Below are 113,017 nucleotides of genomic sequence, written 5' to 3'. Positions count from 1 at the left end.
TTCGGTGACCGGCCCCAGCGTGGCGGCTACCGCGGCGAGCGTCCCTTCGCCCGCGGCAGCGACCGTGGCGGCGAGCGCACCGGCGGCGAGCGTACGTTCACCGGCGGCAGCGGCAGCGGCAGCGGCACCGGCGGTGGCGAGCGGCGGGTCGGTGGCGAGCGCACCGCCGGCGAGCGCAACTTCGGCGACCGGGCGGCCCGCGGCGGCAACTTCCGGCGCAACGACCGGCGTGAGCCGACCAACGGCGACCGCCGGTTCAGCAGCCCGCGCCCGGCGCGGAGCAGCAACTACTAGGCGACACAGCACCACGTAGCACCAGGTGGTTTCCGGCCGGGCCCGATGCGGGCCCGGCCGGAACCCGTTACCGTCGGTTCCTATGCCGACTCTGCCCGCCGCACGGTTCTGGGAGCGCCGGGATGTGCCCGGCGTCGAACACACGCTGGTCGACGCCCGTGACGGTCTGTATGCCCGAGGCACCCAGCAGGCCATCGATCCGATCCCCTACACGGCGCGCTACGAGATCCAGACCGACCCGGCGTGGGCCACGGTCCGGGTGGACGTGTCGGCCGAGGGCGCGGGCTGGGCCCGTACCCTGCGCCTGGAGCTTGCGGCCGGCCGCTGGCGGGTGACCACCGGCGAGCAGGGCAATCTCGACGCGGTCCTGACCTCGGCCGGGCATGCGGCCGCCGGCCTGCCCGGCACCGAGGACCCCGACCTGCTCTACGGCGCGTTCGACGTCGATCTGACCGGCTCGCCGCTGACCAACACGCTGCCGATCCGCCGGCTGGGCCTGCTGACCGCCGAAGCCGGGGTGGCCCACCGGATCAGCGTGGCGTGGGTGCGGCTGCCCAGCCTCGAGGTGGTGCAGGCCGACCAGATCTACACGCCGTTGGGCGACGGGGTGATCCGGTTCGCGTCGGACACGTTCAGCGCCGACCTGATCGTGGACGACGAGGGGTTCATCACCGATTACCCGACGCTGGCCCGGTGGGTCACGCCGTCTTCTTGATCCAGGTCAGGCAGCCCTTGTCGACGGTGGCGAACGGCAGGCCGTACGCCTCTCGGGACGCCATGTCGTAGGTGTTGTCCTCGCGCAGCGTCAGCTTGACGAACTCGAACAGCTTGCGTTCGCCGTACGTCTGGGCCATGCAGTCGATCGCGAAGTGGGCGAGCCCGTAGAACTGGTCGCCGGCCTTGTCACTGGCGTCGTCGGCCAGCGCGCTGGCGGCGATCGTCTTCGGCTTCCTGGCCTTGCGGAAGGCGTTGCGCACGCCTTGCCGCCGCCAGCTGTCCTTGGCGTGCCTGGGCGCCCAGCCGATGTATTCGGCCACGCCCTCGCTGAGCCACTGGTCCTGGCCGAAGTCGCGGGTGGACACTCCGCCGACCGTCACCACGTGACCGAGTTCGTGCTGCACCGTGGTCTCGAGCAGGCGTTTGTCGCTCAGTTCGCTCATCCGCAGGACGACGTCGGTGCCGGCGTTGTTGAGCGGGACCGCGTACGCCACCGTCCACTTGTCCTCGATGCCGCCGTACCAGGACTTCCAGACCTTGTCGTCGGCCAGGTAGACGCGGTAGCGCTGCTGCGGGTTGCCGACGAAGGCGGCGTACCGGTCGTTGATCACGGCCGCCTTCTCGGCCACGGCGAGCACCCGCTTCAGGTTCTTGGCCTGCTTGGGGGTGGCCGCCACGGTCACCCGGCGACCACGCTCGAAGACCAGGTCGCCGCTCTCCCACGGCATCGGCTGGAGGTAGTTGGGCTCCTTGATGTTCGACAGCGAGGTGATCACGTATCGGCCGCCGACCGGCTTGAGCGTGAGGGCCTGCTCGGCGCGCGGCGGCCCGGTGTCGGAGCTGGAGTTGAACTCGGGGCAGGTCGGCCGGCTCAGGCAGAACGCGGCGGACACGCCCATCAGCACGGTGGTGCCCTTGCCGCCGTCGCGCTGGTAGGCGTGGTACTCGAACTGGCTGACGCCGAGGCCCCGCAGCGAGGTGAACATCGTGCGGTAGCGGCTCTGGAGCATGCGTGACTTCGGGTCGACGGCCGCGAGCCAGCCTTTCTGGTCGCCCTTGAGCAGCGCGGCCGTCTGTTGCTGGAGCGACGCCTCGGCCTGCTCGAAGGGTGTGGCCGGCGGCTTCGCGCCGGCCTCGGCCGCGGGGACCGGCGCTGTGGAGGGCTCCGAGCGCCCGGGCGCGAACGCGATGATCCCGGTGGAGACGGCCACCGCGAGCGCCAGCACGCCGGCCGAGACCCCGACCGCCTTGCGCGAGACTCCCCGCGCGGGCGGCGGGGCGAAACTGGCCGGCGGGTTCACCACCTCGAAGGGCGGCGCCGGGGTGAAGGCCCCCGGCGGCGCGGGCCACGCCGGCTCGGGCCAGACCGCCCGCGGCTCGGGCCGCGCCTCCGGCCGGAGGGGTGGCTCCGGCCGGGCGAGCGCCGGAGAAGGTGAATCGTCTTCCACGTCTGGAATCCAACCAAATCTCGGGCGCGCGCGCCGCCCTTCGCTCGGTCAGTTTTCAGCGGGAGTCAGGGAACCGAGGGCCACTCGCCGCCGGCCAGGAAACGGTCGATGACCCGCCGGTGCGGCGTCAGGTCGAGGCCCTGCGCGGCGACCCAGGCGTCCGAGTAGTAGGTGTCGGCGTACCGTTCGCCGCCGTCGCAGATGAGCGTCACCACCGACCCCTGGCGGCCGGTCGCCCGCATCGCCGCGATCAGCCCGAACGCGCCCCACAGATTCGTTCCGGTCGATCCGCCCAGGCGCCGGCCGAGCACCTCCGACCCGGCCCGCATGGCCGCCAGCGACGCCGCGTCGGGCACGTGCACCATCCGGTCCACCACGGCCGGCTGGAACGACGCCTCGACCCGGGGCCGCCCGATCCCCTCGATGCGTGAGCTGCGGCCGGTGCAATGATCAAAATCGCCGCTGAGGTACGCCGGCCAGAACGCCGAACCCTCCGGATCGACCACGCACAGCCTGGTCGGGAAGCGGCGGTAGCGCGCGTAGCGGCCGATGGTCGCGCTGGTCCCGCCGGTGCCCGCGCCGACCACGATCCAGGCCGGCACCGGGTGCCGTTCCAGGGTCAGCTGGGCGTAGATCGACTCGGCGATGTTGTTGTTGCCGCGCCAGTCGGTGGCCCGCTCGGCGTGGGTGAACTGGTCCATGAAGTGCCCGCCCAGGTCGGCGGCGAGCCGGGTCGCGGTCGGCACCACCGTGGCCGGGTCGTCGGCCAGATGGCACTTGCCGCCCTGGAACTCGATCAGCGCGACCTTCTCGGGCGAGGTCGACGCCGGCATCACCGCGATGAAGGGCAGGCCGAGCATCCGGGCGAAGTACGCCTCGCTGACCGCGGTCGAGCCGCTGGAGGCCTCGACCACGGTGGTGTCCGGCCCGATCCAGCCGTTGCACAGGGCGTACAGGAAAAGGGATCTGGCCAGTCGATGCTTGAGCGAGCCGGTGGGGTGCGAGGACTCGTCCTTCAGGTAGAGGTCGACGCCCCACTCGGCCGGCAGCGGGAAGGGCAGCAGGTGGGTGTCGGCGGAGCGGTTGGCGTCCGCCTCGACGTGGGCGATGGCATCACGGGCCCAGACCCGCGCGGCTTCGTCACCGCGGTCGAGCTGATCCATTTCTACCCCAATCCGGGCTGCGGCCGGTTCTCCCACTTGGTGCTGAGCGCGATCGCGGTGCGGGTGGAGGCGACGCCGGGCGTCCGGTTGACCCGCACGATCAGCTGCTCGAGCTCGGCGATCGTGCCGACCCGCACGGTCAGCTGGTACGACTCGACGCCGGCCATGAAGTAGCAGGACTCGACCTCGGGCATCCCCCGCACCGCGGTCAGCACGTCGTCGGTGTCGGCGCCGGAGTCTTCGACGATGCCGATCAGCGCGGTGACGCCCAGACCGATCTGTTCGTGGTCGACCTCGGCGCGGTAGCCGCGGATCGTCCCGGCGGCCTCCAGCTTGCCGACCCGCTCGTGCACGGCCGGGGCGGAGAGCCCGACCTTGCGGGCCAGCTCGGCGTACGACGAGCGAGCATTCTCTCGCAGCAGGTCGATGAGCCGGCGGTCGATGGCGTCCATGGTTTCAGACCCTAAACTGCCGGTGCGCGTGGTTGTCTTGCGGAGGGGCAGCCTCACACCGCGTAGCAGGGTTAGGGTGCCAGGATAATGATCACTGTCGCAATCGGCTCTTTTTCCGCATTTCACGGACTTGCTGATAGGGCGATGCTCTAATTGCTGTACGTCCCGATCGAGCTCGCCGCCACTCACCGTGACCACGGCCGCTCCAACACACCGACGCGAGGAGGAGGCTGTGGACACGGGAGATCGTCTGCTGACGCCGGGCGAGGTGGCCGCGCTGTTCCGCGTCGACCCGAAAACGGTCACACGCTGGGCCGCTGCCGGCCGTATCGGCAGCATCCGCACACCCGGCGGTCACCGCCGCTTCCGCGAATCCGAGGTTCGCGCGCTGCTCGAGGGCGACGGCGTGGTCGAGGAGATGCGGGAGGACGATGCGGCCAACCGGCCACGCAACGGCGGCCCCTCGAACCCGGGGTCGAGTTACGGGCCACCCAACGGGCTGCGCTGAGCATTCAGCTCACCTGTCCAACGGGCGAAGAGGGTGTGCGTGACGCCGAGCGCGTCCAGCACCTTGCCCGCCACGAAGTCGACCAGCTGTTGAGCTGTCGCCGTCGCACCCGCGCCGTAGAAGCCAGGGCTGGCCGGTAGCACCACCGCGCCTGCATCATGCAGCGCGATGAGGTGCTCCAGGTGGGAGCGGGTGACCGGCGTCTCACGGGGCACCACGACCGTGCGCCGGCGCTCCTTCAGGTTGACCTCGGCGGCCCGCTGGAGCAGGTCCTTGGACAGGCCGATGGCGATGCCCGCGCAGGCGGCCGTGCTGGCCGGCACGACCACCATGCCGGCGGCCGGGTACGAGCCGCTGCTCGGGCCGGCCGCCAGGTCGGAGGCCGGCCAGTAGGTCAGGTCGGCGCCGAGGTCGCGGCCCAGCCAGGCCGCCACGTCGTCCTTCCAGTGCGCGTCCCGGACGGTCGCGCCGGTCTCGTCCAGCAGGGTCAGCCGGGCCGCCTTGGAGATCACCAGGTCGACCGGGTGGCCGGCGTCGAGTAGCCCGAGCAGGACCGTTTTCGCGTACGGGGTGCCGGACGCCCCGGAGACCCCGACGATCCAGGGCGTCCGCGGCGTCACAGCAGCACCAGGTCGAGCAGGGCGAACACGAAGAGTGCGATCCCGACGAAGCCGTTGGCCGTGAAGAACGCTCTGTTCACCTTGCTGAGATCACGAGGCGTGACGATCACGTGCTGGTAGGCGAACGCGGCCGCGGTCAGGGCCAGACCGACCCACCACAGCCAGCCCAGGCCGACCAGCGCGCCGAACCAGACGAACAGGGCGAAGGTCACCACATGGGTGACGGTCGAGATGTGCAGGGCGGTGCGCACCCCGAACCGGGCCGGCGTGGAGTGCACGCCGATCTGCCGGTCGATCTCCACGTCCTGACAGGCATAGATGATGTCGAAGCCGCCGATCCACAGACCGACCGCGACGCCGAGCACCCAGGCCGGTCCGGAGCCGGCGAACGTACCCGTGATCGCGATCCAGGCCCCGACCGGCGCGACCGCCTGGGCCAGGGCGAGCACGTAGTGCGGGAAGTTCGTGAAGCGCTTGGCGTACGGGTAGATCACCAGCGGGATCACCGCCAGCGGCGAGAGCACCAGGCACAGCCAGTTGAGCAGGCCGGCCGCCACGAAGAGGAAGACCAGGGAGATCAGCGCGCCGGTCCAGGCCGTGCGGACGCTCACGGCGCCGGTGACCAGTTCGCGGTTCTGCGTACGCGGATTGAGCGCGTCGATCTTGCGGTCGAGAATGCGGTTGGCCGCCATCGCGAAGGTCCGCCCCGCCACCATCGCGACGGTGATCAGCAGAAGGTCTTTGATTCGCACGGACGGCCACATGGCCACGAACGCCGAGAGGTAGGCGAACGGCAAGGCGAAGATCGAGTGCTCGACCTTGACCAGGCTGAGGAACGCTCTGGCCTTGCCCGGTTTCTCCGACAAGTCGGTCATATGCCGTACTCCTTCCACCGCTTGTCCACCAGGCCGACGACCTCGGGCGCCATCGTCATCTCCTCCGGCCAGCCGCGCGTGTAGCCCTCGGCCGGGAGCTTACGGGTCGCGTCGAGACCCGCCTTGCCGCCCCAGAACTGCTGGTAGGAGGCGTGATCGAGGTGATCGACCGGCCCCTGGGTGACCAGCAGGTCGCGGTCGTAGTCGACGTTGCCGAACGCCCGGAACGCCACCTCGCGGTAGTCGTGCACGTCGCAGTCCTCATCCACCACGACGATCAGCTTGGACAGCGACATCAGGTGGGCGCCCCAGATCGCGTTCATGATCTTCTGGGCGTGCTTGGGGTAGCGCTTCCGGATCGAGACGATCACGCAGTTGTGGAAGACGCCCGCCGCCGGCATGTCGTAGTCGACGATGTCCGGGATCAGCATCTTCAGCAGCGGCAGGAAGATCCGCTCGGTGGCCTTGCCCAGCCCGTGGTCCTCCTGCGGCGGCTTGGACGTGATGATCGAGTGGTAGACCGGCTGCTTCCGCATGGTCATCACCTCGACGTGCAGCACCGGGAACGGCTCGACCGGCGTGTAGAAGCCGGTGTGGTCGCCGAACGGCCCCTCGTCCTGCCGCTCCCCCGGCTCGAGATAGCCCTCGAGGACGATCTGCGCCTGCGCCGGGACCTGCAACGGCACGCTGACGCAGTCGACCATCTCGACCCGCTCGCCACGCAGGAACCCGGCGAAGAGGTATTCGTCGATGTCACCCGGCAGCGGCGCCGACGCGGCATAGCTGACCACCGGATCACACCCGATGGCGATGGCGACCGGGAGCCGCTGGTTTTTTCTTTCCGCGACGGCATGATGCGCGGTCGAGTCCTTGTGGATCTGCCAGTGCATGCCCAGCGTGTTCCGCGAGTGCTGCTGGAGCCGGTAGAGCCCGAGGTTCCGCTTGCCCGTCTCGGGGTGCTTGGTGTGGGTCAGCCCGAAGTTGTGGAAGATGCCGCCGTCGCCCGGCCAGACCTGCAGCCCCGGCAACTTGTCCAGATCGACCTCGTCGCCCTTCAGCACCACCTCTTGGCAGGGCGCCGACTTGACCTTCTTCGGCGGCAGCGAGGTGAGCTGCATGACCTTGCCCAGCCCCTCACGAATGCCGGAGAACCCGACCGGCAGCTCGGGCTTGATCATCGCCCCGATCCGGTCACCCACCTCGTCGAGGTTGTCGACCCCGAGCGCCATGGCCATCCGCTTCTCGGTGCCGAAGAGGTTGACCACAATCGGCATCTCGCCGCGGGTGGGCCGTTCGAAGAGCAGCGCGGGCCCGCCGGCGCGAACGGTGCGGGTAACCACCTCGCTGATCTCCAGCGTCGGGTCAACCGGAACGGTCACCCGCCGCAGCTCACCGGCCTTCTCCAGCGCCGAGATGAAAGACTGCAGGTCAGAGTACGGAAACCCACGAGCGGCCATGCCCCAAGTCTGGCACCGGCACCCGCCGGAAACGGATCAGGGTGCCAATCGTCACGATCCCTCCGCACCCGGTGGCGAGTTCGCCACATCGACGGCGAGTTTGATCTGCTGCCAGTCGCTCAGTGGCCGGCCGGGACCAAGCGGTTCGACGTAATCCCACAAGATGCCCGCTTGCGGCCCGCTGATCTGTGGAAGAACAAGGTGCGGCTGAACCGGGCTCGCCGTACTCACGATCTCATCGGCATTGAGCCAGACCGAGTCACATTCCCCGCACACCATCAGCGGCTGACCCGTCGCCACCACGACGCACGACAGGACCCACCCCGCTCGCACCACCCGCACAGGTATTTGTCGATCGAATCCAGCCGCTGCTCGAGAACCTGCTGCCAATACCTCATCAGCACGAGCGAAAGGGCAGGAAGCCATGCCCCGCGATCCGATGTGGTCGCGCTTCATCGTTGGACGTCATCACGTTCCCTCGCATTGACCATTTTCAGTGGCCAGGAGCCTATGTGCTGAAATGACTGACGTAAGTGAGATTCACGTCTGCCTGACGAGGGGCCGTCACCAGTGATCGTCGTCGGGCGTTGATCGTGCGTGAAGGTGCGCACTGTGGGACGGATTCTTGGGCTGGCCGGGCTGGTGTGCGCACTGGCCGCGACCGCGCCCGCGCAGGCTCGTGAGCTGCCCGCCTGCGGCGCGGGGGCGGCCTCGACCACGGCGCCGACGATGCCGGCGGGGAAGCGGACGCCGGGGGCGTGCCGGGCCGTGGGGCGGGTGCTGGAGTCGGCGATTCAGGTGCAACGGCTGCGGGTCGAGGCGACCGCCAGCGGGTATCACCATCTGGGGGCGGGCACCGCGGGTGAGTGGGGTGGGGTCTCGGGGCGGATCTCGGTGGTGGACGGGGCGATCCGGCCCAACACCTATGACTTCGTGGCCGGGCGGTTCATGGTCAAGCGGGACCTGGGCGGCGGGAACATCTCGTGGCTGGAGGCGGGCTGGGCCGAGACCGGGTGGGCGGGGGCCGGGCGGCAGCACGTCTACACCTACAACACCAACACCAAGAGCTGGCAGTTCTACGACCAGTACGCGCTGAAGCCGGGCGACCGGGCCTGGCTCGACCTGCACACCGACGGGCAGGGCGTGTGGCAGGCGTGGTTGTGGTGGAACAACCGGTGGAACCTGCTCACCGCGCAGCGGCTGCCGGTCGGCGGTAGCGCGTACGTCGAGCAGTACGTCGAGGTCTACGCCGACCCGCGCCGGGCCACCCGGATCGACGTGCCCGCCGTGACCGTGGACAACGTGCAGTTGCGCCCAGCCGGTGGCGGCGACCCGCGGTTCTGGCGGGCCGACGTGAACACGTTGACGGCGGACTCAGCCGCGCAGCGTACCGGCGGATTCTGTCTTGATTGGAAGACCCGTTACGACACCTGGACGGCCGGGGACTGCCCGGGGCTGGGGCTGCTGGGCGAGAAGCGCGCGGTCGAGTAGCGGACGACCAGCTCGGGCTCGAAGAACAGCTCTTCGCCGCCGGCCGGGCGCCCGTCGATCTGCTGGAGGAGCAGTGACACGGCGGCGTGGCCCATCGCGTCGACCGGCTGGCGGACCGTGGTGAGCGGCGGGTCGGTGAACGCCATCACCGGTGAGTCGTCGTACCCGACCACCGAGACGTCCCGGGGCACGGCCAGGCCCAGGCGGCCGGCCGCGCGCACCGCCCCGATCGCGGTCACGTCGCTCGCGCAGATCAGCGCGGTCGCCCCCTGTTTGAGCAGGTGGCCGGCGGCGACCTGGGCCTCGGCCATGGCGAACGGCGCCCGGCCGACCAACTCGCCGTTGAGCGCTTGGAAAGCCGCCAGTTTGCGCGCCGACGGCACGTGGTCCGGCGGGCCGAGCAGCAGGCCGACCCGCTCGTGACCGAGGGCCGCCAGGTGGTGGTAGGCCATCTCCACGCCGTGCCCGTCGTCGGTGCACACCTGCGGGAACCCGAGCCCCTGGACGGCCGCGTTGACCAGCACGGTCGGCAGCGCCCGCTCGCGCAGCGCCGCGTAGTGCGTGTGGTCGGCCGCCATCTCCTGGTAGCGCCCGCCCGCGAAGATCACCCCGGAGACCTGCTGGTCGAGCAGCAGCCGGACGTAGTCGGCCTCGGTCACGCCGTCGACCGTGCGCGTGCACAGCACCACGCTGAACGCGCGCTTCGCCAGCGCGCCGGCCATGGCCTCGGCCAGCGCGGGGAAAACCGGGTTGGTCATCTCGGGCAGAACCAGACCGACCAGCCGGGTACGTTCGCCGCGCAGCTTGTTCGGCCGCTCGTACCCGAGCACGTCGAGCGCGGTCAGCACCGCGTCGCGGGTGGCCTGGGAGATGCCGGGCTTGTCGTTGAGCACCCGGGACACGGTCGCCTGGCTCACGCCGACGTGCTGCGCGATGTCGGCCAGGCGGCGGCTGCTCATGCCTCGGAGTCTAGGAGCCAGACGGCCGTGTCCGGTGGCAGCGCCTTCCCCGGCGCCGAACTCAGGCCAGGCCGGCCCGCCCTGTAGATCGCGGCCGACCGCCACCACTCCATCGCCGGACTCCCTACCAGCCGCTGTTTCCGGGGCCACGGGTGATCTGGAAGCCGCTGTTGTTGGCCAGGGCCGGGCCGCCGGTGCCGGCGACGGTCACATAGCCGAACGTGCCGGAGCCGGGCGTGTTGAACTCCATGCCGATGGTCCCGGCGCCGCGGAACGCGACCCGCTCGAGCGTCAGCCCGTTGATCGGCACCTGCCAGCTCAGCAGCATTCCCTGGTACGAGCTGTCGACGACCTCGAGGTCACGCAGCACCACCGGCGCGGCGATCGGGTTGGCCGGCGCGTAGAGCCACACCGCCCCGATCGCGCTGCCCCAGTCGAGGCTGTACGAGCCGGCCCGGGTCAGCGTGTTCCGTTGCACCACCGTGGTCCCGCCGAACGGCACCGAGTCGTGCCAGGTCGACACCGTGACGCCGGCGCCCTGGAACACGATGTCGGTGATCAGGTTGTCCTCGATCCGGTTCGCGGCGCCGCCGTAGATCGCGGCGCCGTTCGCCAGCAGCGGCAGGGTCAGCGTGTTGAAGGCGAACACCGAGTCGCGTACGGTCCCGGCGTTCACCCACGACCACATGGCCAGGCCGTCGTCGCCGGTGTTGCGGGTGGTGCTCTGCTCGACGCGTACGTTGGACGTGTTGCCGTTGATGTTGGCCCCGTCGGCCATGGTGTTGCGGATCCGCAGCCCGACCGCGTAGAGCCCGGCCGCGCTCTTCACCCAGAGGCCGACCTTGGCGTGGTTGGTGGCCACGTTGCGGATCAGCGAGCCGGCGCCGAAGTCGCCCTCGATCGCCGCGTCCGAGTTGGGGCAGCAGTCCGGGTCGCGGGTGGTGACGTCGCCGTCGAAGGTGAAGTCGCCGAGCTGGGTGTTGCCGCCGGTGACGTAGAGGCCGCCGCGGCGGTTCTGTCCAAGCAGGACGGTGTGCCACAGGCCGGCGCCGCGGACATCGATGCCGGCCACGTCGACCAGCGAGCCGATCACGAAGCGGCCGGCCGGGATCCACAGGCCCCGGGCCGGGTTCGACCGGGCCGCGGACACGGCCGAGCGGAAGGCCATGGTGTCGTCCCCGGCATCGTTGGCGACCGCGCCGTACGACGTGACGCTGACATAGCCGGCCGGTGCGGGCTGCGGCGCCTCGGCCACCTCGGCGTCGACCAGGTCCACCGTCACGTACGCGGTCGCGGTCGTCTCCTTGACCAGCCGCAGCACGGTCCCGGCCGGGTAGGTCTGCGGCAGCAGCGTACGCACGTCGTCGAAGTAGCGGTGCGGCCGTTCGCCACCGGGCGCCCCGTCGAACGGATACGGCCCGTACATCCAGCTGTACTTCGACGTCAGCGGCAGGTCGGCGACCTTCGTGCCACCGATGTGGACCGCGAGCGGCGCGGAACTGTTGTCCGGCAGGCCCGCGCGAACCGTGATCGCGTTGGCCGGCCTGGTCAGCGTCACCTCGACGTACTGGCCGGCGCCGGTCAGTCGCACCGCCCGCCGCCCGGACGCCTCGGCCTGCTCGGTGGTGTAGGCCCGGCCCGCCGCGAGCACCGATCCGTTGGTACGCCCGGCTTCCGCCTCGTACGTGGTGTACGGCAGCGTCGCACCGCGCGCGGCCAGCGCCGTGCTCCCGGCGACCGCCAGGTTGTCCAGCTGCACGCCGCCGGAGTCGCCGCCGTCGACCTGGAAGCCCACGATGTTCACCCCCGCCCGCAGCGGCAGATCGCGTTGCGTGGTCTGCCATCCGGCGCCACTGGGCAGGCTGAGCTGCCCCTGCTTCAGGCCGTTGGCGTAGACCGACAGCGTGCGGTTCGAGCCCGAGGTGTTGCGGAAGCGCAGGGTGGTCGCGGCGGTCCCGGCCGTTTCCTTCCTGACGGTACGGAGGATCCGGGCGCCCGCCCCGAGCCCGGTGACGAACCCGTTCCCGGTGTACCCGGCGACATCCGTGGCGACGGTGGCCCCGGCCACGAAGCCGTCCTCCAGCTCGAGGCCGCTGCTCGGCGCCGACGGCGTGGTGACGGTCAGGTTGTCGAGGTTGAAGTTCCCGTTGTCGGCGGTGCCGTACTTCACCGCGACCACGTTGGCGCCCGCGGTCAGGCTGAGCCCGGCGTCGACCGTGCCCCAGGCGTCCCAGTTGGCCAGGGCCGGCAGGGTGACCTGCTGGGTCACGCCGTTGACGATCAGCGAGGCCGTGCGGGGCGAGCCGGTGCCGTTCGCATACCGCAGCGTGACCGTGCCCGCTCCGGCCAAGCCTGAGCTGACCGTGAAGGCGGCGGTGGCGTTGCCCCGGTTCCCGTCGACGAAGCCGCCGACATAGCCCGAGCCGGTGTAGCCGGGGTGTTCGGTTTCCACCCGGGCACCGCCGCTGAGCTGGGCCGCCTCGGCCTCCAGACCCACCGCCGCGGCCCCTTTGCTCTGAGCGCGTATAGGCAACACCCCGCGACCACTCTGAGCAGGCGCGACGGCTCTCTCCCCACCGCTCTGAGCGCGTATAGGCAACACCCCGCGACCACTCTGAGCAGGCGCGACGGCTCTCTCCCCACCGCTCTGAGCGCGTATAGGCAACACCCCGCGACCGCTCTGAGCAGGCGCGACGGCTTTTTCGCCACCGCTCTGAGCGCCTATAGGCAACACCCCGCGACCACTCTGAGCAGGCGCAACGGCTCTCTCGCCACCGCTCTGAGCGCGTATAGGCAACACCCCCGACGGCGCGGCGATCACGACCGCCGCCGCCACGGTGGCGGCGAGGAGGCTCGTCATCACGCCGCCCCCAGGATCTCGTTGACCTGCTTCTCGGCCGCGGCCAGCAACTGGTCGACGTCGGCGTTCCGGTCGGTCAGCACCTTCTGCATGGGCACGTCGAGGACGGCGTAGATCTGCTGCGCGAGCGGCGGTTCGAGCTTGAGCGGAATCTTCTCGACCGTGGCCGCGAACGGCGCGAAGTTCTCGGCCGGCACGTTGCCGAACCGCTTGCGGGCGGCCGTCAGCGCCTTGTCGGGTGCAGAGCCGGCCACCCAGAGGTTGGGCTGCGGCAGGCCGACCGGCTCCTTGTTGGCCGAGGCGCGCCGGGCAGTCTCGGTGATCCGGGCCGGGTCGAGGTTCTTGAAGTTGAGCCAGGCGAGCCCGGCCTTGATCTTGGCGGGGCTGAGCCCGGCCTTGAACAGGTAGCCGTCGCCGCCGCCCAGGGTGGCCCGGCCGTCCGGCATCGGGCCGAGCCCGAAGGTCGCGAAGTCGCCCTTGAACTGGTTGACGATGTTCACGATGTCGCTGCCGGTGCCCAGGTACATGCCGAGCTTGCCGCCGCCCATCAGGCGCAGCAGGTCGGAGTATTCGAGCAGTTGTTTCTCGCCCATCGACCGGTCGGTCCAGCGCAGGTCGCGGAGCTGCTGGAGGACCTGCCGGCCCTGGGGACCGTTGAAGGCGGCCGTCCAGGCGTCGCCCTGCTGGACCGCCACGTCGCCGCCGAGCGAGTACGTCTCCGCGGTGAAGTGCCAGCCCCCGGTGTTGGACTTGCTGTAGTCGCCGTACCCGGTCACGCCGTTGCCGAGGGCGGCCAACTTCTTGGCCGCCGCGCGTACCTCGGCCCAGGTCTTCGGGGGTTCGGCCGGGTCGAGGCCGGCCTTCTGGAACAGGACCCGGTTGTAGACCAGGCCCATCGAGTAGTTCTGCGACGGCAGGCCGTAGACCTTGCCCGCGTCGTCGGAGAAGATCCGCATCAGCTCGGGCCGGATGTTCTTCACCGCCGGCACGTCGCCGAGGTGCTCGCTGATGTCGGCGACCTGGCGCTTGCGGATCAGCGCCTGCGGGTCGGTGAAGTAGACGTAGAAGACGTCTTCCAGCTGGCCGCCGGCGAGCTTGGCCGAGAACGTCTGCGGGTCCATCATGCCCTCGCGGGCGTCGATCGTGATGGTCGGGAACTTCGCCTGGAACGCCTGCACGTCCTTCTGGAAGTTCGCCCGGTTGATCGGGTCGGTGTCCGGCGGCAGGCCGTTGACCACGATCGTCACCGGGCCGCCGGCTTCGGCCTGGTCGGCTGGGTCGTCGGTGGAGCACGCGCCGGCCAGGAACACGGAGGCCGAGGCACTGAGGAATAGGCGTCGTCGCATGAGGGGGGTCCCTCCATCGGAGCGTTCGGTGGAAGCGCTGCGCACGCCGATGTTAGGACCGTCGATGTGATGGAGTCCATAGTTCTGTGCAAGAACTAGATACTTAGGGGCCTATTTGTTTGCACGAGACTGCAAGGGCGCGGTGCTGCCGCGGAGAACCAACTCCGGATCGAAGGTGATCTCATCGGTGACCAGCAGCCGCCCGTCCAGCTGGGCGACCAGCGACGACACCGCCGCGGTGGCCATCTCGCGGATCGGCTGGCGCAGCGTGGTCAGCGGCGGATCGGTCATGGCCATGAACGTCGAGTCGTCGAAGCCGACCACCGAGACGTCGGCCGGCACGTCCAGACCCTGGCGCCGGACCGCCCGGATCGCGCCCAGGGCGAGCGCGTCGCTGGCACAGACGATGCCGGTGACCTGCTGCTCCAGGAGCCGCCCGGCCGCCGCCCGGCCACCCTCGACGCTGAACACCGTGTGTTCCACCGGACCGGCGAACCCGGCCAGCTTGCGCATCGACGGCAGGTGACCCCACGGGCCGAGGATCAGCCCGATCCGCGAGTGGCCCAGGCCGGCCAGGTGGGCGACCGCCTGCCGGACCGCGGCCGCGTCGTCGATGCTGACCTGCGGCACGCCCAGGTTCTCGTCGGCCGCGTTGATCAGCACCATCGGCAGCTTGCGTTCGGTCAGCCGGCGCACCTGCTCCGGGCCGGCGTCGGCGAAGCTGCTGCCGACGAAGACGATGCCGCCGACCTGGGTCCTCAGCAGCATCTGGATGTAGTGCGCCTCGGACACCCCGTCGGAGGTGCGCGTGCACAGCACCGGGACCAGGCCGCGCCGCACCAGCGACACCCCGATCACGTCGGCGAACGCCGGGAAGACCGGGTTGGACAGGTCGGGCAGGACCAGGCCGACCAGCCGGGCCCGCTCGCCGCGCACCGGCCGGGGCCGGGGGAAGCCGAAGACGTCCAGCGCGGTCAGCACGGTGTCGCGGGTGGCCTGGGCGACGCCCGGTTTGTCGTGCAGCACGCGGCTGACCGTCGCCTCGGACACCCCCGCGTACGCGGCAACGGCCGCGAGCCTGCTCGTCACGCGCTACAACTTACGCGTCATGCAAATCCTTGCAAGAAGTCATGCAAACAAGGGTCAGCCGGCGTTGGCGTACGAGTGCAGGCCCTCGAAGAACAGGTTGACGCCGAACAGGTTCATCAGCATCGTGGCGAAGCCGATCAGCGCGATCCAGGTGGCCGTGGTGCGCTTGACGCTCGGGGTCGCGCGGGCGTGCAGGTAACCGGCGTAGACGATCCAGGAGATGAACGCCCAGACCTCCTTCGGGTCCCAGCCCCAGTAGCGGCCCCAGGACGCCTCGGCCCACAGCGGACCGGCGATCAGGGCGCCGAACGTGAACAGCGGGAACGCGAACGCGTGCAGCCGGAAGGTGAGCCGCTCGAGCGTCTCGGCGGCCGGGACGCGCCGGCCCAGGGGGTACGGGAACCTCGTCCGGCCCTGGTCGTACCCCGACTTGATCAGGAACAGGGTGGCCGGCACCGCGCCGAACAGCAGGATGCCCGACGCCAGGATGATCGTCGAGACGTGGATGACGTACCAGTACGAGTTCAGGGCCGGGACCAGCGGGCCCACCGGGGTGTACGCGATCAGCCCGTTCGCGCCGAGCAGGACGACCATGGCCAGCGTCACGAACAGGCCGAGGTGCCGGATGGCCGGTCGCCGGCTGAGCACGCCCAGCCACACCACGGAGCCGACGAAGGACACCGACAGGATGAACTCGTACATGTTGCCCCAGGGCATCCGGTCGGCCGCGACCGAGCGGGTGACCAGGGTGCCGAGGTGGAGGGCCAGGGCCAGCGCGTTGACACCGACGCCGATCCGGCCGATCAGGGCGCCGCGGTCGGTGACCGCCTCGTCCTTCCAGGCCTCGCGGGCGGTCACCGGCGGTCCGCCGGCACCGACCAGTTCGCGGGCGGCCGCCCGGCCGATGTGGCTCCGGTTGCCGAAGGCGTACTCGGCGGCGAAGCAGACCATCGCGGCCAGGTAGGCCAGCACGGTGATCGCCATCAACTGGTTCGACAACTCCGCCATCACGCGGTCCCCTCGTCCCCTCGGGCGGCCTTCACGACACCCCGGAACTCGTCGGCGAAACCGGGATAGTCGGTACGTGGCAGGCCGCCGGCCTCCATCACGGTACGCCCGCCCGGGGCACCCTCGATGGCCAGGGGCGACATCCGGAAGAAGACCCGCCGGCGCCGCCCGTAGAGCGACGCCATCAGCCCGAGCAGGCCGAGGACCGCGCCGGCCAGCACGACCGGCAGGGTCGGATCGTCCCGGACGGCCAGCGTGGCGAACCGCTTGGTGCCGAGGAACTCCAGCTTCGTGCCGTCGTCCAGGGTCCAGGCCTGGCCCGGCTTCAGCTCGTGGGGCCGGCCGTCGCCGCTGACCCGCTTCAGCTTGCCGGTGGCGATCTGGCCGCGGTCCAGGGAGTACACCGATCCGGGCACGCCCGCGTCGACCCCGAGGTTCCCGCGGTACGCCGTGAGGAACAGCACCGGGTTGTTCTCGGCCGGGAACACCGACGTCGGCCGGTTGTCGTCACCCACCGTCGGCAGGTAGACGCCCTCGAAGCCGACCTGCAGGTTCTCGTCCCGCCGGTCGGTCTTCGGGTCGATGTTCACGTCCGGGAAGGTCGCGACGCCCTCGCTGGTGAACATGCCGTCGCGCGGCAGGAACGGCACCACCTTGGTCTGCTGCCGGCCGAACCGGTCGGTGTAGCGCAGCATCGGCGCGTACCCGTGGCCGATCAGGCTGACCGTGGCGCCGGAGAGCCGCAGCGGGTGGTTGACCCGGAAGTCGCGGGTGGTCTCCTTGCCGTCCTCGTCGACCAGCACGGTGGCGCCGAACGTCTTGGGCTGCCCGGTCGGCTGGAAGGTGACCGAGAACCTCTCCAGTTCCAGGCAGAACGTCGGAAGATCTTCCGGACCGACGCGCGCCCCGAGCTTGGACTCGTCGTACTGCGTCACCGCGTTGCAGAAACCACGGTCCTTGCCCTCGACCAGGAGGCGGTTGCCGTGCCAGCCGTACCAGGCGCCGAAACCCACGCCGATCAGCACGGCCAGCAAAGCGACGTGGAACAGCAGGTTGCCGGTCTCCTTGAGGTAGCCCTTCTCGGCGCCGACCGTCCACACGCCGCCCTCATGCTCCCGGAGCCGGGCCCGCCAGAGCCGCTTGCGCAAGCTTTCCGCAACGGCTGCGGCGACGGCCGCGGGCTCACCGGCCTGGTCCGCCGCCGGGGCGTGTTGCGGCAGGCGGTCCAAACGCTTCGGAGCATCCGGGGGTACGGAGCGGAGCGCGCGAAAGTGCTCCAGCAGCCGCGGCGCCACGCAGCCGACCAGCGACGTGAACAGCAGAAGGTAGACCGCGGCGAACCAGACCGACGCGTACACGTCGAACATGCCCAGCCGGTCGAGGAACGGGGCGAGGTCGGGGTGGGCGCGGAAGTAGCCCGCCACCCGCTCGATGTTGACCGAGCGCTGCGGCAGCACCGAGCCCGGGATGGCCGCGATGGCGAGCAGGAAGAGCAGCACCAGCGCGGTACGCATGCTGGTCAGCTGGCGCCACGAGTTGCGCAGGAAGGCCCACACCGGGTTGGCCCGGCGCGGCGGCGGCGCGTCCTGGGCTGCCCGGTCCTGCACGGCGGTCCGTTGCTTGATGGTCACAGCAGCGTCCCGGCGTCGTAGTTGAACGTGGTCAGCAGCCAGATCAGGAAGCCGTTCCAGCCGCCGGTGACCAGCGCCAGCCCGACCAGGATGAGCAGGCCACCGCCGATCCGGGTGACCCAGCGGCTGTGTCGCCGCACCGCCTTGAACACCCCGATGAGCTTGCGGAAGAACAGCCCGAACAGCACGAACGGCACACCCAGGCCGAGGCTGTAGGCCAGCGCGAGCACCACCGCCCGGTCGGTCTGCCCGGTGGTGGTGGCCAGGCCCATCACCGCGCCCAGGGTCGGGCCGGTGCACGGCATCCAGGACAGCCCGAAGATCGCGCCGAACACCGGGGCGCCGGCCAGCCCGGCGTTCGGCAGCTTGTGGATCCGGAACTCGCGCTGCATTCCCGGGACCACGCCGAGGAAGGCCAGGCCGAGCACGATGATCAGCACACCGAGGACGATCTCGAGCTCGCGCTTGTGCTGGAGGGCCACACCGATGTTCGCGGCCAGGGTGGCCAGCAGCGTGAAGACGACCGAGAAGCCGAGCACGAAGAGGCTGGTCCCGGCGAGCACCCTGCCCTTCGTACGCACCGGGGTGGCCACCGCGACCGACCCGGAGTTCTGGGTGTCCGAGCGATCGTTGGTGTCCTCCAGATCAGAACCGGCCAGACCGGTCACATAGGACAGATAACCCGGCATCAGCGGCAGCACGCACGGCGACAGGAAGCTGACCAGGCCGGCGATGGCCGACACGGCGATCGCGAGGATCAGCGGGCCGCTGCCGGCGATGCCCGCGAAGGTCTCGCCCATCAGGGCGTCCTCTCGGCGGCCACCCGCTCGACCAGCGGCCGCAACTCGGTGACCACGGTGGCCCGGCGCAGCGCGACCGCGATCTTGCCCTCACGGTCGAGGATCAGCGTCTGCGGGGTGCTCACCTGGTTGACGTCGAACTTCAGCGCGACCTTGCCGTCCGGGTCGAAGACGCTGGGGTACGTGACCCGGCCCCGCTCGAAGTCCCGGGCCGCGTCACGGTCGTCGCGCGAGTTGACGCCGATGAACGAGACACCCTTGGCCTTGGTCGCCTGGAACGTCTGCTCCAGGTCGTCCGCCTCGGCGCGGCACGGGTTGCACCACGAGCCCCAGAAGTTGACCACCACGACTTTGCCGCGGTCGGCCGCCACGTCGTAGGTGCCGCCGTCCAGCAGCTCGCCGGTGACGTCCTCGACCTGGGGGCGCTGGCCGGCCGGGCACTCGATGACGCCCTGGGTGGTGACGCAGTCGTCGACCCAGCTGTCGCTGCCGCAGCCCGCCAGCGCGCCGCCGGCGAGGACGGCCGTGGTGAGCAGCGCAACGAGGCGGCGCATCGGTCAGGCCCCCTTGGCCGTCCGGGCGCCCGGGGACATGGCAACCAGATGGGCGGCGGGTTCGGAGTAGTCGATGCCGGCGATCTTGCTGCCCTCGAACCGGAACGTCGTCAGGCTGGCCAGGCCGCACTGGCGGCGGCGCGGGTCGTGCCAGAGGCGCTTGCGTTCCACGTACCGCCGGAGGGTCCAGATCGGCAGCTGATGTGAGACGCAGACCGCCTCGTGTCCCTCGGCCGCCACCCGCGCGGCCTGGACCGCCTCGAACATCCGCTTGGCGATGGCCAGGTAGGCCTCGCCCCAGGACGGGGTGATCGGGTCGCGCAGCACCCACCAGTTGCGCGGGTCGCGGAACGAGCCGTCGCCCGGCGACACACCCTTGCCCTCGAAGTAGTTGGCGCTCTCGATCAGCCGCACATCGGTGGCGACGTCCAGCTTGTACTGAGCCGCGAAGGGTTCCGCGGTCTCCTGCGCGCGTTCCAGCGGGCTGGCCACGACATGGGTGACGTCGCGGTCCTTGAGCACCTCGGCGGCCGCCTTGGCCATCTGCACGCCCAGTTCCGACAGGTGGAAGCCGGGCAGCCGCCCGTACAGAATCTTGGTCGGGTTGTGCACCTCACCGTGGCGCAGCACATGGACGACGGTGGTGGACTCGCTCATCGACTCTCCCCCATGGCGGCCGCCGCGGCCCGGGCGGCGGGTGGCAACGCCTCCGCGATCGTCTCCAGCGCGGCCTCGTCCAGCGCCGCCGACACGAACCACGACTCGAAGGCGCTCGGCGGCAGGTAGACGCCCCGGGACAACATCTCGTGGAAGAACGCCTTGAACGCCCCGGCGTCCTGGGTCTTCGCCGTCTCGTAGTCGTGCACGTCGGCGCCGGTGAAGAAGATCGAGAACATGTTGCCCGCGTACGAGAGCCGGTGTGGCACCCCCGCGACGGTCAGCGCGTCGGACGCCAGCGCACCGACGGTCGCGGACAGCTCGTCGAGGCGCTTGTAGACGCCGTCGTCGGCCAGCCGCAGCGAGACCAGGCCGGCGGCGCAGGCCAGCGGGTTGCCCGAGAGCGTGCCGGCCTGGTAGACCGGGCCGGCCGGGGCCAGCCGGGACATGATCTCGGTGCGGCCGCCGAACGCCGCCGCCGGCAGACCGCCGCCCATCACCTTGCCGTACGTGTAGAGGTCGGCGTCCACCGGATCGAGGCCCTGCCAGCCGTTCCGGGTGACCCGGAAGCCGGTCATCACCTCGTCGACGATCAGCAGCGCGCCGTCGGCGTGGGCGATCTCGGCCAGCCGCTGGTTGAAGCCGTCACGCGGCGGCACCACGCCCATGTTGCCGGCCGCCGCCTCGGTGATCACCGCGGCGATCTGGCCCGGCCGCTCGGCGAACACCGCCTCGACCGCCGCGACGTCGTTGTACGGAACTACCACGGTGTCGGCCGCCGACGCACCGGTCACACCGGGCGAATCGGGCAGGCCCAGCGTGGCCACCCCGGACCCGGCCGCGACCAGCAGCGCGTCCACGTGACCGTGGTAGCAGCCGGCGAACTTCACGATCGTCGACCGGCCGGTGAAGCCGCGGGCCAGCCGGATCGCGGTCATCGTCGCCTCGGTGCCCGAGTTGACCAGCCGGACCTGGTCGATCGGCGTCCGGGCGACGATCTCGGCCGCCAGCTCGACCTCGCCCTCGGTGGGCGTACCGAAGCTGGTGCCCTTGGCCGCGGCGGCCTGGACCGCCGCGACCACCTCGGGATGGGCGTGGCCGTGGATCAGCGGCCCCCACGAGCAGACCAGGTCGACGTAGCGGCGGCCGTCGGCGTCGGTCAGCCACGAGCCCTTCCCCGATCGCATGAACCGGGGCGTGCCGCCGACCGCGCGGAACGCACGCACGGGTGAATTGACCCCGCCCGGCACGATGGCGCGGGCGCGGTCGAACAGGGCCTGGGAAACCGGGGCGTCCTCCGAGTAGGGGAACGGCTCGGCGCGGTATGAGGTGGTCACAGCGTCATCCATTCTGGCAGCGGCGTACGACCGAAGTGGCAAGAGGGTTGTTCATGTCACCTTGGGTGACCCGCGTGGGGCGCTCTCAACAGGAAGTCCGTGGCGGCTCGCGATAGGGTGAAGCGGTGGAGCGACCGGAGCTGTCCATCACGGTGCAGCGTGCCCCCGACGAGCTGACTTTCGTGCTCGCCGGTGAGATCGACGTGCTCACGGTGGCCAAGCTGAGCGCGCTGGTGAACGAGGAACTGGCCGACCCGCCCGCCCGGATGGTCCTCGACATGGCCGGTGTCACCTTCTGCGACAGCCAGGGCCTGGGCACCCTGGTGGTGCTCAGCCGCAAGGCCCAGCATGCACGCTCGGTGCTCAGCCTGGCCAACGTCGGCGACTTCCTGATGCGCGTGCTCGACATCACCGGCCTGCGTTCCGCCCTGATGATCAGCAGCGCTGTTCCGCCACTCCGGCCCTAATCGCGCGGGGAGATGTTCTGGGAGTGTCCGGGCGGTGGGTTGATGCGCTGAGTGCGCGGCCGCCCCGGTGGTTCGCTTTGGGCCCTGCTTGGGCTCACCTTGCTTTTCTTGGGTTTGTTGTTGCCTTGACGTGGGTGTCACGGCATAACGTCGACGCATGCTGATCGGGGAGCTGGCCGCTCGGGCCGGGACGTCGGCCCGCACGCTGCGTTACTACGAGCAGCACGGGCTGGTGCGGGCGTCCCGGGACGCGCGCGGCTACCGCTGCTACGACGACGCCGAGTTGCGGGTGGTTGGCGAGATCCGGTCATTGCTCGACTCCGGGTTCGCCCTGGACGACATCCGGCCCTTCGTCGCCTGCCTGCGCGCCGGCAACGAGGCCGGTCACGTCTGCCCCGACTCGGTGGCCGTGCTGCGCCGCAAACTGGCCGAGGTCGACGGGGTTCTCGATCAGCTCCACGCCGTCCGCGACCGGCTGCACGCCCAGCTGGCCGAAGCAATCGAGGAGCGCACCATCCGATGCCAGATGACCTGCTGAAAGTCGTCACCGACGCCACCTTCGCGGACGAGGTGCTGCTCAGCACCACCCCGGTCCTGGTCGACTTCTGGGCCGAGTGGTGCCCGCCCTGCCGCCCCCTGGCCCGGACACTGGCCACCCTGGCCCCGTCGTTCGCGGGCCGCATCGTCTTCGCCAAGCTGAACTCCGACGAGAACCCGGAATCGACCCGCGCCTACCGCGTGATGTCCATGCCGACGCTCCTGCTCTTCCGGGCCGGCCGCCCGATCACCACGATCGTCGGCGCCCGTCCCGCGGCCTACCTGCGCGCCAAACTCACCGAGGCCGTCGAGCCCTACGCCAACCACTAACGTTGGCCGGGTGTATGCCCGCCGATCCGCTCGTGTGCTGCTCGTCGACGGCCACGACCGGTTGCTGCTGCTCGGCAACCGGTTCTCGCACGGCGAGGTGTGGCTGACGCCCGGCGGCGGCAAGGGCCGGTTCGAGCCGCTGGCCAAGGCGGCCGCGCGCGAGCTGTTCGAAGAGGTCGGCCTGACCGTCGACCGGCGCGACCTGGGTGCGCCGGTCGCGTTCACCTCCGGGTACGCCGACCTGAGCTTCGCCAAGGGCACGTTCCGCGACGACTTCTTCTTCCACCGCGTCGACCACCACGACATCGACACCAGCCGCATGGAGGACCTGGAGCGCGGCTTCCACACCGGCCACCGCTGGTGGAGCCTCCCCGAACTCCGCTCCGCGACCGAGACCATCTACCCGTTCGGCCTGCCACCCCTGCTGACCGACCTGCTGGCCGGCCGCCGCCCCACCACCCCGGTCCAACTCCCCTGGCACCACTAGCGAGCTTCCAGCGTGGAGGTCCCGCCGGCCGCCGTTCGTGGCAGTGGTAGGCCCTGACGGCATTCCGGGCCGCAACGCCGCGCTGCTCTACCACCGTTCGTGGCAGTGGTAGGCCCTGACGGCGCCGCCGGTCCCCACACCGCTCGCGTCCCTTACCGCACCACCCGTTAGCCAGAGGGAGCCGGCGACGGTGAGGACGAGCATCAGCGCAGACCGCCGCCCGGAAAGCTCTCTAGAACGCGCGGGTCAGGTCCTCGATGAGGGCGGCTCGGGTCTGTTGGACGGCCGGGTCGGAGGTGGGGTGCCAGGGGCAGGCGATGTCGAGGGCGACCACGCGGTTGGTGTCGACGATGCGGCGGACCGCGTGCAGGACGTCGGCGGCGGCCGGGCCGTCGGGGGCCTCGAAGAGCAGGCCGGGCAGTTCGCCGGGGTCGATCACGTCGAGGTCGACATGGACGATCAGCGGGCCGTCGGGGAGTTTCGCCACGTCCAGGTCGGTCACGCCGGTGCGGAGGATCGCGCTGGTGCGGAGGAACTCGGCCTCGGCGGGATCGAGGTCGCGGGCGTCGACCAGGACGCTGCGGGCCTCGGCGACCGGGCGTACGCCCAGCGGGGTGGCCAGGCGGTCGGCGTGGGCGCCCTGGAGCAGGCGCAGGGACAGGCCGCCCAGGTAGCCGGAGGTGCTCGTCTCCAGGGTGTGGACGTCGCCGTGGGCGTCGAACCAGATCACCGCCGGGTCGTGGCCGGCCCGCTGGGCGCCGGCCAACGTGGCCATCGCGACCAGGCAGTCGCCGGAGAGCACGATGGTGTCGCCGTCGGCCTTGATCTCGGCGGCGATCGCGTCGGCGGCCGCGTCGTGCAGGGCGACCAGGCGGGACCAGAGGTCGCCCTGGGGCAGCTCGGGGGTGATCGCCGAGACGGCCGCGGTCACCGGCAGCAGGTCGTCGGCCAGGCGGTGGTCCTGGTGGTACGGAACGAGGATCATCAGTGGCCCCAGCGCGCCTTCTCCAGCAGTTCCAGGGCCTCGACGGCGGCGTTGTCGCCGTTCGCGCGCAGCACCCGGGCGGCCTCGTCGACCGTCTCGGTCAGTTTCTGCCACTGCGCGTCCCGCTCGCGGGTCGCCTCGCCCTGGGCCTTGAGCTGCTGGGTCTTGGTCCACAGCTCGACGAAGATGGACACCTTGGCCCGCAGCACCCACGGGTCGAACGGCTTGGTCAGGTAGTCGACCGCGCCCACCGCGTACCCGCGCAGGGCCAGCTGGGCGTCCCGGTCGGCCGCGGTCAGGAAGAGGATCGGCACGTGCCGGGTGCGTTCCCGCCGCTTGATGTGGCTGGCCGTCTCGAAACCGTCCATGTTGGGCATCTGGGCGTCCAGCAGGATCACCGCGAAGTCGTCGGTGAGCAGCTGTTTCAGTGCCGCCTCACCGCTCTCCACGGCCACCGCCGTCACCGGCAGGCCCTGCAGGATGGCCTCCAGGGCGAGCAGATTGTCCCGCCGGTCGTCCACCAGCAGCGCTTTGGCCCGGTCAGCCACGCTCAGCCACGCTCCGTCTCGGTCTTGTCGGCGTTGACCCAGCGGGCCATCAGCTCGATCAGCTCATCCAGGTCGACCGGTTTGGTGATGTAGTCGCTGGCGCCGGCGGCCAGCGCCGACTCCCGGTCGCCGGGCATCGCCTTCGCGGTCAGGAAGACTACCGGCAGGTCGCGGAAGCGCTGGTTGCGCCGGATCCCGCGGGTCGTCTCGTAGCCGTCCTGGTCAGGCATCATCGCGTCCATCAGCACGATGTCCACCTCGGGGTGTTCGGCCAGCTTGCGGACGCCGTCCACGCCGTTGTCGGCGTAGAGCACGTTCAGCCCGTGCATCTCCAGCGCGCTGGTCAGGGCGAAGACGTTGCGTACGTCGTCGTCCACGATCAGCACGGTCGCGCCGTCGAGCTGGCGGCTGGCCGGGGTGACCACGTGCTTGTCCTCCGGCCGCGAGTTGATCAACGGGAAGTCGAAGGTCGGCGGCGAGGTGCGGGGCGGGGTCACCGCGGCCGGTGGCGGCAGGAGCGGCGCGGGCATGGCATCGGGTACGAACGAGTCGGGCATGAACAGCGTGAAGGTGGAGCCCTCGTTCGGCACCGACTGGACCACGATCTCGCCGCCCAGCAGCGCGGCCAGTTCCCGGCTGATCGACAGCCCGAGCCCGGTGCCGCCGTACTTGCGGCTGGTCGTGCCGTCGGCCTGCTGGAACGCCTCGAAGATCAGGCTGAGCTTCTCGTCCGAGATGCCGATGCCGGTGTCGGTGACCGCGAACGCGACCACCTGACCGGCCTGGCGCAGCGACGGCATGTCGAAGTCGGTGCCCGCCTCGGCCGCCGTGATGCTCAGCGTGACCAGGCCGTTGTCGGTGAACTTGACCGCGTTCGCGAGCAGGTTGCGGAGGATCTGCTGGAGCCGCTGCGAGTCGGTGACCAGCACCGCGGGCAGGTCGGTGGCCAGGTCGACCCGGAACTCGAGGCCCTTCTCGTCGGCCTGCGGGCGGAACGCCTGCTCGACGTAGCTGCGCAGGCCCTCCAGGTCGACCTGGTCGGGTTCCACGTCCATCCGGCCGGCCTCGATCTTGGACAGGTCGAGGACGTCGTCGATCAGGGACAGCAGGTCGGAACCGGCGCTGTGGATCGTACGGGCGAATTCGATCTGCTTCTCGGTGAGGTTGGCGTCGGGGTTGTCGGCGAGCAGGCGGGCCAGCAGGAGCAGCGAGTTCAGCGGGGTCCGCAGCTCGTGGCTCATGTTGGCGAGGAACTCGTTCTTGTAGGCCGACGTACGCGTGAGCTGTTGGGCCTTCTCCTCCAGGCCGAGCCGGGCCAGTTCGATCTCGCGGTTCTTGGTCTCGATGTTGGCCTTCTGGTCGCTCAGCAGCTTGGCCTTGTCCTCCAGTTCGGCGTTGGTGCGCTGGAGCTCGGCCGACTGGTCCTGCATCTCCCGGGCCAGCCGCTGGGACTGGGAGAGCAGCTCCTCGGTGCGCCGGTTGGCCTGGATGGTGTTGAGCGCGACGCCGATGCTGGCGACCAGCCGCTCGAGGAAGGTGAGGTGCAGGCCGGAGAACGCCGCCACCGACGCGAACTCGATCACGCCGAGCATCTCGCCCTCGAACACCACCGGCAGCACGACCAGGTCGTTCGGCGGCATCGACATCAGCCCGGACCGCATGGTCAGCACACCGTCGTGCGTCGCGCGGACCCGGATGGTCCGCCGGCTGACCGCGGCCTGGCCGACCAGGCCCTCGCCGGGCCCGAACGTCACCTCGTGGTTGCGGGCCACGTAGCCGTACGAGGCGGCCAGCCGCAGGCGCATCACCGCCTGCTCGTTGTCGACCAGGAAGAAGGCCCCGAGCTGGGCGTCGACCAGGGGCGTGACCTCGGTCATGATCATCCGGCAGACCTCGCCGGGGTCGCGCTGGCCCTGCAGCAGACCACCGATGCGGGCCAGGTTGGAGTCGAGCCAGCCCTGCTCCGCGTTGGTCTTGGTGGTGTCGCGGAGAGTGACGATCATCTGGTTGATGTTGTCCTTGAGCTCGGCGACCTCGCCCTGCGCCTCGACCGACACGCTCTGGGTCAGGTCGCCGCGGGTCACCGCGGTGGACACCTCGGCGATCGCGCGCAGCTGGATGGTCAGCGTGGCGGCGAGCTGGTTGACGTTGTCGGTGAGGTCTTGCCAGGTGCCGGAAACGCCCTTGACCTGGGCCTGACCGCCGAGCTTGCCCTCGATGCCGACCTCCCGGCCGACCCGGGTGACCTCGGTGGCGAACGAGCTGAGCTGGTCGACCATCGTGTTGACGGTCTCCTTCAGCTCGGCGATCTCACCCTTGGCGTCGACCGTGATCTTCTGGCTCAGGTCACCCTTGGCCACCGCGGTGGTGACCGAGGCGATGTTGCGCACCTGGGCGGTCAGGTTGGAGGCCATGTAGTTCACGTTGTCGGTGAGGTCGCGCCAGGTGCCGGCCACGCCGCGGACCTGGGCCTGACCGCCGAGCTTGCCCTCCGAACCGACCTCGCGGGCCACCCGGGTGACCTCGTCGGCGAACGAGCTGAGCTGGTCGACCATCGTGTTCACGGTGTTCTTCAGCTCGAGGATCTCGCCCTGCGCGTCGACCGTGATCTTCTGCGACAGGTCACCCTTCGCGACCGCGGTGGACACCTGGGCGATGTTGCGCACCTGGGCGGTCAGGTTGGTCGCCATGTAGTTCACGTTGTTGGTCAGGTCGCGCCAGGTGCCGGCCACGCCACGGACCTGGGCCTGACCGCCCAGCTTGCCTTCAGAACCCACCTCACGGGCCACCCGGGTGACCTCGTCGGCGAACGAGCTGAGCTGGTCGACCATGGTGTTGACCGTGGACTTCAGCTCGAGGATCTCGCCGCGGGCGTCGACCGTGATCTTCTGGCCGAGGTCGCCCTTGGCCACCGCGGTGGTGACCGAGGCGATGTTCCGCACCTGGTTGGTCAGGTTGGTCGCCATATAGTTCACGTTGTCGGTGAGGTCGCGCCACGTACCCGCGACGCCCTTGACCTGGGCCTGACCGCCCAGCTTGCCCTCCGAACCCACCTCACGGGCCACCCGGGTGACCTCGTCGGCGAACGACGACAGCTGGTCGACCATGGTGTTCACGGTGTCCTTCAGCTCGGCGATCTCGCCGCGCGCGTCGACCGTGATCTTCTGGCTCAGGTCGCCCTTGGCCACCGCGGTGGACACCTGGGCGATGTTCCGCACCTGGTCGGTGAGGTTGTTGGCGAGCTGGTTCACGCTCTCGGTGAGGCTGCGCCAGGTGCCGGAGACGCCGCGGACCTGGGCCTGACCGCCCAGCTTGCCCTCGGTGCCGACCTCGCGGGCCACCCGGGTCACCTCGTCGGCGAACGACGAGAGCTGGTCGACCATCGTGTTGACGGTGTCCTTGAGCTCGAGGATCTCGCCCTGCGCGGCCACCGTGATCTTCTGCGACAGGTCGCCGGTGGCCACCGCGGTCGACACCTGGGCGATGTTCCGCACCTGGCTGGTCAGGTTGGACGCCATCGAGTTCACCGAGTCGGTGAGGTCCTTCCAGGTGCCGGCCACGTTCGGCACCTGGGCCTGGCCGCCCAGCTTGCCCTCGGTGCCCACCTCGCGGGCTACCCGGGTCACCTGCTCGGCGAACAGGCGCAGCGTGTCGGTCAGCCCGTTCATCGTGTCGGACAGCGCGGCCACCTCGCCGCGAGCCGAGACGGTGATCCGCTGGGTCAGGTCGCCGCGGGCCATCGCGGTGGCCACCTGCGAGATGGACCGCACCTGGTGGGTCAGATTGGAGGCCATCGTGTTCACCGAGTCGGTGAGGTCCTTCCAGGTGCCGGCCACGCCGCGGACGTCGGCCTGGCCGCCCAGCTCACCCTCGGTGCCCACCTCGCGGGCGACCCGGGTCACCTCGTCGGCGAACGACGACAGCTGGTCCACCATCGTGTTCACGGTTCGCCCGATTCGCAGGAATTCACCCCGGAGGGGTCGCCCGTCCATCTCGAGTGCCATGTGCTGGGACAGGTCGCCGTCGGCCACGGCCACGATCACCCGGGAGATCTCGGTGGTCGGCCGGCCCAGGTCGTCGATCAGCGAGTTCACCGAGCGCACCGAGTCGGCCCACGCTCCGTCAAGACCCTCCTCGTCGAGGCGTTCGGTCAGCCGCCCGTCCCGGCCGACGATCCGGCTGATCTTGCGTACCTCCAGCGTCTGCCGCTCCTGAAGCGACACGACCTCGTTGAACGCATCAGCCACCTCGCCCGCGGTGCCGGACCATCGCGGCAGGCGTACCTTGAGATCGCCACGGCGCACCCGCCGCAGCGCCTCAGCCAGTTCGCCGAGCAGAGCGCCGTCGTCGGGCGCGCCGACGCTGACCTGTTTGGCCGCAGTCATGCTGTCCTCACTCGCTGTCCACCGACATAGGGTGCTTCATCATCCCTCGCCCGAGCGGGTCAATGCGAGACACAGCTTTGTGCATCGAGCCGGGATCAGGAGAGGATGCTGACGTGTCGGTTGAAGCGGGCGCCGTGAGCGCGCTGGTCCGCCGGGTCCGGTTGCCCAACGACCGGCGCACGCCTGCCGCCGCCCGCGCCCTGGTCCGCTCGGTGCTCGAGGAAGCCGGTCTGGATGCGCTGCTCAACGAGGCTCTGTTGCTCACCACCGAGCTTTCCACGAACGCGGTGGTGCACGCCAACACCGAGCTCGACATCGAGGTCACGGCCGATAACGAAGGCCTGACCGTCACCGTCACCGACTTCGCGCCGGGCCCGGTCGAGCAGCTCGCGGTCGGCCCGCGCAACGAGACCGTGGACATCGGCGAGGTTGCGGAGCGTGGCCGCGGGCTGCTGCTGGTCGACCATTTCGCCAGCCGTTGGGGCACTGTTCACGAGGGCACCGGCAAGGGTGTCTGGTTCCGGCTCGAGGCCAGGGCCGGCGGTACGGCGGTGGCCACGGCCGTTCCCACCGGTGCCGCGCCCGAGGCCGACCTGCCCAGCGTCGGCGCGCTCGCCACGCTGCTGGAGGTCCGGCCCGAGCGCAGCACCGAGGAGGGTCTCGCCGACTTCGCCCTCGAGCTGCTCTCCCGCCTGGCCCGGCTGACCGGCGCGGCCGGCGGCGTGGTGCGCCTCGACCGCGGCGACGGCACCGGACGTCAGATCATGGCCCGCTACGGTCGCGCGCCCCGGGACGACGCGGCCACGATCCGGGTCGGGCTCACCGTGCAGCGGCCGTACGCCGGCGAGCTCGAGCTGGATGCCTCCCCCGACGGGTACGGGCGACCGCTCGCCGAGATCGTCGCCGAGCGCCTCGCGCTGCACCTGGAGAACGACCGGCTGCGCCGCGCCGACCTGCGCCGGCAGACCTGGCTGACCTTCCTGGCCGAGGCCAGCGAGCTGCTCGCCCAGTCGCTCGACGTCAACCTCACGATGGCCCTGATCCCCCAGCTGGTGGTGCCGCGGCTGGGCCAGTGGTGCGCGGTGCACACCACCGACGCCTGGGGCCGGCTCCAGCTGGCCGCGGCCACCCACGCCGACGAGGCGGCGGTCGCCCAGCTGCACGCCACCCTGGCCGAGACCGGTACCGACTCGATCGTGGCCCGGCTCGAGGAGGCGTCCCGGCTCGGCACGCAGGTGATGTTCGGCACGCCCGCCGAGGGCTTCGCGGTGCCGCTGGTGGCCCGGGGCCAGCGCCTCGGCACGCTGGCGATCGGCCGCCACCTGACCCACCGGCACGACGCCGACGAGGTCGCGGTGCTCGAGGACGTGGCCCGCCGGGCGGCCCTGGCCATCGACAACGCCCGCATCCACGACGAACGGCGCAAGGTCGCGCGTACGCTCCAGGCCTCGCTCCTGCCCCCGGCCCTGCCACACGTCGACGGCGTCGGGTTCGCCGCCGAGTACGTGCCCACCGGCAGCGAGGTGGGCGGCGACTTCTACGACGTGGTGGCGTCGGAGAACGGCTGGGTGGTGGTGGTCGGCGACGTCTCCGGCAAGGGCGTGCAGGCGGCCACGGTGACCGGCCTGGTCCGCGACGTGATCCGGATCCTGGTCGACGACGGCAAGCCGATGACCGAGATCCTCTGCCGGGTCAACCGCACGCTGGTGCAGCGGGGCGGCGGCCGGTACTGCACGCTGGCGATGGCCTCGGTGGTCCAGGAGAAGGACGGCACCCTCTCGGTCTGCCTGCACCTGGCCGGCCACGACCGGGCGGTGCTGGTACGGGCCGACGGCAAGACGTCGTTCGTGGGCGAGGGCGGCACGGCGCTCGGGCTGCTCGAGACGATCTCGTCGCCGGACGCGCAGATCACCCTCGATCCGGGCGACTCGCTGATCTTCTACACCGACGGGGTGACCGAGCGGCGGCGCGGGCGCGAGCTGTTCGGCACGGCCCGGCTGCGCGAGGCGGCGGCGCCGCTGGCCGGCTACCCGGCCGACGTGATGGCCGCCCGGCTGCGCTCCACCACGATCAACTACTCGGTCGAGGAGCCGCGCGACGACATCGCGATCCTGGTCCTGCGCAACGACGCCTGAAACTGTCGTACGCCGGTGGCAGGCTCGTCGGCATGCCGAAGACCTCGTACTACACCGCGACCACGCTCGACGGCTACATCGCCGACGCCGACAACTCGCTGCAATGGCTCTTCGAGGCCGACTCCGGCGACAACTCGGAGTTCGCCGACTTCTTCGCCTCGGTCGGCGCCTTCGCGATGGGCCGCACCACCTGGGAGTGGGTCATCGACCACGAAGACCTGCGCGCCGATCCGGGCAAATGGCACGGCTACTACGGTGACGTCCCGGCCTGGGTGTTCAGCAACCGCCCGCTCGAGCCGGTGCCCGGCGTCGACGCCCGGTTCGTCCGGGGTGATGTGCGCCCGGTGCACGCCGAGATGACCGCCGCCGCCGCCGGGAAGGACATCTGGCTGGTCGGCGGTGGTGAGCTGGTCGGGCAGTTCGCCGACGCCGGGTTGCTCGACGAGTTGATCGTCGGCGTCGCCCCGGTCACGCTCGGCGGCGGCGCTCCGCTGCTCCCCCGCCGCCTCGAGTCGTCCCGGCTGACGCTGACCGGGGTGCGGCAGGTGCATCAGTTCGCCTATCTGACGTACGCGGTCAGTTAGGCATTTCGGCCGTATTTGTCCGCTGCGGGTGGCATCGTGGTCGTCGTGAAGACGCAGTACTACACCGCGACGAGCATCGACGGATACATCGCCGACTCGGACAATTCGCTCGACTGGCTGTTCGAGGTCGACGAGGGCACGGACAACCCGTTCGGCGCGTTCTTCGCCGGGGTGGGCGCCTTCGCGATGGGCGCCACCACCTACGAGTGGATCCTGGCCAACGACAACCTGCTCGACGAGCCCCAGAACTGGCACGACATGTACGGCGGCGTGCCGTGCTGGGTCTTCACCCACCGTGACCTGCCGCCGGTGCCGGACGCCAACATCTTCTTCATCAGCGGCGACGTGAAGCGCGTCCACGAGGCCATGGTGGTCGCCGCCCAGGGCAAGAATGTTTGGCTCGTGGGTGGCGGCGACCTGGTGGGCGAGTTCGCCGACCAGGGGCTGCTCGACGAGATCATCCTGGGCGTGGCGCCGGTCACCCTGGGCGCCGGGGCGCCGCTGCTCCCCCGCCACCTGTCGGCCCACCAGCTCGCGCTCACCCAGGTCGCCCAGATGGGCCAGTTCGCCTATCTCAGCTATGCCGTGGGTTCGCTGGCCGACTTCGGCCGCCACAAGGCCGCCGAGGTCCTGAGCAGCCACGACCCGTCCGAGCCGGCCGCGATCATCCGTTAGAGCGTCACACCAACAGCTTGCGGTAGACGCGGTAGTCGGTGGGGACGGCCAACATCGGGGCGAGCGCGGGATAGTGCTCTTCGATGGCGCCGATCCTCGTCTGTTCGTACCCCAACCGGGTGTACCAGGCGTGCAGGAATTCCTTCGACGCCAGCCTGCCCTCGCGTGGGACCAGCAGCTCGAGCTGCATGGCACGGCGGCCGGTGGCCCGCACCGCCGACTCGGCCCAGGCGACCAGGTCACGGCCGATGCCCTGGCCCCGCCGCGCGGGGTCGGCGGCCAGCAGGCCGAACTCGCCCGTCTGGTCATCGAGCAGCTGGACCCGGACCACCCCGGCCAGCCGGCCGTCGCGCCGATCGGCGACCAGCTCACCGGCGGCCAGCAGCGACGCGACCTCGTTCGGGTCGGTGCGGGTGGCGCCCGCGTGCCACAGGCCGCGTTCCGACTCGTCGTAGACCAGGTTCACCAGCCGGGTGATGTCGTCGACGAGGGCGGAGTCGGCGGCGGTCAGGCGTTCGATCATCGGACCATCAAACCGCGTCAGAACAGCTCGCGGCGACCGGCCATGTCGACCTCGCGGGCGATCGCGGGTGGCGCGCCGATGATCACCGCGCGGCCGCTGCGGGCCATCAGCACGCTGCGGACCGAGTCGACGATGCCCTCGACGCGCTGCGGTTCGAGGTCGCCGGGCAGCACGGCGTGGACCGTGCCGACGCCGGCCGAGCCCCGGATCGGCACCGCGCCGCCGGCCGCGTCGCGCAGGGCGTACACGGCGGCGTGGAGGTCTTCGATGCGGACCGAGATGCGTAGCGCGACGTCCTTGACGCCGAACGGGTAGCGGCCCCACCAGGTCGGCGCGATCTCGGCGACCTCGGCGCCCGGGCCCAGGGACCGGGCCAACCGGCCGGCCCGCTCGACCACCGACTGGGCCCCGCCCTCGAGCAGGACCGAGACCGCGCCGGGCGGTTGGGCCGTGGTGCGGCCGCCGGGCGCGGGCGTGGGCAGGTCGACCTCGACCGCGCTGGGATCGACCTGTTGGGCCAGGGCCTCGTCGACCAGGTTGTGGACCTGGAGCGGGGTGGACACCGGCACCGAGACCCAGCGCCGGGCGGCCGGCAGCGGTTCGAGGCGCAGGGCCGCGGAGAGGAGCACGCCGTCGAAGTCGTCGCCGACCAGCTCGGCCTCGCGCCTTTGCCCGTCGGCGTCCACATAGCCCACCCCGGCGACCTGGCCGGCCGGGGCGCCGTACTTGTGGCGCAGCGGGCCGGACTCGTTGGTGGCGAGCATGCCGCCGACGGTGGCCGATCGGGACGGCGGGTCGACCGCCAGCCGCTGGCCACGCAGGGCCAGGGCGGCCTGGAGCGCCCGCACCGGGGTGCCCGTGCCCACCTCGGCGGACAGTTCGGACGGACGGTGGTTCCACAGGCCGCCGAGGCGCCCGGTGTCGACCAGGAGGTCGACGCCGGCCGGTGGCGTACCCCAATCGATCTTGCTGCCGGACCCCCGCGCCCGCGCGGCGAGCCCCCGCTCCGCCGCGATCCGCAGGGTGTCCTCGACCTGACGCGCGGTGGCGGGCACGGTGACGAAGCTGACCCGCCGGCCGCCGACGGTGTCGATCGACCGGGCGGTACGCGCGAAGTCGGGGCCGCTGATGTCGGCCAGCGCGCGCAGCACCGGCTCACGGCGTGGTGGTAACGGAGGCGAGCCATTCGTCGCGGGCATCACACATTCCCCTGACATCGATGACCCCGAAGATCGTCCATTCTGGCGTATCGTACACATGTTCTAATCGCCCCGGGGAGGGCTGTTCATGCGACTAGTCACACCTGACATGGGTGAACTCGCCGGTATCCTGAGCGGGGTGACGAGCAATGTGCCTTCGGCCGCCCGTGTGCCCTCGGAGCGGACCTTCCACGGCGACACGGTGACGGACGACTATTCCTGGCTGGCAGATAAGGACAACCCCGACACGATCGCCTATCTGGAGGCCGAGAACGCCTTCGCCGAACAGGCCACGGCCCATCTGGCCGGCCTGCGCGAGACGGTCTTCGGTGAGATCAAGGCGCGTACGCAGGAGACCGACCTGACCGTCCCGGTCCGCAAGGGCGAGTGGTGGTACTACACCCGCACCGAGGAGGGCAAGCAATACGGCATCCACTGCCGGGTGCCGGTCCGTCCAGGTGAGACCGATCCGCCGGCCGAGGGTGCGGCGGGTGAGCAGGTGCTGCTCGACGGCAACGTGCTGGCCGAGGGCAAGGAGTTCTTCCAGCTCGGCGCGTTCGACGTGAGCCCCGACGGTCACTGGCTGGCCTACTCGACCGACTTCACCGGCGACGAGCGGTTCACGCTTCGGGTCAAGGACCTGCGCTCCGGCGAGGTGCTGGCCGACGAGGTCACCGATACGGGTTACGGCAGCGCCTGGTCGCTCGACGCGTCGGTGCTGTTCTACATCACGGTCGACGAGGCCTGGCGTCCCTACCGCGTGTGGCGCCACATCATCGGCCGCCCCGCGTCCGGCGACATCAAGATCTTCGAGGAGCCCGACGAGCGCTTCTTCGTCGGCGTCGGGCTCACCCGCAGCGAGAAGTTCATCCTGATCGACGCCCACAGCAAGACCACGTCCGAAGTACGCGCGATTCCCGCCGACACCCCGACGGCCGGGCCGGTGCTGGTCGCCCCGCGCCGGCAGGGCGTGGAATACAACGTGGAGCATCACGGGCACCGGTTTCTGATCCTGCACAACCACGAGGCCGAGGATTTCGCGCTGGCCTACACGTCGGCCGACGCACCGGGCGAGTGGGTCGAGCTGATTCCCGAGGAGCCCGGCGTCCGGCTCGAGTCGGTCGACTCGTTCCAGCGACACGTGGTGATCTCGCTCCGCAAGGACGGTCTGACCGGGCTGCGGGTGATCGCCGACGGCAGCACCGAGGCGTACGACATGGAGTTCCCCGAGCCGCTCTACAGCGTCGGGCTGACCTCCACCCCGGAATACGACACGTCGTCCGTGCGGATCAGCTACACCTCGATGACCACGCCCGAGTCGGTGTACGACGTCGACCTGATCACCCGCGCGATGACGCTGCGCAAACGCCAGCCGGTGCTCGGCGGCTACGACCCCGAGGGGTACGAGCAGTTCCGCGAGTGGGCGGTGGCCGACGACGGCACCAAGGTCCCGATCTCGATCGTGGCGCGCAAGGGCACACCGCGCGACGGCACGGCGCCGTTGGTGCTCTACGGCTACGGGTCGTACGAATACAGCATCGACCCCTACTTCTCGATCGCCCGGCTGTCGCTGCTCGACCGCGGGGTGGTGTTCGCCATCGCCCACATCCGGGGCGGCGGCGAGATGGGGCGGCGCTGGTACGACAACGGCAAGATGCTCGCCAAGAAGAACACCTTCACCGACTTCGTGGCCTGCGCCCAGGCCGTGGTCAAGCACGGGTGGACGTCGGCCGACCGGCTGGTCGCCCGCGGCGGGTCGGCGGGCGGGCTGCTGATGGGCGCGGTGGCCAACCTGGCCCCCGAGGCGTTCGCGGGGATCGTGGCGCAGGTGCCGTTCGTCGACCCGCTGACGTCGATCCTCGACCCGTCGCTGCCGCTCACCGTCACCGAGTGGGAAGAGTGGGGCAATCCGCTCGAGTCGGCTGACGTGTACGCCTATATGAAGGCCTACAGCCCTTATGAGAACGTCCGGGCGGTTCGGTACCCGCGGATCCTGGCCATGAGCGGGCTCAACGACACCCGGGTCCTCTACACCGAGCCGACGAAGTGGGTGGCGCGGTTGAGGGCGGTGGCGCCGGAGGGGTCCTATCTCCTGAAGACGGAGATGGGGGCGGGCCATGGCGGGCCCAGTGGGCGCTATGACGCGTGGAAGGAAGAGGCCTTCGTGGCCGCCTGGATCCTGGATGTGGTGGGGCTGGCCTAACCCCCCGCCGCCCCGGGGGAGGTGTGCGATGAACAACCCCGCGCTGTGAGGGAGCAGCGCGGGGTTGGGAGACGCGCGGCCGTCCAGCCGCACGACAAAGCCCCCCTCGGTCGAGGGGGGCTTTGCTCGAAGATCGGGCTAGGCGGTCGGGCTTTCCTGGGCGTCGACCGCCTCGTCCACCGAGGGGTAGGTGTGCAGCACCTCGACCAGGCCGCTCACCTCGAGGATGCGCAGCACGCCCCGCTGGGGGGCGGCCAGGCGGACGACGCCGCCGGCGTCGTCGGTGCTGTTCTTGGCGCGAACGAAGACCGACAGGCCCGTCGAGTCGCAGAACGACACCTCGGCCAGGTCGAAGACCAGGCGGTTGCGACCCTTTTCGAGCAGGTCGCTGATCTGGTCCTGGAGCTGGGGGGCGGTAGCCATGTCGAGCTCGCCGGCCACCGAGACCACGACGACGTCGCCGCGTTGTTCCGTTTGCACCGTCAGGGACATTCAGGACCTCCCAGTTCTGTGCAGACGGTACTCCACGGACCTCGTGGCGTGCAGCACGGGGCGTTAGTTGGCTTACAGCAAGTATTAGCAGGTCCGGTGATAGAGTCCCGCCGTCGGATAGGGGACCACAGCTGGGGAGGCCGCAGTGGGGCTGAGTTCGGAGGAGGCGAGTCGCTTCGCCGGCCTGTTGAAAGGACAGGGCGACGAGCTGATCCGCCGCTGGACGGACAGCGTCACCGCCTCTCTTCGCGGCCGGCTGAGCCATGCCGAGCTGGAACGTCAGATCACCGAGCTGCAACGCGGCTTCGGGGCGGCGTTCGAGGCCGGCGCGACCGACCTCGAAGGCGACGCCTCGGCCGAGTTGCGGGGGCTGCTCAGCGACTTCTCGGCCACCCGGGCCCGGCAGGGTTTCTCGGCCAACGAGACCGCGGTCAGCGTGTTCGCGCTCAAGGACGCGGCCTTCAGCTTGCTGGAGGCGAACGACGGCACCACCCTGCGTGACTACCTGGCGTTCTCCGGGTTCGTCGACCAGGCCGCCCTCCACACGGTCACCAGCTATGTCCGGGTCCGGGAAGAGCTGATCGCCGACCAGGCCGAGCAGTTGCTGGAGCTGTCCACCCCGGTGGTCAAGCTCTGGGACGGCGTGGTCGCGGTGCCGCTGGTCGGCACCCTCGACTCGGCGCGCGCCCAGGTGGTCATGGAGCGGCTGCTGCAGACGCTGGTCGACACCGGGTCGCCGTACGCGATCATCGACATCACCGGCGTGCCGGCGGTCGACACCCAGGTCGCCCAGCACGTGCTCAAGACCGTGGTGGCCGCCCGCCTGATGGGCGCCGAGTGCATCATCTCGGGCATCCGCCCGCAGATCGCCCAGACGATCGTGGCCCTCGGCATCGAGTTCGGCGACATCGCCACCAAGTCCTCGCTGGCCGACGCCCTGAAGCACGTCATCAAGCTCAACAGCGCCCGGCTCAAGGGCCGCTGACGTGGAGCGCGTCCCGGTTCTCAAGATCGGCGACGTCCTCCTGGTGTCGATCCAGATCGACATGGAGGACCAGGTCGCCCTCCAGCTCCAGGAAGATCTCGCCGACCGGATCGTGGCCACCGGCTGCCACGGCGTGATCATCGACATCAGCGCGCTGGACATCGTCGACTCGTTCGTGGGCCGGACGCTGGCCACCATCGCGTCGATCTCCCGGGTGCTGGACGCCGAGACCGTGGTGGTCGGCATGCGCCCGGCGGTGGCGATCACCCTGGTCGAGCTGGGCCTGTCGCTGCCCGGCATCCGCACCGCGCTGAACGTCGAGCTGGGCATGGAGATGCTCGCCCGGGCCACGGACGAGGCCGAACCTGAGGAGGGCGACGACGAGGAACTGCCGGTGCCCACGCCATGACCGATCGGCTCGCGGTCGCCTCCGACCAGGACGTCGTCCGTGTCCGCCAGCTGGTCCGGACCACCGCGGTGACCGCCAAGCTCTCTCTCGTCGACCAGACCAAGCTGGTCACCGCGGCCAGTGAGCTGGCCCGCAACACGCTGGTCTACGGCGGCGGGGGCACCGTCGAGGTGAGCTCGGTGGACAACGGCCGGCGTAAAGGCATCAGGATTGTTTTCGCGGACCAGGGCCCGGGCATCCCCGACCTGGACCTGGCCCTGACCGACGGCTACACCACCGGCGGAGGGCTCGGGCTGGGTCTCTCGGGCGCACGCCGGCTGGTCGACGAGTTCGATATCGACACCAAGGTCGGCGAGGGTACGAGCATCACCGTGACCAAATGGTGCCGATGAGCGGAGCCGCCGTGTCGTCATTGCCCGAGGGTCTGATGGACGACGGCGTCTGGTTCCGCGTCGAGGAAGCCGCGTCGGCCTCGGGCGTACGACGGGCGGCGGAGCGGCTGGGCACCGAGCTGGCACTGCCCGCCAAGCCGATGGCCGACCTGGCCATCCTGGTCGCCGAGGCGGCCGGCAACCTGGTCAAGCACGCCGAGCAGGGCGTGATGCTGGTGCGTACGGTGCGGGACGCGGCCACCGCCGGGGTCGAGGTGATCGCGGTGGACCGCGGGCCGGGCATGGCCGACGTCGCCCGGGCGGCCTTCGACGGGCACTCCACGGCCGGCACGCTGGGCATCGGGCTGGGCGCGATCCTGCGCCAGGCGACCTGGTCCGACCTGCACTCCGTACCCGGCAAGGGAACCGTGCTCGCCGCCCAGGTCTGGCCCGCGACGGCGCCCGCACCGGCCTGGGCCGACGGCCTCACCCGGCCGTTGGCCGGCGAACCGGCCTCGGGCGACGGGTACGCCGTACGCGTCGCCGAGGGCCGGCGGCAGGTGCTGATGGTGGACGGGCTGGGACACGGCCCGCTGGCCGCGGCGGCCGCTCACGAAGCCGTACGCGTCTTCCGGCTCGCCGCCCCCGCACCCCCCGCGACCCTGATCGACGCCCTGCACCGCGGCCTCTCGCACACCCGCGGCGCCGCCGTGGCGGTGGCCGAGATCGACGAGGCCGCCGGTGTCGTGCACTACGCCGGCCTGGGCAACATCTCCGGGTCGATCCACGCGCTCGACGCGCCCCGCCGCGGCCTGGTCTCGCTGCCCGGCATCGCCGGACACCAGCGGCGGCAGGTCCGCGCCTACGACTACCCGTTCCCGCGCGGCGCCGTGCTGCTGATGCACTCCGACGGCGTGGTCGACCGGTGGAACCCGGCCGACTACCCCGGCCTGCTCAGCCGCTCGCCGCAGGTGATCGCGGCGACCGTGCTGCGCGACGCGGGCACCCGCCGGGACGACGCCGGCGTGCTGGTGGCCCGGCATGAATGAGGTCCTGGCCCGCATGCGGCTCCGGGTTCAGCAGGACATCTTCGCCGTCCGCCACCTCGGCCGCGAGGTCGCCCGTGAGGTCGGCCTGGTGGGCCAGGACCAGACCAGGCTGGCCACCGCGCTGAGCGAGGCGGCCCGGGTGATGGTGGTCGGCGGACAGGTCACCACCGTGGCGTTCCTTCTTCGCCGAGACCCTGCACCTACCCTTCTGGTAGAGATGACGGGACCAGGTGACGCCGTCTCGCTCGCCGAGCAGTTGCGGGCGGTCAACCGGCTGGTCGACACGATGGAGGTCGGTGATGGCGAGACGGGTACGGTGGTGCGCATGGCCCGCCGCCTGCCGGCCGGCGCCCATCGGCTGAGCCTCGATTCCATGGACGAGATCCGCTCCCGCCTCGACGCACACCGCCCCGGCAGCCCGCTGGACGAGCTCGCGGTGCAGAACCAGCAGCTCATCGCCGCCCTCGACGAGGTGCGGGCCCAGCGTGACGATCTGGCCCGGCTGAACGCCGAGCTCGAGGAGACCAACCAGGGCGTGATGGCGCTCTACCATCAGCTCTCCGAAGAGCTGGAAGAGACCAACCGCGGCGTCGTGGCGCTCTACGCCGAGCTGGACGAGAAGTCGGTGCAGCTGCGCGCGGCCAGCGAGGCGAAGACCCGGTTCCTGGCCAACGTCAGCCACGAGCTGCGGGCGCCGGTCACCGCGATCATCGGGCTGGGCCGGCTGCTGACCGACGACGGCTCGGACCAGCTGACCAGCGACCAGGGCCGCCAGGTCGACCTCATCCGCACCTCCGCCAGCGACCTGCTGTCCCTGGTCAACGACCTGCTCGACCTGGCCAAGGCGGAGGCCGGCCGGATCGAGCCCGCGCGGACCGACGTCGACCTGCGGGCGGTCTTCGGCCAGTTGCGCGGCACGCTGCGCCCGCTGGCCACCCGGCCCGAGGTGACATTTGTCGTCGACGAGCCGGGCCTGGCCTCGATCCGCACCGACGAGGTGCTGCTGGTCCAGGTGCTGCGCAACCTGCTGACCAACGCGATCAAGTTCACCGCGGCCGGCTCGGTGCGGCTCAGCGTCACCCAGGTCGACCAGGACGCCGTCTTCGAGGTCGCCGACACCGGCACCGGCATCCCGCCCGAGCTGCACGAACGCGTCTTCGAGGAGTTCTACCAGGTGCCCGGCAGCCGGGCGCTGAGCGGCAAGGGCACCGGGCTCGGCCTGCCGTACGCCCGGCGCCTGGTGACCATCCTCGGTGGTGGTCTCCGGGTCACGTCCGAGCCCGGGAAGGGGAGCACCTTCACCGTCGCCCTGCCGGTCGGTACGCCGTGACGCCCGCCACGATCCTGGTCGTCGACGACAGCGCCACCAAGCGCTACCTGCTGGTCAGCTGGCTGAGCCGGGCCGGGTTCTCGGTGCTGGAGGCCGAGACGGGCACCGAGGCGCTGGCCCTGCTGCCCGATTCCGACGTGGATCTGGTGGTGCTCGACGTCAAACTGCCCGACATGAGCGGCTTCGACGTCTGCGAACGCATCAAGACCGATCCGGTGTACGGCGTGCTGCCGGTGATCCACGTGTCGGCCCACGCGGTGGACGTGGTGGACCGGGCGCACGGCCTGAACCGCGGCGCCGACGCCTACCTGGCCGAGCCGATCGAGCCGGACGAGCTGATCGCGACCGTGCAGGCCGTGCTGCGCTACTACCGCGCCCGGCAGCGGGCCGAGACCCTGGCCGCGCGCATGATCACGCTGGCCGAGACCACCCTGGAGATCAACTCGGCGCGCACCCTGGGTGGTCTGCTCCAGGCCGCCGCCGTGGGCGCGGTCAGCATCTTCGGCGGTCCGGTGGTGGTGCTGGCCGAAACCTCCGAGGGTGTCAGCCTGGCCGCCACGGGCAGCCCCCCGGAAGTCATCCCGTGGTCGCTGGACGAGCGCAACGTGGCCGTCGGCTCGCTGGTCCGCACCGACCAGCCCGCCGACTGGGACGTGGCCGAGTGGCCCGAGGGCGAGACGGTGGCGGTGGCCGTGGCCCGGCTGCGCGTCGACCGGCCGCCGGTGTACGTCGCGGTGCCGAACAGCGCCCAGATGCCCGGCTTCCCGGTGCTGCGTCAGCTCGTCCAGGCGATGGCGGCGGCGGTGGAGGCGCAGCGGTCGTACGACGAGGAGCACCGGATCGCGATCATGATGCAGCGCAGCCTGCTGCAGTCGCGGCTGCCGGTGGTGCCCGGCCTCGAGCGGGCCGTCCGGTACGAGCCGGCCGGCAACCAGACCGAGGTCGGCGGCGACTTCTACGAGATGACCATGGTGAACGGCCGTCTGCTGGTGGCGATCGGCGACGTGGCCGGGCACTCGCTGCACGCGGCCACGGTCATGGCCGAGATCCGGCACGCCGTGCGCGCCTACGCGGTCGAGGGACATCCGCCGGGTGCGGTGCTCGACCTGGTCAATCACTTCATGCGTACGGTGCTGCCGACCGACTCGGCCACGGTCTGCCTGTTCACGATCGAGCCGGCCACCGGTCACGTCCGCCTGGCCAGCGCCGGGCACCCGCCGCCGCTGCTGCGTACCCCCGACGGGGTTCGTTTCCTCGACACGCACGGCCCGCTGCTCGGCATCAACGCCGACCGGCCCGCCGACCTCGAATTCGTGCTGCCGCCCGGCGGGACGCTGGTTCTCTACACCGACGGCCTGGTCGAACGCCGCGACGCGGACATCGACGTCGGCCTGGCCGCCCTGGCCCGGTGCGCCGCCGAGATCGAGGCCGACCTGGACGACTTCTGCAGCCGCCTGCTCGACCGGCTGGCCGGCAACGGGCAGCGCGCCGACGACATCGCCGTCGTCGCGCTGCGCCGAGCCGCTTCCTAGGTCGCCGCGCCGCGCAGGAACGCGTCGACGAGTTTCTCGGCGAAGCCCTCACGCGGGACGTTCGGGTTCCAGTTCAGCCAGTTCTGCACCATGGTGGGCGAGCTCAGCATCAGCAGGCTGAGCTCGATGTCGAGGTCGGCGCGCAGCTCGCCGTTCTCGATGCCGCGGCGGAGCACGGCCCGCGTCAGGTCGCGACGCGGCTCCATCACCGCCGCGAAGGCTTTGCGCAGTTCCTCGTCGCGCACCAGGTCGGGGAGCAGACAGGCGGTGACCTTGCCGTACGCCTCCATGCGCTTGCCCCGGTTCGCGGTGGCCAGGGCGATCAGGTCGCCCCGGATCGACTCGCCGGGCGGCTGCACCGGCGGGCCCTTCATGGTGCGGACCGCGTCGACCAGCATGGCTTCCTTGTTGGGCCAGCGGCGATAGATGGTCGCCTTGCCGACCCCCGCCCGCGCCGCGACCGCCTCCATCGACAGGGCGGAACCGGCCTGCCCCTCGCTGAGCAGGTCGATCACGGCACTCATGATGGCCTCGTCGGCCTTGGCGCTGCGGGGCCGACCTGGAGCTTTGCGCTCCAGGTCGGTTCCGGTTTCCGCGCTCGCGGTCGTCATGGCATCCATTGTTGCCTGCGCGTTACGCCTCGACCAGAGCGACGCCCTGCTCCTCGGCCAGGCTCTCTTCGGTGGTCGGCGCGGGCGCCTGGGCGGGGCGCTTGCCGGGCAGCCAGATCGCGGCCGCGGCCACGCCGAGCAGGGCGACCACGACGCCGCCGATCGACGCGTAGTGCATCGCGGTGATGAAGGCGTCGTTGGCGGACTGGATCAGACCGGAGCCGGCCGCACCGGCCTGCTCGGCCACGCCGTACGCGCCGGAGATGGACTCCTCGGCGGCCGTGCGGGCCGCCGGGGGCAGACCGTCGGCCGCGCCGTCGAGGTTGCTCCGGTAGACCGAGCTGACCACGGCGCCGATCGCGGCCACGCCGAGCGCGCCGCCGACCTGCCGGATGGTGTTGCTGACGGCGGAGCCGACACCGGCCTTCTCCCGCGGCAGGGCGGCCATGATCGACTCGGTGGCCGGCGGCATGACATTGGCCATGCCCACGCCCATCAGGAAGAACAGCCCGCCGACGATCCAGATCGGGGTGGTCGCGCCGATGAAGATGAACCCGGCCAGGCCGGCGGTCACCAGCAGCAGGCCGACCGTGCTGACCGCCTTGGGGCCGAACCGCTGGACCATGGCCGCGCTGCGCGGCGCGAACACCAGCTGGCCGACCGCGAACGGGACGAACAGGGCGCCCGAGGCGAGCGGGCCGTAGTCACGGACCAGCTGGAGGTAGAAGGCGCTGAAGAACATCGCGCCCATCGCGGCGAAGAAGATCAGGCCGATCACGCCGGTGGAGGCGGCGAACTGGCGGTTCTTGAAGAGTTTGACGTCCAGCGCCGGGAACTCGCGGCTGCGCTCCCACAGCACGAAGCCGGTCAGCACGACGGCCGCGCCGAGCAGCGTGCCCCAGGCGCGCGGGTCGCCGAAGCCTTCCTCGCCACCCTCGATCACGCCGTACGTGAGCAGGCTGAGGCCGACCACCGAGAGCAGCACCCCGCCGATGTCGATCCGGCCGGGCTTGGGGTCGCGGGACTCCGGCACCAGCACGGCGACCATGACGATGCCGAAGATCACGACCGGCACGTTGATCAGGAAGACCGAGCCCCACCAGAAGTTCTCGAGCAGCAGGCCACCGACGATCGGGCCGATCGCGACGCCGAGGCCGACGGCGCCGGCCCACACGCCGATGGCGCGGCCGCGCTCACGCGGGTCGAAGACGTTCGCGATGATCGACAGGGTGGCCGGCATGATCGCGGCGGCGCCCAGGCCCATCACGGCGCGGGCGGTGATCAGCTGGCCGGAGGTCGCGGCGTAGGCCGACACCAGCGACGCGATGCCGAAGATGGACAGGCCGATGATCAGGCTGAGCCGGCGGCCGTAGCGGTCGGCCAGCACGCCGGCGGTGAAGAGCAGACCGGCGAAGACCAGGGTGTACGAGTTGATCGCCCACTCGAGCTGGCTCTGGGTGGCGCCCAGGCCCTGGTCGGGGTCGGCGATGGTGCGCATGGCGACGTTCAGAACCGTGTTGTCCAGAACCACCACCAGCAGGCTGATGACGAGGACGCCCAGGATGGCCCAGCGCCGGGGATGTCCGTTCATGGTGTTCTTCTCTCATTTTCGATACGAGACTGATCCGTATTCCTGACGAAGACTAGATCGCCTCCCACTCGATACGGAACGGGCTCGTATCGAATGTGTCTCTCCTCACGTCCGTTCGAACCCTCGGCGGCTCTGATCCGTACCTCTGTCCGTGCGGGCCGATCGGGAAGGCGCCTACCAGGCGTTCTTCGAGCAATATCACGCCGATCTGGCGCGTTTGGCCTACCTGATCACCGGTGACGCCGACGCCGCGGCCGACATCGCGGCGGACGCGCTGGTGGAGATCTGGCGGCACTGGCGCCGGGTCACCAGCGCCGACAATCCGCTCGGGTACGCCCGGGGCGTGCTCGCCAACACCGCCCGCGGCTGGCTGCGCCGGGAACGCCGGGAACGGCTGGGCCTGCTGCGCAGCCGGCTGACGACCGACGAGTACCGCGGACCCGACGTCCCCGCGGTGCTCGACGTCCGGGCCGCGCTGCGGCAGCTGCCGCTCCGGCGGCGCGAGTGTGTGGTGCTGCGCTATGCGTTCGACGTGCCGGAGAAGGAGGTGGCGGCGATTCTCGGGATCTCGGTGGGCGCGGTGAAGAGCCACACCTCGCGGGGCGCCGACCAGCTGGCCACGCTGCTGCGCAAGGCGGGCCACACGGCCGACTTCGGGCTGCTGCCGGTGCTGGAGCGCCGATGAGCCACTCCGACGACCGGTTGCGCTTCGAGCTTCGGCAGGCCGCCGACGCGTACGTGCCGGACAGCGCGATGATCGCCCGGCGCGCCGCCACCCGGCGTGCGGCCGCCGCCCGCCGCGACCGGATCCGCCCGGCCGCCGTCGCCCTGGCCGTCGTGGCCGTAGCCGTCGGCGGGGTGATCACGGTGCGGCTCGACCAGGACTCCCCCGAGCCGCCGCCCCCGGGCGCGGCCGTCCGGCCACCGGCCGCCGCCCCATCACGGACGCCGGCCGGGAAGGCGCCCAAGCCGAGCCCACCGGCCGCGACCAGCCCCGATCCCGTCACCGAAGACCCGGACCGGCCGCCGGCCGGCAGCAGGGCGCCGAAGAAGCCGCCGGCCACGCCCAGCCTGGTCACCGTCTCGGGGATCGTCGACCAGGCGTCGGTGGCCACCTGGACGCAGAACACGGTCACCATCAAGGCCGACAAGCCGACCTGGGTCTCGGTGACCGTGCGGGTCGAGCGGACCAGGGACGCGGCCCGGGCCGGCTGGTTCACCACCGTGCCCAACTCGGACCTCACGTTCACCGCGAAAGACACCGCGGACGCGCTGCTGTACACGTACACCCTGAAAGAGGGAGCCAGGCTACGGCCCGGCACCTACGTCTTCGCGGCGCAGTTCTCACACGGCGCCGGACGTGGGCCGAGTGGCGACACCTTCACCGTGGACGCCCGCTCCGGGAACGCCGACGCCACCTCCCGCGGCGACTTCATCGGAACTTAAGGAAGTCGAGAGCAACCTTCCCGACCGCTTTCCACGGCTCCGGAAATTCTTGAACGAGCCGGCTCCGGGCGTCCGTATCGATCGACGTAGAACGCCCTAGCGAAGAGGTGGAAGAACATGAACGGCTCGTTGCGCAGGCAGGGAAACCGCCGCTGGTGGAAGCCCGTGACAATTGGCGCCGCGGCGCTGGCCGTGACCGCCGGTGGGCTCGGCGTGGCGATGGCCTCGGAGGGTGGCTCCGCGGATGCCCCGTTCGGCGTAATCTCCTGTCCTGACGTGGCCGGTGCGCTGCCGGCCATCCCGGCTCGCGCCCAGGCCGAGGTGGACCGCAACCTGGCCCTGTTGCAGACCCAGATCAACGAGGCCAACGCCCGGCTGTCCCGCGACGGCGACCAGGGCGGCCCCAACTTCGTGAACAACGCGATCCTGACTCCCCTGAAGGACAAGCGGATCAGCACGATCGACCGGATCGCCATCTCGATCGGCCGGGCCGGCGAGAAGCCGCAGGGCCTGGACGCGCTCGCGGCGTGCTCGGTCTCCGACGAGGCCGCCCCGCCGGCCGAGGAAGCCCCGCCCGCCGAAGAGGCCCCGCCCGCCGAGGAGGCCCCGCCGGCCGAAGAGGCGCCCCCGGCCGAGGAGGGTGACAACGCGGACGCTCCGTTCGGCGTGATCTCCTGCCCAGACGTGGCCGGCCAGCTGCCGGACGTCCCGGCGTCGGCCCAGGCCGAGATCGACCGCAACCTCGCCCTGCTGCAGACCCAGATCGACGAGGCCAACGCCCGCCTCTCCCGCGACGGCGACCAGGGCGGCCCCAACTTCGTGAACAACGCGATCCTCGGGCCGCTGGAGGACAAGCGGGTCGCCACGATCAACCGCATGGCCACCGCAATCGGCCGCACCGCGGCGAAGCCGGTCGGACTCGACGCACTCGCCCCCTGTGTGTTGAACGACTGAGCCGCCGCCCGTGAGATCGGCGATCACCGTGGCCGCGCGGTGGTCGCCGATCTCTGGCCCATCCACTAAATGACCTGCGTCGTGACGGACCCTTCGGCTAGCCTTCCGGCGCAACGTCGACCCTGGGAGGCAGCCATGCACCGCGACCACGACGCCGAGGCGTCCTTTTGAGCCGACCAGCAAGCGTCGCCGGGGGTTCCCTCTAGCGAGACGCAGGTCAAACGCGGCGACCGGGTGGTCGGCGCGGACAAGGAACTGATCGAGAAACTCGGCGGCAACGACCCGTGCCCGTGTGGTTCCGGGCGGCGGTTTCCGCCGGTGCTGCCGTCGGGGCGGCCGGTTCGACGACGCCAACGGGCACTACTACGTGCGTGACTGAGGCGTCTCCCGCCCGAGGGCCCGCGCCACCACCTGGAGCGCGGGCCCGACGGCTCTCGGGTGGACGGCATCGGCCCGGCCCGAAACCCCCACGGCAAACCCGCATTCCGGGTACGACCACAGCCAGCCCGCCGCGCCCCCGGCCGGACTCCTCACACTCGTAGGCGATGCCGCCGGCCCGGATCCGGGCCAGCTCCCGCCGCAACTGCCGCGCATCGGTGATCGTCTGCGGCCCGGCCGCCACGAGCGGCGCCTCGCAGATCTCATCCACGGCGTCCTCGCCCCCCGCCGCCAGCGACGCCTCCCCGCCGCACACGCATGCGCATGCCCACCCCCTTTGCTCTGCGCACTCATACTCACCCCCCGATCGACCTGGGAAAACGTCTCGAAGGGGGTTTCGCGGACCTCATTCCGGGCCGGCGGCTCGGCCGAGGCGTTCGGGGCAACCGGGCCGGAATCGGCGGGTGACCTGGGGTTTTCTCCCGCGGCAGCCTGGCCTGGCGGCGTCCGGCTGGGGGGTACGTATGAGTGCGCAGAGCAAAGGGGTGGGGTGGTGATGAGGTAGGTGACGCGGGGGCCGTCGAGCGTCGCCAGGTGGGCAGTGAGGGTGGTGGCGGCGGCTGATGTCGGACACGCGCTGGGCGCGGGGGGAAGTGTCGAAGGTGGACAGGACGGCCGCCACGCGGGCCACGACGACGTCGGGGTTCCGCTGAGCGGCACGGTCCATCGCGTCTCCTTGACAAAGGGTGCGCCTTTGCCGGTTACTAACGTACCAGTTAGTACATCAAGGAGCACGAATGCCGACGACACGGTGCGGCCTGATCGGCGCGGGCATCGCGACCTCGCTGTCCCCCGCCCTGCACGAGGCCGAGGGCCGGGCCCACGGGCTCGATCTGACGTACGCGCTGATCGACGTCGACGACCCGCACACGCCGCACGACCTGGGCACCCTGCTCGCTCGCGCCGAGGCGGCGGGGCTGGCCGGCGTCAACGTGACCCACCCGTTCAAGCAGCAGGTGGTCGGCCTGCTCGACGACCTGTCGCCGCAGGCCCGGGACATCGGCGCGGTCAACACCGTGGTGTTCCGGGACGGCCGGCGGTTCGGCGACAACACCGACGCGTACGGGTTCGCGCAGGCGTTCCGGCGCGGGCTGCCCGGCGCCGAAATCGAGCGGGTGGTGCAACTCGGGGCGGGCGGCGCGGGTGCGGCCTGCGCGTTCGCTCAGCTTGCTCTGGGCGTACGCCACCTGACCGTGATCGACCCCGACGAGGAGCGACGCGGCCGGCTGGCCGAAGCCCTCAGCGCGCGTTTCGAGATCGACCGCATCGCGGTCGCGCCGCCGGACCGTCTCCCGGGCACGCTGGCCGGCGCGGACGGCCTGGTCAACGCCACCCCGGTCGGCATGAGCGCACAGCCGGGCCTGCCGCTGCCGATCGACCTGCTGCGGCCGGGGCTGTGGGTCGCCGACATCGTCTACATGCCCGTGGAAACGCCGCTGCTGCGCGCCGCCGACCGGCTCGGCCTGCGCTCGCTCGGCGGCACCACGATGTGCGTCTTCCAGGCCGCGGCCGCGTTCGAGCTGTTCACCGGGCTCGTGCCGGACACCGGCCGAATGTTCGACCACCTCAACCGTCTGCTGACCCACCCCGCCCCCGGAGGTGTCCGATGAGCAAGCCCCTGACCCGCCCGCCCGACGCCGAGCCCGTCCTCCGCGACCTGCCCGAACCCCTGTCCCTGCGACGGATGATCGGCCCGGGCGTGGTCGCCGTGGGGATCGGCCTGGCCGCCGGCGAGATCATCCTGTGGCCCTACCTGACCGCGATCGGCGGGCTCGGCCTGCTCTGGCTGTCGATCACCACGCTGCTCGTGCAGTTCGTGATCAACATGGAGATCGAGCGTTACACGCTGGCCACCGGGCAGACCGCGGTCGCCGGCTTCTCGCGCTGGTGGCGGGGCTGGGGCGTGATCATCTGCCTGGCCGGCGCGTTCCAGTACGTGTGGCCGGGCTGGGCGACCAGCGGCTCCACCGTCTTCACCTACCTGGTCGGCGGCGGCAACCCGGTGTGGATCACCGTGGTGGCGCTGGTGCTCATCGGCGTACTCCTCAGCATCTCGAAAGTGATCTACAAGACGATCGAGCGGGTGGAGGCCGTCAAGGTCGGACTGACCCTGTTCTTCCTGGTCGTCGTGGTGGTGTTCGTGATCTCGGCCGCCACCTGGGGCGAGGGCGCGCGCGAGGCGGTCACCGGCTTCGGGCAGATCCCGTCGGCGATCACGTTCACGCTGATCCTGAGCGCGATCGGGGCGGCCGGCGCCGGCGGCGTGCACAACCTGGTGCTCAGCAACTGGATCCGGGACAAGCGGTACGGGATGGGCGCGCACGTGCCCCGCCTGATCTCCCCGATCACCGGCCAGGAGGAGGCGTCCGGGGCGGCCCGCTACACGTTCCCGCAGGACCCGGAGAACCTGTCGCGCTGGCGGGTGTGGTGGAAGCGGGCCAACACCGAGCACCTGGTGGCGTTCCTGCTCGTCTGCTTCCTGACGATCACGATCATGAGCCTGCTCGCGTACGAGACCCTGTTCGGCCGGGACGACCTCAAGAACGACCCGTCGTTCCTCCGTATCGAGGGTGACGTGCTGGCCGCGTCGGTCGGCACCTGGCTGAGGATCCTGTTCTTCGCGATCGCCGCGGTGTCCCTGTGGGCCGCCGCGATGGGCCTGCTCGACGTGATCGGCCGGGTGGTCAGCGACTACGTCTCGTCCTTCGTCTCCCAGCGCGTCAGCGAGTCGAAGCTCTACCTCGCCGTGGTGTGGGGCGAGATCGTGCTGGGGTCGATCATCCTGCTGGCCGGCTTCACCCAGCCGCTGGGCCTGCTGATCGTCTCGACCTGCGCGGCGTCGGTGGTCACGCTGCTCTACTCGTGCCTGCTGGTGAAGCTCAACGTACGCGACCTGCCGGCCGCCATCCGCCTGCGTGGCTGGCGCCTGTTCGGGATCTTCGCGGCGATCACCTTCTACGGCTTCTTCGCGGTCGCGATGGTCGTCACCCAGCTGCAGAAACTCTGAGGCGCAGAAGCTCTGAGGTGGCTGAGCGGCGGGAGCGCCTGTGGCCGGGCGCTCCCGCCGCGGTTCGTCACTCGATGAAGCCGAACTCGTCGGCCTTGCACCCAGCGACGAACGCCGCCCATTCCGCGTCGCTGAACGTCAGCGCGCCGGACTCGGGCGATGTGCTGTTACGAACTGCGATGCCGCCCTCCACCGCGGCGACCTCGACACAGTGGCCGGCGGCGCCGCTGAACGAGCTCTTCCGCCACTCACCCACGCCGTCCAACTCCTCAGCACCGAGAAACACACTCATCCGAACCGCCTCCGACAATCGCTAGTTTGTAGTCCCTTGCCGGTGCACTAGTCAAGCCGCAACTGGTCGCTGGTCAACGGACAGGAAGTGCGATCACGTCAGCCAGCGGGACCGCAGGGCCGGGACGAGTTCGGCCTTGCGGTCGTCGAAGGTGGCCTCGGTGTGGTGAAACGCCTCCACAATGGCCTGGAGAGGGTCGGACTCGGCGGCGCCGAAGAGGGCCGGGACGGCGAACGACGGGCGATGGATGGGCGGGCGCGGGCCGGTGGGCTTGCCGAAGGACACGTAGCCGACGAAGTTTCTGGTCGCGCGCGGGTGGATGTGGTCGTAGGCGGCTTCCGGGGTGTCGAAGGGTGGCGGCAAGGGGTCGCCGCTCTCCAGCGCCGTCAACGCCGCGGCCGCCGCGGGATCGCCGGTCAGGTCGGCGATCTCGAAGGCCTGGCGGGCCAGCCAGGTGGCGATCTCGCGCTGGGCCGACGGCGGCTGGGCGGCGAGCTCATCGAGCAGGTCCCGGTGGGAACGGGCCATGTTGCGGGCGTTGCCGGTCAGCTCGCGCAGGCGTGGGGTGGGCGCGCGGCCACCCCACTCCCGGCGTTCCGCCGCGGCTTTCTGCTCGGCTCGCACGGCGGCCAGCCGTTGCTCCTCGGCGGCCCGGGCGGCTGCCCGTTCCTCGGCCGTGGGCGGGGGCGGGGTCTTCCGGGCGTGGTCGTGCCAGTAGGCGGCGTATCGGCTCGTCTGCCTCAGGACGGCGTCCGGGGCGGGTGGGGCCGGCCAGAGTTCGAGCAGGTAGTGGTCGATCGGGGGCTCGTCCATGCGGGTGTCGGCGTCGGCGGCCTCGTCCAGGCCACGGGCGCAGTAGCGGGCCCGGAGGCTGCCGGTGGCCGGCAGGCGTACCCCATAGAAATGGTCGAAAGCCGACAGCGTGAGGTCGGTGGAGGACGGCGCGAACGGCACCTCCACCACCTCTTCCCACTCGTCCGACACCGGCGGCTCGGTCTCGTGCCAGGTCATCGTGAACGGGACCGAGCCGGTGTGCAGGCCGGTGATCATCGCCAGGGCATCGGGGACGCCGGCGCCGCAGAGGCCGTTGCGCTGGCCGCCGGACGCGCGGCTGACGTCGGGCATCTCCCCGGCGATGGTCAGGTTGATGAAGCGGTAATGGACGTGGATCTCGCCGTCGAACAGCACAGTCACGCCGACATGATGCCGAAAATCGGATGACAGCGTGGGTAGCGTCCGAGACATGATCCTGCGTGAGGAAACCGCCGCCGATCACGATGCCGCGCGTGAGGTGCAGCGGGCGGCGTTCGGTGGCGCCAAGGGCGACGTGGTCGCACGGCTGCTCGATGCGCTGCGACGCGATGATCCGAAGTGGACGGGCGTGGTCGCCGAGGACGGCGGCGAGGTGATCGGGCACGTGCTGTTCACCACGAGCCTGCTCGACGCGCCGAGCCGGCTGGTCGACGTGCGGGTGCTCAGCCCGATCGCGGTCGCGCCGGACCGGCAGCGGCAAGGGGTCGGCAAACGGCTGATCGAGTACGGGTTGGCGCTCCTGGAGGAGCGCGGCGTACCCCTGGTGTTTCTGGAAGGAGACCCGGCCTACTACTCGCGCCGCGGCTTCTCGCCCGGTGGCGACCACGGGTTCCGGAAGCCGTCGCTGCGCCTCCCGGACGTGGCGTTCCAGGTGGTCAAGCTGTCCGCGTACGAGGAGTGGATGACCGGGACGCTGGTCTACCTGCACACCTTCTGGGACCTGGACTGCGTCGGCCTACGGTGACGGCCGCTCGTCGTCGAGGAGCGGCGCGAGCTGGGTCAACAGCTGCTGGGTGCTGACGTTGGGCGGCAGGTCGACGGTCAGGCTGAGGCCCGGGCCGCGCACGGTCAGCGTGGTCGGCTCGCCGGCGGCGCGACGGGGCTGACGCAGGCGCCACTGGCGGAGCGACGAGGCCAGCCGAGGCGCGTACTGCTTGAGGGTGGCCAGCGTGACGATGCTCGCGGCCACGTTGACGCCCTCGATGGCGATCACGATGCCGGCGGCGTCACGCACCCCTTCGTAGGGAAGAGCCACCTCTCGCAGCACTTCCTCGGGCAAGTTCAATCGCACGTGGTTCGTCGTCACCGTTGACACGGGCGGCAATCTCCTTGCGGGTCTCGAGCGGCAACCGCCGGAGCCGGGCGGCGGCCGGTTCGCCGGTGATGTAGCCCTGCACGTGGCGGATCTTCTGCTCGGCGATCTGCCGAAGGGTGACCGGCGACTCCGCGTCGACGCCCTCGACGATGACCACCCGCGGCGCGTGGGTCTCGCCCCGGTCGAGCGCGTCCCGGGCCATCGCCACCACGAACGAGAGCTCCAGCAGGGCCTGCCGGTGGTGCAGGATCGCCCGGTCTACCTTGATCTGGGTCAGCGGCAGTTCGGCCATGCGGGACAGGGAGGCGTACGCGGCGCCGAAGTCGTCGACCGCGAAGCCGACACCGATGTCCCGCGCGATCTCCACCAGCCGGTTGTGGAAGTAGGCGTGCGGCTCGTCCGGCCACTGCTCGCCGGCCCGGGGCTCGATCGGGTCGCGCTCGGAGATCTCCAGGGTGACCGCGGCGGGGTCGAGGTTGGCCGCGGCGATCGCGTCGCGGACCGATTCGATGTACGGGTCGCTGAGCAGCGCCCGCACCGACACGTTGACCGACACCGGCTTCGGCACATCCCAGGGGCCTTCGGCGTGCGCGCGGGCGTACGCCATGAGGGCCTTCTCGGTAATGATCTTGTCACGGGCGACCACGAAACAGTCGCCCCAGACATCCGGCACCTGGAGCATCGCCGCGGGCGCGCGCGGATCTTCCAGGGACCGCCGGGCGAGCGCCTCATAGCTGTGCACGCCGACCCGCTGAGGCGTGGGCCCGATCGTGACGACCGGCTGGAAGACGATCTCCAGCGACCGGATGACCTCTTGATATTGCTGGTAGCAGCGCTCGAACATGGGCGTGGGCAGCCGGCCGAAGGTGGCCCGGAGGGCGGTCAGGGCCGACACCTCGGCCTCCAGCGGATGGGTCGCGAAGTCGGCCCGCCAGACGGTCTCGAGCACCTTCGCCACCAGTTGCCCGGCCGCCGCCAGATCGGGCCGGGGGTTGACCACGACCAGGACCAGCACCTTGTCGGCCGCCCGCTTCACCGGCGTGCACAGCAGGGTGAGCCCGGTGAACTCGACGGTGTGGCCGAACCACTCCGGGTTGGTCGGGAGGACCGACTCCTCGGCCGGCTGGATCAGGTGGCGCAGGTCTTCCAGGTCGAAGCGCGGGGTGGCGTCGACCGTCTTGATCTCGGCCGCGGTGTATTCGAGCAGCGCCACCGAATCCGCCTCGGTCGCCGACCGGATGTGCTGAACATTGGCCGGGAGCGGCTCGGAACTGCCCGACGCGGTCGACGTGCGGGCGGCGTGCGAGATGCGGTCGATCAGCGCCAGAATACCGGCCGAGTGGGCGTCGAGCGGGTTACCCAGCGGCGTCAGGTCGACACCGACCGGCACCGAGGACACCACCGACGGGCCGACGCCGGACTCGTCGGCCTCGGGGCGGGTCAGGACCGTGGTGCCGCCCCAGCACTTGGTCACGACCCCCGGGGTCGGGTCGAGCGCCTGCTCCTGGACGTAGTTGCTCATCGCCTGGAACGTCACCTGGCCGCGGCGGTCGACCGCCTGGCCGCGCAGGCCGCGGAGCACGTGATGGGTCAGCACGCCGTGGCCGAGCGCGGCGTCCTCGCGGGTGGTGCCGTTCCGCGCGCAGGCCATCAGGGCGCTGTACCGGGCCTCCGGCCGGCCCTCGTGACTGATCATGTCGATGGTCTGCTCGGTGGTGGCGATCAGGCTGCCGGCCCGGCAGCAGTCGAGGATCAGCAGGGCGGTGCCGGGGAAGCGGCCCAGGACGTGCCGTTTGAGGTACGACATGCGCAGGCCCGCATCCGGGTCGTGCGCCAGCACGCGATCGTCGAGGTCGGGCGTGACCAGGTAGACGTCGGTGCCGCGGCTCCACTCGGGCTCCATGGTGTGCCCGGCGAAGTAGACCAGCAGCACGTCGTCGTGGCCGGCGTCGTGCACGGCCCACGAGAGGGAAGCCTTGAGGTCGGCGACGCTCGCCTCGGGACCCAGGTGGAGTCGAACGTCGGCCGGGTCGAACGTGCCGATCTCGGGATCACAGAGAATATCCCGCACTGAGCGTGCATCTTTTTCGGCGAAAAGAAGGGACGGAAGGCCGTCATCGAGCGCGGTGTTGTCGACGCCGATGATCACCGCAATGCGCCGACCGGCCACCTCAGAACGTCCCTGGAGTTCAGGCCATCCACCATGGAGGGCCGCCCAGAGCAGGGTACCGGTCGATCACCAAGGGTCAAACTTGATCAATCAATCTCGGGCCGAACGGGCGGCCAACGTTGCCCGGTGATCGCGACCAGTGGTAGGGCCGCCCGGCATCGCGGCCCCTATACGGAGGCCGCGTCGCTGTCGGCGTGGGCGATGCTGGTCATCGAGCGCCACAGCAGCACCACGAAGGCGGCTGACCCGGCGAAGGCGAACCAGAACGGCGCGGTCACGCCGAAGTTGGTGGCCAGGGTGCCGCCGATGACCGAGCCGACCACCAGGCCGCCGTACACGCAGATGGTGTTCACGCTGGTCACGCGCCCCTGCAACGCTTCCGGGACGGCTCGCTGGCGCACCGTGATCGACGTGGTGCCCCAGATGAAGGCGTGCGCCCCGAAGACGAAGAAGATGGCCAGCGCCACCGGCGCCGAGGTGGTCACGGCCAGGGCCAGGTGGGTCAGGGTCTCGAGGATCAGGCCGGCGCGCATCACGTTGCCCAGGCTGACGCGGGCGGTGATCCAGCCGTACAGGGCGGTGCCGAGCAGGCCGCCGACCGCCGACGCCGCGGTCATCAGGCCGAAGCCGATCGCGCCCAGGCCCAGCCGCTCCGACGCGTAGAGCACCAGCACCGACCAGGCCGCGCCGAACGTGAAGTTGAAGATCAAGATCGTCAGGACGAGGGTACGGACGGCAGCGTGCCGGATCGTCCACGCGAAGCCCGCCCGGACGTCCTGCCAGACCGACGCCCTCGCGGACGGCGTGGCCGGCGGCAGGGTGAGCCGGGCCAGCAGCAGCAACGCCGCCACGATGAGCACGGTCTCGGCGACGAACGGCCAGACCCAGCCGGCGGCGAACAGCGCGGCGCCGATCGGTGGGCCGGCCAACTGGTTGAGCGTCAGGAAGCCGGTCTGCGTGCGGGCGTTGGCGATGGCCAGGTCGGCCCGGGGCACCAGCATCGGCGTCAGCGTGGCCGTGGTGTTGTCGGCGAACACCTCGGCCGTGGCCAGCAGGCCCAGTCCGATCAGCGCGCCGGCCACCGTGAGCCGGTCGGTGGCCAGGGCCGCGACCAGCCCGAGCAGCACCAGGAAGCGGACCGCGTTGGCGACCAGCACGATGCGCCGCCGGTCGAGGCGGTCGGAGAGCACCCCCGCGTACAGCCCGAAGACCATCGGTGGCGCCCAGCGCAGCAACGCCGCCATCGACACCAGGAACGGCTCGTCGGTCAGCGCCGCCACCAGCAACGGCCCGGCCGCCGCGGCGATGCCGTCGCCCAGGTTGGTCAGCCAGGACGAGGCCAGCAGCCAGCGGAACGGGGAACCCAGCCGGGGTGGAACCGCGCGGTCAACCAGCCTGCTCACCGCGAGACGGTATCCGGCATTTCGCTGACCAACCAGCCGTTTTAGGAACCTGTTAGGTTCACGCCGCCCGCTCGATGGGGCGGTTATGGTCGTCGCCGTGTGTGCATATCTGCTGGTCGCTGAGGATGACCGGGGTCAGGCCGAGGTGCTTCGGCGCTATCTGGCCGCCGACGGTCATGACGCGGTCGTGGTGCACGACGGGCGGGCCGCGCTGGAGCAGGTTCGGCGGCGCACGCCGGATCTGCTGGTGCTCGACGTCATGATGCCGGGGCTGGACGGGTTGAGCGTCTGCCGCATTCTGCGCGCGGAATCGGAGGTGCCGATCCTGATGCTGACCGCGCGGGCCGACGAGAGTGATCTGCTGACCGGCCTGGACGGCGGCGCCGACGACTATCTGACCAAGCCGTACAGCCCCCGGGAGCTGACTGCCCGGGCCCGTGCGCTGCTGCGGCGGAGCGGTGGGCGTACCCAGGAATCGGTGTTGACCGTCGGCGGGATCACCGTCGACGTGGGCCGGCACCTGGTGCACGTGGACGACCGGCTGGTGGAGTGCACGCCGGGCGAGTTCGCGATCCTCGCCGTCATGGCCGGGCAGGCCGACCGGGTGTTCACCCGCGGCCAGCTCCTGAAGCACACCCGCGGCGTGGAGCGGGATTCGGTGGAGCGCAGCATCGACGTGCACGTGCTCAACCTGCGGCGCAAGATCGAGCCGAGCCCGCGGCGGCCGGCCCGGCTGGTCACCGTGTACGGGATCGGCTACAAGCTCACGGCCGGCCCCGCGTGACGCGGGTGCCACCGCACCGCAGCCTCATCTTCCGTCTGCTGATGGCGTCGCTGACCATCGCCGTGGCCGCGATCGTGGCGACGTCGTGGCTCGCGTCGCAGTCCACGTCGCAGACGATCAGCCAGCAGATCGGGCAGTCGCTGAGCGACGACAAGAGCGTGTACGACGAGTTGCTCGGCTACGCCGCGACGCACCGGGACTGGTCGGGCGTCCAGCCGGTGATCGCCGCGCGGGCCGCGAAGCTCAACCGGCGGATCACCCTGATGACCGGGAACCGGGAGGTGATCGTCGACTCGACGGCCGGGCCGGCGCTGGCCACGGCACGTCCGTCGGCGACCGTCGACCCGCTGTCGGTGGATCTCGGGCTGTCCGGGCGTACCGAACGGATCGATCCCCGGATCATCGGCCCCTACCGCCTGACGCCGGCCGAGCAGCGGGGGATGCGCGCCACCCTGGAGGCGTCCCTGGAGTGCCTGCGCCACTTCGGCAGCGACGGACAGATCGTGACCGGTCCGCACAACCGGCCCAAGCTGGTCATCACCGAGGTGGGCAAGCCGGAGTACACCTGCCGGCTGCTGCCCGAGGCGACCCGGTCCGAGACGCGGGCGCTGAACTCGCTGCGGAAGCTGATCGCCACCTGCGCGACGGAGAACTACGACGAGGTCTGGGTCGCGCCGGACCTCACGGTCCGGGTTCTGGACACGGCCCGGGGCACGTTCGACCCGGCCCGGTCGGCGCGGGCGGCCGGATGTCTGGAGAAGGCGCGGCGTACGCAGCTCGAGCCGTACACCGCTCCCCCGGCCCTGCTCTTCGTGACCGACCCGGCCGACCCGACCGCCCGGCCCGGCTTCCCGCTCACCCGCCAGAACCTCATTCGCACGGGTACGACCACAGCCGTCGTGCTGATCCTCGCCGTGCTCGTCACCATCGTGGTCGGCGGCCGGCTGGTGCGACCGCTGCGCGCGCTGGCCGAGGCGGCCCGCCGACCGGCCGTCAATCAGCGGGTGCCGGTCACCACCCGGGACGAGATCGGCTACCTGGCCACGGCGCTGAACGAGCTGGCCGAGCGCCGCGAGCAGTCCGAGCAGCAGCGCCAGGCCATGGTCAGCGACGTCGCGCACGAGTTGCGGAACCCGCTGACCAACATCCGCAGCTGGCTCGAGGCGGTGCAGGACGGTCTGGCCACGGTGGACGGTCCGCTGCTCACCCTGCTGCACGACGAGACCGTGCACCTCCAGCACATCGTCGACGACCTGCGTGACCTGGCCGCGGCCGACGCCGGCAGCCTGCGCATGCACCCCGAGCCGCTGCACGTGGCCGACGCGATCGAGCAGGTGGTCGAGGCGCACCGCCCGAACGCCACGGCCGCCGGGGTGCGGCTGGCCACCGACGTCGCCGGTGACCCGGTGGTGGTCGCCGACCCGCTGCGGCTGCGGCAGCTCGTCGGCAACCTGCTGTCGAACGCGATCCGGCACAGCCGGCCCGGCGGCACGGTCACCGTCCGGACCGCCGCCGGCGTCGGTCGCCTCGACCTCGCGGTGGCCGACACCGGGGCCGGCATCGCCCCGGACGACCTGCCGAAGGTGTTCGACCGGTTCTGGCGGGCCGACGAGTCGCGCAACCGGGCCACCGGCGGCAGCGGCCTCGGCCTGCCCATCGCGCGCAAGATCGCCGAGGCGCACGGCGGTGGCCTGACGGTGGAGAGCACGCCGGGCGCCGGGACGACCTTCACGGCTACCCTTATGTACGAACCAGTACATCAAGGAGCCCAGCCATGACCCGCCGGACGATCGCCACGGTCTGCATGTCGGGGACGCTCGACGACAAGCTGGCCGCGGCCGCCGCGGCGGGGTTCGACGGCATCGAGCTGTTCGAGAACGACCTGGTGGTGTCGCCGTGGTCGCCGGCCGAGATCCGGGCCCGCTGCGCCGACCTGGGCCTGAGCATCGACCTCTACCAGCCGTTTCGCGACTTCGAGGCGGCGCCGGCCGCCCTTGCCGCCAACCTGGCCCGGGCTTCGGTCAAGTTCGAGGTGATGGCCTCGCTGGGCGTGGACACCATGCTGGTGTGCAGTTCGGTGTCGCCGGCGGCGGTCGACGACGACTCGCTCGCCGCGGATCATCTGCGCACGCTGGCGTCCCGGGCGGCCGACCGCGGGATGCGCATCGCCTACGAGGCGCTGGCCTGGGGCCGGCACGTGTCCACCTGGGACCATTCGTGGCGGATCGTGCAAGCCGCCGATCATCCGGCTCTCGGGCTCTGCCTCGACTCGTTCCACGTGCTGTCCCGGTCGGCCGACCTCACCGGCATCGAGGACATCACGCCCGGCAAGATCTTCTTCCTGCAGCTGGCGGACGCGCCCCACCTGCGGATGGACGTGCTCCAGTGGAGCCGCCACCACCGGCTCTTCCCCGGGCAGGGTTCGTTCGACCTGCCGGATTTCGTCCGCCGGGTGCACGCCGCCGGGTACGACGGCCCGCTGTCGCTGGAGGTCTTCAACGACGTCTTCCGGCAGTCCGACCCCGAGCGGACGGCCGTCGACGCGATGCGCTCCCTGCTCGCCCTGGAGAACCGGCTCCCGGCCGCGCCCGACCTGCACTCCCACGCTTTCACCGAGTTCGGGGTGGACGGGCGCTCCGGGCCCGAGCTCCAGAACGCGTTGCGCGGCCTCGGTTTCACGCACACCGGCCAGCACCGCTCCAAGCCGGTCGAGCTGTGGGAGCAGGGCTGACCGGCGTCGACCACCTCGGGCTGGCGCAGCCGTTCGACCACTTCGACGAGGCCGGGCTCTTCTACCGCTCGGTGCTCGGCCTCGACCAGCTCACCACCGAGGAGTACGCGGCGCCGTTCGGGCTGATGCGCTCACGGGCCTTCGCCACCGGCGGCCGCACGATCCGGCTCGCCCTCACGGTGGCGCTGCTGCGCCGCGGCGACTGGGCGCCCGCGGTCGTCGACCCGCAGCACGTCGCCTTCGCCACCGGGGACATCTTCGCCACGGCGGCCGCGATCGGCCCGGCCCTGCCCGTGCCGGACAACTACTACGACGACCTGACGGCCCGGTTCGCCCTGCCCGCCGAGACCGTGGAACGCCTGCGCCGCTTCGGCATCCTCTACGACCGCGACGCGGCCGGCGGCGAACTGCTGCACCTCTACACCCCGGTCCACGGCGGCCGCGTCTTCTTCGAGATCGTCCAGCGCTCCGGCGGCTACGACGCCTTCGGCGAGACCAACGCTCCGGTACGGATGGCCGCCCACCGCCACCTGCGCCTCGCATCGCGTTAGATCGTGCCTGGACCTCGCCGGTCCCCCTCCTGGCCGGCGAGGTCCAGAGCCATGTCGACGATCAGGACATCACGCCGGCACCGGGAAGGTCGTGCCGATGGCCATGCCGGTGATCCATTCCGGCACCGGCTCGTAGCTGTCCCAGACCAGCGGGAGCCCGGCCGCCGCGTGGCCGACCAGCCAGGTGCGGATCTCGTGGCCGCCGCTGCCCGCCTCCTCCTCCAGCTTGTCGTGGCCCAGCTCGACGATCGGGCCGAGGTCGCGGGTGTAGAGCTGGCGCAGGAACCAGCGGTCCCAGTCGGCGTTGACCGGCGCGTCCGGGTTGCCGGCCATCGCGCGTACCCGTGGCTCCCGGACCGCGGCGAAGGCGCGCGCGTCCTGCCGGCCGTGGATCAGCGACGAGCGGCGCTCGCCGACCACCGACGGGTCGCGCGGGTCGTTGGACGGCAGCCAGTGCGACAGCCCGCCGCTGGCCACCACCAGCACCCGGCCGGGGTCCGGGGCGTGCCGGATCGCCTGGCCCAGCGCCTCGCCCAGCGCGACGCAGCGGGCCAGGCTCGGCAGGGGCGGCGCGGCGGTGTTCAGGACCAGCGGCACCAGCGGGATCCCGGCGCCGCCGGTGGCCATCTCGTAGCTCTGCACCACCCCGTGATCGACGGTCAGCGCGTACGACAACGACACGTCGAACCCGGACTCGGCCAGCCCGTCGCGAATCGCCCAGCCCAGCCCGGACGCGACCGGCACCGGACCGGCCGTGCTGCCGAAGTCGCCGAAGCCGGTGGCCTCCTCGACGCCCAGCACGAACGGCGGCATCTGGTCGTAGAAGTTGGCGTGGAAGTGGTCGGGCCCGATCACCACCACCGCGTCCGGCCGCAGCTCGGTCACCGCGGCGCCGACCTTTGTCGAATCGGCCAGGAATCGCCCGCCCGGTTCGCCGTCCCGCGCCGGCGGCAGCAGGGTGGCGAACGGCGAATGGGACATCCCGGCGAAGCCGATGATCTCGCTCATGACAGGTCCTTGCCGTGGAGCAGAAAGGATCGGTGCGCCTTGAGGTATTCGCCGACCTTCTCCCACTGCGGCCAGTGGCCGGCGTCGGCGATCACGTGCAGCCGGGCGTCGGGCAGCCAGCCGAGCAGCAGGTCGGCCTCGTCCAGGCCGCCGGTCGGGTCGTGCTCGGTCCAGAGCAGCAGCGTCGGCGCGGCCACCCGGGAGACCCACTGAGGACTCCACGCGTAGTCCTTGCGTACCGCGGGATCCTGAAGCACCAGGGTGTTGGTGATCGCCTGGAGGAACCCGGGCCGGGTGTAGACGGCCTGGCGCAGCCGGACCAGCTCGTCGGTGACCATCTCCTTGTGGTGGAAGAGGAACTCCACCCGCCGCCGCACGGTCTCGTCGCTCGGGTCGCGCACCGCGGCCATCGTGCTGTCCCGCATCCGGGCCATCACCTCGGGCCTGTTCGCGATGTTGCCCGGGGTGTTCAGCACCAGCCGGTCGACCCGTTCCGGGTGATGGGCGGCGGTCCAGGCCACCACCCAGCCGCCGAGTGACTCGCCGGAGAGGTGGGCGCGGCCGATGCCCAGCGCGTCCATCAGCCCGATCAGATGATCGGACAGGACATCGATGGTGTACGGCCGGTCCGGCGTGTCCGACCACCCGTGCCCGACCATGTCGTACGCGGTGACCCGGAAGTCGGCCGCCAGCCCGGCCAGGTCCCGGGCGTACGCCTCGAGGTGACCGCCCGTGCCGTGCAGCAGGATCAGGTCCGGGCCGTCGTTCCCGGCCCGCACCACGCGGGTACGAACACCGCCCACATCCACGAACCGCAGCTCGTGCTCGACCGTGGCCAGCTCGCCCCAGATGCTCACATGGGTCATGTCCCCGCCCCTTCCCGGGCTTCCTTCATCGTGACCAGCCCGGCGCTCTCCCGGCGGGCCACCCCGAACAGGCTCAGCAGCCGCGAGTTCTCGATCGTGAGGAACTCGACCGGCTCGTCGGCCGAGTCGTTGTAGTGCCGGTGCCAGGTCCACGGCGGGGTGTAGACGAACGCGCCGGTCGACCACTGTTCGACCTCGTCCTCGACCTCGGTGTGGCCGGTTCCGGAGATCACGAAGTGCACGGTCTCGTGGTAGTGCCGCTGCATGTCCGAGCTCAGCCCGGCCGGGATGGTCTGCCGGAACAGCTCGAACGTGGTGGTCGGCAGCTTCCCGGCGATCCGCAGCGTGGTCGGGTTGTGCACCTGGGCGGCCGGCAACGTCTCCAGCTCGCGATCATGCACCACGATCGGGCGGGCTTCGCCCGGCCGCACCGCCGACGAGATCGCGCCGAGGAAGTCGGCCAGGTCGAATCCGGGTCCGGACGTCGTCATCAGGGAGTCTCCGTTCTGCCACCGTCGACCGTGAGCACGGTCCCGTTGACGTAGCTTGCGGCAGCCGACGCGAGGAACGTGACGGCCGCGCCGACCTCCTCGGGCCGGGCCGCCCGGCCCGCCGGCACCGTGGCGACGTCGGCCGCGTCCAGCTCGGCGTAGGTGGCGCCGGTGGCGCCGGCGCGGGCGGTCAGGATCTGGTGGCGCCGGTCGGTCGCGGTCGGCCCGGGGGCCACGCAGTTGACCGTCACGCCCCGGTCCGCGTGCTCGCGGGCGAGCAGCTTGGCCGCGCTGGTCACCGCGGCCCGCAGCACGACGCTGGTGGCCAGGTCGGGCTGGGGCTGGCGGACCGCCGTCGAGGTCACGAACACCACCCGGCCGAACCCGCGCCCGGCCATCGCCGGCAAGGCCGCGCGGGCCAGCCGCAGCGGACCACGGAGCAGCAGCTCGAACGCGTCCTGCCAACCGTCGTCGGTCACGTCGAGGATCCGGGCCGGGGGCGGGCCACCCGCGTTGAGCACGAGCACGTCGGCCGCCGTGGTCAGCCGCGGGAGGTCGGTGGCCAGGTCGGCGACGACCGTGCTGATCCCGGCGCCGGTGCGTTCGGCCAGCGTGGCCGCGGCCCGGTCCAGCGCCGCCGGGCGCCGGCCGACCAGCACGACGTCGTGCCCGGCCCGGGCCAGGCCCTCCGCGGTGGCGAAGCCGATGCCCGAGGCGCCGCCGCCGACGAGCGCCGTTCTTCTGCTGACTGGCTCCCCCATAGCGCCTAGCCTGACCGTCATGACCTTTCGGGACCTACAGTGAGTCCCGCTGAGCGGGACGCGGGGGTCGGCGGGCTCGATCGGGCCGCCGCGATCCTCGGCGCCTTCGACGAGCACCACCGCGAGCTGACCCTGGCCGCGCTGGTCACCCGCTCCGGGCTGCCGCGCTCGACCACGCACCGGACCGCGGACAAGATGCTCCGGCTGGGCTGGCTGGACAAACCGGCCGAGCGGTACCGGATCGGCAACCGGCTCTTCGAGCTGTCCGGCCTGGCGCCGGTGCGGCACGAGCTACGCGAGGCGGCGCTGCCGTTCCTCCAGGACCTGTTCCACGCCACCCGGACGACCGTGCAGCTCGGGGTGCTCAGCGGCATCCAGGTGCTGCTCGTCGAGAAGATCACCGGGCATCGGCCGATGCCGATGTTGTCGCAGGTCGGGGCGTTGCTGCCGGCGTACTGCTCGGCGCTCGGCCGGGCCATCCTGGCGCACAGCGACGAGGCCACCGTGCAGGCGGTGATCGACGGCGGGCTGGAGCGGCGTACGCCGCGGACCATCACCTCGGCCACCGCGCTGCGCCGGGAGCTGGCCGCCATCCCCGATCGCGGGCTGGCCGTCGAGCGCGAGGAGGGCAACATCGGGATGAGCTGCGTGGCGGCGCCGATCTTCGGCCCGCTCGGCGGGGTGGTCGCCGCCGTCTCGGTGACCGGGCCGGCCGCGCTGATCCGGGCCGACCGGGCCGGGCCCGCGGTGCGCCTGGCCGCGGCGGCGGCCTCGCGGGCGTACTCCAGCACCAGTTTTCCGTCCCGCTGAGCGGGACCGTCGCTAGGCCGTATTCGGCCGGGGCCCGCACGCTGTGAGCCGGCGCACATCGGCGAAACATGGAGGTAACCCGTGAGTCTCGGCGGTGGATACATGCTCAGCTCGCGCAAGGGGACCCAGATCCCGGCGATCGGGCTGAACGTCACGATGAAGGCGAACGGGTCGGCCACCCGGGACGCCTACTCCCTGTTCGAGTACGCGATCCCGCCGGAGACCAACGGTCCGCCGGCCCACATCCACACCCGCGAGGACGAGTCGTTCATCTGCCTGGCCGGCCGGCTGGACGTGTCCCTCGGCGGCGAGGAGTTCACCCTCGAGTTCGGTGACTACCTCTACCTGCCCCGGAAAGTGGTGCACACCTTCCGCAACCCGTACGGCGACGAGGCCCGGGTCATCTCGGTGGTCTCGCCGGCCGGCCTGGAGGCGTACTACCAGGCGCTGGGCGAGCTGCCGCCCGGGCCGAAGGACATGGCCACGCTCAAGCCGATCATGGAGGAGTTCGGGATCGAGCTCCAGCTGCCGCCGGGCGGGGGGCACTGAGCCATGCGGGTCGGGATCATCGGCGCAGGGGTGGCCGGGCTGGCCACCGCCAAGACGCTCATGCAGGCGGGGCACGAGGTCGTCGTCTATGACTCGGCGCCGGACGTGGGCGGCGTGTGGAGCCGTACCCGCCGCTATCCGGGCCTGACCACGCAGAGCGCCAGGTCGACCTACGGCTTCTCCGACTACCCGATGCCGAAGGACCTGCCCGAGTGGCCGTCCGGGGCGCAGGTGCAGTCGTGGCTGGCGGCGTACGCCGAAGAATTCCGGATCCCGACGCGTCTCAACGCACGTGTCTCACGCGCTGCGCCGGTGGATGGCCGATGGGCGGTGACGCTTGATTCCGGCGAGGTCGAGGTCGTAGACCGGCTGGTCGTCGCGAACGGCGTTTTCTGCGAACCCACCATGCCGGATCTTCCGGGACAAGAGGCGTTCATCGAGGCCGGCGGCGAGGTGATGGCCGGCACCGAGATGCATGATGCGTCACTGGCCCGCGGCAGGAACGTGCTGGTCGTCGGCTACGGCAAGTCGGCCTGTGACGTGACCGTGCCGCTGAGCCAGGAGGCCGCGAGCACCCACGTGATCGCCCGGCAGCTGCTGTGGAAGATACCGCGCAAGATCGCCAACGTGATGAACTTCAAGATGCTGCTGCTCACCCGGATGGGCGAGGCGCTGTTCCGCTACCACCGGCTGCGCGGCGTCGAGAAGTTCCTGCACGGCCCGGCCGACCCGGTGCGCCGCAGCATGCTGAACTCGATCGGCACGGTGTCCCGCCGCCAGTTCAAGCTGGACAAGCTGGGCCTGGTGCCGCGCGGCACGATGGAGGGCATCGTCAAGGGCGCGATCGGCCTGGCCACCGAGGGCTTCTTCGAGGGCGTCGAGCAGGGCTCGATCGTCGTGCACCGGGACACCACGATCACCCGGCTGCGGCCCGGTTTCGCCGAGCTCTCCGACGGCACCACGCTCCCGGCCGACCTGATCGTCTGCTCGACCGGGTTCAAGCAGAGCGTGCCGTTCCTCGACGTGCCCGGGCTCCAGGACGACCGCGGCAACTTCCTGCTCTACCGGCAGATCCTGCCGCTGTGCGCCGACGGGCTCTACTTCAACGGCTACAACTCGTCGTTCTTCAGCCCGCTGAACGCGGAGATGGCCGCGGTCTGGATCGCGGCGCACCTGGCCGGCGCGGTGCCGCTGCCGGCCCCGGACGAGATGCGGACCCAGGTCGAGAAGCAGATCGCCTTCATGGACGAGGCCACCGACCGGCACCACGGTCACGGCACCAAGATCATCCCGTTCTCGATGAAGAACGTCGACGAGGTGCTCGGCGACCTCGACCTGAACATCAGCAAGCGGGTACGCGCGTCGCACTGGCTGAACCCGATCGACCCGTCGGCCTACCGCGAGGTCACGCCGGCCCTGGTGGCCCGGCTCCGGGCTCAGTCGCCGGCGGGCATCCCGCCGAGGCCGACCTCGTTGCCGTCCGGGTCGCGGTAGATGAGCTTGCGGACGCCGTTGTCGTAGGTCTCCTGGGACTCGGGCTCCAGGCCGCGCCCCGAGATGCCGGCGACGACGGTGTCCAGCTCGTCCACGAAGAGGGTCAGCTTGCCGTGGCCGGCGTGCTCGGGCAGCAGCTCGATGTAGATCGAGGCGCGCTCGGCCAGATCCCACACCGCTTCGTGGTCGTTCGGGCTGAAGTCGGACGGCTTGCCGACGAAGCGTTCGTACCAGGCCGAGGCCTTGGCCAGATCGGTCACCGGGCTGCACGCGAAGAGATTCCAGGCCATGCCACTGATGGTAGGCGGTTGAACCGTGCCGGAATCCTCCCGTTGTGTTGCCCGGGGGGATGAGACATGCACGACCAGGCAGGAAGCGGGGGGCAGCCGTCCACAGCGGGTGATCGACACGCGTCGTTCTCGTCCGGCGCCCACGTCGGACGGTACGGTTCCGTCGTGCCGCAGAGCCACGCTGCCGTGATCGCGCAGCGCTACCGGTTGGTGGCCCTCGTGGGTGAGGGCGGGATGGGTCGTGTCTGGGCGGCGCGCGACGAGCTCCTCGGGCGGGACGTGGCGGTCAAGGAACTGGTGCTGCCCCGCGGACTCACCGAGGCCGAGCAGGAAGATCTTCGCGTACGCGTGATCCGGGAGGCCCGCGCCATCGCCCGGCTCGACCATCCGAACGTGGTCCGCGTCTTCGACGTCGTGCACGAACGCGGCGAGCCGTGGATCGTCATGGAGCTGGTGCCGTCCCGGTCGCTGTTCGACATGGTCAGCACGGACGGCCCGATGCCGCCGGTCCGGGTGGCCGAGATCGGGCTGGGCGTGCTGGCCGCCCTGCGCGCCGCGCATCAGGCCGGCCTGCTGCACCGCGACGTCAAACCGGGCAACGTCCTGCTCGGCTCGAACGGCCGGGTCGTGCTCACCGACTTCGGGCTGGCCACGGCGGCCGGCGACAGCTCGATGACCAGCACCGGCGTGGTGCTCGGGTCGCCGTCGTACCTGGCGCCGGAGCGGGCGCTCGACGACCCGATCGGTCCGGCGGCCGACCTGTGGTCGCTGGGCGCGACCCTCTACACGGCCGTCGAGGGGCGCCCGCCGTACTCGAAATCGTCGCCGATGGCCACGCTCGCCGCGCTGGCCAGCGAGCCGCCGCGGCCGCCACAGCAGGCGGGCGTGCTCAAGCCCGCCCTCGACGCCCTGCTCCAGAAGGATCCGGCCCGGCGCGCCGACGCGGCGACGGCCGACACGCTGCTGCGGGCGGCGCTGACCGGCCCCTCCCCGCGACGGGCCGGCTTCCCGGTCAAGAAGGCCGGCCTGATCGCCGCCGCGGCGATCATCGTCGCGGCCGGCGCGTTCGCGCTCCGGCCCCTGGTCTTCGACCGCGCCGATGCCCAGCGCGGTCCGGCCTTCATCCCGTCGCCGGCGCTGGCGCCGGAAGCGCGGCCATCGCCCTCGACCACCCCGCCGAGCGCGGCCGTCGCGCCGGTTCCGTCCGTCCCGCCGGCCACACCGAGGCCCGCGGCGCCGAAGCCGTCGACCGCGAAGCCGCCGGTGTCGAAGCCGACCAAGACGAAACCGGTCGCCCCGCCGGCCACCGCCGGCGCGCCGATCGAGAACATGCAGACCGGCACCTGCCTGCACCTTCCGGCCGGGGGCGGCACCCTGCAGCTGTGGGCGTGCGACAGCTCCGACGGCCAGAAGTTCAGTTTCGCCGCGGACGGCTCGATGCGTGTGCTCGGCAAGTGCGTCCAGGTGCAGAACACCGGCGACGGCGCCGGGTTGATCGCCGCCACCTGTTCCGGGGCGGCCACCCAGAAGTTCCGCTACGAGAGCGCGTACGACCTGGTCAGCGTGGCCGCCGAGAAGTGCGTGGACGTGCCCGCCGGAGACGGCAACAATGGCGTCCCGGCGCAGCTGTGGTCCTGCAACGGCACCGGCAACCAGAAGTGGCGTCACTGACATGCGCATCATCACCAAGCCCACCCGGCCCGAGCTGGCCGCGACCCGCCGCCGCCGGCGCTGGGTCCTGGCCGTGGTCCTGCCCGTGGCCGTGCTGCTGCTCGCCGTGGCCACGATCTATCTCTGGCCGCTCGGCGACGGCCGCCTGCGGCGATCGGAGGCGCCGGCGCTGGGGTTCGCCGCCGCCACGGCCGCGGCTCAGCGTCAGGTCGCCCACGATCAGGCCGATCCGACGGTACGCCCGGAATGCCGTACCCAGCTCCTCACCCATGGCCGGCGCACCGCCCGCACCGTCCTGATGTTGCACGGCTACACCGGCTGCCCGGCCGAGTTCGGGCGGCTGGCCCGGCAGTTCTTCGACCACGGCTACAACGTGTACGTGCCGCGCGAGCCCCGCCACGGCCGGGTCGACGACGAAGCGCACGAGTGGGTGACCGCCACCGAGCTGGTCGGCTACGCGGACGGCGCCGCCGGCATCACGGCCGGGCTGGGCGACGAGTTCGGCGTGCTCGGCCTGTCCGGCGGCGGCAACCTGGCGACCTGGCTGACCGAGTACCGCTCCGACGTCAAGCGCGCGCTGCTGCTGGCCCCGTTCTACGCCCCCGACGCGTCGCAGGCGCCGCCGATGCTGATCAAGCCGATGACCGTGCTGTGGGGCCGGCACGTGATGGCGGACCGGCGGAACGGCGACATGTTCTACTACGCGCTCGCGCAATACCTGCAGGTCCGGGCGAACTTCAAGGACCGCCCGGTGAACGAGTCGCTGACCTCGATCGCGGTCGCCGCCTCGGCCGCCGACGGCCTGATCGACCTCGGCGAGGCGTTCGACCTGCCGCGCGAGATCGCCCGGATCAACGACGTGCCGCTCCAGGAGTACGAGATTCCGGCCGAGCTGAAGCTCCCCCACGACATCGTCGGCCCCGGCAGCGTGGGCGCCCGCGCCGACGATCTCTACGCCCGGTATCTGACCCTCTACGAAGGGGTCAAGCCGGCCTGAGCTGCCGCTTCGGCATCGGGGAACCCGCGAACCGCAACGATCGCCAGGTGGCCAGCGCCCAGACGAGGTCGGCGGGGTCGGGCGTCAGGACGGCCAGCTGCACATAGGAGCCACGCCGGACGGTGTAGGCGTACAACGCCCAGCGCCCGTCCTCGGGGAACCATGACGCGTAACGCACCTCGTACGAGTCGGTGCCCGCCTCACGCCACCGCTGCTCCGGCGACTGATGCACGTCCTGCAGGATCTCGTCGAGCAGCGCCTCGGGCGCCCGCGCCGGCGGTGTCGCGATCACCTCGGCCAGCAGGACCCGGCCGTCGGCATGACGGAGGTCGGCGCCGAAGCCGGCCGGAAGCTCGATGGTCCAGTCGTCGCTCAGTCCTCGCCTCGCCACGCCCTCATCCTCGCCGATCACCGCCCCGCTCCGGAAGCCCTCCGTCTCGACCATCCGTCCACTGTGCCGTTCCGCGTCAGGTAGCGGTCAGTCACCGGGACGGAGCGGCGTACGACCATAGCGTCGGTCCATGCGCTCCCTACGACTGCTCGTCGTCGCGGCCCTGGTGCTCACCGCCGGCTGCTCCGGGGCCGACGACCCCCCACGAACCACGCCGTCCCCGCCGGTCACACCGTCGGCCGGCCCCACCTCGACCCGCCCCACCTCGACCGGCCCACAGCAGCTCACCCGGGCCGAGTACCAGGCCGAGATCTCCGCGTTCGAACGCGACTACCGCAGCCACCTCGACAAGGCGGCCGCCGCGCGCACTCCGGCGCAGGTGGAAGCCGTGCGCCGCTCACTGGTGTCGGTGCTGGCCCGCCGCTCCCGCGCCTGGGAACAGCAGGACGTGCTGCCGCCCGCGGAGGTTTCCACCGCACACGACGACATCCGCCGGGTGATGGGCAACTACCAGTCGATGCGTACGGCCGAGGTCGCGGGCAAGAACGACTGCGGCGTCGCCCCGCCCGCCGCGCAGCAGCTCTACGACGCGAAGATCAGCCTGTACCGGTCGGCCGAGGAGGGCGCCAAGGAGGCGGCCGCCAGCGCGTCGGCCGCCGGCCTGACGTTCGGCCGGTCGCTGCTCCCCCGTGAGCCGGTCGCGCCCAAGCTGCAGAACCGCCGCCCCGGCAACGGCACCGTCGTGCAGCGGTCGGGCCGGCGCGGCCCGAGCAGCATCCGGATCCAGAACAAGAGCGACGGCGACACCGCCGTGCTGATGGACGGCGGCCGCAAGCAGCCGCGGGTGATGGTCTACGTCCGCGCCGGGAAGTCCACCACCGTCCGCGGCGTCGCCGGGAACCGCAGCGGCACCTTCTCGATCAAGTTCAAGCAGGGCGCCGACTGGGACCAGCGACGCCGCGGCTTCACCCGGAACTGCTCGTACGAGACCTTCCAGCAGTTCTTCGACACCCGCTCGGACTGGCGGATCAGCCTGGAGAAGTCCATCGCCGGCAACGCCCCGACCACCGAGACCGATCCCTTCTGACCGGGCCCGAATGCGCCGGCTTCACCCGTTCGGTGCCGGAGTCAATCCGATCGGGGGAGTTTGCGCAGGTGGGCGTTCCGGGCATGTCCAAGGTCGAACCGCCGCGCTGCAGCGCGGCGGCCGGACCCCCCGAGGAACTCTTCATGACGGTTGCCGCCGCGCCCGCCCCCAGCACCGTTGATGCGGCCGAGCAGCCGGCGAAGACCGACCGGGCCGGCGAGCTGATCGCCGCGCTGGGCGCACTGCCGGCCGGGCACCCGTCGCGGGCGGCCGTTCGTGACCGGGCGATCGAGGCGTGGATGCCGATGGCCCGGCACCTGGCCAACCGGTACGCCGGCCGCGGCGAGCCCAACGACGACCTGTTCCAGGTGGCGCTGGTCGGCCTGATCAAGGCGGTCGACCGGTACCAGGCCGACCGCGGCGTCGAGTTCGCCGGGTTCGCCATCCCGACCATCGTCGGCGAGCTCAAGCGGCACTTCCGCGACCGCACCTGGTCGATCCGGGTGCCGCGCCGGCTCCAGGAGCTGCGCCTGGCCATCACCGCGGCGAACGCCACGCTCACCAACACGCTGGGCCGTTCCCCCACGGTCGCCGACATCGCCGTGCACCTCGAGGTGCGCGCCGCCCAGTCGGCCTGGGGCTTCGTCGACCCGGCCGCGACCACCCGCGCGGTGGGCCACTTGCGCGACGACCTGACCTCCGGCGCGTGGGACGACAAGTACGGCTCCTTGCGTACGCAGCCCGAGTTCATCGGTGCGTTGCGGTTGATCGTGGGCCGCCCGTGAGCCACGCCGAGTTCCGCCGGCGGCTACTCCTCCTCGGCCACGACCGGACGGACGGGCGGCGCCCATCCTGGTCGGGGGATGAGGCAGAACGGGTGGCCGGCGGGATCGGCGAAGACATGGTCGCCGCCGGGGCGGCGGGTGGCGCCGAGGGCGAGGACCTGCTCGGCGGCCACGACCAGGTCGTCGACCATGACGTCGTGGTGCATCTGCTGCGGGACGGCCGGGTCGGGCCAGGTGGGTGGCCGGTGCTCGGGTGCTCGCTGGAAGGCCAGCCCGGAGGTGGTGGTGTCGCCCGAGACAACGACAAAATCGCCGTCGTCGTAGGTGATCGGCCGGCCCAGCACGGCACTCCAGAACGCGGCGGCGGCCGCCGGGTCGGCGCAGTCGAGGATGAGGTGATGCAGCCGTCCCACCGGCCCGGCCCTCATCTCACGTCCCCGCGGGCTGGAACAGCTCGACCGGGTTGCCGGCCGGGTCGTCCAGCACGATCTGCCGGCCGCCGGGCCCGGTGATGATGTCGCTGCGGAAGGCGACTCCGGCCTCGCGAAGCCGGGCGACCTCGCTCCCGATGTCGTCGACGATGAGGTGGATGCGGTTCCAGCCGCCGGGTTCGGGGCGACGACCGTCGGGCATCGGCCGCCCGGCGGAACTCTCCGGGCCGGACAGCAGCAACCGCAGGTTGCCACGGGTCACGTCGGCGAAGGCGGGCAGGAACGTCGTGTTCGACGTGAACCCCAGGTGGCCGGTGTAGAACCGGATCGCTGCTCGGACGTCGTCCACGAGGTAGCGGACGCTGACGGTGGTGGTGTCGGTCATGACGCTTCCTTCGTCAAGATGTGCAGGGCGCTTCCTTCGTCAAGGTGTGCAGCAGGTAGGTGATGCGCTGGTCCAGCTCGTCGGCGACGGCCTCGAAGTCGGCGGGCCCGGCCGGTTCGGGAATGCTCCAGTGGATCGGGCGGGGGTGCCCGGGGAAGCCGGGACAGGTCTCCTTGACCTTGTCGCAGAGGGTGATCACGCGGTCGAAACGGCGGCCGGTGAACTCGTCCAGGTGCCGGGGCCGGGCGCCGGTGAGATCGATGCCCCGGGCGGCCATGGTCGCGATGGCCCGCGGGTGGACCGGCTTGGGGCGGCTGCCCGCGCTGTGCGCCTCGACGGCGCCGCCCGTGCGGTGGCGCAGGAGCGCTTCGGCCATCGGGGAGCGAGAGCTGTTGCCGGTGCAGAGGAAGAGCACCCGCGCGGTGACGTCCGGGGGCAGGGCGGGCGCGCCGAGGCGGAGGGCCGGATGCAGGGCGGCGCCGGCGCCGGCGAGCAGGTCGGCGCAGCGGGTGAGGTCGAGGGTGTAGAACGTGTCGCGGCGGTCGGCGCTGCTGCGCCGGGTGGACACGAGTTCGGCCTTCCGCAGCTTCCCGAGGTGGTACGAGACGAGGTTCTGCGGCTGGCCGAGACGCTCGGTCAGCTCGCGGACGGCCAGGTCTCCGTGTGCGAGTTCGCCGAGCAGCCGCCAGCGCAGCGGGTGCCCGCCCGCGGTCAGGAACGCCGGCGGCATCATGACCGGAGATTACATCAAACTGGTTTGATGCAATAGCGGTCACGGCTGCTGGGGAACGACCAGGCCGGTCTCGTACGCGAGGATCACCAGCTGAGCGCGGTCGCGCGCGTGCAGCTTGGCCATGGCGCGGTTGAGGTGGGTCTTGGCCGTGATCGGGCTGATCACCAGGTGGGCGGCGATCTGCTGGTTGGAGAGGCCGCGGGCGGCCAGGGCGACCGTCTCGCGTTCGCGGTTGGTCAGCCCGGCCAGCGCCGCCGGGTCGGGGCGTGGCGGCCGGGTGACGTACCGGTCGATGAGCTTGCGGGTGATCGAGGGCGCGAGCAGGGCCTCGCCGCGTGCGGCGACGCGGACGGCGTACAGGAAATCGTCCGGCAGGATGTCCTTGACCAGGAAACCGGCGGCACCGGCGCGCAGCGCGTCGAAGACGTAGTCGTCCAGGCCGTAGTTGGTCAGGATGACCACGTGAACGCCGGCCAGCTCGGGGGCGGCGGCGATCCGGCGCGTCGCCTCCACACCGTCCATCAGGGGCATCCGGATGTCGATGAGGACGACGTCGGGGCGGAGCTCATGGGCCAGGGCCACGCCCTCGGCGCCGTCGGCGGCCTCGCCCACGACGTCGATGTCGTCCTCGGCCTGGAGCAGGGCCCGGAATCCGCTGCGGATCAGGGCCTGATCGTCGACCAGCAGAACCCGGATCACGGCGGGCCCGGCACGGGAAGCTCCGCGTGCACGGTGAAGCCGCCCTGCTCGCGTGGCTGGGCGTCCAGGCGGCCGCCGAGGGCGGTCACCCGTTCACGCATCCCGAGCAGGCCGACGCCGGGCACCGGCGGATCCGAGGCGGTGGCCGTGCCGTCGTCGTCGACCCGGACGGCCAGCGCGCCGGGACGGTAGGTGATCTGGATCGAGGCGGTGGCGGCGCCGGCGTGCCGGGTGATGTTGGTCAAGGACTCCTGCACGATGCGGTACGCGGTGCGGTCGACGGCCGCCGGCACGCTGGTCCGGTCGCCCTCGATGGTGAGGGAGGCGTCCAGGCCGGCGGCCCGGGTGCGGTGCACGAGGTCGGGGACGTCGCTCAGCCCGTACCGCGGCTTGTTGTCGTCGTCGCGCAGCAGGCCCAGGGTCGCGCGCAGCTCGCGGGCGGCCTCCCGGCCGGCGTCCCGGATGGCCAGCAGCGATTCGGGCACCGGTTCGCCCCGTTTCCGGGCCACGTGCACGGCGGCTTCGGCCTGCACCTTGATCACCGAGATCTGGTGGGTGAGCGAGTCGTGCAGCTCCCGGGCGAGATGGAGCCGTTCCTCGCCGGCCCGGCGCAGCGCGGTCTCCTCCCGGGTCCGCTCCGCCTCGTCCGCCCGCCGCTCGGCCTGCCGCACCGCCTCCCCGGCGGCGCCGGCGGCGATCAGCCACGCCAGCTCCAGCACACCCCGTCCCCGCCCGAACGCCTCGGCCGCGTCGTGCCGGCCCGAGGCCATCGCCGCGAGCGGCAGGACGACCAGCATCAGCACGCTCACCACGATGGTGGCCCTACGGTGTCCGGCCCGCACGGCGCTGTAGACCGCGACCAGGTATCCGACCGCGAACACGTCGAACCCGGCCGCCTGGTAACCCACGGCGCACGCCCCGGCGGCCACCAGGACGGCGATCGGGGCCCGGCGCCGCGCGGCCAGCGCCAGTCCACCGAGGACCAGCGCCGAGAGGCCGAGCACCGCGAGGCCGCCCCGCGGGTGTCCCTCGGACAGCCCGACGATCAGCAGGATCGCGGCCACCCCGGCCGCGACCGCCCAGTCCCGCGCCCGGCCCATGGGGGCACCCTAGCCGGGCGTACCGCCGGAGCGACTCGTCCCGCCGGATGACCCGCGGCTACCGCCGACGCGGCAGCCCGGCGGTTTCTACCGCGTCCGCAGCAGCGTGGAGTGTCGGCGCCGGCACGATGCCCGGGCCGCCGCCTCGCGGAAAGACTCGGGTCTCAACCTGAAGGAGGGTTCTGATGATCGACGAATATGGCTTGACCGGCGGACGAGCCGTCGGTACGGCGGGCGCCGTCCTGGCCCTGGCCGCCACGATCCTCGCGGTCCTGGCCCTGATCCGCCGCATCGGCCCGCGGGGCGCGGCGCTGGCCGTGGTGGCGGGGTCGGCCGGGGCGGCCGCCGGCGTCCTGGTGCTGGCCGTGGCCGACTGCGGCCCCGGCACCGGCAACGGCGTCGTCGGGGCCGGCGCGGCCGTGGTGTTCGGTCTGATCGCGGCGGTCGTCGGCGGGATCGTGATGGCCCGGGCGCGCCGGACCACCCGGACCGGCTGACCCCTTCGGCACCCCACACCTCCACCGCTCCGACGGGCTGAGCCCGTACTCACCGCCGCGGTTCAATGAGCCGCGGCGGTGAGCCGTGCAACCTGGCGCGGGGTCCGCTGAGTCGTATCTCCGTCCATCACGAAGCGGAGGCCGGAGGGCACCTTGAGCCGCGGCGACGACCAGGAATTCCACGATTTCGTGGCGCAGCGCATGGAGCGATGGCGTCGTTCGGCGTACCTGATGTGCCTGGACTGGCACACCGCCGACGACCTCGTCTCGATCGCCGTCGCCAAGATCTACCGCCACTGGCGCGACGTTCGACGGGCCGACAACCCTGATGCGTACGCGCAGAAGGTGTTGACCCGCACCTGGCTCAGCGAGCGGCGGCGGCCGTGGCGGCGGGAACGTTCCGCCGAGGTGCTGCCCGACCAGCCGGTCACCACGCCGGATCACCTCGCCGACCGGGACGCGCTCGCCGGGCTGCTGCGCGGTCTCGGGCCACGTCAGCGGGCGGTGCTGGTCCTGCGGTTCTACTTCGATTGTTCGACCGAGCAGACCGCCGAGATCCTGCAGGTGACCGTCGGCACCGTGAAGAGCCAGACGGCGCGTGGGCTCGATGCCCTGCGCGCGGCCCAGCAGACCCTGCGCGGCTGAAGACCGCGCGAGAAGGAGTGACCGACTCATGAATCAGCAGCTGTTCGACGAGCTCACGGCCGACGCTCCGCCCAGCACGGTCGACGTGCCGGGAATCATCCGCCGGGAGAGGCGTCGCCGCGGCCTCCTCCGCGTCGGCGCCCCGGCGGCCGCCGCCCTGACCGTCCTGTCGGCGATCGCGGTGCTCGCCCCGGGTGACCCGCCGCCGGCGCCCTCGGTGGTGGCGCAGCCCTCGTCCACCACGACGCCCGGACCAGCGGGTTTCCGGCTCGTGGCCCACGACCGGGCGTCGGCCGCCGCCACGGCCGAGACGTTGCGGGCCGCCCTGGACGACGCCGTGCGCCGGACCGCACCGGGCGCGACCTGGCTCACGCAGGGCCTGACCAAGGAGGCGACGCCGGACGGCCGGCCGCCACGGATCTTCGGCGACGACCAGCGACGCCCGTCGAGCCAGATGTTCACCGGGACCACCGGCATCGCCCTCGACGGCCGGCGCGGCACGCTCAGCCTCGAGGTCATCTCGACCGATCCGTGTACGGGCGGCTCGCTCGCCAAGTGCCCTCCGACGGGGACGGACCCGCTGACCGGCCTGTTCGCCTGCGGGCCGGCGGCGAAGACGTGCACCACCGGCACCGGCGAGGACGGGCGCCGCCGGCGGGTGCAGACGATGGAGAGCCTGGGTGGCTTCCTCAGTCAGGAGACGAACGTCGAACTGGCCGACGGGCGGGTGCTGATGGTCGCCGTCACCAACCAGTTCATCAAGCCCGGCAGCGGGGTCACCAACGATTACGTCGCGCAGCCCGCCACGCCGCTGAGCCCGGCCGCGGTCACCGGGATCGCCACCACAATCGGTGACCGGATCCTGGCCTGACGCCCTGGTGCGTCACGCCCGCCGGGCCGGCCCCGTCACCCTCGGCCGGCCCGGCGGAGCATCGCGTCGGTCTCGGGGTCGGCCATCAGCTCGCGGACCTCCTGCGCGCAACGGCACCCGGCCGCGACCTTGGCCGCCCACGCCAGCGCCTCCTCGCGTGAGGGCACGTCGACGACCACGAACCCGCCGATGACCTCCTTGGTCTCCGGGTAGGGGCCGTCGGTGACCAGCCCGTCGGTGGCCACGACGCTCGCCCGCTGGCGCTCGAGTCCGGCCCCGAAGACGAACACGCCGGCGTTCACGGCCTCCTGGATCACCGCGTGCGCGGCCTTGCCCACGTCGGGCCAGTCGGCGTCGGGGATGTGGTCCATCGCGCCGTCGTTGAACGAGATCAAGTACCGGGTCATCCCATGGCTCCCTGGGTCGTGCCGCGGCGGCTCGTCCGCCGCCCGTCAGCCGTTCTGCTCACCTGTTCCACGAACGACCCGGCCCGGATCCGACGCTATCCTCCTTCGCCGAAGCTGGGAAAACTCGCCGAGAAAATCTATGACGGAAGTACTAGACATCCTCGGCAAGGTCGTCTAATGTTCCTGGTGTTGACAACGAGATCGCGGAACAAGCCGACGAAGTGACCGAGCGTCAAGCAGGGCTCACGCCGACACCCATGTCGCGGGCTCGCTCGGCACAGGTATTGGTAAGTGGCAAGGCAAGATCGGCAAGTGGCAAGACAAGACCTTGACGTAATTCCAGGTCAGGGCAACGCTCGTCGCACGTGTGCGGGGCCATGAAGTTTGCGTGGGGCTTCGACACCGGCGAGTAGCACGTCAGATGTTGGAAGCAGAGGAAAGGGAGGGCTGAACACCGTTGGATCGCCCGCGACCAGAACATGTTCTGAGCTCTGGGGCGGACACCGCAGTTTCCATCGAACGAGAGGTGGTCTCCGGTCACGCTTATGCGATCCTCGCACCCCATGCCGCCAGCGGCGGTAGGTGCGGATAAGACAACCCGACGATCGTGTCGGTAGATGGTGTGTAACCCATAACCCTGGGCCCCGGCGCTTTCGCGCCGGGGCCCTCGTCATGAAAGATTTCTATATGGCTCTATCCGACGACATGTTCGGCGACGACGACTACCCCGCCTACACGATGGGCCGTGCCGCAGAGATCACGGGCGCCTCACAAGACTTCCTGCGCCGGCTCGACGAGGCGAAACTGTTCACCCCGTTCCGCTCGGCCGGCGGACACCGCCGCTATTCCCGCTACCAGCTGCGCCTGGCCGCGCGAGCCCGGGAGATGGTCGAGCAGGGAACCGCTCTGGAAGCGGCCTGCCGCATCATCGTTCTCGAGGACCAGCTCGAAGAGGCCCTCCAGCAGAACGAGTCCTACAAGCGCGAGCAAGAATCCGGCGCCTGATCAGTCCCCCTCCGATCGCGTCCTTCCCTGGCCCTCCCGGTACCTGACCGTTCCGCCGGTCATGTCACCGTGGCCCAGACCACCTTGCCGTCCCGGGTCGGGATGGCCCCCCACGCCGAGGCGATCGTGTGCACCAGCCGCAGGCCTCGCCCCCGTTCGTCGAGCGAGGCCTGCGGGCTGGTGGGACTCGGTTCGCCCGGGCGCGGGAACCGGCTGACGCAGTCGTGGACCGCGACGTGCAGCCGGGTGCCGCTGCGTGACAGGGTGATGATGAAGTCGGTGCGGGCGTGCTGCACCGCGTTGGCGGCCAGCTCGGACACGACCAGCCAGGTGTCGTGCCGCAGCTCGGGCAGATGCCAGGCCCGGCAGGCCTCGGTGACCAGGTCACGGGCGGCCTTGACGGACGCGGGCCGGGGCTCCAGGCGAGCCTGGATCCGGTCCGCGCGCGATATCCGCGCGGCGATCGCCCGGCGCGCTTCGGGCACCATGGTGAACACGGATGGTTGCGATCCTTGGACGCCCCGGAGGCGGCGGCTCAACGCGGCCGCGCTGGGCAGGCAGAACGCCAGGTGCACCGGCGCGCTCCCGGACCGGGCCTGCTGCGCCGACGCGACCCAGAACGGCAGGCTGGCACCGTAGGGATCGCCCAGGTCGTGCAGGTCGACGATGATCGCGGCGGACGGTCCGGCCAGGCACAGGCGCAGGGTCGCGGTCAGGTGCTGGCACAGCAGCGGCGACCAGCGGCCGTGCGCGGCGATCTCGACCATCGTGTTGCCGGCGTCGCCGGTGACGGCAACACCGACCCCGCGGCGGCTGATGACGGCGGAGAGCAGGTACGGCGGCTCCATCGGCTGTGCCCGCGCGGGTCGATCCGCGGTCACGATGAACTCTTCGTCGGACGGTTCTCGACGGTCACAGCTGCTCCCGGGCACCTTGACAGAACGTGGTGCGCCACCAGGGGCTGGGGCAGCGGGCTGAGGGACGAGACACCGTCCCTCGCGACCCAACGGTATATCAGACCGCCAGGAACCGCTGGTCAGCCGATCGTGGAATCGATCTGGACGCGCGTACGGTGACGGTGTCACTCGCGCCCCCTCGGCGCCGTCCGGCCGGCCCGGCCGCACCCTGCTGACGAGGCGAGGTGAGGTACACCATGACGAGCGCGCCGTACGCCGACCCCGCCGCCGCCTTCTCGATCATCAGCCGCCCCACCACCGCGGGCATCCGGCTGGCCGTCAACGGTGAGATCGACATGTACACCGCCGGGCACCTCGGTCGCGCCATGGCCGGCGCCCTGCGCACCGGCGCCGCCGAACTCCTGATCGACCTGGCCCTGACCACCTTCTGCGACTGCGGCGGCATCACCACCCTGCTCTCCGCCCGCCACGACGCCGCCGGCCGCACCACCTTCCAGGTGACCAACCCCACCGGCCTGCCGCTGCGAGTGCTGCAAACCCTCGGTGTGTACGCCTTGCTCACCACCCGGAGCCGGTGAGCTCGGCCGGCTCCGCCCCGCCGAGACCATCAACCCGCCCGGGCCATCCGCGGCTGCTCGCCGATCCCGTGCGGCCGATCCGCACGGTCCCTTGTAGGCGGTGTCGCCAAGCGGAACACTGACGGCAGGCGACGACGCTGCGGAGGTGGCCGTGAACCGTACCCGGGTGGGACTCGCCTCGGTGGCCGCCGGTCTGCTCGGCCTGGCCACGGCCTGGTGGCTGATCGACAGCGAGGGCGGGTCCGGGGTGGTCGGCACCACGGCCGCGGTGGTGCTCGCCGCCGGTCTCCTGCTGGTCGCGTCGGAGCTCGGTGAGGCTGCGACCCGGATCTGTGGCGGTCTGCTCTGCGTCGCCGGGCTGGCCGTCGCCATCACCCAGCATGAGGTCTGGTGGTGGCTGCGGGCGGGCTGGGAGACGCCGATGACGGTCGCCGCGCTGCTGATCGCGGTGGTCGGGCTGGGCGTGCTGCTGTTCGCGTACGGGTTCCGGATGGCCGGCCTCAGCGGCGCCTGTGGCGTGCTTGCCGCTGCCGGGCTTCTGTCGGTGGCGCTGCCGTACAACGGCAGTGAGGACGAGGCGGTTCTGCGGGCCTGGGCCGCCGCTCTCGGTGCGGTGGCTCTCGTGGCCGGCTTCCGCGCTGCCGCCAGGCCGCCGCTCGCGCACTCCTTGGGCGTGGGCGTCACGTTGGTCGTGGCGGCGGTGCTGGGTGTGGCATTCGCGGGCTATGGCGCGTACGAGACGTACGCGCCGATCGGCTATCGAGCCGCGACCGTCACCGCGACGGTCGTCGGCATCGTGGCCGTACTCGTGATCGGTGGCCTGCCGCTGCGCCGGTTCCGCGGCGGCCTGCCCCGCCCCGCACCCGACGACGGCGTGGTCTCGCCCGAGCCCGGCGCGCCCGCAGTTCCGACGCCCGAGCCCGCCACGCCCGCACTTCCGACGCCCGAGCCCGCCACGCCCGCACTTCCGACGCCCGGCCCGCCCGTTCGTCGGTCACCCGAGCCGGCCGTGCCCACCGGGCCATCGGACCGGCCCGTGGCGGTCGACCGGACGCCGGCCGTTCCGGGCGCCGTGGCTTCGGCCGGTCGGTCACCCCGAAACCGGCTGGAGACGCTGTCCCTGGCCATCGGTGTCGTCATCGGACTGATCACCATCTTCAAGGAGATCATCGCCGCGGTGCGGTCGCTGGTCGGCTGACATCTCACGCCACACCGCGCCCCGGGCGCGCCCCGCATCGATTTGTCGAACCGTGCGTAGTGTGTGCAATATGTTGCATGCCGATTCCGCCGGGTAGCCCCGCCGTAGGCCGTCTGCTCCTGCGTGACGATGTCTACCGGCGTCTTCGCGACGCCATCGTCGACGGCACCTTCCGGCCCGGGGAGCAGCTCAAGGACGGCGAGCTCGCCGAATGGCTGGGGGTGAGCCGCACTCCGGTCCGCGAAGCCCTGCTGCGCCTCGGGGGCAGCGGCCTGGTGGTCACCCTGCCCGGTCGATCGACCAGGGTCAGCGCCATCGACACGCCGTCGGTGCGGGATGCTCGCGACGTCATCGCGGCCATGCACGCCCTGGCCGTCCGCCAGACCGCGGGCCGCCTGGGCGACGACGACCTCGACCGCATGCGGGACGCCAACCGCCGCTTCGCCGGGGCGCTCGACTCAGGCGACCTCGCCGCGGCCCTGGACGCCGACGAGGAAGTACACCGGATCCCGGTCGCCGCGCTGGGCAATCACGCCCTCGAGGCCGTGCTCGAACAGTTCGATCCGCTCGTACGCCGCGCGGAGCGGCTCCGCTTCAGCGCCGACGGCCACGCCTCCGTCGAGCTGCACTCCCGGCTGATCGACCTGATCGCCGCCGGCGACGCCGAGCAGGCCGCGTCGGTGGCGTTCGACATCTGGCACACTCTGCCGACCGACGAGCGCGAGACGGGTTAGGCGCGGCGGGATCCGGTTTCGCGTTCCCACAACAGTTCGGTGAGCTGGGCGATCGCCTTGTCCCGGTGCCGCCGGTAGGTGTTGAAGGACAGGTGCAGGGAGTCCGCGACGCGCTCCTGGGCGCCGGCCGGCCGCAGGAACGTGCGATCGATCACCACGCCGGACTCGGGCGTCAGCGTGGCGACGGCCTCGTCGAGCAGGTCCCGCAGGGTCTCGGTGGGCGCGCGTCCCGCTCTCCCGTGCTGCCGGACCACCCGGGAAGTCAGCAGCGGGTTCGACCGCAGCAGCTCCGGCGTGTGCAGGCTGCGCAGGGCGGAGCGGACGGCATCGGTGAACTCCGGCTCGGACAGCACCGCCTCGCCGAGGACCTCCCCGGCCGGCGGGGTCGGCGCGCCGATCTGCCGGGCGTGCAGCCGGTCGGCCAGTCCGGCCACGCCGGTCCGGCGCCAGTCGTGCGCGAACACCGGGAACCGGGACTCGCCGACCGTGTACTCGGCTTCGGCCGCCGCCCAGAAGCCGAGTGATTCCATGGCCGGGGCCCACAGCTCGGCATCCTCGAACGCGCCCACGAAGCTCCACGCCGCGTCGTCGCCGACCAGGAGGTTGTCCAGCATCTGCCAGGCGACGAACAGGGTCAGCGACCGCGACGGGCGCTGCCCGTGATCGCGGTCGAGGAAGAAGCGCCAGGCCCGGACCCGTTCACCTGAGCGCGGCGCCCCGTACTTCGACGTGTACGCCCACATCGCGTCGGCGCCCGGGTCCACGCCGAGATCGGCCTCGGTCAGGTCGAGGCACGCGCCGTAGCCGAGCGGTTCGCCGGTCTCGGTGCGGAAGACCCGGAACGCCTCGGGCCGGCGATTCATCCAGTACGCCGCCAGCTCGGCCTGGTCGCGCCCCTGCCGGTCGGCGGTCATGGCCACGATCGCCGGCCGGTCACGGTCATGCAGCTGGTCGGCGTACGCCCGCATGGTTGGTGGGAGCGAAGCGAACGCGGCCAGCGGGGAACGGGCGCCGTTCAGCACGACGGTCAGCACCAACATCTCCAGCCGCTCCCGCTCATCCGCGGTCGCCCGGACCAGCTCGTGGAACACGGCGAATTTTCTGCGGTACAGCTCGGCGTACCGGGCCGGGGAGCGCCAGCGCAGATCGGCGGTGATGGCGTCACGGACCACGTCGTGCGGATAGAGCCCGTACGGGGACTCGTCGATGAACGGTTGCGTACGCAGCCAGGCGAACAACTCGGCGGCATCGCCGTCGGCCATCGCGCGCAGCAGGTCCTCGGTCGTGACGGCGACCAGCGCACACACCTCCAGCGCCGTGCGGTGCCGGGCGCTCGGCACCTCGTCGATGATCAGCGCCAGCAACGCGCTCACCGTGTCGGGCTGGTCGGACAGCGATCGCGGCGTGGCACCGCGCCGTACGGCATCCGCCATCATCGACAGGGTCAGCGGGTGGCCACGGCTGATCGTCAGCAGCCGATCGTGCATCTCACCGGGAACGTCCTGGGCGCACAGGTAGGCGCGCCCCTCCTCGGGCGACAGGTTGCCGAGCGCGATCACCCGCGTCAAGGTCCGCCAGGCCGGGTCGGTGCGCCACCGCGGCCCGGGGGCACGCCGCCCGGCGATCACCACCAGGCAGGACGCCGGCAGAGCCGACAGATAGTGGTCGCGGATCCAGTCGTCGACCGATTCCAGCAGCTCGTACGTGTCGATCAACAGCACCGCGGGCACATCGCCGGGCAGGACGGGCGGCGCTCCCTGCCCGAGGGTCAGGTGCCGGGCGTCCACCCGTACCGCATCGAAGCCTTTCTCGGCGGCCAGGTCGGCGAACACGTCGAGCAGGGCGGTCTTGCCCACCCCGCCGAGCCCATGCACGAAGATCACGCCGGGGGCGCCCAGCGCGTCCCGGAACGCGGCGACCTCTTCCTCCCGGCCGGTGAAGGACCGCCGCCGCAACTCCCGCAGGGTGTGTCCGAGAGATGTCACGCGCCCGACTGTAGCCAGCGTCGCCCAGAAGAATGGGCAGCGGATGGGCACCGGAATGGGCTGGTGGGCACCGGCCGGCCCGTCGACGATCACTCCATGACCGACATCAACATCGCCGAATTCCCCACCAACTGGGGCCGCTGGGGCGACAAGGACGAGCTCGGGGCGGTCAACCTCATCACCGCGGAGGCCCGGGCGCGCGGCGCCGCCGAGGCGCGCACCGGCCGGACGGTCTCCCTGGCCCAGGAAACCCGGCCCGCGCCGCTGGTCGGCGGGCCGATGGCACGGATGAGCGCCGACACGACCGGTGTCCAGACCGCCATGCTCTTCACCGGGGCGTCGCCGATGGCGATGGCCGAGCTGATGATCGTCAACACCCACCACCCCGAGATCACCCACCTCGACGCCATGGGCCACTTCGTCACCGACGGGCAGGTCTACCCCGGCGTTCCACAGCACGAGAGCTCCGGCATGACCGGGGTCACCCACGGCGCCACCCACGTGTACGCCGACGGCATCCTGACCCGGGGCGTCCTGCTCGACCTGGCCCCGGGAACCCGCCTCGCGGCCGGTCACGCGGTGACGGCCGCCGACCTCGACGCCGCGGCCGAACGCGCCGGCGTCGAGGTGCAATCCGGCGACGCCCTCGTCATCCGGGCCGGCTGGGCGAGCGGCACCGACTTCGGCCAGGGAATGCCCGGCATGACCGTGGGCGCGGTCCGCTGGATGCACGACCACGGGATCGCCATCTACGCCGGTGACATCGGCGACGCGCACCCGCCCCTCAAGGACGAGTTCCCCGGCGCCCTGCACCGGCTCGGGCTGGCCCGGCTCGGCATTCCCCTGGTCGACGGCGCCTCCACCGACGCGGCGGCCACGATCTGCGCGGAGCTGGGCCGCTACACGTTCCTCTTCGTCGTCGCCGTGCCCCGGATCGCCGGCACCACCGGCCTGCCGGTCAACCCGCTGGCCATCTTCTAGAACTGGTCCGCGTCAGGGATGTCCCCGCCGGTCGAAGCTGCCCGCCGACGGTCCACATCGATCTCCTTACCGACTAGTTGGTTGGTAAGCGCCAGCTCCGTGTTGCTCATGCGCGTGTGGCGTGTCAGCCTCACCTCTCGTCGAGACCGGTGGTGATCTTGCTGTACACGTCGTTGGCGGTGATCCGGCCGTTGTGGATCCGGTAGAGGTCAAGCCCCTGCAACACCGTGCCGCCTTCGGCGGGGGCCACCGCTCGCAGACCACCCGGTGGCCGGCCGCCCAGACGTGACCGAGGATCGGGCTCGGGCCCATTTGGCGGCTTCCTCCCGGCCGCGAACAACGCGCGCCGGCCCGTCGCAGGCGTTCGGCAGTACTTCACGTTGGACCATGAACCAGACAACGGCTGGACAGCTTCACGGTGGACATGCCGAGGTCCCGCTGGACCACACCGCTGACCTGCGTGTCGAGTTCTCGCCGGCGGGCATCCGGAAGGGCCGTCCCCAGTCCCGCCGTGGTGGTGAAAGAGAGGCCGCCACCCGAACCGGGTGGCGGCCTCGCGGGTGGGACTTCACGGTGGCGGTCGTGGATCAGTGCTGGTAGCGCCGGGTTCGTGCTCGCGGGGCCGGGTCGGCGATGGTGACGGCGGGTCCGACCCGGGGTGTGGCGGGGCGGGTGGGGCCGCGGAGGGTGGTGCAGGGGGTGACGGAGGCGCGGGCGGCGTGGGCGGTTCGGTGAAGTTGGCGCCGATCAGGGCGTCGAACTCGCCGCGGACCAGGTCGGGGTCGCCGCTGATGAGCTCGGTGAATTCTTCGTCGAACCCGCGGTCCCATTCCGGGGACAGCGCGGTGCCGGCTTGCGCTGTGGGATTGCTGATCATGTCGGTCACCACCCGCCGCAGTCGTCCTCAGTGGGCAGCTGACGTGACGAACCGTCAGGTCAGCCGTTGATCACTTTCTGCTCACTGTCCTGACGCCCGGTCACGCTGATCTTGCGGGGCTTGGCCTTCTCCGCGATCGGGATCCGCAGCACCAGCACGCCGTTGTTGTAGGCGGCGTCGATCCGGTCCGCGTCCAGGGCGTCACCCAGGAACAGCTGCCGGGAGAACACGCCCGACGGCCTCTCACTGACCTGCGGTGTGGCGTCATCTCCCAGGTCGATCGGGCGTCGCTCCGCTCGCACGGTGAGCACATTGCGTTCCACGTCGATGTCGATCGCGTCGGCGTCCACGCCAGGCAGGTCGAACGCGAGCACGAACTCGTCGCCGTTGCGGAACGAGTCGACGGGCATCGCCGTCGGGCGTGACCAGGTCCCGGCGACCGTAGTGCCGAACAGTTGCTGGGCGAGCCGGTTGACCTCGGTGAAGGGTTCGCTGCGCATCAACATGGTGCCCACCTCCTGTGATCTCAACGTCAGAGTCAATGCGCGATAACTTGTTTTTAGCACGTCGTCCTTACGATGACAAGAATTTCGTCGTCAACCCGATGACGTAGCCCCGGGTCCGCGCTAACACCTCCGCGACGGGCACAGCCCTTGCCGACACTCTGCGGCCTCATCGAGGATCAAAGCCGCGATCGCCGCGATCCGAGAGGCCGCGAGCGAGGTCACGGCAGCTGGTCAGGCCAGCCCCAACGCACCGAGTTTCGCCGCTCAGCCCGCAACCTCGACGAGTACGAGCAGATGACCTCCATGTTCGTCGACCTCTATCCCGACGTCCCGGTACCGAAGTCGGCGTGGCAATGGGTAGAGTCCGCCCAATACCGCCTGATGCGTTCCGGCGCACACCGGGCGTTGTCATGCGTGGACCTGCTCATCTGCGCCTGTGCCGCTGTCCGCGGGCTCGTCATCCTGCACGACGACAACGACTTCGCAACCGCCGCACGGCACCTTCCCGACCTGGCCGAACGACGAGTCCACTCGCTTCCTTGACCTGCCGGCGAGACATCAGGCACGCGCGGCCTGGAACCCCGAATCATCACCGTTGTGAAAGAAAATTCGCCCCTCGCCGCCGCCCTCTTCAGATGACACCACACCTCTGAACCGCGGCAATGTCCACGGACGACGCGACGAGACGACCGACACGTCGAGGGCGAACCCGAGGCACCGTCGGCCACCGCGCGAACGCCTTCGCCGCACGTCAGCCCGGCCGAACCGAACGGCTGGTCTCATACGGGACAGAGGCAACCACCTCGTGCAACTCCGCACAAGGGCGTGACCAGCGGCCCAGCAGCATGGGGTTCCCGCCTGGCCCCGCGGCAGGACAACGAGCGGATCGAATCCGCGCTTTCGTAGACACGTCGTGCACTCGTGGGGCGCCGGGGACTCGTACCCGGAACCTGTTTATTAAAAATCGGTAAAGGTAGATTTCGTTGGTGCCTACAGACGCGGCGAGGGTGATCGCCGGCCGTTACCGCCTGGTGCGGCGCCTGGGACGGGGTGGAATGGGCGTCGTGTGGCTCGCCCGCGACGGGCTGCTCGACCGCGACGTGGCGGTGAAGGAGATGCTTCTCCCGGCGGACGGCGCGGACACCGGCGATGCCGTTGATCAGCTTGCGTCACGGGTGATGCGCGAGGCTCAGGCGGCCGCCCGGCTCCGACATCCGGGCATCATCACCGTGCACGACGTCATCGTCGACGACGGCCGGCCGTGGATCATCATGGAACTGGTCGGTGGGCGATCCCTGGCTCAGGTCATCGCCGAGGCGGGTGCTCTGGGCGAGCAGCAGGCCGCGATGATCGGGGTACGGGTGCTCGACGCGCTCCAGGCGGCGCACCGGCGCGGCATCCTGCACCGGGACGTGAAGCCGTCGAACATCCTGCTCGACGGTGACCGGGTGGTGCTGACCGACTTCGGCATCGCGGCCGTGGACGGCGCCACCGCGCTCACTGCCACCGGGCAGATGGTCGGCTCGCCGGAGTATCTGCCGCCCGAGAGGGTCAGCGGCCGGCCCGCCACGGCCGCCGGCGACCTGTGGGCGCTGGGGGTCACCCTTTTCCAAACGGTGACCGGCCACTCACCGTTCCGCCGTGAGGATGTGCCGAGCACCTTCGCGGCCGTGCTTCACGGCCGCGTCGCCCGGCCGGCCGGCACCGACCGGCTCTGGCCGGTCCTGAAGGGACTGCTCGCGAAGGACCCGGCCCGCCGGTTGACCGCCGACCGCGCCGCAGAGCTGCTGGCGAAGGCGGGGCAGCCGGCCGCCGCGAGCCAGGCGGCGGCTCCGTCGTCTCCCGCGCTGACGTCGCCGTCGGCGGGCGGCACGGTGGCGAGGATCTGGTCGACACGGACGGTTCGGTGGGCAGGAATCCCGGTCGCGATCGCGGTGATCATCGCGGCCGCGCTGATCTGGGTGATGCCGGACGGGCGGGACCGCGGCCCACGAGGCGGCACGGCGGCCGCCCCGTCGCCGAGCACCGTGACATCGTCGTCGCCGGCCGTCCCGCCCGTGCGGAACCTGCCGCCGCCACCGCCCGGGTTCACCACCGTCACCTCCTTCAAGACGTTCGTCTTCGCCTTGCCCCAGCCGTGGGTGGAGGAGAACCTGGTCTGGGCCAATCAGGACGACAGCCGGGCGGGCTCGCTGTTGCGTGCGCGGCCCTCCGTCGAGACGCCGTCCGGGACGGACACGCGCATCTCGGCCGCCGCCTACCTGACGCTCGCGCACGAGAGAATGCCGAAGGGGTCCTATCACCGGATCCGCCTGACCGGCGTGGCGGTGCCGCCCGGCGCGAGCAGCGCGGCCGAATGGGAGTACACCAGCGTGCTTCCTCAGTACGTCGCGAAGCACGGGGAACGACGCTTCTCACACACCTTGACGAGGGCCTTGGCGCTTCCGACCGGGAAGATCATCATGCTCTCCGTCTCCGTCACGTCCGAGTCGGCGGAGGCGCTGGATCGCGACTGGCAACAGCATCGTCCGACGCTGACGCAGATCACCGGCAGCCTGCGACAACTCGTCTGACCGCGTCCGTCGACGACCGTCAGGCGACGAGCGGCCCGCGAGCCGTTATCCAGGTTCTGTGGCGCCATGGGGCGCGTCGGCCGGTGTGGTCAGGCGGCTCATGAATTGACAGTTGTGAGCATTGACCGCGCACCCCTAACGGTTTAGTGTCCAGCCTAACCGTTAGGGGGTAAGCGATGCCGGCAGCCGTGAGCGCGGCGAGCGGCCAGCCGTCGCCGGGAATCCAACTGGGCGTGGTGCAGGAAGTGCTGCTCGCCCTGCTGGCCAAGGAGCCATCGCACGGCTATCAGCTGCGCGCCGGCCTGCAACTGGCGCTCGGCCCGCTGGCCGACGCGCTCAAGGAGGGCCAGGTCTACGTCACCCTCACCCGGCTGGAGCGCGCCGGCCTGGTCAGCTCCGAGCGCGTCGGCCAGGCCAACCTGTCCGAGCGCAAGGTCTACGCGCTCACCGCGGCCGGCCGACAGCGGGTCATCGACTGGCTGGCCGACACGAGCTGGCCCAAGCCGGCCCCGGCCGAGTTCCATCTGAAGCTGGTGGCTGCCGCGGCCGCCGGCCTGGGCGATCCACAGCGGATCGTCGACACGCAGCGGCACGCGGTGCTGGCCGAACTGGCCGCGGTGCAACGAGCGGCGCTGGCCGAGTCGTCCGGCTCGGCGGCCGGGCTGCTGCTGGAGGGCGTCGTGCTTCGCCTGCAGGCAGATCTGCACTGGCTGGAATCCTGCGCCCGATTCTGGACGAAGCCCAAGAAGAGCCAGGAAGGGCGGCCATGAACGCGGTGCTGCGTACCCGCGATCTGCGGATGACGTACGGACGGGGCGCGGGACTCGTACACGCGCTGGAGGGTGTTGACCTTGAAGTCGCACCGGGCGAGACGGTGGCGGTGATGGGACCGAGCGGATGCGGCAAGTCGACGCTGCTGCAACTGCTCGGAGGGTTGCAACGCTCCAGCCGCGGGGAGGTCTGGGTCGACGGCCGGCGGATCGACGGCCTCGGCGAACGAGCTCTCGCCCGGCTGCGTCAGGGCACGATCGGCTTTGTCTTCCAGGCCTTCCACCTGCTGGACGAGCTCACCGCGGTGGAGAATGTGGAGCTTCCGGCGCTGCTGGCCGGCCGGTCACCGTCCGTCGCTCGCCGCCGCGCAGTCCAGTTACTGGACCGGGTCGGGCTTACCGAGCAGTCGGGGCGGCTGCCCGCCGCGCTCTCCGGCGGGGAGCGGCAACGGGTCGCGATTGCCCGGGCGCTGAGCAACGGACCCCTGATCGTGCTGGCCGACGAACCGACCGGCAACCTGGACAGCGCGTCCACCGCCGACGTGCTGCGGCTGCTCGACGGCTTGCGCTCGGAAGGGCAGACCCAGGTGATCGTCACGCACGACGCCCGGGTCGCGGCCACCGCGGACCGGCTGATCTCGATGCGTGACGGAGTGTTCGTCGAGCAGACCCGGCTGACCCACGGCACCGGCGGTCGGCTCAGCCAGCTCGCCGGTCTGGAGGGCTGAGCGATGGGCCGGGCCCTGTTGATCTTTCGGTTGGCGGCGCGTGACCTGCGGCGCCGGCCCGGGCAGGCGGCGCTGCTGCTGGTCGCGATCGCGTCGGCGACCACGACGCTGACCCTCGGGCTGGTGTTGCAGGGAGCGGGGCAGAAGCCCTATCAGAGCACCCGGGCGGCGACCGCCGGACCGGACGTCGTGCTCGGGCTCGCGCCACAGCCCGGCACTACCGTCGACCCCGCTGACCTGAGGAAACTCGTCAGCGAGCCGGGGGTGACCGCGTCGAGCGGTCCGTTCCCGTACACCGAGAAGGTGGTGACCGTCGGCGGTTTCTCGGTGCACGCCTGGCTTCAGGGCCGGGACACCAACACGGCGGCGGTCGACCGGCCGGCGCTGTCCGCGGGGCAGTGGACCCGGCCCGGCGGGGTCGTTCTGGAAGCCGGGTTCGCCGAGTCGATCGGCGCGGGAGTCGGCGACCGGATCGACATCGGCGGCCGCCGGTTCACGGTCAGCGGGATCGCGGTCACCGCGGCTTCCGGGCCGTACCCGAAAACGGGTTTCTCTCCGATCTTCTACGGTGATGCCAAACCCCCGCTGCCCGCCCCGGGCGGCGATCCCGGGCCGGCGCTCGGCGCGCCACCGCCCGACGGGTTCTACCTCGGCCCGGCCGGGCTCATCTGGCTGACCGAGGCGGACACCCGCGCCCTGGCCGGGCCGAGCACACTCGCCTACCTGCTCAATCTCAAGCTCGCCGACCCGGCCGCCGCGCCGGCCTTCGCCGCCACGCACATCTTTGTCACCGAGCAGGCCGTGCTGGCCCCGGCGACCTGGCAGGACCTCGAGGTCATCAACGGCTGGGTGCTCCGCAACAAGCAGTTCTCGCTGATGCTGGGCAGTTCGCTGCTGGTGCTGGTCGCGGTGGCCAGCATCGTGGTGCTGGTCGGCGGCCGGATGGCCGACCAGGTACACCGGGTCGGCCTGCTCAAAGCCGTCGGCGCGACCCCGGCGCTGGTCGCCGCGGTGCTGCTCGCCGAGCATCTCGCGATCGCCCTGGCGGCCGGCGGCGTCGGGTTGACCGCCGGGCGGTTGCTCGCCCCGCTGCTGTCCGATCCGGGCGCCGGGCTGCTCGGCCGGGCCGGCCCCCCGCCGTTCACGATGGGCACGGTCGCGGTGGTGGCCGCGGTGGCGCTGGGCATCGCGGCGCTGGCGACCTTCGTCCCGGCGATCCGCGCCGCCCGGATCAACACCATCCAGGCGCTGGCGGGCACGGTCCGTCCGCCACGGCGCAACGCCCGGCTGATCGCGTTGTCGGCCCGGCTGCCGGTGGCGCTGCTGCTCGGGCTGCGGATCGCCGCGCGCCGCCCGCGCCGCACCTGGCTCGGCGTGTTCGCGGTGGCGGTGGCGATCACCGGGATCGTGGCCTCGCTGTCCGCCCGGGCGAATCGGCTGGTGGAGGCCGCGCCCGGCGTCGATCCGAGGGTTGCGATGACGCAGGGACTGCTGGTGATCAGTGTGATGCTGGCCGTGCAGGCGACAGTCAACGCGATCTGCGTGGTCTGGGCGACCACTCTCGACACCCGGCACGCGGCGGCGCTCGCCCGGGCGCTCGGCGCGACACCCGGTCAGGTCAGCGCCGGGTTGTCGGCGGCGCAACTGCTGCCCGCGCTGGGCGGCGCGCTGCTCGGTGTGGCCGGCGGGCTGGGCCTGGCCCAGGTCCTGGACGACGACGCGCTGGCCGTCCCGCCGCTGTGGCAGCTGGGCGCGGTCGTGCTCGGCACGGCGCTGGTCATCGTGGTCTGCACCGCGATGCCGGCCCGGATCGGCGCGTCCCGCCCGGCCGGCGAGGTGTTGCGGGCCGCTTGAGGGACCGCGCTGCTTCACCGCATGCGGGGCGGCTCAACGGCATCCTGCGGCCCGGGTCAGGTTCTGCTCCAATCCGGTTTGCCGCCGGCGGCGGTCGAGGTCACCTCCGGGCCGATCAGCAGGAAGTGGGCCTCGTCCCCGTCGACGCGGGGGCAGTGCTCGACCCCGCGCGGGATCACCAGCAGGTCACCTGGGAGCAGGGGCACGTCGCCGTCGCGCAGCTGGATCGTCATCTTCCCGGACAGCAGCAGGAAGGTCTCGTCCTGGTCGTCGTGCGCGTGCCAGTTTGTTGACCCGGTGCCTTTCGCCACCTTGAGCAGGTTGCCGTTGGCCGAGGCGAGCACCCGCTGGGACCAGAACTCGGTGAGGCCGGCCGCTTCCCCGGCCACCGCGTATTTCGTGAGCATGCACCCATCCTGCCGCCGTGGCCGGCCGGGCGGCAGTGGAAGGAATGACCAATGCCGCAAGGATCCTCACACCGTACGACCTCCGGGTGGTCGCCCCGCGTCGGCCGACTCGGCCGGCCGGAGGTCGGCAACACCCGCGATCAGCGTCCGACGACCGCTGTCGGCGCGCCCGCGAGCAGGGCGGCCAGTTCCGCCGGGTAGACGAGGTGAGGGAAGTGCCCGCCGGGCAGGACGGTGACCCTCATCCATTCGTCGTACGGGTGAGACGGCTCGGCCGACAGCACCCAGTGGTAGCCAATGCCACGTTGTGCGATCGCGCGCAGTTCGGCGCGGCGCGCGTCGTCGACGACTTCGTTGGGGTTCCGCAGAATGTCGTCCCAGTAACCAAGGAACTGGTCGGCGTGGGGTACGCAGGACTCCACCAGTTCACGCCCTTCCGCGGGCAGCGAGGCCACGCCCATGCCGGCCAGCAGCCGGTCCCACACCTCCGTGCGCCAGCGGGGCCCACGCAGTGCGGGCTCGGAACGGCGTACCAGATCACCGAAGGGACCCAGTGTCAGCGGCTGGTCGAGGTTGACCACTTCGCGCGCGGGAAACCGGGCGGCGTACATCGTAGCCAGCACACCGCCGGCCGAATGCCCCACGACGGTCGGAGTCCGCAGGCCAGCGCTGGTCACCGCGCCGTGGACCAGGTCCGCCAGGGTGGTGGTGTGATAGCCGACATGGCGCGACTCACCGTGACCCGGCAGGTCGAGCGCGAGAACCCGGCGCCCCGGGTCGACCGTGGCCAATTCGCGCAGCAGCGGTTGCCATTGCCGCCGGTCGAAGGTCAGGCCGTGCAGCAGTACGAGCGGAGCACGCTCGTCGGCGTCACCGGTCAGGGTTCCCGCCAGTTGGTCGAAAATCGTCATAACCACAAAGGCGTAACACCGCAGCGTACGAATTGTTCGTTGCCCGCCTCACAGCCGCCAGCGCTCCGGCCCACCCGCGGCGGCCTGGTAGCGCAGCGAGGAGCCGGTGCGGATCGACGCCTGCAGGTGCGCGCCGGCCAGCGGCGCGAGCGACGAGATCCGTTGCAGGGCGGTACGGACCGCACGCGTGACGTTGACCCGGGCGCGCTCTGCTTCGGTGCCCTGTTGGCGAATGCGGCCGCCGAGCCCCGTGGCGTGGCGCAGTTCCCGCACCAGCGCCGAGCGTTCCGCGATCAGTCGGGCGGCCAGGTCGGCGTCACCCGCCCGGTCGGCGGCCGCCAGCCCTTCCTCGATCCGGGCGAGCCGATGACGGAACGCGGCGCGGCCCGTGTCGTCGAGTACGGGACCGGTGGCCGGTGCCCGGAGTCCGGCACCGCCGGCGGCCAGATCGAGCGCGGTGATCTCGCGTCCCGCAGCCGCCAGCAACGCGCGCAGGTGCCGCATGCCGAGGCTGTCGCGGACTCGTACAGTTTCGGCGTCAGCCTCCAGCTGCCAATCCGTACCGTCCCGGCGCAAGATCCACTCCTCGGTGGTTGGCGAGCCGAGGCCCAGGCGTCGAGTGATGTCGCGCGCCCGGTCGGCGTCGCCAGGCCGGCCACGAGCGGCCAGGATCGAGGCCAGCCACGGCAGTGCACCCAGCCGTTCGGCGGTCTCGGCGGCCCGATCGAAATGACCAGCGGCGACGTCCAGGAGTCCCTGGCGTACCGCCAGCCGGCCGAGGTACTCGTCGACCGGCCCGACGATCATGTTGGCGCCGCCCCAGACGACCAAGCGGCCGGCGTACGGTTCGAGGGCCTGGTAAAGCGCCCGCGTCGAGGGCTCGGCGGCGCCGAGCGAGGCCACCAGCGCCAGGTCCGCGGCGGCTCCCAGCCAGCGAGGACCGTCGCCGGCCAGCACCGCGGGCAGCAGCCGGTCGAGTTCCAGCAGCGCCTCGGCAACCTGTCCCGTCTCGGCCATCGCTCGCGCCGCGGTCGCCTCATAGAACTGCCCGGGGAAGCGTCGCGCCATTTCCATCAGCGGTGGGATGTGGTCAGCGCCCGTGCCGCGCAGCAGGGCAAGCCACCCGGTCAGCGTCGCCGTGAGGCGATCTGTGTCGACGAGCCCGATCCGGCGGCCCTGCTCGGCGACCTCGCGGGTCAGCGATTCGGCCAACGCGAAGCGGCCGCGAACGATGGCGAGTACGGCCTGCCGCGCCAGGACGACGACTCCGGCTTCCGGATCGCCGTCCAGCTCGCCGGCTCTGCCGTAGGCAGCGAGCGCCGCCTCGGCGGCATCGAGCTCGCCTTGCTCGATGAGCGCGATGAACCGCCAGAACGTGCCCCGGCGCTCTGTTGCGGCATCGCCGGCGGCGCGGGCGCAGCCGACGATTTGCGAAGCGACGGTGAGACGTTCAGCGGCAGCCGCCGGGTCCCAGAGCGCATGCAGACGGCAATCGAGGACCTCGGCGGTCACACCCGGGTCGCCGGCGGCCCGTGCCAGCGCGGTGGCCTCGTCGATCAGAGCCCGGCGCCGGCCGGTCGTGGACTGGTCGCCGAGCAACTCGCGGGCGAGGCGGGCAAGTACCCGAGCCCTGACCGTAGATGGCAGGGGGCGCGCCGCCGCCTCCTCCAGGAGCCGGACCAACGCCACGTCACGGTCGAGGAACTGGGCCCGCGACGCGGTGGTGAGCGCCAGTTCGACCAGGGTGTCGTTCGTTTCCGGGTCAGTCACCTGCGCGGCGAGTTCGAGTGCTGTCCCCGGCCAGCCCGCAGATGCCAGCCACAGTGCGTGGATCGCATCCGGCGGCAGGCCCGACACGAGTGTGGCCAGCTCGGCCGGAGTCAGCGGTGCCAACCTCAGGTCCACGGCGTGGCCCGGCGGCTGCCCGGTGACAGTGACCAGTACCGCGGTGGGACTGGATGACAGCTGCGACGAGCGTTGCCGTAACTCGGCGACGACGTCCGCGCCACTCCAATCAAGATCGTCGCAAACAAGCAAGCGGGGGCCGCCGCCATCATCGTGGTCGTCCCAGACAAGCCGGCCGAAGGCCCGGTTGACCCGCAGGCCGCGCCCCCGAGCCTCGCGCACGGCCGCGTCGGCGATCGCGGTCTTGCCCGACTTTGGCGGGCCACTCACGGTCAGGTGGCCGCTGATGCCTGCCGCGACGTCGTCGAGCAGGCGACGCACCGCTGCGAGCTCCCGAGCTCTGCCGATCAAGGACACAGGCCGATCTTTACACCTCGGGTTGACCCGTCAGCGGTCACCTGGCCTTGGGACGCCAGCGCTCACCCTGATGGGACTTCGTCTAGCCATTCCCAACCGTCCAGCAACGGCGTTGCATTGTCTCCGCATCCCTTAGAGAGCCGCTTGTGGCGCGCAGCGCAGAAGGTCTGAAATTTACAGCTCTATCCAGTCTCCGACGTCGTCGAGCGGCTGATCGTTGACGAAGCGGTCAATAACCGCCCAGGCCTTGTCCGTGCCGGTAACGACATCGCCGGTGAACTCGACTGGTCCATCAGGTGTCGGGATCTCGAGTGTGTCGAATGGGGTTACTCTGCCGTCCCCTCTGAGCAGCGATAACGTCTGTTCGTCGCTGCCGAGGTGGAGTACAGCATCATCACCGCGAAAGCCAAGCATCAGGGCAGGGTAATCGTTTCCTGCTCGGCGGATGTCGAGATAGCCCTCGCCGCGGGCTCGCAGCTGATCGAACCGCTGGACGAGGTCCTCCGGCTCAGATTCCGTCGACAGGGCAGGAAATCGTCCGGTGTCCGGCGAGGTAGCCATCCATTCCAAGCGCATGCTTCCGCTCCTCCGAAGTGCGTTGTTTCGCCTCTTTCTCTGTGAACGTGCTGTGCCGGCTGACAGAGTTGGGCAGGCTGAGGGCGTGGCTGTTGACGACTTCCGCTGGCTCGGCGATGACGACAGCCCGCTGGGCCGAAACTTCTGCCTGTCCTTCGTTCGCGGGGCAGCACCGGCAGAGGTTACCGAGCGACTTGGCGGCACCCAGACGGTGAACATTGTCGGGGCGAGCCGGCTGCACGAAGCGGCCGGCCTGGTGCAGCTGCGTCCCGATGTCTACGAGGACGGCGTATTCCATACCGACCGGGTGACCGGGCTGGTGCTCGTCGCGGCCGCGAACGTCGGCGAGTGGACGATGATCGTGGAGCCCAACGGGTACCTGTGTACTGACCGGGCAGTGATGGGGGTGTTGTCCCGCAGCGGCGAGCAGCTGACGTTCTACTTCAACGAAAATACTTCGCCGAGCTTCACTCCCGGCGGACTCCCGGACCCGCTGATCACGGTCCTGCGATCGAACACTCACATAAATCGGCAGCAATGCCGACGATCACCCGAGCCGCTAAGCCAGGTCATTTAGCCTACGACGCAGCCTCTCGCAGGCCAATAATGGCACCGGATAGGTCGGCCACCCTACGGAGTAGCCATCCGTACCAAGCTTTCGCAAGAACGCCTCCGTAGCAATTAGAAACGCTCTACCAAAGACGGCTAAATCGACCCACTCCCCCTTCCATTCCAAATATCCGCCCGACGACGACCCCCACTCATCATACGATTCGACAATCGTACATATCTTGCCCTCAAAACGGGAGAAGGTCCATCTGATCTCGCTGGGCTCGTGGTCAAATGACACGTGTTCAGCTGTCGATCCACCCAACATCTTTTCCACCGCAGACAACAGTTCTGCTGGCACATCATTCGTATCGCTAACCGTGCATACATACTGGCCAGATGGCCCACTAAGGCGGAACGAGATCCAACCATGGGAGACCTTGACCCAGTCAAAATTGGGCACTCTTGGTATCTCAGGCACAGGTTTTTCACCTCGGATATGCTGTCCATATTTCCATCGCGAACGACAACCTCAACTCTGGACGTCGACCGACCGGCGCCATCTACCCCCACTGGGGAACCATAGTCAAACTGGTGAATGTGACCCGGACCATTCGGGTTCGGCAGCTCGGGCGAGGAATCCACCCCCGCACGAAGCCGGGTCCCCAATGCCATGTTATCTCCGTTCCAGAGGAAATCCTCGCTAAATTCGCCAGGGATATTCCGTTCGCCTGCCTTTCGGGCCATGTCCTGGGCACCTGGACCATGCCGGTACTCGATATGACCAAGCCGGGCGTCACTGATCACCGACGCTCCGCCGCAGTTGTGCACCAGGACAGGCGTGTTGCCAGCCATCACATAGTACGTGTGGCCGCGACTGCCAATTACGCTACGTCACACCTAACTTCACCTGCGGTTTCAGGCGGGTTCATCGCTCCGAAGAGTCGCGATCATCGATCGTGACAGCAACGGTGACAGCAACCCCCGCGCACGTGCAGGACCGGAGGCGTACCGCTGGACACGAACGAACCGGCGGAGCATGCCCATGCACCTGGAGGAGATCAGCAGCGGCCGGCGCCGGAAGGGTACGAGGCCGCCCCTCCGGTCTCAAGGGCGCGACCGCGTCGCCACAGCGACCGCCCTACGGGCGGCCCTTGACCCCGGAGACCACTACGGCCCCACAGACGCCGACACCACGCGGGCAGACGCCTACGGCGCCCATCCCAGCCACGCCGCCGACCGCCGCCAGGACAGCGGAGCACCACCGAGCGCCCGAGATGTCGGCTTCAGACTGTTTCACGACACTGTGAGCAGAAGGGTATGGCTAAGAAAGCTATACGTAATCAAGAAGGCCCGGCCTAAGGCCGGGCCTCGCTCACGCGCTCAAGGCCTACGGCCCCGCGCGCACGCCCACCGAAGAGAACCATCCACCAGAACGCTCACGTAGCCAGCGACACAAGCCGTGACGGTCGCGCCGTGACGATCGCTCAACAGGACAGTCACCGATGGTGGCGCTGGCGATCGGCGCCCACCGTTGCGCGATAGGCCACGCAAGCCCAAGCCGGAATGAGCCCCGCCGACACTCCATCGATACATTTGCATGCATGCCAGGTGGCTGACAGCAACCGTGACAGCAACCCAGACGACCAACCATGCCCGCCGAAACACTGTGATGCCGAGCGACAACGCACCGCAACAGCACGCCGATAATGCGCGTCATCACATCGATTGCATGTGCCGTACGGTTACTCCGCCATCAATCGGCGCCCTGAATCCCGACGCCAGTAGGTTGGCCTCCACCAAAAAAGGACGGTTCTATCCTGCGGCCACGGAGTTGCTTGGTCGTCTAGGTTCTCGAAATTATCCGTCGCCAAGTCAACCGGTCGGAAACCAGGTTCCTTGATTTTACCTTCGACTCCACGTCGAACAGCTTGATCAAGTTTGCACTGTGATTCAACAAGGGAATCCTTGTTGGCACCACTACCTAGGGTCGGCCAGCGAAGCTGCACAAGATCGTCTTCCCAATCGCAAACTGGGCAAATTTGGTGCGAACCTGGCGGGTCATCAAGGACTAGGTGCCCACAACATACGCACGGAAACAAGGACGCCGATCCCATCACGGCACCTCCACCCCGGGCTGACGGTTGAAGTAGGCCCTTGGATCTTCCACCTTGTAATAAGTCACGATTCCATTTTCACTGCTGATACCGAACTCCCCGGTCTTCGGGTCGACAAAGTAATTCGTTGTGCCGTCCCGCTTCTGAAGGACGCCCGACCTCCGCCCGTCACATGTGCACATGAGATCCTGCGCCGCCGCGTCGTACTCAGCCGGACTTTCGATTTCCATTTCCGGTCCGTGCTTATCAAAGTGAGAGTTTAGATTTCCCTTGCTCGTCCAGCCATCGCCGCCGCAGTTGTGCACGAGGACCGGCGTGTTGCCGGCGACTACATAGTACGTGTGGACGGTGTCGACGGTGAGGTCGTACATCACTGCAGGGCGAACGAGGTTCTGAACCGTTGCGGCGACGGCCCATCCTCGGCCGGCTGTCACAAGCTGCTCGCCGGTCCTGAGCCGGGCTGCGGCAATCCACTTGCGGCGGTCAACACTCCAAAACGGATGGTGCTGGGTGGTGTGCACCGTTGCTACGCCGTCGTTGGTGACAATGGTCAGGTCGGTGAGGTAGACGTCATCGTTTATGAAGAGCCGGTTGACTCGGCGCTCGGTGGTTTCGCCAGTCCGAGGGTCGGTGGCCAAGACTCGGTCGCCTACCTCGACCTGAGATATCGGCTTGGCTGTCCCGTCGGCCATCAGTACTGGCGTGGAGGCGGCGAAGCTGTGGCAGGCCGGCAATTTTGGAGCTTTGGTCAGAAGACGGCCGAGGCCCTCGCTTGCGACTATCGATCCTACGAAGAAGATGATGTGGCCCGCGCACGCTTCCGCGGACGCGTCGGCGGTGCATCCGATCGTTTTGGTGGCCCGGCCGCAACCGCCTCCAGGATCGTCGAGCGCTATGTTGAGGAAGCTGCACTGACTGATATCCCTGACGAACTTGAGCTGCTCCACGCCGGTCGCGGCCAGTCTTTTGCAACTTTCCCAGCCCTGGAACGATGTGGCGCATTGAATGTTGTCACGGGCCTGTTCCACGGTCCCGGCGGCCGTGTTTTCTATGTCGCTGGTGATTGCTTTTTCCAAATCATTGTTGACCTGGATGTCGCGCCTTGAGTTCGAGGAGCCGTGGCTGGTCGATCTCTTGTGAGGACTGCCGTAGTCCGGCAGCTTTTGCATAGCTTTTCGTTCGTCGTTGTAGCGGGGGTCTTTGCCGGCGAGGCCGCTGGGGTCGGAGAGGGTGATGGGATTGTTGCCGGCGTAGGTGTAGCCGCCGAGTTGGTTGGGGTCGGTGGTTTGCAGGAGTGGGTCGGCGCTGATGAAGCGGCCGAGGGTGGGGTCGTATTTGCGGGCGCCGAGGTTGGTGTAGCCGGTGGTGGTGTCTTTGGGGGCGCCGAGGTAGCCGCGTACGGGGTCGGGCCAGATGGTGGGGTTGGCGGTGGATCGCGGTTCGCCGTAGGGCTTGAACTGCTGGCGGGCCAGGGCCTGCGTGGTGGTGTCCATCGCGACGGTCGAGGTGCCGTGCGGGTCGCTGAGCAGGTAGTGGTTGCCGGCGTCGGGGAGGGTGGATCGGATCGCGGCGGTGCCGCCGGCGTGGGTGATGGTTCGGGAGGCACCGAGGATCGTCTTGGGCGTGGTTGTGGTGTCGACGACGATCTGGGTGTTACCGGCGAACAGGGTGGTGCGGCCGGGCTCACGACGGATCAGCTGGTTGCCGTCGGCGTCGTAGAGGTAGGTGGTGGATTGCGGGTTGGCGCCGGTGGTGGCTACTTCGTCCAAGCGGCCTTCGCGATTCCAAGTGAGGGCTTGGCCGGGGCTTCCGTCGGCAGGGGTGCGGGCGACGAGTTGGCCGGTGGCGTTATATCGAAAGGTGCTGGGTTTTGATCCGCCGGTGGTGGCGGTTAGCGTGTCCGGCTGGACGCCGGTGCTGGCGCAGTTGACCTGGCAGCCGTGGATGTATGAGGTGGTGGTGTCGGCCCCGCCGGTTGTCGAGTGCTCGATGAGCTGGGTGCGGTTGCCGGTCTTGTCGTAGGCGAGGCTCTGCCAGTAGGAACCTGGTCCCGAGGCCAGCGACCCAGGCGGTGGCTGGACGGTCGCGGGGTCGGGGCATGCGCTGGCGGAGGTCCAGGCCTGGGTGAGCCGGGCGAGGGTGTTGTACCGGTAGCACTGGGCATCGGCGACAGTGTTGCCAGTCTCGGACTGCTCGTTGGTGATCGACAGCGGGTTGCCAGCCTGGTCGTAGGTGTAGCTGGTCTTGTCGACCTCGGGGCCGATGCCCTTTTCCCGGCTCAGGGTGCGGGTCTGCATCCGCCGGGTTTGGGCGTCGTAGGTGTAGCCGACCTTCGCTACCTGCCCGGTCGAGCCCATGGTGACCAGCGACGGAAGGCCGATCGGGTCGTAGGTGGTGGCGGTGACGTAGGCCTGAGCTCCGGAGGCGCTGACAGGCGACCCGAGCTTGGTGTAGCGGTAGTCGATCTTCTCGCCACTCAGGTTGCCGACCGTGGGTTCGGTCTGGGCGGATAGCAGTTCGGTGTTGGGGGTGTACGCGAAGGATGTCTCGTACTGCACCGGCAGGGGACGTTCCACGGTGGGCAGGGAGAGCCGCTGCCCGAGGGGTTTGCCGAGGATCGAGTAGCCGGTGACGGCGACCGTGTATCCGCCGGTGACGCCGTTGACCCAGCGGGTCGCGGCGGTGAGCTTGCCGATGCGCAGGGTGTCGTAGGTCCAGGACGCGATCTTGAAATCCTGGCCGCGGTCGGTGGCCGTGAGTTTTCGGCCGAGCAGGTCGTAGGTGAAGTCATTCCAGTTGCCGCGGGCGTCGCGGGTCGAGGTGACGTTGCCCGCGTCGTCGTAGGTCGTGAGGCTGGTGCCGGTGTCGGGGTCGACGTGGCTGGTGATTCGGCCCCTGAGGTCGTAGTCATCGACCCATCGGGTGCCGGGGGCGCCGTTGTCGCCGGCTGGGCCGGTGGTGACGGTGTGCTGTCCCGCGGCGTTGTACTGGTAGGTGATGTCCTGGCTGCTGCCGCCGCTGGCGATGAATCCGCTCGTCCGGTTGCCGGTGAGGGCTGGCTGGGTGGTGTATTGCTGCAGGCGGGTGAGCTGACCGCGGGCGTTGGTGCTGCTGGTGGTGGCGACGCCACCTGTGGGAGGAATGACGGTAGTGGTGTCGCCGGTGTAGGCGGTGCGAGTGAACCACGTCTGCCGGTAGTTGTGCTGCTCGGTGACCTGGGTGGCGCGGCCGGCGGCGTCGTAGTCGGTGACGGTGTTCGACGGCAGGTCGACCTGGGAGATTCGGTCGGAGTAGAGCTGGTCCGCCGGCGCCCCGGTAACGGCGTAGGCATTGTTGGTGATGACGGTGCGGCCGTGTGAGTCGTACTGGGCGTTGGTGACCTTGGTGGTGTCGTTCTCGCCGTCGGTCTGCGTCTCGAGTGGACGCAGCAGAGCATCGAAAAGTGTTTTGCTGGTCGCGTAGAGAGGGTTTGTCGCATCCTTCGGTCGTTCGAGCAGGGTTTTGGTGGTGACGACGTTGGGGCTGTCGGCCGAGATCTTGTAGGTATAGATGAGGTTGGCCTCGGCACCGGTGGTCTTGTTCTTGTTCGGTAGCCACACGGCGGTGAGCCGGCCGAGCGCGTCGTAGGTGAGAGAGGTCTTTTGACCGGCAGCGTCGACCTTGGAGATGGGTAGTTGTCGGGCCTGTTCCATATCGACCGAGGAGAGGTGGCAGTCCTTGGACGAGACAGTGACTGCGGAGCAGTTCACCCCGGCAGCGGCCTGGGTGACCGTGTCGATTCGCTGTGGCAAGGCGCCGGCGGCCGGTGTGTATCTGGTGTAGGTCTTCTGGGCGAGGCTGGCCGTGGTGGTGCCACCGGCGGGTGTGGTCGAGTGCGGCGTACGCGTGGTGGTTATCGCGCGGCCGTAGTTGTCGTAGGTCGTCGCGGCCATGTCGATGAAGCCGCCGCCGGTGGCTCCGGACGCGCTTGAAGCCTGCTGAACCAGGGTTGGGTTGCCCTTGCTGGGCCGGGCCGGTGAGGTCTGGCCGTTGACCGCGAAAGCGTTGCCGTCGTACGACGTGCGGGTGTGCGAGACCAGGTTGCCGGAGGGGGTCGCGCCGGCGTTGGGGCAGTCCTGGTCGGTGGTGATGCTTTCGGCCGGGACGACGAGGGTGGTGGCGGCGCCGTCGAGGTAGCGGGTGAACATGCACTGGGTGATGTTGCCGGCGGCGCTGGTCTCGCCGCGGTCGGCGACCTGTGTTGTCATGCCGGTCGTGGTCTGTCCGAGGGTGGTGTTGTAGAAGGTGCCGGTCTCGGTGCGGCGCCACCCGTAGGACGCCTTCTGCCGGGTGAGTGACTTGATGGTGCGGACCATCTGCGCGGTTTGCGCCGGCAGGCCGGTGCGGCTGCGGCTGGCGGTGGGGCCGATGATGGTCGGCACGGTGACGGTGGCGGTGTCGACGGTTCCGCCCACACCGTTGTAGGTGAGTGTCTCGAACTCCCGTCCCGCGTAGGAGTTATGGTCGGCTACCGTGACCTGCTGGTCTCCGCTGACGAGCGGCTCGGCGACGCGACTGCGCCCGTCGGGCAGGGTGTCACCGTTCATGCCGCGGAAGTAGATGGTCCTGGTCAGCGTCTTCTGGTCGTGGGTGTTGACGCCGTCGGTCTTGTGGAACACCGCCGGGTCGCCGGTGGTGACGTCGACCTCGGAGTAGCCGCGGAACTGACCCCACGTGCGGTATTTCTTCTTCACAAGCTCGTTGTCGTCGTAGTGCCAGCCGGGCTCGCCCGGGTAGCCGTACTCGGTGATGAGGGTGACGGGGCTGCCGTCGGCGTAGCGGTTGTGGCGGTCGAGGGTGGTGACCCGCTTGACCCGGTAGGTGTGGAACCAGTCGATCATCGGACGGGGCTGGCCGACCGGAGTCCAGTAGATCGGCTGGCAACCGGTGGTGTTGGTCGAGGCGAACCGCTGCGCCCGGGTGTCCTTGTCGTCGTCCGGATCACTTGCCGGCAGGTTCGGGCAGGCCGGCGCTTCGTAGTCGACGGTTGTCTCCGCACCGTACTCGGTGATGATGTTCTTGATCCTGTTGTGGTACATCGGCGAGTTGATATTGACGTCGACCCGGTTGGGCAGCTGTTCGGGATTGAACCTCACTGCGGGCAGCTCCAGGTCCGCGCCGGCTTCGCCGAGGCGGGACAGTCCGGTGCGTTGAATGCTGTCGAGCCACAGGGTGGGCGGGTGGTCGCCGCCGTCGGGGAAGGTCTGGGTCAACTCGTAGCGGTCGACGAGCTTGGTGGTGCCACCCGACTGGATCTGGGTGGTGATCGAGGCCAGCCGCTTGCGGGACCAGAAACTCGGTCCATGGTTCTGGCAGTTGGTCGCGGTGCGAGCGCAGTTCAGGTCGATCGGGGTGTCCGGCCAGTACTCCGGATGTGTGACGGTGAACCGGTCCTCGGCGCAGTCGTTACCGGCCGGTGCGTCCTTGATGCACCGTTCGGTGGTGTTGAAGAGCACCTGCGCCGGGGCGGTGGCGCTGTAGATCGTCGACGGGGTGAGGCCGTAGTCGATGCGGTAGAGATAGCCGCCGCGGGTGTACGGCGCCGCGTCACCCTTGGCGTTGGCACCGTAGAAGCCGGCTTCGGGCTGGTAGTAGTAGGCCATCGCGTTGCCGTTGAGGTCGACGACGTAGTCGAGGTTGAACCGGTAGCCAAGAGTGCAGGCGGTGACAGCGAACGCGCCGTCCGGGCAGTCGTCGACGCCGCCGTCGTGGGCCTGGTAAACGGGCACGGTGTAGACGGAGTCGGTGGTCTTCTGGTCGGTCCAGCCGGGCAGCCGGTTCAGGCCGAAGTAGTACTGCACCCCGTTCTCGGTGACCCGGAAGTACTCCTTGTTCCTGGTGTTGTTCTCGGCCCCGGTCAGGCTTTCGATCTTGGTGGTGGAGTCGTCGTCGGCCGGCCGGAAGGTGTTGGTGTCGTCGTCGTAGACGATCGGCGTGGACTGCCCGTTCAGCGACAAGGTCAGGATCTGGCCGTACCAGCACAGGTCGCCGCTGCCCTGCGGCGCGCCGGAGCCGTCGACCTCGCTGCACGACTGGTAGGAGCGTTCGATGAAGTTCTCGGTGGAACTCCAGCCGTCGCCGATCCATGACGACTGATTGTTGGTGCCGGCGGTCCGCGCGTCCTGGGTGGTCGAGTCGTAGCTGAGCGAGACGGCCGGGGCAACGCCGGCGATCGGCGGCGGCACCGCGATCGGGTAGCTGTAGGTGAACGCTCCGGTGTTACCGCCAGCTGACCAGGTTCCCCCCGGCGACAAGCTGGTCGCCTTGTAGTCACCGTCTGACCCGTCGGTTGTCGACGTCGCCGCGAGCACCGTCGCGCCCTGGCCCGCGGCGGATACCGGAACTGTCGCGGTGAGCGGCGCCGTCGCCGCGGTGGGCAGCGGGGTCTGGGTCTGACAGTCGGACAGCTGCGGTGTCGTCAAGACGCAGGCGGGCATCTGCACGAGGTGCAGGCGGGATGCGTAGTCACCGCCGTAGGCGTGGCGGAAGGTCGCGGCGTCGACCTGCACGCCGACGCTGCCGGTGCCAGCGGTGGCGGTCACGCTGAACAGCACGCCCCGGATTCCGGCGGCCTGGGCGGTGTTCTGGTCGGTCGTGGCCGCGCGCACCTGCTGTGGCGCGGCGCCGATGCGTGGTCTCGAGACCGAGATCGGCGTCTTGCCGGCTCGTACGGGGGCGGCGTCGGCCTCGCGGCCGTCGGCCTTGCCGGCCACGGGCAGACTCACCGTTACCTGCTGGGCTCCGGGCAGGGCCGCGCTGCCGCCGGGCGTGAACGTCGGGTACGCGGGCAGCGGTGTGACCTTCGCTGGTTTGCGCGGCGGGGACAGCTTCATCGGCGGAGTCGTCGGCGGCGCCGGGATGCCCGGCGTAGCCGGTGCCGCGGTGGCTAGCTGCCCGACGGTGAGGCTGGTAGCCACCAGGAGAGCGGTGATCGCGACTGCGGTGAGACGCCGCCTTCGGCTCTGCATCCTTTTCCTGCCAACGATGGTGGACAGCATGAGCTCCCGCCTTCTCCGTGTGTACCGCACCGCGACAGATCCATGCCGGACGATCTCCAGCGCGGCGCGCTCAGGTTACGGTCCACAGTGGCTCTCGCGCTGTCCGAGTTTGCTCCGTAATGGACTTTTGAAGCCGAGATTCCTCTCTGTGATTGAAACCACACTCTCCGCTTTCGGCATCATGAGGGTCGATCTCATCGCTCGCAGCGGATGACAATGACGACCCGGTCGCGTCGGTGGTGATGCGATGCCCCCATGAAGGAGTCCCGAGGCATCATGGTGTCGCTCGCGCCGTCCCAGCGTTGTCTTTCGTGGACCATGACCGTGATTGCCGCGCTGGCCGGCGGAACGCTGGCTGTCGCCGTCCCGGCGCAGTCGGCTATGGCTGCGACTCCAGGCTTGGCCGGCAAGCGTGCCGAGCCACCGGCCGACCCCGTAGCGGCAGCGGTCGCCAAGGCTCGCGCCGAGAGCCGGCCGGTTCCGGTGGACCGGCTGACCGACGAGTACTCGACGACCTCGGCCAACCCGGACGGCACGCTCACCACCGCCCATTCCTCGAGCCCGCAGCGGGCGAGACGAGACGGAACTTGGGCGCCGATCGACACGACGCTGGCCCGGCAGAGCGACGGCAGCTACACACCCCGCGCCGCGACGGCCGGGCTGGTGATCGCCGCCGACCGCTCCACCCGCCTGGTGACGATGACCGAAGGCAGCCGGCAGATCTCGTTCACCTGGCCGCAGGCGCTGCCCGCCCCGGACATAGCCGGCGACACCGCCACCTACCGGGAGGTCTACCCAGGCGTCGATCTGCAGATCACCGCGGACCCGACCGGCTACTCGTCGGTCCTGGTGGTCAAGACAAGGGATGCCGCCGCCAACCCGGCGTTGCGGACGATCGACTTCGGGCTCACCGGCCGTAACGTGCACCTCCGGGAGAGCGCCCACGGCGGCGCCGAAGCCGTCGACGTCGTGGACGGCGGGCAGGTCTTCCACACCGATACCGCGCTCATGTGGGACAGCACCCCGCGCACTGCGGCGAGCAGGACCACCGGAGCCCGGCCGGCCGGCGACGTGCCGGGCGCACAGCAGCCGGGCCGCAACGTGGCCGAGGTGAAAATCGACATCGAGGACGGCAAGCAGCAGCTGACCCTGGACCGGGATCTGCTGACCGGCCCGTCGACGATCTTCCCGGTGTACGTGGACCCGGTCTGGTCCGGTTCACCGTCACCGTCGCAGCTGAACTGGGCGCGAATCTCCACCAACGGCTGGAACCACTACAACTCCACGTCCAAGACTTCCGGGACCAGTGCACGGATCGGCCTGGACGACTGGCCGGAAGATGGCGGCGCCGGGGAGACGGCCCGCACCTACTACCAGATGAACACCTCTGGCATCAAAGGCGCGGAGATCTTCGCGGCCAGCCTGTACGTACAGCAGCGGCATGCCGCCTCCTGCATCAACACCGCCGCGGACGTATACGCCACCGCCCGGCCGAGCGCCTGGAACTCGTCCGCGCTGAATTGGGGCAAGCAACCCGCCCACAAAAGTAATCTGCTGGCCAGCGCGAGCGGCCGGCAGGTGGACTGCAACACCTCGAAGGAGCGAGTCAGCCCGGCGAGTCTGAACTTCAACGTGCTCAGCTATATCAAGGCCGCCTCGACGAGCCGGATGAGCAACGCCACGTTCGTCGTGCAAGCCAAGAACGAGAACGACAAGTTCTCGTGGAAGCAGCTCGCCTACGGCGGCGGAGCCACCTTGTCGGTCACCTACAGCTACAAACCGCAGTTCCTCAACGGCACCGGCGCCCCGCGGCTGACCCCGGCGATCATCGACAACGGACTGCTCCTGACCACCACCCAAAACCCGACGCTGCACGCGCAGGGCTTCACCCCCAAGGCCAACGGCCTGCAGGAGAACGTACAGATCGCCTACCAGGTGTTCAACGCGGCCGGCACCAAGATCCTGTCTGGGTACGGGCCGGCCAACGGTTACAACCTCACCGGTAGTCCCTGGCAGGTGAACTCTGGCCTGCCGGAGGGCAACTACACCTGGAAAGCGGCTATCAAGAACGCCTCCGGGGTCTGGGGCGGTGTCTGGTCGGCCACTCAGGCGTTCACCGTCGACACCAGCAAGCCCAACCCGCCGGGCATCAAGTCGACCCAGTTCCCGCCCGATCAGCTCGGTAGCGGCTACACCGACCGCGGCGTCTTCGAACTGGTCAACGACAAGACCAACAACGTCAGCGCCTACCTGTTCACCCTCGACGGCGACCTCAGCAGCGTCACCGCGGCCAGCCCGAACATCAAACCCTGGACCAGCACCACCGTGATCCAGCCCGGCCTGATCTACCGCGCCACCGCCGACAACGCCGCTGGGACGGCGCCCGCCTCGGACTTCGTGCTCAACGGCTTCGCCGGGGTCACCTTCGCGCCCGCCACCTCCGGCCAGCACAGGGTTGCCGCGAAAGCCCTCGACCGGGCCGGATCCACATCCACCCAGACCATCTACTCCTTCTACGCCGGCAACAGCACCCCGATCTACGCCACCGGCGACAAGCTGATCAGCGGCTGGACCGCCACCAACGGCGACGGCAGCACCACCGTCGTCCCGGCCGCGACCACCACCAGCCGAACCGGCACCCTCGCCGCCCAGGTGTCCCGGCCGGGCCGCTACTACATCAGTGGCCAGCAAGCCATGCTGGCCAACCAGTCGACCACCAGCAAGGTCGCCAACGGTGACAGCGCCACCTTCTACATCAACGTGCCCACCACCGGCCCCTGGGAGATCGGCGCCAACTTCACCACCGCCCAGGACTACGGCACCTTCACGCTGACCTTGGACAAAGGCACCGCGAACGCCACGAGACTCGACAAGGGTGCCGGCACGGGCATCGACGCGTACAGCAGCACGGTGCTGACTAAATATCTCAACTTCGGCATCGTTGAGGACGCGTCCAAGACACCACGCGAGCTTGCCGCTGGGCTGCACAGCATCACCCTCGACATCACCGGCAAGAACACTGCGTCGACCGGCTTCCAGGCCGGCATCGATGCCTTCCGGCTCGCCCCGAGGATGACGTGCCCGATCAACAACACCACCACCTGCTTCAACAACACCGCGATCAGCACCTACACCGCCGGCACCACACCCACCGTCACCCCGGCCGACGCCACCGGCAACGGCACCAGCCTGGACGCCGCCGGCCTGCGCGCCGCCGGCTGGACCCCCGGCAGCACCGTCACCGTCAACGGCGCCGCGATCACCCTGCCCGCCGCCTACGGAACCGGCGTACGCGACAACATGCTGGCGACCGGCCAGATGGTTACCATCCCCGCTACCGGCGTGGTCAACAACGGCAACGCCGTGGTCCTGACCGGATTCTCGACCGGGGCGATCCCAGCCGGTAAGACCGGCACCATCACCTACGGCAGTGGCTGCGACCTGACCAGCCAGCCCTTCACGCTGGACGCGATCACCGACTGGGCCGCCACCGCGCCCGGCGACTCCGTGCTCACCTTCCCGCGCCGCAACAAGAGCAACGCCACCCAGGAGAACGTGCCGGTCAGCCTCTTCGCGATCGCCGTGCCCCTGCTCTGCCCCGGCGTACCGGTCACCAGCATCACCCTGCCGCTGATCTCGAACGAACTATCGGCCAGCACCTCGTCGCTGCACATCCTCGGCCTCGGCATCCGGCCCACCTCCACCACCGGCAGCAGCAATCCGGTGCGCTGGACCGGCAGCTGGGCCACCGCCCACGACACCGCCGCCGTCAAACAGGCCAACGGCAGCACCACCATCGACGCCACCCTCAACAACCAGAGCGTCCGCATCCCCGCCCAGCTCAGCATCGGCACCGCCGCCGGCCACCAGATGCGCGTCCGGCTGACCAATAGCCTCGGCAAAACCCCGGTCGCCTTCGACGCCGTCACCCTCGCCCTGCGTGACAACGGCTCCGCAGCCGCAGCCGCCCCAACCCCGGTCACCTTCAGCGGCGCCCGTGCGCTCACCCTGCCCGCCGGCACCGACCGGCTCAGCGACCCGATCTCGCTGGCCGCCCCCGACCGGGCCGATGTGCTGGTCAGCTTCAAGGTCCGCGGCGCCCTGACCACGCTGGCCGGCCACCAGGACGGACGCACCCCCATCTACGTCAGCGCCGCCGACAACATCGACCACACCGGCGAGAAAGCCGCCACCAGCTTCACCCAATCCAGCATCCTCGGTACACCGTTCCTGGCCGGCGTCGACGTCACCACCACGGCCGCGCACCCCGCCGGGTCGGTCGTCCTTTTCGGTGACCAGACGGTAAACGCCGACACCGCCACCGCCGACGGTCACAACCAGCTCGACAACCGGCTCGCCGAGGCCCTCGCCGCCGCGCCCGCCACCGGCAACACCGTCCCGTTCGGTGTCCTCAACCTCGGCTCCAGCAAAGCCAGGCTGCCCGCCACCACCGGCGAACCGACCACCGCCACCGCCGCCGTCGACCGCGCCATCCTCAACCAGAGCAACGTACGAGCCGTACTCATCTCCGCCGGCTCCAGCGATCTGCTCGCCTGCACCGCCGCCACCGCCGAGGCCTGCGCCGGCCCGGTCCGCGACAAACTGGTCGCGCTCGCCGTGCAGGCACGCCGGTTCACCACCGACGACGCGAACGACCTGACCCGCATCCCGCGGACCCAGAACGGGACCGGTGCGATCAAGGTCTACGTGGCGACGCTGCCGCCGTTCGCCACCACTGCCACGCCCACGCAGGAGACGGCTCGCAAGGCGGTCAACGACTACATCCTGGCCGTAGCCGGCAGCAACAACCTGCAGAGCAACACTGACGGGCCCGTCGACTTCGCCGAAGCGGTCTCCACCGACAACGACCACGCCTCCGCCACCACGCGCGACGAATACCTCAGCACCAGCAGCCCGCGAGTGCCCAACAACGACTACTACCAGGCCCTGGCCGAGCAATACCTCAACGAAGTTGACGGTGACGACTGGGTCACCGAGGACCAGACCGGCGGCACCGATCCCGACGCCGGCCCGGTCGCGGTGTGGACGTTCGGCGACGCCGCAGGCGCCACCGCCGTCGACACCGGCTACGGAACCGGAGCGGACCAGACCACCCACGACGCCGCCCTGCACCAGGTGACCTGGGGCGCAGGCCGCATCCCACGCCGGACGGCCGGCGCCTTCGACGGCACCGGCAGCTACGCCGACACCGGCCTGAACACCAACACGGTCCAGAGCTTCACGATCTCCACCTGGGCACGCCTGACCGACAAAACCAGCGACCGCGTCGTGTACGCCCGCGAATCCGACGACGGCTTCGCCTCGCTGAACCTGCGCTACCAGCAGTTCACCGACCGCTGGGTCGCCCAAATGCCCTCAGCAGCCGCCGGCGGCACCGTTACCTGGCGGGAAGCCCTCGCGACCGAACCCGCCCGCACCGGCCTCTGGACCCACCTGGCCGCCACCTACAACGCCGATCTCAACACCCTCACCCTCTACGTCGGCGGCGCCGCCGACAGCCGGGTCGAGCAGGTCACCGCGTTCAACGACCCCGACGGCCCCACCTGGATCGGTCGCAGCGACACCAGCCGCTTCGCCGGCGACATCGCCGACCTGAAAATCTGGCACCGCACCCTCAACGACGCCGAACTCGACACCGAAGCCGCCCCCACCCCCGTCGCACGATGGGAACTCGACGACGACACCGACCCCGCCAAGGCCGTCGACTTCACGCGCGAGCAGAACCACGGCACGCTCGTCGGCGCAGCCACCTACACCGCTCCTGGCCACCGCGAAGGAGACCTTCGAGCAGTACGGCTCAACGGCACAGACGCCGCCATCACCGCGCCAACGCTGCTGCGCACCGACCAGTCCTTCACCGTCGCCGCCTGGGCCAGACCCACACGCACCGACGGCACCTACACCGTGCTCGGCCAGGACGGCACCAACACCGGCCGGTTCACCATCCAATGGAACCATCAATGCAACTGCTGGCGATTCGTCAGCGCCGATACCGACCAGGCAACAACCACCACCAGCCAAGCCGTCTCACCGGCCGCATCACCCGTCAACACCTGGACCCACCTCGCCGCTGTCTACGACGCGGCAACCGGCGCCATGACTCTCTACGTCAACGGCCGAGCCGCCGACACCGCGACCATCACCGCGACGCCCTGGAACGCCACCGGCTCTTTCACTGCCGGACGCAGCCGCCGCAACGGCACCAACACCGAATGGTTCCCCGGAGACATCGACGCCGTACGCGCCTACCAAGGCACGCTCACCCCCGACGCGATCCACGCCCTCAGCGTCAGCTAGCCGCGAGCGCCGCCCACAGCACCAGCCCGTTGCGCACGCCAGCCTCCATCGCGCCGACACACAGCGCGATACCCGCGCCGGTGTAACGCCACAGCTGTTCCCGTTCCCCTCTGTCGGGTCCGTAACGCGAACGGCTCTGTCGCACTTTCGGTGGTGACGGTGGGTGAGGTTATCCGAGCAGGATGCGGTGGCGGAGGAGAGTGAATCCTGCTCTTCCATACATTTGGCGTTTCAGCAGTTTGGTTTTGGTGTTGACACCTTCAGTCGTTCCATTGTGGTGGGGCAAGGTGACGGCGGCGTCGACTGCGTCGCGGTCCCGGTCGAGTCCGCGGGTGAAGGCGTGCAGGTGTGGCAGGTCTTCTTCGCGCGTGGCGCTGATCCAGGCGGTGAGCCGGTCGTTGTTGGCGGTGGCGGGGCGTAGGAGCGCGGCGAAGGAACCCACGAGGCTGGCGAGGGCGGTCATTTCCGGGCAGGCGGAAGCCGAGGAAGTTGAACCCGTCCGCGAGGTAGACGACCTGCGTCTTGGCCGGGGAGAGAGTCAAGCCCATCCCGGCCAGGACCTCGCTCA

General features: G+C 70.3%; 105 protein-coding genes and 1 pseudogene (1 of these 106 cut by a window edge). 52 read left to right on the top strand and 54 right to left on the bottom strand.

The features are described 5' to 3' along the window. Positions 1 to 294 carry the 3' portion of a DEAD/DEAH box helicase gene (locus tag AB0O15_RS23955; protein ID WP_364322646.1) on the top strand. Its footprint begins 1,248 nt before the window's first position, so the window shows 294 of its 1,542 coding nt (coding positions 1,249-1,542); its start codon lies beyond the left edge, outside the window; its stop codon occupies positions 292 to 294. A gap of 82 nt (positions 295 to 376) precedes the next feature. Next, on the top strand, positions 377 to 1,009 hold the full coding sequence (locus AB0O15_RS23950) for a putative glycolipid-binding domain-containing protein (RefSeq protein ID WP_364322334.1): 633 nt from the start codon (positions 377 to 379) through the stop codon (positions 1,007 to 1,009). Here the strand turns inward: AB0O15_RS23950 and AB0O15_RS23945 are convergent. The 3 genes from AB0O15_RS23945 to AB0O15_RS23935 all read right to left on the bottom strand — a co-directional run bounded on the left by AB0O15_RS23945 (position 993) and on the right by AB0O15_RS23935 (position 4,074). Further along, positions 993 to 2,459, bottom strand: a complete 1,467-nt coding sequence (locus AB0O15_RS23945) for a hypothetical protein (protein WP_364322332.1) — start codon at positions 2,457 to 2,459, stop codon at positions 993 to 995. The genes AB0O15_RS23950 and AB0O15_RS23945 overlap by 17 nt on opposite strands. A 65-nt stretch (positions 2,460 to 2,524) precedes the next feature. Then, positions 2,525 to 3,622, bottom strand: coding sequence for a PLP-dependent cysteine synthase family protein (locus AB0O15_RS23940; protein ID WP_364322330.1), 1,098 nt, complete (start codon positions 3,620 to 3,622; stop codon positions 2,525 to 2,527). A 2-nt stretch (positions 3,623 to 3,624) separates the two neighbouring features. Next, complete coding sequence (locus tag AB0O15_RS23935; RefSeq protein ID WP_364322328.1) at positions 3,625 to 4,074, bottom strand: Lrp/AsnC family transcriptional regulator; 450 nt, start codon at positions 4,072 to 4,074, stop codon at positions 3,625 to 3,627. Between the two features lie 232 nt (positions 4,075 to 4,306). On the opposite strand from AB0O15_RS23935, the gene AB0O15_RS23930 reads away from it, so the two are divergent. Beyond that, the gene (locus AB0O15_RS23930; protein WP_364322326.1) at positions 4,307 to 4,582 is read left to right on the top strand and encodes a BldC family transcriptional regulator; all 276 of its coding nucleotides are present in this window, start codon (positions 4,307 to 4,309) and stop codon (positions 4,580 to 4,582) included. On the opposite strand, the gene AB0O15_RS23925 is transcribed toward AB0O15_RS23930, so the two are convergent. Genes AB0O15_RS23925 through AB0O15_RS23910 form a run of 4 tightly spaced genes read right to left on the bottom strand, consistent with a single transcriptional unit; the run spans position 4,555 to position 7,990 of the window. After that, a complete protein-coding gene (locus tag AB0O15_RS23925) occupies positions 4,555 to 5,202 on the bottom strand; it encodes a UbiX family flavin prenyltransferase (RefSeq protein WP_364322324.1) in 648 nt (215 codons plus the stop codon). The two genes, AB0O15_RS23930 and AB0O15_RS23925, sit on opposite strands and share 28 nt — an antisense overlap. Further along, positions 5,199 to 6,077: a menaquinone biosynthesis prenyltransferase MqnP gene (gene mqnP, locus AB0O15_RS23920; RefSeq protein WP_364322322.1), complete on the bottom strand. Its 879-nt coding sequence runs from the start codon at positions 6,075 to 6,077 to the stop codon at positions 5,199 to 5,201. The genes AB0O15_RS23925 and mqnP overlap by 4 nt, the downstream gene beginning before the upstream one ends. Beyond that, positions 6,074 to 7,534: a menaquinone biosynthesis decarboxylase gene (locus AB0O15_RS23915; RefSeq protein WP_364322320.1), complete on the bottom strand. Its 1,461-nt coding sequence runs from the start codon at positions 7,532 to 7,534 to the stop codon at positions 6,074 to 6,076. Before AB0O15_RS23915 ends, mqnP begins: the two co-directional genes overlap by 4 nt. 51 nt (positions 7,535 to 7,585) lie before the next feature. Next, a complete protein-coding gene (locus AB0O15_RS23910; protein WP_364322318.1) occupies positions 7,586 to 7,990 on the bottom strand; it encodes a hypothetical protein in 405 nt (134 codons plus the stop codon). 156 nt (positions 7,991 to 8,146) lie between these two features. Between AB0O15_RS23910 and AB0O15_RS23905 the strand changes: the two genes are divergently transcribed. Next, positions 8,147 to 9,025: a hypothetical protein gene (locus tag AB0O15_RS23905; RefSeq protein WP_364322316.1), complete on the top strand. Its 879-nt coding sequence runs from the start codon at positions 8,147 to 8,149 to the stop codon at positions 9,023 to 9,025. On the opposite strand, the gene AB0O15_RS23900 is transcribed toward AB0O15_RS23905, so the two are convergent. The 10 genes from AB0O15_RS23900 to hemL all read right to left on the bottom strand — a co-directional run bounded on the left by AB0O15_RS23900 (position 8,956) and on the right by hemL (position 21,278). Then, positions 8,956 to 9,984 carry a LacI family DNA-binding transcriptional regulator gene (locus AB0O15_RS23900; RefSeq protein WP_364322314.1) on the bottom strand — a complete coding sequence of 343 codons (1,029 nt, stop codon included), beginning with the start codon at positions 9,982 to 9,984 and terminating at the stop codon, positions 8,956 to 8,958. The genes AB0O15_RS23905 and AB0O15_RS23900 overlap by 70 nt on opposite strands. A gap of 124 nt (positions 9,985 to 10,108) precedes the next feature. Continuing rightward, positions 10,109 to 12,481: a glycosyl hydrolase family 28-related protein gene (locus tag AB0O15_RS23895; RefSeq protein WP_364322312.1), complete on the bottom strand. Its 2,373-nt coding sequence runs from the start codon at positions 12,479 to 12,481 to the stop codon at positions 10,109 to 10,111. Positions 12,482 to 12,843: 362 nt separating this feature from the next. After that, positions 12,844 to 14,190: an extracellular solute-binding protein gene (locus AB0O15_RS23890; RefSeq protein WP_364322310.1), complete on the bottom strand. Its 1,347-nt coding sequence runs from the start codon at positions 14,188 to 14,190 to the stop codon at positions 12,844 to 12,846. A gap of 111 nt (positions 14,191 to 14,301) precedes the next feature. Beyond that, positions 14,302 to 15,279 (bottom strand): LacI family DNA-binding transcriptional regulator, encoded by a 978-nt coding sequence (locus tag AB0O15_RS23885; RefSeq protein WP_364322308.1) that lies wholly within the window; start codon positions 15,277 to 15,279, stop codon positions 14,302 to 14,304. A gap of 54 nt (positions 15,280 to 15,333) precedes the next feature. After that, entirely contained in the window at positions 15,334 to 16,287 is a 954-nt protein-coding gene (ccsB, locus tag AB0O15_RS23880) for a c-type cytochrome biogenesis protein CcsB (protein WP_364322306.1), read from the bottom strand. Further along, entirely contained in the window at positions 16,287 to 17,801 is a 1,515-nt protein-coding gene (locus AB0O15_RS23875) for a cytochrome c biogenesis protein ResB (RefSeq protein WP_364322644.1), read from the bottom strand. Before AB0O15_RS23875 ends, ccsB begins: the two co-directional genes overlap by 1 nt. Before the next feature lie 113 nt (positions 17,802 to 17,914). Then, complete coding sequence (locus AB0O15_RS23870) at positions 17,915 to 18,718, bottom strand: cytochrome c biogenesis protein CcdA (protein ID WP_364322304.1); 804 nt, start codon at positions 18,716 to 18,718, stop codon at positions 17,915 to 17,917. Then, positions 18,718 to 19,272 carry a TlpA disulfide reductase family protein gene (locus AB0O15_RS23865; RefSeq protein WP_364322302.1) on the bottom strand — a complete coding sequence of 185 codons (555 nt, stop codon included), beginning with the start codon at positions 19,270 to 19,272 and terminating at the stop codon, positions 18,718 to 18,720. The genes AB0O15_RS23870 and AB0O15_RS23865 overlap by 1 nt, the downstream gene beginning before the upstream one ends. Positions 19,273 to 19,275: 3 nt before the next feature. After that, positions 19,276 to 19,929: a histidine phosphatase family protein gene (locus AB0O15_RS23860; RefSeq protein WP_364322300.1), complete on the bottom strand. Its 654-nt coding sequence runs from the start codon at positions 19,927 to 19,929 to the stop codon at positions 19,276 to 19,278. Continuing rightward, a complete protein-coding gene (gene hemL, locus AB0O15_RS23855; RefSeq protein ID WP_364322297.1) occupies positions 19,926 to 21,278 on the bottom strand; it encodes a glutamate-1-semialdehyde 2,1-aminomutase in 1,353 nt (450 codons plus the stop codon). The genes AB0O15_RS23860 and hemL overlap by 4 nt, the downstream gene beginning before the upstream one ends. A 113-nt stretch (positions 21,279 to 21,391) precedes the next feature. On the opposite strand from hemL, the gene AB0O15_RS23850 reads away from it, so the two are divergent. From AB0O15_RS23850 to AB0O15_RS23835, 4 genes are all read left to right on the top strand, one after another. Further along, positions 21,392 to 21,733 (top strand): STAS domain-containing protein, encoded by a 342-nt coding sequence (locus tag AB0O15_RS23850; protein WP_364322295.1) that lies wholly within the window; start codon positions 21,392 to 21,394, stop codon positions 21,731 to 21,733. Between the two features lie 157 nt (positions 21,734 to 21,890). After that, the gene (locus AB0O15_RS23845; RefSeq protein ID WP_364322293.1) at positions 21,891 to 22,271 is read left to right on the top strand and encodes a MerR family transcriptional regulator; all 381 of its coding nucleotides are present in this window, start codon (positions 21,891 to 21,893) and stop codon (positions 22,269 to 22,271) included. Continuing rightward, the gene (locus AB0O15_RS23840) at positions 22,253 to 22,600 is read left to right on the top strand and encodes a thioredoxin domain-containing protein (protein ID WP_364322291.1); all 348 of its coding nucleotides are present in this window, start codon (positions 22,253 to 22,255) and stop codon (positions 22,598 to 22,600) included. The genes AB0O15_RS23845 and AB0O15_RS23840 overlap by 19 nt, the downstream gene beginning before the upstream one ends. A 10-nt stretch (positions 22,601 to 22,610) precedes the next feature. Then, on the top strand, positions 22,611 to 23,087 hold the full coding sequence (locus AB0O15_RS23835; protein ID WP_364322289.1) for an NUDIX domain-containing protein: 477 nt from the start codon (positions 22,611 to 22,613) through the stop codon (positions 23,085 to 23,087). A 232-nt stretch (positions 23,088 to 23,319) separates the two neighbouring features. On the opposite strand, the gene AB0O15_RS23830 is transcribed toward AB0O15_RS23835, so the two are convergent. Genes AB0O15_RS23830 through AB0O15_RS23820 form a run of 3 tightly spaced genes read right to left on the bottom strand, consistent with a single transcriptional unit; the run spans position 23,320 to position 29,005 of the window. Then, positions 23,320 to 24,072: an arginase family protein gene (locus AB0O15_RS23830; protein ID WP_364322287.1), complete on the bottom strand. Its 753-nt coding sequence runs from the start codon at positions 24,070 to 24,072 to the stop codon at positions 23,320 to 23,322. After that, a complete protein-coding gene (locus AB0O15_RS23825; RefSeq protein WP_364322285.1) occupies positions 24,072 to 24,620 on the bottom strand; it encodes a response regulator in 549 nt (182 codons plus the stop codon). Before AB0O15_RS23825 ends, AB0O15_RS23830 begins: the two co-directional genes overlap by 1 nt. A 2-nt stretch (positions 24,621 to 24,622) precedes the next feature. Further along, positions 24,623 to 29,005: a HAMP domain-containing protein gene (locus AB0O15_RS23820; protein ID WP_364322283.1), complete on the bottom strand. Its 4,383-nt coding sequence runs from the start codon at positions 29,003 to 29,005 to the stop codon at positions 24,623 to 24,625. Between the two features lie 62 nt (positions 29,006 to 29,067). Here AB0O15_RS23820 and AB0O15_RS23815 point away from each other — a divergent pair, with 62 nt between their 5' ends. The 3 genes from AB0O15_RS23815 to AB0O15_RS23805 are packed head-to-tail and all read left to right on the top strand — an operon-like array spanning position 29,068 to position 32,399. Beyond that, positions 29,068 to 31,140: a SpoIIE family protein phosphatase gene (locus AB0O15_RS23815; protein WP_364322281.1), complete on the top strand. Its 2,073-nt coding sequence runs from the start codon at positions 29,068 to 29,070 to the stop codon at positions 31,138 to 31,140. Positions 31,141 to 31,172: 32 nt separating this feature from the next. Then, positions 31,173 to 31,724, top strand: coding sequence for a dihydrofolate reductase family protein (locus AB0O15_RS23810; protein WP_364322279.1), 552 nt, complete (start codon positions 31,173 to 31,175; stop codon positions 31,722 to 31,724). 45 nt (positions 31,725 to 31,769) lie between these two features. Continuing rightward, positions 31,770 to 32,399: a dihydrofolate reductase family protein gene (locus AB0O15_RS23805; RefSeq protein WP_364322277.1), complete on the top strand. Its 630-nt coding sequence runs from the start codon at positions 31,770 to 31,772 to the stop codon at positions 32,397 to 32,399. A gap of 4 nt (positions 32,400 to 32,403) precedes the next feature. Here AB0O15_RS23805 and AB0O15_RS23800 read toward each other — a convergent pair whose 3' ends face one another. Both AB0O15_RS23800 and AB0O15_RS23795 read right to left on the bottom strand, forming a co-directional pair. Then, positions 32,404 to 32,922 (bottom strand): GNAT family N-acetyltransferase, encoded by a 519-nt coding sequence (locus AB0O15_RS23800; protein WP_364322275.1) that lies wholly within the window; start codon positions 32,920 to 32,922, stop codon positions 32,404 to 32,406. Positions 32,923 to 32,939: 17 nt separating this feature from the next. Continuing rightward, the gene (locus AB0O15_RS23795; protein WP_364322273.1) at positions 32,940 to 34,121 is read right to left on the bottom strand and encodes an FAD-binding oxidoreductase; all 1,182 of its coding nucleotides are present in this window, start codon (positions 34,119 to 34,121) and stop codon (positions 32,940 to 32,942) included. Positions 34,122 to 34,260: 139 nt separating this feature from the next. Here AB0O15_RS23795 and AB0O15_RS23790 point away from each other — a divergent pair, with 139 nt between their 5' ends. Beyond that, a complete protein-coding gene (locus AB0O15_RS23790) occupies positions 34,261 to 36,324 on the top strand; it encodes a S9 family peptidase (protein WP_364322271.1) in 2,064 nt (687 codons plus the stop codon). Between the two features lie 138 nt (positions 36,325 to 36,462). On the opposite strand, the gene AB0O15_RS23785 is transcribed toward AB0O15_RS23790, so the two are convergent. Beyond that, positions 36,463 to 36,816 carry an STAS domain-containing protein gene (locus AB0O15_RS23785; RefSeq protein WP_364322269.1) on the bottom strand — a complete coding sequence of 118 codons (354 nt, stop codon included), beginning with the start codon at positions 36,814 to 36,816 and terminating at the stop codon, positions 36,463 to 36,465. Between the two features lie 145 nt (positions 36,817 to 36,961). Here AB0O15_RS23785 and AB0O15_RS23780 point away from each other — a divergent pair, with 145 nt between their 5' ends. From AB0O15_RS23780 to AB0O15_RS23755, 6 genes are read left to right on the top strand one after another with little or no spacing between them, the layout of a single operon-like run. Next, entirely contained in the window at positions 36,962 to 37,801 is an 840-nt protein-coding gene (locus AB0O15_RS23780) for an STAS domain-containing protein (RefSeq protein WP_364322267.1), read from the top strand. 1 nt (position 37,802) lies between these two features. Further along, positions 37,803 to 38,210: an STAS domain-containing protein gene (locus AB0O15_RS23775; protein ID WP_364322265.1), complete on the top strand. Its 408-nt coding sequence runs from the start codon at positions 37,803 to 37,805 to the stop codon at positions 38,208 to 38,210. Next, a complete protein-coding gene (locus AB0O15_RS23770) occupies positions 38,207 to 38,602 on the top strand; it encodes an anti-sigma regulatory factor (RefSeq protein WP_364322263.1) in 396 nt (131 codons plus the stop codon). Before AB0O15_RS23775 ends, AB0O15_RS23770 begins: the two co-directional genes overlap by 4 nt. Continuing rightward, entirely contained in the window at positions 38,599 to 39,630 is a 1,032-nt protein-coding gene (locus tag AB0O15_RS23765) for a SpoIIE family protein phosphatase (protein ID WP_364322261.1), read from the top strand. Before AB0O15_RS23770 ends, AB0O15_RS23765 begins: the two co-directional genes overlap by 4 nt. Beyond that, positions 39,623 to 40,960, top strand: coding sequence for a sensor histidine kinase (locus tag AB0O15_RS23760; protein WP_364322259.1), 1,338 nt, complete (start codon positions 39,623 to 39,625; stop codon positions 40,958 to 40,960). Before AB0O15_RS23765 ends, AB0O15_RS23760 begins: the two co-directional genes overlap by 8 nt. Next, complete coding sequence (locus tag AB0O15_RS23755; RefSeq protein ID WP_364322257.1) at positions 40,957 to 42,492, top strand: SpoIIE family protein phosphatase; 1,536 nt, start codon at positions 40,957 to 40,959, stop codon at positions 42,490 to 42,492. The genes AB0O15_RS23760 and AB0O15_RS23755 overlap by 4 nt, the downstream gene beginning before the upstream one ends. On the opposite strand, the gene AB0O15_RS23750 is transcribed toward AB0O15_RS23755, so the two are convergent. Together AB0O15_RS23750 and AB0O15_RS23745 are read right to left on the bottom strand one after the other, a co-directional pair. Next, positions 42,489 to 43,103, bottom strand: coding sequence for a TetR/AcrR family transcriptional regulator (locus tag AB0O15_RS23750; RefSeq protein ID WP_364322255.1), 615 nt, complete (start codon positions 43,101 to 43,103; stop codon positions 42,489 to 42,491). The genes AB0O15_RS23755 and AB0O15_RS23750 overlap by 4 nt on opposite strands. A 22-nt stretch (positions 43,104 to 43,125) precedes the next feature. Beyond that, positions 43,126 to 44,694 (bottom strand): MFS transporter, encoded by a 1,569-nt coding sequence (locus AB0O15_RS23745; protein ID WP_364322253.1) that lies wholly within the window; start codon positions 44,692 to 44,694, stop codon positions 43,126 to 43,128. Positions 44,695 to 44,845: 151 nt separating this feature from the next. Here AB0O15_RS23745 and AB0O15_RS23740 point away from each other — a divergent pair, with 151 nt between their 5' ends. The 4 genes from AB0O15_RS23740 (at position 44,846) to AB0O15_RS23725 (ending at position 47,469) form a co-directional block, all read left to right on the top strand. Then, the gene (locus AB0O15_RS23740) at positions 44,846 to 45,379 is read left to right on the top strand and encodes a SigE family RNA polymerase sigma factor (protein WP_364322251.1); all 534 of its coding nucleotides are present in this window, start codon (positions 44,846 to 44,848) and stop codon (positions 45,377 to 45,379) included. Continuing rightward, positions 45,376 to 46,140: a hypothetical protein gene (locus AB0O15_RS23735; protein ID WP_364322249.1), complete on the top strand. Its 765-nt coding sequence runs from the start codon at positions 45,376 to 45,378 to the stop codon at positions 46,138 to 46,140. Before AB0O15_RS23740 ends, AB0O15_RS23735 begins: the two co-directional genes overlap by 4 nt. 165 nt (positions 46,141 to 46,305) lie before the next feature. Next, positions 46,306 to 47,094 (top strand): hypothetical protein, encoded by a 789-nt coding sequence (locus AB0O15_RS23730; protein ID WP_364322247.1) that lies wholly within the window; start codon positions 46,306 to 46,308, stop codon positions 47,092 to 47,094. Positions 47,095 to 47,328: 234 nt separating this feature from the next. Continuing rightward, complete coding sequence (locus AB0O15_RS23725) at positions 47,329 to 47,469, top strand: SEC-C metal-binding domain-containing protein (protein ID WP_364322245.1); 141 nt, start codon at positions 47,329 to 47,331, stop codon at positions 47,467 to 47,469. Positions 47,470 to 47,596: 127 nt separating this feature from the next. Here the strand turns inward: AB0O15_RS23725 and AB0O15_RS23720 are convergent. Continuing rightward, positions 47,597 to 47,788: pseudogene (locus AB0O15_RS23720) on the bottom strand (IclR family transcriptional regulator C-terminal domain-containing protein); the annotation flags it as partial. Between the two features lie 481 nt (positions 47,789 to 48,269). Between AB0O15_RS23720 and AB0O15_RS23715 the strand changes: the two are divergent. Continuing rightward, a complete protein-coding gene (locus AB0O15_RS23715) occupies positions 48,270 to 49,142 on the top strand; it encodes a shikimate dehydrogenase (RefSeq protein ID WP_364322243.1) in 873 nt (290 codons plus the stop codon). Further along, entirely contained in the window at positions 49,139 to 50,539 is a 1,401-nt protein-coding gene (locus tag AB0O15_RS23710; RefSeq protein WP_364322241.1) for an Nramp family divalent metal transporter, read from the top strand. Before AB0O15_RS23715 ends, AB0O15_RS23710 begins: the two co-directional genes overlap by 4 nt. Before the next feature lie 67 nt (positions 50,540 to 50,606). Here the strand turns inward: AB0O15_RS23710 and AB0O15_RS23705 are convergent, their stop codons facing one another. Next, the gene (locus AB0O15_RS23705) at positions 50,607 to 50,831 is read right to left on the bottom strand and encodes a DUF397 domain-containing protein (protein WP_364322239.1); all 225 of its coding nucleotides are present in this window, start codon (positions 50,829 to 50,831) and stop codon (positions 50,607 to 50,609) included. 93 nt (positions 50,832 to 50,924) lie between these two features. Beyond that, complete coding sequence (locus AB0O15_RS23700; RefSeq protein WP_364322237.1) at positions 50,925 to 52,025, bottom strand: hypothetical protein; 1,101 nt, start codon at positions 52,023 to 52,025, stop codon at positions 50,925 to 50,927. Positions 52,026 to 52,074: 49 nt separating this feature from the next. On the opposite strand from AB0O15_RS23700, the gene AB0O15_RS23695 reads away from it, so the two are divergent. Next, positions 52,075 to 52,608 (top strand): N-acetyltransferase, encoded by a 534-nt coding sequence (locus AB0O15_RS23695; RefSeq protein WP_364322235.1) that lies wholly within the window; start codon positions 52,075 to 52,077, stop codon positions 52,606 to 52,608. Here AB0O15_RS23695 and AB0O15_RS23690 read toward each other — a convergent pair. The 3 genes from AB0O15_RS23690 to AB0O15_RS23680 form a co-directional block, all read right to left on the bottom strand. Next, complete coding sequence (locus AB0O15_RS23690) at positions 52,600 to 52,899, bottom strand: hypothetical protein (RefSeq protein ID WP_364322233.1); 300 nt, start codon at positions 52,897 to 52,899, stop codon at positions 52,600 to 52,602. The two genes, AB0O15_RS23695 and AB0O15_RS23690, sit on opposite strands and share 9 nt — an antisense overlap. Then, positions 52,871 to 55,030 carry an EAL domain-containing protein gene (locus AB0O15_RS23685; RefSeq protein WP_364322231.1) on the bottom strand — a complete coding sequence of 720 codons (2,160 nt, stop codon included), beginning with the start codon at positions 55,028 to 55,030 and terminating at the stop codon, positions 52,871 to 52,873. Before AB0O15_RS23685 ends, AB0O15_RS23690 begins: the two co-directional genes overlap by 29 nt. A gap of 266 nt (positions 55,031 to 55,296) precedes the next feature. Then, complete coding sequence (locus AB0O15_RS23680) at positions 55,297 to 56,532, bottom strand: MFS transporter (protein WP_364322229.1); 1,236 nt, start codon at positions 56,530 to 56,532, stop codon at positions 55,297 to 55,299. A 97-nt stretch (positions 56,533 to 56,629) separates the two neighbouring features. Between AB0O15_RS23680 and AB0O15_RS23675 the strand changes: the two genes are divergently transcribed. From AB0O15_RS23675 to AB0O15_RS23660, 4 genes are read left to right on the top strand one after another with little or no spacing between them, the layout of a single operon-like run. Continuing rightward, positions 56,630 to 57,316, top strand: a complete 687-nt coding sequence (locus tag AB0O15_RS23675) for a response regulator transcription factor (RefSeq protein WP_364322227.1) — start codon at positions 56,630 to 56,632, stop codon at positions 57,314 to 57,316. Between the two features lie 41 nt (positions 57,317 to 57,357). After that, entirely contained in the window at positions 57,358 to 59,094 is a 1,737-nt protein-coding gene (locus tag AB0O15_RS23670; protein WP_364322225.1) for a HAMP domain-containing sensor histidine kinase, read from the top strand. Continuing rightward, positions 59,091 to 60,047, top strand: a complete 957-nt coding sequence (locus AB0O15_RS23665) for a TIM barrel protein (protein WP_364322223.1) — start codon at positions 59,091 to 59,093, stop codon at positions 60,045 to 60,047. The genes AB0O15_RS23670 and AB0O15_RS23665 overlap by 4 nt, the downstream gene beginning before the upstream one ends. Continuing rightward, a complete protein-coding gene (locus AB0O15_RS23660; protein ID WP_364322221.1) occupies positions 60,032 to 60,598 on the top strand; it encodes a hypothetical protein in 567 nt (188 codons plus the stop codon). The genes AB0O15_RS23665 and AB0O15_RS23660 overlap by 16 nt, the downstream gene beginning before the upstream one ends. A 69-nt stretch (positions 60,599 to 60,667) precedes the next feature. On the opposite strand, the gene AB0O15_RS23655 is transcribed toward AB0O15_RS23660, so the two are convergent. From AB0O15_RS23655 to AB0O15_RS23640, 4 genes are read right to left on the bottom strand one after another with little or no spacing between them, the layout of a single operon-like run. Next, positions 60,668 to 61,606, bottom strand: a complete 939-nt coding sequence (locus tag AB0O15_RS23655; RefSeq protein WP_364322219.1) for a 2,3-dihydroxyphenylpropionate 1,2-dioxygenase — start codon at positions 61,604 to 61,606, stop codon at positions 60,668 to 60,670. After that, entirely contained in the window at positions 61,603 to 62,472 is an 870-nt protein-coding gene (locus AB0O15_RS23650; protein ID WP_364322217.1) for an alpha/beta fold hydrolase, read from the bottom strand. Before AB0O15_RS23650 ends, AB0O15_RS23655 begins: the two co-directional genes overlap by 4 nt. Next, a complete protein-coding gene (locus tag AB0O15_RS23645) occupies positions 62,469 to 62,963 on the bottom strand; it encodes a cupin domain-containing protein (RefSeq protein WP_364322215.1) in 495 nt (164 codons plus the stop codon). Before AB0O15_RS23645 ends, AB0O15_RS23650 begins: the two co-directional genes overlap by 4 nt. Further along, complete coding sequence (locus AB0O15_RS23640) at positions 62,963 to 63,724, bottom strand: SDR family oxidoreductase (protein ID WP_364322213.1); 762 nt, start codon at positions 63,722 to 63,724, stop codon at positions 62,963 to 62,965. The genes AB0O15_RS23645 and AB0O15_RS23640 overlap by 1 nt, the downstream gene beginning before the upstream one ends. A 39-nt stretch (positions 63,725 to 63,763) precedes the next feature. Here AB0O15_RS23640 and AB0O15_RS23635 point away from each other — a divergent pair, with 39 nt between their 5' ends. The 3 genes from AB0O15_RS23635 (at position 63,764) to AB0O15_RS23625 (ending at position 66,577) form a co-directional block, all read left to right on the top strand. After that, entirely contained in the window at positions 63,764 to 64,534 is a 771-nt protein-coding gene (locus AB0O15_RS23635; protein ID WP_364322211.1) for an IclR family transcriptional regulator, read from the top strand. An 81-nt stretch (positions 64,535 to 64,615) separates the two neighbouring features. After that, positions 64,616 to 65,083 (top strand): cupin domain-containing protein, encoded by a 468-nt coding sequence (locus AB0O15_RS23630; protein WP_364322209.1) that lies wholly within the window; start codon positions 64,616 to 64,618, stop codon positions 65,081 to 65,083. A gap of 3 nt (positions 65,084 to 65,086) precedes the next feature. Next, positions 65,087 to 66,577 (top strand): NAD(P)/FAD-dependent oxidoreductase, encoded by a 1,491-nt coding sequence (locus AB0O15_RS23625; protein ID WP_364322207.1) that lies wholly within the window; start codon positions 65,087 to 65,089, stop codon positions 66,575 to 66,577. Here the strand turns inward: AB0O15_RS23625 and AB0O15_RS23620 are convergent. Then, positions 66,520 to 66,867: a VOC family protein gene (locus AB0O15_RS23620; RefSeq protein WP_364322205.1), complete on the bottom strand. Its 348-nt coding sequence runs from the start codon at positions 66,865 to 66,867 to the stop codon at positions 66,520 to 66,522. The two genes, AB0O15_RS23625 and AB0O15_RS23620, sit on opposite strands and share 58 nt — an antisense overlap. Before the next feature lie 165 nt (positions 66,868 to 67,032). On the opposite strand from AB0O15_RS23620, the gene AB0O15_RS23615 reads away from it, so the two are divergent. Then, positions 67,033 to 68,538, top strand: a complete 1,506-nt coding sequence (locus tag AB0O15_RS23615; RefSeq protein ID WP_364322203.1) for a protein kinase — start codon at positions 67,033 to 67,035, stop codon at positions 68,536 to 68,538. Between the two features lies 1 nt (position 68,539). Further along, a complete protein-coding gene (locus AB0O15_RS23610; RefSeq protein WP_364322201.1) occupies positions 68,540 to 69,535 on the top strand; it encodes an alpha/beta hydrolase in 996 nt (331 codons plus the stop codon). On the opposite strand, the gene AB0O15_RS23605 is transcribed toward AB0O15_RS23610, so the two are convergent. After that, complete coding sequence (locus AB0O15_RS23605) at positions 69,522 to 69,980, bottom strand: hypothetical protein (RefSeq protein ID WP_364322199.1); 459 nt, start codon at positions 69,978 to 69,980, stop codon at positions 69,522 to 69,524. The genes AB0O15_RS23610 and AB0O15_RS23605 overlap by 14 nt on opposite strands. Before the next feature lie 76 nt (positions 69,981 to 70,056). Between AB0O15_RS23605 and AB0O15_RS23600 the strand changes: the two genes are divergently transcribed. Both AB0O15_RS23600 and AB0O15_RS23595 read left to right on the top strand, forming a co-directional pair. Then, positions 70,057 to 71,013, top strand: coding sequence for a hypothetical protein (locus AB0O15_RS23600; protein WP_364322197.1), 957 nt, complete (start codon positions 70,057 to 70,059; stop codon positions 71,011 to 71,013). A 143-nt stretch (positions 71,014 to 71,156) separates the two neighbouring features. Then, positions 71,157 to 71,798, top strand: coding sequence for a sigma-70 family RNA polymerase sigma factor (locus AB0O15_RS23595; RefSeq protein ID WP_364322195.1), 642 nt, complete (start codon positions 71,157 to 71,159; stop codon positions 71,796 to 71,798). A 23-nt stretch (positions 71,799 to 71,821) separates the two neighbouring features. On the opposite strand, the gene AB0O15_RS23590 is transcribed toward AB0O15_RS23595, so the two are convergent. From AB0O15_RS23590 to AB0O15_RS23570, 5 genes are read right to left on the bottom strand one after another with little or no spacing between them, the layout of a single operon-like run. After that, positions 71,822 to 72,226, bottom strand: a complete 405-nt coding sequence (locus AB0O15_RS23590) for a VOC family protein (RefSeq protein WP_364322193.1) — start codon at positions 72,224 to 72,226, stop codon at positions 71,822 to 71,824. A 1-nt stretch (position 72,227) separates the two neighbouring features. Continuing rightward, positions 72,228 to 72,614: a VOC family protein gene (locus tag AB0O15_RS23585; RefSeq protein WP_364322191.1), complete on the bottom strand. Its 387-nt coding sequence runs from the start codon at positions 72,612 to 72,614 to the stop codon at positions 72,228 to 72,230. 13 nt (positions 72,615 to 72,627) lie between these two features. Further along, positions 72,628 to 73,347 (bottom strand): MarR family transcriptional regulator, encoded by a 720-nt coding sequence (locus AB0O15_RS23580; protein WP_364322189.1) that lies wholly within the window; start codon positions 73,345 to 73,347, stop codon positions 72,628 to 72,630. Between the two features lie 39 nt (positions 73,348 to 73,386). Further along, positions 73,387 to 74,046, bottom strand: coding sequence for a response regulator transcription factor (locus AB0O15_RS23575; protein WP_364322187.1), 660 nt, complete (start codon positions 74,044 to 74,046; stop codon positions 73,387 to 73,389). Further along, positions 74,043 to 75,146: a histidine kinase gene (locus AB0O15_RS23570; RefSeq protein ID WP_364322185.1), complete on the bottom strand. Its 1,104-nt coding sequence runs from the start codon at positions 75,144 to 75,146 to the stop codon at positions 74,043 to 74,045. Before AB0O15_RS23570 ends, AB0O15_RS23575 begins: the two co-directional genes overlap by 4 nt. Before the next feature lie 185 nt (positions 75,147 to 75,331). On the opposite strand from AB0O15_RS23570, the gene AB0O15_RS23565 reads away from it, so the two are divergent. From AB0O15_RS23565 to AB0O15_RS23555, 3 genes are all read left to right on the top strand, one after another. Continuing rightward, complete coding sequence (locus AB0O15_RS23565; RefSeq protein WP_364322183.1) at positions 75,332 to 75,643, top strand: DUF6223 family protein; 312 nt, start codon at positions 75,332 to 75,334, stop codon at positions 75,641 to 75,643. Between the two features lie 153 nt (positions 75,644 to 75,796). Then, positions 75,797 to 76,288: a SigE family RNA polymerase sigma factor gene (locus AB0O15_RS23560; protein ID WP_364322181.1), complete on the top strand. Its 492-nt coding sequence runs from the start codon at positions 75,797 to 75,799 to the stop codon at positions 76,286 to 76,288. Positions 76,289 to 76,316: 28 nt separating this feature from the next. After that, positions 76,317 to 77,159, top strand: a complete 843-nt coding sequence (locus AB0O15_RS23555; RefSeq protein WP_364322179.1) for a hypothetical protein — start codon at positions 76,317 to 76,319, stop codon at positions 77,157 to 77,159. A 35-nt stretch (positions 77,160 to 77,194) separates the two neighbouring features. On the opposite strand, the gene AB0O15_RS23550 is transcribed toward AB0O15_RS23555, so the two are convergent. After that, on the bottom strand, positions 77,195 to 77,566 hold the full coding sequence (locus AB0O15_RS23550; RefSeq protein ID WP_364322177.1) for a YciI family protein: 372 nt from the start codon (positions 77,564 to 77,566) through the stop codon (positions 77,195 to 77,197). Between the two features lie 687 nt (positions 77,567 to 78,253). Here AB0O15_RS23550 and AB0O15_RS23545 point away from each other — a divergent pair. Further along, entirely contained in the window at positions 78,254 to 78,571 is a 318-nt protein-coding gene (locus tag AB0O15_RS23545) for a MerR family transcriptional regulator (protein ID WP_364322175.1), read from the top strand. A gap of 59 nt (positions 78,572 to 78,630) precedes the next feature. Here the strand turns inward: AB0O15_RS23545 and AB0O15_RS23540 are convergent, their stop codons facing one another. After that, positions 78,631 to 79,452: an ATP-binding protein gene (locus AB0O15_RS23540; protein WP_364322174.1), complete on the bottom strand. Its 822-nt coding sequence runs from the start codon at positions 79,450 to 79,452 to the stop codon at positions 78,631 to 78,633. A 272-nt stretch (positions 79,453 to 79,724) separates the two neighbouring features. Here AB0O15_RS23540 and AB0O15_RS23535 point away from each other — a divergent pair, with 272 nt between their 5' ends. The 3 genes from AB0O15_RS23535 (at position 79,725) to AB0O15_RS23525 (ending at position 81,998) form a co-directional block, all read left to right on the top strand. Continuing rightward, positions 79,725 to 80,066, top strand: a complete 342-nt coding sequence (locus AB0O15_RS23535) for an STAS domain-containing protein (protein ID WP_364322172.1) — start codon at positions 79,725 to 79,727, stop codon at positions 80,064 to 80,066. Between the two features lie 145 nt (positions 80,067 to 80,211). After that, positions 80,212 to 81,264, top strand: a complete 1,053-nt coding sequence (locus tag AB0O15_RS23530) for a hypothetical protein (protein ID WP_364322170.1) — start codon at positions 80,212 to 80,214, stop codon at positions 81,262 to 81,264. A 77-nt stretch (positions 81,265 to 81,341) separates the two neighbouring features. Next, positions 81,342 to 81,998, top strand: a complete 657-nt coding sequence (locus tag AB0O15_RS23525; RefSeq protein WP_364322168.1) for a GntR family transcriptional regulator — start codon at positions 81,342 to 81,344, stop codon at positions 81,996 to 81,998. On the opposite strand, the gene AB0O15_RS23520 is transcribed toward AB0O15_RS23525, so the two are convergent. Next, a complete protein-coding gene (locus AB0O15_RS23520) occupies positions 81,995 to 83,983 on the bottom strand; it encodes an ATP-binding protein (RefSeq protein ID WP_364322166.1) in 1,989 nt (662 codons plus the stop codon). The genes AB0O15_RS23525 and AB0O15_RS23520 overlap by 4 nt on opposite strands. 96 nt (positions 83,984 to 84,079) lie before the next feature. On the opposite strand from AB0O15_RS23520, the gene AB0O15_RS23515 reads away from it, so the two are divergent. Continuing rightward, a complete protein-coding gene (locus tag AB0O15_RS23515) occupies positions 84,080 to 84,964 on the top strand; it encodes a cyclase family protein (protein WP_364322164.1) in 885 nt (294 codons plus the stop codon). 568 nt (positions 84,965 to 85,532) lie between these two features. On the opposite strand, the gene AB0O15_RS23510 is transcribed toward AB0O15_RS23515, so the two are convergent. Together AB0O15_RS23510 and AB0O15_RS23505 are read right to left on the bottom strand one after the other, a co-directional pair. Then, the gene (locus tag AB0O15_RS23510; RefSeq protein ID WP_364322162.1) at positions 85,533 to 85,841 is read right to left on the bottom strand and encodes a hypothetical protein; all 309 of its coding nucleotides are present in this window, start codon (positions 85,839 to 85,841) and stop codon (positions 85,533 to 85,535) included. A gap of 59 nt (positions 85,842 to 85,900) precedes the next feature. Next, entirely contained in the window at positions 85,901 to 86,347 is a 447-nt protein-coding gene (locus AB0O15_RS23505; protein ID WP_364322160.1) for an Hsp20/alpha crystallin family protein, read from the bottom strand. Positions 86,348 to 86,494: 147 nt separating this feature from the next. Here AB0O15_RS23505 and AB0O15_RS23500 point away from each other — a divergent pair, with 147 nt between their 5' ends. From AB0O15_RS23500 to AB0O15_RS23480, 5 genes are all read left to right on the top strand, one after another. After that, a complete protein-coding gene (locus tag AB0O15_RS23500; RefSeq protein ID WP_364322158.1) occupies positions 86,495 to 86,890 on the top strand; it encodes a hypothetical protein in 396 nt (131 codons plus the stop codon). 443 nt (positions 86,891 to 87,333) lie between these two features. After that, positions 87,334 to 88,920 carry a serine/threonine-protein kinase gene (locus tag AB0O15_RS23495; protein WP_364322156.1) on the top strand — a complete coding sequence of 529 codons (1,587 nt, stop codon included), beginning with the start codon at positions 87,334 to 87,336 and terminating at the stop codon, positions 88,918 to 88,920. A 176-nt stretch (positions 88,921 to 89,096) separates the two neighbouring features. Beyond that, positions 89,097 to 89,690, top strand: a complete 594-nt coding sequence (locus AB0O15_RS23490) for a PadR family transcriptional regulator (protein ID WP_364322154.1) — start codon at positions 89,097 to 89,099, stop codon at positions 89,688 to 89,690. Beyond that, positions 89,687 to 90,418 (top strand): ABC transporter ATP-binding protein, encoded by a 732-nt coding sequence (locus AB0O15_RS23485; RefSeq protein WP_364322152.1) that lies wholly within the window; start codon positions 89,687 to 89,689, stop codon positions 90,416 to 90,418. The genes AB0O15_RS23490 and AB0O15_RS23485 overlap by 4 nt, the downstream gene beginning before the upstream one ends. Positions 90,419 to 90,448: 30 nt before the next feature. Continuing rightward, positions 90,449 to 92,272, top strand: coding sequence for an ABC transporter permease (locus AB0O15_RS23480; RefSeq protein ID WP_364322150.1), 1,824 nt, complete (start codon positions 90,449 to 90,451; stop codon positions 92,270 to 92,272). Between the two features lie 56 nt (positions 92,273 to 92,328). Here the strand turns inward: AB0O15_RS23480 and AB0O15_RS23475 are convergent, their stop codons facing one another. The 4 genes from AB0O15_RS23475 to AB0O15_RS23460 form a co-directional block, all read right to left on the bottom strand. After that, a complete protein-coding gene (locus tag AB0O15_RS23475; protein ID WP_364322148.1) occupies positions 92,329 to 92,679 on the bottom strand; it encodes a cupin domain-containing protein in 351 nt (116 codons plus the stop codon). A 140-nt stretch (positions 92,680 to 92,819) separates the two neighbouring features. Further along, positions 92,820 to 93,590 (bottom strand): alpha/beta fold hydrolase, encoded by a 771-nt coding sequence (locus AB0O15_RS23470; RefSeq protein WP_364322147.1) that lies wholly within the window; start codon positions 93,588 to 93,590, stop codon positions 92,820 to 92,822. Between the two features lie 48 nt (positions 93,591 to 93,638). Then, positions 93,639 to 95,816 carry a hypothetical protein gene (locus AB0O15_RS23465; protein ID WP_364322145.1) on the bottom strand — a complete coding sequence of 726 codons (2,178 nt, stop codon included), beginning with the start codon at positions 95,814 to 95,816 and terminating at the stop codon, positions 93,639 to 93,641. A 210-nt stretch (positions 95,817 to 96,026) separates the two neighbouring features. Next, positions 96,027 to 96,428 carry a hypothetical protein gene (locus tag AB0O15_RS23460; RefSeq protein ID WP_364322143.1) on the bottom strand — a complete coding sequence of 134 codons (402 nt, stop codon included), beginning with the start codon at positions 96,426 to 96,428 and terminating at the stop codon, positions 96,027 to 96,029. An 85-nt stretch (positions 96,429 to 96,513) separates the two neighbouring features. Between AB0O15_RS23460 and AB0O15_RS23455 the strand changes: the two genes are divergently transcribed. Further along, positions 96,514 to 97,005 (top strand): DUF6461 domain-containing protein, encoded by a 492-nt coding sequence (locus tag AB0O15_RS23455; protein ID WP_364322141.1) that lies wholly within the window; start codon positions 96,514 to 96,516, stop codon positions 97,003 to 97,005. Positions 97,006 to 98,722: 1,717 nt separating this feature from the next. Here AB0O15_RS23455 and AB0O15_RS23450 read toward each other — a convergent pair. Further along, the gene (locus AB0O15_RS23450; protein WP_364322139.1) at positions 98,723 to 99,094 is read right to left on the bottom strand and encodes a CPCC family cysteine-rich protein; all 372 of its coding nucleotides are present in this window, start codon (positions 99,092 to 99,094) and stop codon (positions 98,723 to 98,725) included. Then, positions 99,094 to 104,934 (bottom strand): polymorphic toxin-type HINT domain-containing protein, encoded by a 5,841-nt coding sequence (locus tag AB0O15_RS23445; RefSeq protein ID WP_364322137.1) that lies wholly within the window; start codon positions 104,932 to 104,934, stop codon positions 99,094 to 99,096. Before AB0O15_RS23445 ends, AB0O15_RS23450 begins: the two co-directional genes overlap by 1 nt. 730 nt (positions 104,935 to 105,664) lie before the next feature. Here AB0O15_RS23445 and AB0O15_RS23440 point away from each other — a divergent pair. Both AB0O15_RS23440 and AB0O15_RS23435 read left to right on the top strand, forming a co-directional pair. Further along, on the top strand, positions 105,665 to 106,345 hold the full coding sequence (locus tag AB0O15_RS23440) for a hypothetical protein (protein WP_364322135.1): 681 nt from the start codon (positions 105,665 to 105,667) through the stop codon (positions 106,343 to 106,345). Positions 106,346 to 106,386: 41 nt separating this feature from the next. After that, positions 106,387 to 112,449 (top strand): LamG-like jellyroll fold domain-containing protein, encoded by a 6,063-nt coding sequence (locus AB0O15_RS23435; RefSeq protein WP_364322134.1) that lies wholly within the window; start codon positions 106,387 to 106,389, stop codon positions 112,447 to 112,449. Between the two features lie 169 nt (positions 112,450 to 112,618). Here AB0O15_RS23435 and AB0O15_RS23430 read toward each other — a convergent pair whose 3' ends face one another. Further along, complete coding sequence (locus AB0O15_RS23430; protein ID WP_364322132.1) at positions 112,619 to 112,912, bottom strand: transposase; 294 nt, start codon at positions 112,910 to 112,912, stop codon at positions 112,619 to 112,621. Positions 112,913 to 113,017: the final 105 nt, after the last annotated feature.

Source organism: Actinoplanes sp. NPDC089786 (genome assembly GCF_040684855.1).
GTDB lineage: Bacteria > Actinomycetota > Actinomycetes > Mycobacteriales > Micromonosporaceae > Actinoplanes.
The sequence above is the reverse complement of the archived record's forward strand: the minus strand, read 5'-3'. Positions and strand labels throughout refer to the sequence as shown.

Bases quoted from the DNA above. Each gene is read 5' to 3' on its own strand.
- AB0O15_RS23950 (WP_364322334.1), top strand. From the start codon at position 377: ATGCCGACTCTGCCCGCCGCACGGTTCTGGGAGCGCCGGGATGTGCCC.
- AB0O15_RS23940 (WP_364322330.1), bottom strand. From the start codon at position 3,622: ATGGATCAGCTCGACCGCGGTGACGAAGCCGCGCGGGTCTGGGCCCGT.
- AB0O15_RS23935 (WP_364322328.1), bottom strand. From the start codon at position 4,074: ATGGACGCCATCGACCGCCGGCTCATCGACCTGCTGCGAGAGAATGCT.
- mqnP (WP_364322322.1), bottom strand. From the start codon at position 6,077: ATGACCGACTTGTCGGAGAAACCGGGCAAGGCCAGAGCGTTCCTCAGC.
- AB0O15_RS23915 (WP_364322320.1), bottom strand. From the start codon at position 7,534: ATGGCCGCTCGTGGGTTTCCGTACTCTGACCTGCAGTCTTTCATCTCG.
- AB0O15_RS23910 (WP_364322318.1), bottom strand. From the start codon at position 7,990: ATGAAGCGCGACCACATCGGATCGCGGGGCATGGCTTCCTGCCCTTTC.
- AB0O15_RS23900 (WP_364322314.1), bottom strand. From the start codon at position 9,984: ATGAGCAGCCGCCGCCTGGCCGACATCGCGCAGCACGTCGGCGTGAGC.
- AB0O15_RS23890 (WP_364322310.1), bottom strand. From the start codon at position 14,190: ATGCGACGACGCCTATTCCTCAGTGCCTCGGCCTCCGTGTTCCTGGCC.
- ccsB (WP_364322306.1), bottom strand. From the start codon at position 16,287: ATGGCGGAGTTGTCGAACCAGTTGATGGCGATCACCGTGCTGGCCTAC.
- AB0O15_RS23875 (WP_364322644.1), bottom strand. From the start codon at position 17,801: ATGCGTACCGCGCTGGTGCTGCTCTTCCTGCTCGCCATCGCGGCCATC.
- AB0O15_RS23870 (WP_364322304.1), bottom strand. From the start codon at position 18,718: ATGGGCGAGACCTTCGCGGGCATCGCCGGCAGCGGCCCGCTGATCCTC.
- AB0O15_RS23865 (WP_364322302.1), bottom strand. From the start codon at position 19,272: ATGCGCCGCCTCGTTGCGCTGCTCACCACGGCCGTCCTCGCCGGCGGC.
- AB0O15_RS23860 (WP_364322300.1), bottom strand. From the start codon at position 19,929: ATGAGCGAGTCCACCACCGTCGTCCATGTGCTGCGCCACGGTGAGGTG.
- hemL (WP_364322297.1), bottom strand. From the start codon at position 21,278: ATGGATGACGCTGTGACCACCTCATACCGCGCCGAGCCGTTCCCCTAC.
- AB0O15_RS23845 (WP_364322293.1), top strand. From the start codon at position 21,891: ATGCTGATCGGGGAGCTGGCCGCTCGGGCCGGGACGTCGGCCCGCACG.
- AB0O15_RS23840 (WP_364322291.1), top strand. From the start codon at position 22,253: ATGCCAGATGACCTGCTGAAAGTCGTCACCGACGCCACCTTCGCGGAC.
- AB0O15_RS23830 (WP_364322287.1), bottom strand. From the start codon at position 24,072: ATGATCCTCGTTCCGTACCACCAGGACCACCGCCTGGCCGACGACCTG.
- AB0O15_RS23820 (WP_364322283.1), bottom strand. From the start codon at position 29,005: ATGACTGCGGCCAAACAGGTCAGCGTCGGCGCGCCCGACGACGGCGCT.
- AB0O15_RS23815 (WP_364322281.1), top strand. From the start codon at position 29,068: ATGCGAGACACAGCTTTGTGCATCGAGCCGGGATCAGGAGAGGATGCT.
- AB0O15_RS23810 (WP_364322279.1), top strand. From the start codon at position 31,173: ATGCCGAAGACCTCGTACTACACCGCGACCACGCTCGACGGCTACATC.
- AB0O15_RS23800 (WP_364322275.1), bottom strand. From the start codon at position 32,922: ATGATCGAACGCCTGACCGCCGCCGACTCCGCCCTCGTCGACGACATC.
- AB0O15_RS23795 (WP_364322273.1), bottom strand. From the start codon at position 34,121: ATGCCCGCGACGAATGGCTCGCCTCCGTTACCACCACGCCGTGAGCCG.
- AB0O15_RS23785 (WP_364322269.1), bottom strand. From the start codon at position 36,816: ATGTCCCTGACGGTGCAAACGGAACAACGCGGCGACGTCGTCGTGGTC.
- AB0O15_RS23770 (WP_364322263.1), top strand. From the start codon at position 38,207: ATGACCGATCGGCTCGCGGTCGCCTCCGACCAGGACGTCGTCCGTGTC.
- AB0O15_RS23765 (WP_364322261.1), top strand. From the start codon at position 38,599: ATGAGCGGAGCCGCCGTGTCGTCATTGCCCGAGGGTCTGATGGACGAC.
- AB0O15_RS23760 (WP_364322259.1), top strand. From the start codon at position 39,623: ATGAATGAGGTCCTGGCCCGCATGCGGCTCCGGGTTCAGCAGGACATC.
- AB0O15_RS23750 (WP_364322255.1), bottom strand. From the start codon at position 43,103: ATGACGACCGCGAGCGCGGAAACCGGAACCGACCTGGAGCGCAAAGCT.
- AB0O15_RS23745 (WP_364322253.1), bottom strand. From the start codon at position 44,694: ATGAACGGACATCCCCGGCGCTGGGCCATCCTGGGCGTCCTCGTCATC.
- AB0O15_RS23735 (WP_364322249.1), top strand. From the start codon at position 45,376: ATGAGCCACTCCGACGACCGGTTGCGCTTCGAGCTTCGGCAGGCCGCC.
- AB0O15_RS23715 (WP_364322243.1), top strand. From the start codon at position 48,270: ATGCCGACGACACGGTGCGGCCTGATCGGCGCGGGCATCGCGACCTCG.
- AB0O15_RS23710 (WP_364322241.1), top strand. From the start codon at position 49,139: ATGAGCAAGCCCCTGACCCGCCCGCCCGACGCCGAGCCCGTCCTCCGC.
- AB0O15_RS23705 (WP_364322239.1), bottom strand. From the start codon at position 50,831: ATGAGTGTGTTTCTCGGTGCTGAGGAGTTGGACGGCGTGGGTGAGTGG.
- AB0O15_RS23695 (WP_364322235.1), top strand. From the start codon at position 52,075: ATGATCCTGCGTGAGGAAACCGCCGCCGATCACGATGCCGCGCGTGAG.
- AB0O15_RS23670 (WP_364322225.1), top strand. From the start codon at position 57,358: ATGGCGTCGCTGACCATCGCCGTGGCCGCGATCGTGGCGACGTCGTGG.
- AB0O15_RS23665 (WP_364322223.1), top strand. From the start codon at position 59,091: ATGACCCGCCGGACGATCGCCACGGTCTGCATGTCGGGGACGCTCGAC.
- AB0O15_RS23655 (WP_364322219.1), bottom strand. From the start codon at position 61,606: ATGAGCGAGATCATCGGCTTCGCCGGGATGTCCCATTCGCCGTTCGCC.
- AB0O15_RS23650 (WP_364322217.1), bottom strand. From the start codon at position 62,472: ATGACCCATGTGAGCATCTGGGGCGAGCTGGCCACGGTCGAGCACGAG.
- AB0O15_RS23645 (WP_364322215.1), bottom strand. From the start codon at position 62,963: ATGACGACGTCCGGACCCGGATTCGACCTGGCCGACTTCCTCGGCGCG.
- AB0O15_RS23640 (WP_364322213.1), bottom strand. From the start codon at position 63,724: ATGGGGGAGCCAGTCAGCAGAAGAACGGCGCTCGTCGGCGGCGGCGCC.
- AB0O15_RS23625 (WP_364322207.1), top strand. From the start codon at position 65,087: ATGCGGGTCGGGATCATCGGCGCAGGGGTGGCCGGGCTGGCCACCGCC.
- AB0O15_RS23620 (WP_364322205.1), bottom strand. From the start codon at position 66,867: ATGGCCTGGAATCTCTTCGCGTGCAGCCCGGTGACCGATCTGGCCAAG.
- AB0O15_RS23610 (WP_364322201.1), top strand. From the start codon at position 68,540: ATGCGCATCATCACCAAGCCCACCCGGCCCGAGCTGGCCGCGACCCGC.
- AB0O15_RS23605 (WP_364322199.1), bottom strand. From the start codon at position 69,980: ATGGTCGAGACGGAGGGCTTCCGGAGCGGGGCGGTGATCGGCGAGGAT.
- AB0O15_RS23600 (WP_364322197.1), top strand. From the start codon at position 70,057: ATGCGCTCCCTACGACTGCTCGTCGTCGCGGCCCTGGTGCTCACCGCC.
- AB0O15_RS23595 (WP_364322195.1), top strand. From the start codon at position 71,157: ATGACGGTTGCCGCCGCGCCCGCCCCCAGCACCGTTGATGCGGCCGAG.
- AB0O15_RS23590 (WP_364322193.1), bottom strand. From the start codon at position 72,226: ATGAGGGCCGGGCCGGTGGGACGGCTGCATCACCTCATCCTCGACTGC.
- AB0O15_RS23585 (WP_364322191.1), bottom strand. From the start codon at position 72,614: ATGACCGACACCACCACCGTCAGCGTCCGCTACCTCGTGGACGACGTC.
- AB0O15_RS23580 (WP_364322189.1), bottom strand. From the start codon at position 73,347: ATGATGCCGCCGGCGTTCCTGACCGCGGGCGGGCACCCGCTGCGCTGG.
- AB0O15_RS23570 (WP_364322185.1), bottom strand. From the start codon at position 75,146: ATGGGCCGGGCGCGGGACTGGGCGGTCGCGGCCGGGGTGGCCGCGATC.
- AB0O15_RS23565 (WP_364322183.1), top strand. From the start codon at position 75,332: ATGATCGACGAATATGGCTTGACCGGCGGACGAGCCGTCGGTACGGCG.
- AB0O15_RS23555 (WP_364322179.1), top strand. From the start codon at position 76,317: ATGAATCAGCAGCTGTTCGACGAGCTCACGGCCGACGCTCCGCCCAGC.
- AB0O15_RS23550 (WP_364322177.1), bottom strand. From the start codon at position 77,566: ATGACCCGGTACTTGATCTCGTTCAACGACGGCGCGATGGACCACATC.
- AB0O15_RS23545 (WP_364322175.1), top strand. From the start codon at position 78,254: ATGGCTCTATCCGACGACATGTTCGGCGACGACGACTACCCCGCCTAC.
- AB0O15_RS23535 (WP_364322172.1), top strand. From the start codon at position 79,725: ATGACGAGCGCGCCGTACGCCGACCCCGCCGCCGCCTTCTCGATCATC.
- AB0O15_RS23525 (WP_364322168.1), top strand. From the start codon at position 81,342: ATGCCGATTCCGCCGGGTAGCCCCGCCGTAGGCCGTCTGCTCCTGCGT.
- AB0O15_RS23515 (WP_364322164.1), top strand. From the start codon at position 84,080: ATGACCGACATCAACATCGCCGAATTCCCCACCAACTGGGGCCGCTGG.
- AB0O15_RS23510 (WP_364322162.1), bottom strand. From the start codon at position 85,841: ATGATCAGCAATCCCACAGCGCAAGCCGGCACCGCGCTGTCCCCGGAA.
- AB0O15_RS23505 (WP_364322160.1), bottom strand. From the start codon at position 86,347: ATGTTGATGCGCAGCGAACCCTTCACCGAGGTCAACCGGCTCGCCCAG.
- AB0O15_RS23490 (WP_364322154.1), top strand. From the start codon at position 89,097: ATGCCGGCAGCCGTGAGCGCGGCGAGCGGCCAGCCGTCGCCGGGAATC.
- AB0O15_RS23485 (WP_364322152.1), top strand. From the start codon at position 89,687: ATGAACGCGGTGCTGCGTACCCGCGATCTGCGGATGACGTACGGACGG.
- AB0O15_RS23475 (WP_364322148.1), bottom strand. From the start codon at position 92,679: ATGCTCACGAAATACGCGGTGGCCGGGGAAGCGGCCGGCCTCACCGAG.
- AB0O15_RS23470 (WP_364322147.1), bottom strand. From the start codon at position 93,590: ATGACGATTTTCGACCAACTGGCGGGAACCCTGACCGGTGACGCCGAC.
- AB0O15_RS23460 (WP_364322143.1), bottom strand. From the start codon at position 96,428: ATGCGCTTGGAATGGATGGCTACCTCGCCGGACACCGGACGATTTCCT.
- AB0O15_RS23450 (WP_364322139.1), bottom strand. From the start codon at position 99,094: ATGGGATCGGCGTCCTTGTTTCCGTGCGTATGTTGTGGGCACCTAGTC.
- AB0O15_RS23435 (WP_364322134.1), top strand. From the start codon at position 106,387: ATGAAGGAGTCCCGAGGCATCATGGTGTCGCTCGCGCCGTCCCAGCGT.
- AB0O15_RS23430 (WP_364322132.1), bottom strand. From the start codon at position 112,912: ATGACCGCCCTCGCCAGCCTCGTGGGTTCCTTCGCCGCGCTCCTACGC.